Source organism: Trueperaceae bacterium, from assembly GCA_002707365.1.
GTDB lineage: Bacteria > Deinococcota > Deinococci > Deinococcales > Trueperaceae > UBA6957.
The window spans coordinates 1-115,343 of sequence record PAMQ01000014.1; the positions used below are offsets into that span (position 1 = coordinate 1).

The 115,343-nt window shown below is 47.3% G+C and carries 109 protein-coding genes and 1 tRNA gene (1 of these 110 running past the window's edge); 44 read left to right on the top strand and 66 right to left on the bottom strand.

The window, feature by feature from the left end:
- The first annotated feature begins 6 nt into the window (after window positions 1-6).
- Window positions 7-753 carry an ABC transporter ATP-binding protein gene (locus CMO31_06160; GenBank protein ID MAZ53582.1) on the top strand — a complete coding sequence of 249 codons (747 nt, stop codon included), beginning with the start codon at window positions 7-9 and terminating at the stop codon, window positions 751-753.
- A gap of 140 nt (window positions 754-893) precedes the next feature.
- Here CMO31_06160 and CMO31_06165 read toward each other — a convergent pair whose 3' ends face one another.
- Entirely contained in the window at window positions 894-2,393 is a 1,500-nt protein-coding gene (locus CMO31_06165) for an alpha-N-arabinofuranosidase (GenBank protein ID MAZ53583.1), read from the bottom strand.
- Between the two features lie 192 nt (window positions 2,394-2,585).
- Here CMO31_06165 and CMO31_06170 point away from each other — a divergent pair, with 192 nt between their 5' ends.
- Window positions 2,586-3,218 (top strand): hypothetical protein, encoded by a 633-nt coding sequence (locus CMO31_06170; GenBank protein MAZ53584.1) that lies wholly within the window; start codon window positions 2,586-2,588, stop codon window positions 3,216-3,218.
- Between the two features lie 100 nt (window positions 3,219-3,318).
- Here the strand turns inward: CMO31_06170 and CMO31_06175 are convergent, their stop codons facing one another.
- Complete coding sequence (locus CMO31_06175) at window positions 3,319-4,161, bottom strand: hypothetical protein (GenBank protein ID MAZ53585.1); 843 nt, start codon at window positions 4,159-4,161, stop codon at window positions 3,319-3,321.
- A 230-nt stretch (window positions 4,162-4,391) separates the two neighbouring features.
- The gene (locus CMO31_06180; protein MAZ53586.1) at window positions 4,392-5,084 is read right to left on the bottom strand and encodes an aquaporin; all 693 of its coding nucleotides are present in this window, start codon (window positions 5,082-5,084) and stop codon (window positions 4,392-4,394) included.
- Between the two features lie 234 nt (window positions 5,085-5,318).
- On the opposite strand from CMO31_06180, the gene CMO31_06185 reads away from it, so the two are divergent.
- The 5 genes from CMO31_06185 (at window position 5,319) to CMO31_06205 (ending at window position 11,435) form a co-directional block, all read left to right on the top strand.
- The gene (locus CMO31_06185) at window positions 5,319-7,070 is read left to right on the top strand and encodes a multidrug ABC transporter ATP-binding protein (GenBank protein MAZ53587.1); all 1,752 of its coding nucleotides are present in this window, start codon (window positions 5,319-5,321) and stop codon (window positions 7,068-7,070) included.
- A 79-nt stretch (window positions 7,071-7,149) separates the two neighbouring features.
- On the top strand, window positions 7,150-8,298 hold the full coding sequence (locus CMO31_06190; protein MAZ53588.1) for an oxidoreductase: 1,149 nt from the start codon (window positions 7,150-7,152) through the stop codon (window positions 8,296-8,298).
- Complete coding sequence (locus CMO31_06195; protein ID MAZ53589.1) at window positions 8,295-9,467, top strand: dihydrodipicolinate synthase family protein; 1,173 nt, start codon at window positions 8,295-8,297, stop codon at window positions 9,465-9,467. Before CMO31_06190 ends, CMO31_06195 begins: the two co-directional genes overlap by 4 nt.
- Window positions 9,468-9,500: 33 nt before the next feature.
- Window positions 9,501-10,334 carry an aminotransferase IV gene (locus tag CMO31_06200; protein ID MAZ53590.1) on the top strand — a complete coding sequence of 278 codons (834 nt, stop codon included), beginning with the start codon at window positions 9,501-9,503 and terminating at the stop codon, window positions 10,332-10,334.
- Window positions 10,335-10,541: 207 nt separating this feature from the next.
- On the top strand, window positions 10,542-11,435 hold the full coding sequence (locus tag CMO31_06205) for a hypothetical protein (protein ID MAZ53591.1): 894 nt from the start codon (window positions 10,542-10,544) through the stop codon (window positions 11,433-11,435).
- A gap of 36 nt (window positions 11,436-11,471) precedes the next feature.
- On the opposite strand, the gene CMO31_06210 is transcribed toward CMO31_06205, so the two are convergent.
- The 3 genes from CMO31_06210 to CMO31_06220 form a co-directional block, all read right to left on the bottom strand.
- Window positions 11,472-12,575: a zinc-binding dehydrogenase gene (locus CMO31_06210; GenBank protein MAZ53592.1), complete on the bottom strand. Its 1,104-nt coding sequence runs from the start codon at window positions 12,573-12,575 to the stop codon at window positions 11,472-11,474.
- Between the two features lie 258 nt (window positions 12,576-12,833).
- On the bottom strand, window positions 12,834-14,609 hold the full coding sequence (locus tag CMO31_06215; GenBank protein MAZ53593.1) for an ABC transporter: 1,776 nt from the start codon (window positions 14,607-14,609) through the stop codon (window positions 12,834-12,836).
- A gap of 125 nt (window positions 14,610-14,734) precedes the next feature.
- Entirely contained in the window at window positions 14,735-15,418 is a 684-nt protein-coding gene (locus CMO31_06220) for a Zn-dependent hydrolase (protein ID MAZ53594.1), read from the bottom strand.
- 200 nt (window positions 15,419-15,618) lie between these two features.
- Here CMO31_06220 and CMO31_06225 point away from each other — a divergent pair, with 200 nt between their 5' ends.
- Together CMO31_06225 and CMO31_06230 are read left to right on the top strand one after the other, a co-directional pair.
- Window positions 15,619-16,380, top strand: coding sequence for a 2-deoxy-D-gluconate 3-dehydrogenase (locus tag CMO31_06225; protein ID MAZ53595.1), 762 nt, complete (start codon window positions 15,619-15,621; stop codon window positions 16,378-16,380).
- Between the two features lie 130 nt (window positions 16,381-16,510).
- Window positions 16,511-17,266 carry a 3-oxoacyl-ACP reductase gene (locus CMO31_06230; GenBank protein ID MAZ53596.1) on the top strand — a complete coding sequence of 252 codons (756 nt, stop codon included), beginning with the start codon at window positions 16,511-16,513 and terminating at the stop codon, window positions 17,264-17,266.
- 31 nt (window positions 17,267-17,297) lie between these two features.
- Here the strand turns inward: CMO31_06230 and CMO31_06235 are convergent, their stop codons facing one another.
- Complete coding sequence (locus tag CMO31_06235; GenBank protein MAZ53597.1) at window positions 17,298-17,825, bottom strand: hypothetical protein; 528 nt, start codon at window positions 17,823-17,825, stop codon at window positions 17,298-17,300.
- Window positions 17,826-18,024: 199 nt separating this feature from the next.
- Between CMO31_06235 and CMO31_06240 the strand changes: the two genes are divergently transcribed.
- Both CMO31_06240 and CMO31_06245 read left to right on the top strand, forming a co-directional pair.
- Complete coding sequence (locus CMO31_06240) at window positions 18,025-19,023, top strand: EamA family transporter (protein ID MAZ53598.1); 999 nt, start codon at window positions 18,025-18,027, stop codon at window positions 19,021-19,023.
- Between the two features lie 581 nt (window positions 19,024-19,604).
- Window positions 19,605-19,787 carry a hypothetical protein gene (locus tag CMO31_06245; GenBank protein ID MAZ53599.1) on the top strand — a complete coding sequence of 61 codons (183 nt, stop codon included), beginning with the start codon at window positions 19,605-19,607 and terminating at the stop codon, window positions 19,785-19,787.
- Between the two features lie 52 nt (window positions 19,788-19,839).
- Here CMO31_06245 and CMO31_06250 read toward each other — a convergent pair whose 3' ends face one another.
- The 8 genes from CMO31_06250 to CMO31_06285 all read right to left on the bottom strand — a co-directional run bounded on the left by CMO31_06250 (window position 19,840) and on the right by CMO31_06285 (window position 28,335).
- Window positions 19,840-20,931 (bottom strand): hypothetical protein, encoded by a 1,092-nt coding sequence (locus tag CMO31_06250; protein ID MAZ53600.1) that lies wholly within the window; start codon window positions 20,929-20,931, stop codon window positions 19,840-19,842.
- A gap of 106 nt (window positions 20,932-21,037) precedes the next feature.
- Window positions 21,038-22,048: a hypothetical protein gene (locus CMO31_06255; GenBank protein ID MAZ53601.1), complete on the bottom strand. Its 1,011-nt coding sequence runs from the start codon at window positions 22,046-22,048 to the stop codon at window positions 21,038-21,040.
- Window positions 22,049-22,081: 33 nt separating this feature from the next.
- Window positions 22,082-22,912 carry a hypothetical protein gene (locus CMO31_06260; GenBank protein MAZ53602.1) on the bottom strand — a complete coding sequence of 277 codons (831 nt, stop codon included), beginning with the start codon at window positions 22,910-22,912 and terminating at the stop codon, window positions 22,082-22,084.
- Between the two features lie 164 nt (window positions 22,913-23,076).
- Entirely contained in the window at window positions 23,077-24,804 is a 1,728-nt protein-coding gene (locus tag CMO31_06265) for a 2,6-beta-D-fructofuranosidase (GenBank protein ID MAZ53603.1), read from the bottom strand.
- A gap of 25 nt (window positions 24,805-24,829) precedes the next feature.
- Complete coding sequence (locus CMO31_06270; GenBank protein MAZ53604.1) at window positions 24,830-25,270, bottom strand: hypothetical protein; 441 nt, start codon at window positions 25,268-25,270, stop codon at window positions 24,830-24,832.
- A complete protein-coding gene (locus CMO31_06275) occupies window positions 25,267-26,493 on the bottom strand; it encodes a hypothetical protein (GenBank protein ID MAZ53605.1) in 1,227 nt (408 codons plus the stop codon). The genes CMO31_06270 and CMO31_06275 overlap by 4 nt, the downstream gene beginning before the upstream one ends.
- 325 nt (window positions 26,494-26,818) lie before the next feature.
- Window positions 26,819-26,983, bottom strand: a complete 165-nt coding sequence (rpmG, locus tag CMO31_06280) for a 50S ribosomal protein L33 (GenBank protein MAZ53606.1) — start codon at window positions 26,981-26,983, stop codon at window positions 26,819-26,821.
- A 674-nt stretch (window positions 26,984-27,657) separates the two neighbouring features.
- Window positions 27,658-28,335 (bottom strand): hypothetical protein, encoded by a 678-nt coding sequence (locus CMO31_06285; GenBank protein MAZ53607.1) that lies wholly within the window; start codon window positions 28,333-28,335, stop codon window positions 27,658-27,660.
- Window positions 28,336-28,576: 241 nt separating this feature from the next.
- On the opposite strand from CMO31_06285, the gene CMO31_06290 reads away from it, so the two are divergent.
- From CMO31_06290 to CMO31_06310, 5 genes are all read left to right on the top strand, one after another.
- Entirely contained in the window at window positions 28,577-29,017 is a 441-nt protein-coding gene (locus CMO31_06290; GenBank protein ID MAZ53608.1) for a hypothetical protein, read from the top strand.
- Between the two features lie 401 nt (window positions 29,018-29,418).
- A complete protein-coding gene (locus CMO31_06295; protein MAZ53609.1) occupies window positions 29,419-30,774 on the top strand; it encodes a peptidase S41 in 1,356 nt (451 codons plus the stop codon).
- A 90-nt stretch (window positions 30,775-30,864) separates the two neighbouring features.
- Complete coding sequence (locus CMO31_06300) at window positions 30,865-32,130, top strand: peptidase S1 (GenBank protein ID MAZ53610.1); 1,266 nt, start codon at window positions 30,865-30,867, stop codon at window positions 32,128-32,130.
- A 139-nt stretch (window positions 32,131-32,269) separates the two neighbouring features.
- Window positions 32,270-32,731: a flavin oxidoreductase gene (locus CMO31_06305; GenBank protein ID MAZ53611.1), complete on the top strand. Its 462-nt coding sequence runs from the start codon at window positions 32,270-32,272 to the stop codon at window positions 32,729-32,731.
- Window positions 32,732-32,915: 184 nt separating this feature from the next.
- The gene (locus CMO31_06310) at window positions 32,916-34,238 is read left to right on the top strand and encodes an RNA helicase (GenBank protein MAZ53612.1); all 1,323 of its coding nucleotides are present in this window, start codon (window positions 32,916-32,918) and stop codon (window positions 34,236-34,238) included.
- A 217-nt stretch (window positions 34,239-34,455) separates the two neighbouring features.
- Here the strand turns inward: CMO31_06310 and CMO31_06315 are convergent, their stop codons facing one another.
- From CMO31_06315 to CMO31_06330, 4 genes are all read right to left on the bottom strand, one after another.
- The gene (locus tag CMO31_06315) at window positions 34,456-36,303 is read right to left on the bottom strand and encodes a hypothetical protein (protein ID MAZ53613.1); all 1,848 of its coding nucleotides are present in this window, start codon (window positions 36,301-36,303) and stop codon (window positions 34,456-34,458) included.
- Between the two features lie 160 nt (window positions 36,304-36,463).
- Complete coding sequence (locus CMO31_06320) at window positions 36,464-37,828, bottom strand: hypothetical protein (GenBank protein MAZ53614.1); 1,365 nt, start codon at window positions 37,826-37,828, stop codon at window positions 36,464-36,466.
- A gap of 259 nt (window positions 37,829-38,087) precedes the next feature.
- On the bottom strand, window positions 38,088-41,216 hold the full coding sequence (locus CMO31_06325) for a DNA polymerase III subunit alpha (GenBank protein MAZ53615.1): 3,129 nt from the start codon (window positions 41,214-41,216) through the stop codon (window positions 38,088-38,090).
- Window positions 41,217-41,282: 66 nt separating this feature from the next.
- Window positions 41,283-42,602 carry a hypothetical protein gene (locus CMO31_06330; GenBank protein MAZ53616.1) on the bottom strand — a complete coding sequence of 440 codons (1,320 nt, stop codon included), beginning with the start codon at window positions 42,600-42,602 and terminating at the stop codon, window positions 41,283-41,285.
- A gap of 378 nt (window positions 42,603-42,980) precedes the next feature.
- Between CMO31_06330 and CMO31_06335 the strand changes: the two genes are divergently transcribed.
- Window positions 42,981-43,409 carry a hypothetical protein gene (locus CMO31_06335; GenBank protein ID MAZ53617.1) on the top strand — a complete coding sequence of 143 codons (429 nt, stop codon included), beginning with the start codon at window positions 42,981-42,983 and terminating at the stop codon, window positions 43,407-43,409.
- 693 nt (window positions 43,410-44,102) lie between these two features.
- On the opposite strand, the gene xth is transcribed toward CMO31_06335, so the two are convergent.
- The 3 genes from xth to CMO31_06350 all read right to left on the bottom strand — a co-directional run bounded on the left by xth (window position 44,103) and on the right by CMO31_06350 (window position 47,742).
- Window positions 44,103-44,867 (bottom strand): exodeoxyribonuclease III, encoded by a 765-nt coding sequence (gene xth / locus CMO31_06340; protein MAZ53618.1) that lies wholly within the window; start codon window positions 44,865-44,867, stop codon window positions 44,103-44,105.
- 186 nt (window positions 44,868-45,053) lie between these two features.
- Window positions 45,054-47,012 (bottom strand): methionine--tRNA ligase, encoded by a 1,959-nt coding sequence (locus CMO31_06345; protein MAZ53619.1) that lies wholly within the window; start codon window positions 47,010-47,012, stop codon window positions 45,054-45,056.
- Window positions 47,013-47,334: 322 nt separating this feature from the next.
- The gene (locus CMO31_06350) at window positions 47,335-47,742 is read right to left on the bottom strand and encodes a hypothetical protein (protein ID MAZ53620.1); all 408 of its coding nucleotides are present in this window, start codon (window positions 47,740-47,742) and stop codon (window positions 47,335-47,337) included.
- Window positions 47,743-47,953: 211 nt separating this feature from the next.
- On the opposite strand from CMO31_06350, the gene CMO31_06355 reads away from it, so the two are divergent.
- Window positions 47,954-49,402, top strand: coding sequence for a proline--tRNA ligase (locus CMO31_06355; protein MAZ53621.1), 1,449 nt, complete (start codon window positions 47,954-47,956; stop codon window positions 49,400-49,402).
- A gap of 69 nt (window positions 49,403-49,471) precedes the next feature.
- On the opposite strand, the gene CMO31_06360 is transcribed toward CMO31_06355, so the two are convergent.
- The gene (locus tag CMO31_06360; protein MAZ53622.1) at window positions 49,472-50,428 is read right to left on the bottom strand and encodes a branched chain amino acid aminotransferase; all 957 of its coding nucleotides are present in this window, start codon (window positions 50,426-50,428) and stop codon (window positions 49,472-49,474) included.
- Window positions 50,429-50,603: 175 nt separating this feature from the next.
- On the opposite strand from CMO31_06360, the gene galE reads away from it, so the two are divergent.
- Both galE and CMO31_06370 read left to right on the top strand, forming a co-directional pair.
- Window positions 50,604-51,587: a UDP-glucose 4-epimerase GalE gene (galE, locus tag CMO31_06365; GenBank protein ID MAZ53623.1), complete on the top strand. Its 984-nt coding sequence runs from the start codon at window positions 50,604-50,606 to the stop codon at window positions 51,585-51,587.
- A gap of 158 nt (window positions 51,588-51,745) precedes the next feature.
- Window positions 51,746-52,345 (top strand): hypothetical protein, encoded by a 600-nt coding sequence (locus tag CMO31_06370; GenBank protein MAZ53624.1) that lies wholly within the window; start codon window positions 51,746-51,748, stop codon window positions 52,343-52,345.
- Between the two features lie 43 nt (window positions 52,346-52,388).
- Here CMO31_06370 and CMO31_06375 read toward each other — a convergent pair whose 3' ends face one another.
- Window positions 52,389-53,087, bottom strand: coding sequence for a GlcNAc-PI de-N-acetylase (locus CMO31_06375; GenBank protein MAZ53625.1), 699 nt, complete (start codon window positions 53,085-53,087; stop codon window positions 52,389-52,391).
- Window positions 53,088-53,282: 195 nt separating this feature from the next.
- On the opposite strand from CMO31_06375, the gene CMO31_06380 reads away from it, so the two are divergent.
- Genes CMO31_06380 through CMO31_06390 form a run of 3 tightly spaced genes read left to right on the top strand, consistent with a single transcriptional unit; the run spans window position 53,283 to window position 55,942 of the window.
- A complete protein-coding gene (locus CMO31_06380) occupies window positions 53,283-54,275 on the top strand; it encodes a cytochrome oxidase assembly protein (GenBank protein MAZ53626.1) in 993 nt (330 codons plus the stop codon).
- 1 nt (window position 54,276) lies between these two features.
- A complete protein-coding gene (locus tag CMO31_06385) occupies window positions 54,277-55,185 on the top strand; it encodes a protoheme IX farnesyltransferase (GenBank protein ID MAZ53627.1) in 909 nt (302 codons plus the stop codon).
- A 13-nt stretch (window positions 55,186-55,198) separates the two neighbouring features.
- The gene (locus CMO31_06390; GenBank protein ID MAZ53628.1) at window positions 55,199-55,942 is read left to right on the top strand and encodes a hypothetical protein; all 744 of its coding nucleotides are present in this window, start codon (window positions 55,199-55,201) and stop codon (window positions 55,940-55,942) included.
- Between the two features lie 373 nt (window positions 55,943-56,315).
- On the opposite strand, the gene tal is transcribed toward CMO31_06390, so the two are convergent.
- From tal to CMO31_06405, 3 genes are all read right to left on the bottom strand, one after another.
- The gene (tal, locus tag CMO31_06395) at window positions 56,316-57,437 is read right to left on the bottom strand and encodes a transaldolase (protein ID MAZ53629.1); all 1,122 of its coding nucleotides are present in this window, start codon (window positions 57,435-57,437) and stop codon (window positions 56,316-56,318) included.
- Window positions 57,438-57,759: 322 nt separating this feature from the next.
- Window positions 57,760-58,332, bottom strand: coding sequence for a 4-diphosphocytidyl-2C-methyl-D-erythritol synthase (locus CMO31_06400; GenBank protein ID MAZ53630.1), 573 nt, complete (start codon window positions 58,330-58,332; stop codon window positions 57,760-57,762).
- Window positions 58,329-58,511: a hypothetical protein gene (locus CMO31_06405; GenBank protein ID MAZ53631.1), complete on the bottom strand. Its 183-nt coding sequence runs from the start codon at window positions 58,509-58,511 to the stop codon at window positions 58,329-58,331. The genes CMO31_06400 and CMO31_06405 overlap by 4 nt, the downstream gene beginning before the upstream one ends.
- Window positions 58,512-58,803: 292 nt before the next feature.
- Here CMO31_06405 and CMO31_06410 point away from each other — a divergent pair, with 292 nt between their 5' ends.
- Window positions 58,804-59,886 carry a hypothetical protein gene (locus tag CMO31_06410; GenBank protein ID MAZ53632.1) on the top strand — a complete coding sequence of 361 codons (1,083 nt, stop codon included), beginning with the start codon at window positions 58,804-58,806 and terminating at the stop codon, window positions 59,884-59,886.
- A 55-nt stretch (window positions 59,887-59,941) separates the two neighbouring features.
- Here CMO31_06410 and CMO31_06415 read toward each other — a convergent pair whose 3' ends face one another.
- The 11 genes from CMO31_06415 to CMO31_06465 form a co-directional block, all read right to left on the bottom strand.
- Window positions 59,942-61,639: a hypothetical protein gene (locus tag CMO31_06415; GenBank protein ID MAZ53633.1), complete on the bottom strand. Its 1,698-nt coding sequence runs from the start codon at window positions 61,637-61,639 to the stop codon at window positions 59,942-59,944.
- Window positions 61,640-61,838: 199 nt separating this feature from the next.
- Entirely contained in the window at window positions 61,839-62,438 is a 600-nt protein-coding gene (locus CMO31_06420) for a cytochrome complex iron-sulfur subunit (GenBank protein MAZ53634.1), read from the bottom strand.
- Complete coding sequence (locus tag CMO31_06425) at window positions 62,435-63,919, bottom strand: hypothetical protein (GenBank protein ID MAZ53635.1); 1,485 nt, start codon at window positions 63,917-63,919, stop codon at window positions 62,435-62,437. The genes CMO31_06420 and CMO31_06425 overlap by 4 nt, the downstream gene beginning before the upstream one ends.
- Window positions 63,916-64,413: a cytochrome C biogenesis protein CcmH gene (locus tag CMO31_06430; GenBank protein MAZ53636.1), complete on the bottom strand. Its 498-nt coding sequence runs from the start codon at window positions 64,411-64,413 to the stop codon at window positions 63,916-63,918. Before CMO31_06430 ends, CMO31_06425 begins: the two co-directional genes overlap by 4 nt.
- Complete coding sequence (locus CMO31_06435) at window positions 64,410-64,949, bottom strand: hypothetical protein (GenBank protein ID MAZ53637.1); 540 nt, start codon at window positions 64,947-64,949, stop codon at window positions 64,410-64,412. Before CMO31_06435 ends, CMO31_06430 begins: the two co-directional genes overlap by 4 nt.
- Window positions 64,946-66,943, bottom strand: coding sequence for a cytochrome C biogenesis protein CcmF (locus CMO31_06440; protein MAZ53638.1), 1,998 nt, complete (start codon window positions 66,941-66,943; stop codon window positions 64,946-64,948). The genes CMO31_06435 and CMO31_06440 overlap by 4 nt, the downstream gene beginning before the upstream one ends.
- Before the next feature lie 24 nt (window positions 66,944-66,967).
- Complete coding sequence (locus CMO31_06445) at window positions 66,968-67,396, bottom strand: cytochrome c biogenesis protein CcmE (protein MAZ53639.1); 429 nt, start codon at window positions 67,394-67,396, stop codon at window positions 66,968-66,970.
- A 102-nt stretch (window positions 67,397-67,498) separates the two neighbouring features.
- A complete protein-coding gene (locus CMO31_06450) occupies window positions 67,499-68,266 on the bottom strand; it encodes a cytochrome C assembly protein (GenBank protein MAZ53640.1) in 768 nt (255 codons plus the stop codon).
- 41 nt (window positions 68,267-68,307) lie between these two features.
- The gene (locus CMO31_06455; protein ID MAZ53641.1) at window positions 68,308-68,991 is read right to left on the bottom strand and encodes a cytochrome C biogenesis protein; all 684 of its coding nucleotides are present in this window, start codon (window positions 68,989-68,991) and stop codon (window positions 68,308-68,310) included.
- Window positions 68,984-69,646 carry a heme ABC exporter ATP-binding protein CcmA gene (gene ccmA / locus CMO31_06460; GenBank protein MAZ53642.1) on the bottom strand — a complete coding sequence of 221 codons (663 nt, stop codon included), beginning with the start codon at window positions 69,644-69,646 and terminating at the stop codon, window positions 68,984-68,986. Before ccmA ends, CMO31_06455 begins: the two co-directional genes overlap by 8 nt.
- Entirely contained in the window at window positions 69,643-70,347 is a 705-nt protein-coding gene (locus tag CMO31_06465) for a cytochrome C biogenesis protein CcmH (protein ID MAZ53643.1), read from the bottom strand. Before CMO31_06465 ends, ccmA begins: the two co-directional genes overlap by 4 nt.
- 504 nt (window positions 70,348-70,851) lie before the next feature.
- Between CMO31_06465 and CMO31_06470 the strand changes: the two genes are divergently transcribed.
- From CMO31_06470 to msrA, 3 genes are all read left to right on the top strand, one after another.
- On the top strand, window positions 70,852-71,535 hold the full coding sequence (locus CMO31_06470; protein ID MAZ53644.1) for a peptidase: 684 nt from the start codon (window positions 70,852-70,854) through the stop codon (window positions 71,533-71,535).
- A 107-nt stretch (window positions 71,536-71,642) separates the two neighbouring features.
- Window positions 71,643-72,368, top strand: a complete 726-nt coding sequence (locus CMO31_06475) for a short-chain dehydrogenase (protein ID MAZ53645.1) — start codon at window positions 71,643-71,645, stop codon at window positions 72,366-72,368.
- Between the two features lie 92 nt (window positions 72,369-72,460).
- Window positions 72,461-73,006, top strand: a complete 546-nt coding sequence (msrA, locus tag CMO31_06480; GenBank protein MAZ53646.1) for a peptide-methionine (S)-S-oxide reductase — start codon at window positions 72,461-72,463, stop codon at window positions 73,004-73,006.
- Window positions 73,007-73,075: 69 nt separating this feature from the next.
- On the opposite strand, the gene fabG is transcribed toward msrA, so the two are convergent.
- Together fabG and CMO31_06490 are read right to left on the bottom strand one after the other, a co-directional pair.
- Entirely contained in the window at window positions 73,076-73,825 is a 750-nt protein-coding gene (gene fabG / locus CMO31_06485; protein ID MAZ53647.1) for a 3-oxoacyl-ACP reductase, read from the bottom strand.
- Window positions 73,826-73,915: 90 nt separating this feature from the next.
- The gene (locus CMO31_06490; GenBank protein ID MAZ53648.1) at window positions 73,916-75,127 is read right to left on the bottom strand and encodes a starvation-sensing protein RspA; all 1,212 of its coding nucleotides are present in this window, start codon (window positions 75,125-75,127) and stop codon (window positions 73,916-73,918) included.
- 301 nt (window positions 75,128-75,428) lie between these two features.
- On the opposite strand from CMO31_06490, the gene CMO31_06495 reads away from it, so the two are divergent.
- Together CMO31_06495 and CMO31_06500 are read left to right on the top strand one after the other, a co-directional pair.
- Complete coding sequence (locus tag CMO31_06495; protein ID MAZ53649.1) at window positions 75,429-76,565, top strand: hypothetical protein; 1,137 nt, start codon at window positions 75,429-75,431, stop codon at window positions 76,563-76,565.
- Window positions 76,566-76,690: 125 nt separating this feature from the next.
- On the top strand, window positions 76,691-77,296 hold the full coding sequence (locus CMO31_06500; protein ID MAZ53650.1) for a thioredoxin reductase: 606 nt from the start codon (window positions 76,691-76,693) through the stop codon (window positions 77,294-77,296).
- 92 nt (window positions 77,297-77,388) lie between these two features.
- Here CMO31_06500 and CMO31_06505 read toward each other — a convergent pair whose 3' ends face one another.
- A complete protein-coding gene (locus tag CMO31_06505; protein ID MAZ53651.1) occupies window positions 77,389-78,006 on the bottom strand; it encodes a hypothetical protein in 618 nt (205 codons plus the stop codon).
- A 140-nt stretch (window positions 78,007-78,146) separates the two neighbouring features.
- On the opposite strand from CMO31_06505, the gene CMO31_06510 reads away from it, so the two are divergent.
- Entirely contained in the window at window positions 78,147-78,623 is a 477-nt protein-coding gene (locus tag CMO31_06510) for a DNA mismatch repair protein MutT (protein ID MAZ53652.1), read from the top strand.
- Here the strand turns inward: CMO31_06510 and CMO31_06515 are convergent.
- The 3 genes from CMO31_06515 to CMO31_06525 are packed head-to-tail and all read right to left on the bottom strand — an operon-like array spanning window position 78,596 to window position 80,907.
- A complete protein-coding gene (locus CMO31_06515; protein ID MAZ53653.1) occupies window positions 78,596-79,372 on the bottom strand; it encodes a hypothetical protein in 777 nt (258 codons plus the stop codon). The genes CMO31_06510 and CMO31_06515 overlap by 28 nt on opposite strands.
- 7 nt (window positions 79,373-79,379) lie before the next feature.
- Window positions 79,380-80,177 carry a uroporphyrinogen-III C-methyltransferase gene (cobA, locus tag CMO31_06520; GenBank protein ID MAZ53654.1) on the bottom strand — a complete coding sequence of 266 codons (798 nt, stop codon included), beginning with the start codon at window positions 80,175-80,177 and terminating at the stop codon, window positions 79,380-79,382.
- 34 nt (window positions 80,178-80,211) lie between these two features.
- Entirely contained in the window at window positions 80,212-80,907 is a 696-nt protein-coding gene (locus CMO31_06525; GenBank protein MAZ53655.1) for a hypothetical protein, read from the bottom strand.
- Between the two features lie 301 nt (window positions 80,908-81,208).
- Between CMO31_06525 and CMO31_06530 the strand changes: the two genes are divergently transcribed.
- The 5 genes from CMO31_06530 to CMO31_06550 all read left to right on the top strand — a co-directional run bounded on the left by CMO31_06530 (window position 81,209) and on the right by CMO31_06550 (window position 85,748).
- On the top strand, window positions 81,209-81,895 hold the full coding sequence (locus CMO31_06530) for a phosphoadenylyl-sulfate reductase (protein MAZ53656.1): 687 nt from the start codon (window positions 81,209-81,211) through the stop codon (window positions 81,893-81,895).
- A gap of 104 nt (window positions 81,896-81,999) precedes the next feature.
- Window positions 82,000-84,252 (top strand): sulfite reductase, encoded by a 2,253-nt coding sequence (locus tag CMO31_06535; GenBank protein MAZ53657.1) that lies wholly within the window; start codon window positions 82,000-82,002, stop codon window positions 84,250-84,252.
- Window positions 84,249-84,836, top strand: a complete 588-nt coding sequence (locus CMO31_06540) for a hypothetical protein (protein ID MAZ53658.1) — start codon at window positions 84,249-84,251, stop codon at window positions 84,834-84,836. The genes CMO31_06535 and CMO31_06540 overlap by 4 nt, the downstream gene beginning before the upstream one ends.
- A 275-nt stretch (window positions 84,837-85,111) precedes the next feature.
- Window positions 85,112-85,597, top strand: a complete 486-nt coding sequence (locus CMO31_06545) for a 50S ribosomal protein L19 (protein MAZ53659.1) — start codon at window positions 85,112-85,114, stop codon at window positions 85,595-85,597.
- A 75-nt stretch (window positions 85,598-85,672) separates the two neighbouring features.
- Window positions 85,673-85,748 (top strand) — tRNA-Ala (locus tag CMO31_06550).
- A 120-nt stretch (window positions 85,749-85,868) separates the two neighbouring features.
- Here CMO31_06550 and CMO31_06555 read toward each other — a convergent pair.
- A complete protein-coding gene (locus CMO31_06555) occupies window positions 85,869-86,834 on the bottom strand; it encodes a nucleoside hydrolase (protein MAZ53660.1) in 966 nt (321 codons plus the stop codon).
- 325 nt (window positions 86,835-87,159) lie between these two features.
- On the opposite strand from CMO31_06555, the gene CMO31_06560 reads away from it, so the two are divergent.
- On the top strand, window positions 87,160-88,032 hold the full coding sequence (locus CMO31_06560; GenBank protein ID MAZ53661.1) for a hypothetical protein: 873 nt from the start codon (window positions 87,160-87,162) through the stop codon (window positions 88,030-88,032).
- An 80-nt stretch (window positions 88,033-88,112) separates the two neighbouring features.
- On the opposite strand, the gene CMO31_06565 is transcribed toward CMO31_06560, so the two are convergent.
- From CMO31_06565 to CMO31_06575, 3 genes are all read right to left on the bottom strand, one after another.
- Window positions 88,113-89,108 carry a hypothetical protein gene (locus tag CMO31_06565; GenBank protein ID MAZ53662.1) on the bottom strand — a complete coding sequence of 332 codons (996 nt, stop codon included), beginning with the start codon at window positions 89,106-89,108 and terminating at the stop codon, window positions 88,113-88,115.
- An 86-nt stretch (window positions 89,109-89,194) separates the two neighbouring features.
- Window positions 89,195-90,031, bottom strand: a complete 837-nt coding sequence (locus CMO31_06570; GenBank protein MAZ53663.1) for a hypothetical protein — start codon at window positions 90,029-90,031, stop codon at window positions 89,195-89,197.
- A 208-nt stretch (window positions 90,032-90,239) separates the two neighbouring features.
- Complete coding sequence (locus CMO31_06575) at window positions 90,240-91,364, bottom strand: oxidoreductase (GenBank protein MAZ53664.1); 1,125 nt, start codon at window positions 91,362-91,364, stop codon at window positions 90,240-90,242.
- 208 nt (window positions 91,365-91,572) lie between these two features.
- On the opposite strand from CMO31_06575, the gene CMO31_06580 reads away from it, so the two are divergent.
- The gene (locus tag CMO31_06580) at window positions 91,573-91,806 is read left to right on the top strand and encodes a cold-shock protein (GenBank protein ID MAZ53665.1); all 234 of its coding nucleotides are present in this window, start codon (window positions 91,573-91,575) and stop codon (window positions 91,804-91,806) included.
- Window positions 91,807-91,981: 175 nt separating this feature from the next.
- Here the strand turns inward: CMO31_06580 and CMO31_06585 are convergent, their stop codons facing one another.
- Entirely contained in the window at window positions 91,982-92,476 is a 495-nt protein-coding gene (locus CMO31_06585; protein ID MAZ53666.1) for a hypothetical protein, read from the bottom strand.
- A 48-nt stretch (window positions 92,477-92,524) separates the two neighbouring features.
- Here CMO31_06585 and CMO31_06590 point away from each other — a divergent pair, with 48 nt between their 5' ends.
- Entirely contained in the window at window positions 92,525-92,875 is a 351-nt protein-coding gene (locus CMO31_06590; protein ID MAZ53667.1) for a hypothetical protein, read from the top strand.
- Window positions 92,876-93,001: 126 nt separating this feature from the next.
- Here CMO31_06590 and CMO31_06595 read toward each other — a convergent pair whose 3' ends face one another.
- Both CMO31_06595 and CMO31_06600 read right to left on the bottom strand, forming a co-directional pair.
- Entirely contained in the window at window positions 93,002-93,238 is a 237-nt protein-coding gene (locus CMO31_06595) for a ferredoxin (protein ID MAZ53668.1), read from the bottom strand.
- A 223-nt stretch (window positions 93,239-93,461) separates the two neighbouring features.
- Window positions 93,462-94,448, bottom strand: coding sequence for an NAD-dependent epimerase (locus CMO31_06600; protein MAZ53669.1), 987 nt, complete (start codon window positions 94,446-94,448; stop codon window positions 93,462-93,464).
- Between the two features lie 474 nt (window positions 94,449-94,922).
- Here CMO31_06600 and CMO31_06605 point away from each other — a divergent pair, with 474 nt between their 5' ends.
- On the top strand, window positions 94,923-96,401 hold the full coding sequence (locus tag CMO31_06605) for a sulfatase (GenBank protein MAZ53670.1): 1,479 nt from the start codon (window positions 94,923-94,925) through the stop codon (window positions 96,399-96,401).
- A 206-nt stretch (window positions 96,402-96,607) separates the two neighbouring features.
- Here CMO31_06605 and CMO31_06610 read toward each other — a convergent pair whose 3' ends face one another.
- From CMO31_06610 to iolD, 9 genes are all read right to left on the bottom strand, one after another.
- The gene (locus tag CMO31_06610) at window positions 96,608-97,357 is read right to left on the bottom strand and encodes a hypothetical protein (GenBank protein ID MAZ53671.1); all 750 of its coding nucleotides are present in this window, start codon (window positions 97,355-97,357) and stop codon (window positions 96,608-96,610) included.
- Between the two features lie 86 nt (window positions 97,358-97,443).
- Window positions 97,444-98,076, bottom strand: a complete 633-nt coding sequence (gene ureG, locus CMO31_06615) for an urease accessory protein UreG (protein ID MAZ53672.1) — start codon at window positions 98,074-98,076, stop codon at window positions 97,444-97,446.
- A 142-nt stretch (window positions 98,077-98,218) separates the two neighbouring features.
- Window positions 98,219-98,905: a hypothetical protein gene (locus CMO31_06620; GenBank protein ID MAZ53673.1), complete on the bottom strand. Its 687-nt coding sequence runs from the start codon at window positions 98,903-98,905 to the stop codon at window positions 98,219-98,221.
- Window positions 98,880-99,341 carry an urease accessory protein UreE gene (locus CMO31_06625; GenBank protein ID MAZ53674.1) on the bottom strand — a complete coding sequence of 154 codons (462 nt, stop codon included), beginning with the start codon at window positions 99,339-99,341 and terminating at the stop codon, window positions 98,880-98,882. The genes CMO31_06620 and CMO31_06625 overlap by 26 nt, the downstream gene beginning before the upstream one ends.
- Window positions 99,342-99,364: 23 nt before the next feature.
- Entirely contained in the window at window positions 99,365-101,071 is a 1,707-nt protein-coding gene (locus tag CMO31_06630) for an urease subunit alpha (GenBank protein ID MAZ53675.1), read from the bottom strand.
- On the bottom strand, window positions 101,068-101,436 hold the full coding sequence (locus CMO31_06635; GenBank protein ID MAZ53676.1) for an urease subunit beta: 369 nt from the start codon (window positions 101,434-101,436) through the stop codon (window positions 101,068-101,070). The genes CMO31_06630 and CMO31_06635 overlap by 4 nt, the downstream gene beginning before the upstream one ends.
- 9 nt (window positions 101,437-101,445) lie before the next feature.
- Entirely contained in the window at window positions 101,446-101,748 is a 303-nt protein-coding gene (locus tag CMO31_06640; protein ID MAZ53677.1) for an urease subunit gamma, read from the bottom strand.
- 100 nt (window positions 101,749-101,848) lie between these two features.
- Window positions 101,849-102,667 carry a short-chain dehydrogenase gene (locus CMO31_06645; protein MAZ53678.1) on the bottom strand — a complete coding sequence of 273 codons (819 nt, stop codon included), beginning with the start codon at window positions 102,665-102,667 and terminating at the stop codon, window positions 101,849-101,851.
- Window positions 102,668-102,835: 168 nt separating this feature from the next.
- Window positions 102,836-104,683, bottom strand: a complete 1,848-nt coding sequence (gene iolD, locus CMO31_06650) for a 3D-(3,5/4)-trihydroxycyclohexane-1,2-dione acylhydrolase (decyclizing) (protein MAZ53679.1) — start codon at window positions 104,681-104,683, stop codon at window positions 102,836-102,838.
- A 231-nt stretch (window positions 104,684-104,914) separates the two neighbouring features.
- Here iolD and CMO31_06655 point away from each other — a divergent pair, with 231 nt between their 5' ends.
- Window positions 104,915-105,742: an NAD-dependent deacetylase gene (locus CMO31_06655; protein MAZ53680.1), complete on the top strand. Its 828-nt coding sequence runs from the start codon at window positions 104,915-104,917 to the stop codon at window positions 105,740-105,742.
- A 56-nt stretch (window positions 105,743-105,798) separates the two neighbouring features.
- On the opposite strand, the gene CMO31_06660 is transcribed toward CMO31_06655, so the two are convergent.
- From CMO31_06660 to CMO31_06670, 3 genes are all read right to left on the bottom strand, one after another.
- The gene (locus CMO31_06660) at window positions 105,799-106,773 is read right to left on the bottom strand and encodes a hypothetical protein (GenBank protein MAZ53681.1); all 975 of its coding nucleotides are present in this window, start codon (window positions 106,771-106,773) and stop codon (window positions 105,799-105,801) included.
- A 190-nt stretch (window positions 106,774-106,963) separates the two neighbouring features.
- Window positions 106,964-107,464, bottom strand: a complete 501-nt coding sequence (locus CMO31_06665; GenBank protein MAZ53682.1) for a hypothetical protein — start codon at window positions 107,462-107,464, stop codon at window positions 106,964-106,966.
- A gap of 133 nt (window positions 107,465-107,597) precedes the next feature.
- Window positions 107,598-108,485 (bottom strand): quinate 5-dehydrogenase, encoded by an 888-nt coding sequence (locus CMO31_06670; GenBank protein MAZ53683.1) that lies wholly within the window; start codon window positions 108,483-108,485, stop codon window positions 107,598-107,600.
- Between the two features lie 180 nt (window positions 108,486-108,665).
- On the opposite strand from CMO31_06670, the gene CMO31_06675 reads away from it, so the two are divergent.
- Window positions 108,666-109,637 carry a hypothetical protein gene (locus tag CMO31_06675; GenBank protein ID MAZ53684.1) on the top strand — a complete coding sequence of 324 codons (972 nt, stop codon included), beginning with the start codon at window positions 108,666-108,668 and terminating at the stop codon, window positions 109,635-109,637.
- A gap of 203 nt (window positions 109,638-109,840) precedes the next feature.
- Here CMO31_06675 and CMO31_06680 read toward each other — a convergent pair whose 3' ends face one another.
- Window positions 109,841-110,515, bottom strand: a complete 675-nt coding sequence (locus tag CMO31_06680; protein ID MAZ53685.1) for a DtxR family transcriptional regulator — start codon at window positions 110,513-110,515, stop codon at window positions 109,841-109,843.
- 58 nt (window positions 110,516-110,573) lie between these two features.
- Between CMO31_06680 and CMO31_06685 the strand changes: the two genes are divergently transcribed.
- The 3 genes from CMO31_06685 (at window position 110,574) to CMO31_06695 (ending at window position 113,881) form a co-directional block, all read left to right on the top strand.
- Window positions 110,574-111,557: an FAH family protein gene (locus CMO31_06685; protein MAZ53686.1), complete on the top strand. Its 984-nt coding sequence runs from the start codon at window positions 110,574-110,576 to the stop codon at window positions 111,555-111,557.
- 158 nt (window positions 111,558-111,715) lie between these two features.
- Window positions 111,716-112,621, top strand: coding sequence for a hypothetical protein (locus tag CMO31_06690; GenBank protein ID MAZ53687.1), 906 nt, complete (start codon window positions 111,716-111,718; stop codon window positions 112,619-112,621).
- A gap of 309 nt (window positions 112,622-112,930) precedes the next feature.
- Window positions 112,931-113,881, top strand: a complete 951-nt coding sequence (locus CMO31_06695; GenBank protein MAZ53688.1) for a hypothetical protein — start codon at window positions 112,931-112,933, stop codon at window positions 113,879-113,881.
- Window positions 113,882-114,062: 181 nt separating this feature from the next.
- On the opposite strand, the gene phnE is transcribed toward CMO31_06695, so the two are convergent.
- Together phnE and CMO31_06705 are read right to left on the bottom strand one after the other, a co-directional pair.
- Window positions 114,063-114,857 (bottom strand): phosphonate ABC transporter, permease protein PhnE, encoded by a 795-nt coding sequence (phnE, locus tag CMO31_06700; protein MAZ53689.1) that lies wholly within the window; start codon window positions 114,855-114,857, stop codon window positions 114,063-114,065.
- On the bottom strand, window positions 114,847-115,343 hold the 3' portion of the coding sequence (locus tag CMO31_06705; GenBank protein ID MAZ53690.1) for a phosphonate ABC transporter ATP-binding protein. 355 nt of this gene lie beyond the right edge of the window; only the last 497 of its 852 coding nucleotides appear in the window; its start codon lies beyond the right edge, outside the window; the stop codon is at window positions 114,847-114,849. The genes phnE and CMO31_06705 overlap by 11 nt, the downstream gene beginning before the upstream one ends.

Here is a 115,343-nt window from a genome sequence, read left to right on the forward strand (position 1 = left end):
GCCCGCATGATCCTGGGTCTTGAAGAACCGAGTTCAGGGGAACTCCGACTTGGTGGCCAACTGATCGGTGGTAAGCGTAACCGAGCAGCCCGTCTCGAATTCATGCGGCACGTCCAACCCGTCTTCCAAAACCCATTCGAGGCGTTTAACCCACTAAAGCACGTAGATCGATACCTTGAGGCTAGCGCTAGAGTTCTACTGGGCGCCAAAGAAGACGATGAGGTAGACGCTGCAATGGACGAGGCCCTCCAGAAGGTTGGTTTGAGCCTCGCGGAAATCCGAGGACGATACGGACACGAGCTGTCCGGGGGTCAGTTGCAACGCGTAGCTATAGCCCGAGCATTAATACCTAACCCTGAGATTCTCATTGCTGATGAACCAGTTTCAATGGTGGATGCTTCACTACGCATGTCTATCGTTAACCTCTTACGTGACTTAAGAGATAACTTTAATGTCACCGTTCTTTACATTACTCATGACCTTGCAACCGCTTACTACATTTCTGATCGCCTTGCCATCATGCAGAAGGGCTACATCGTGGAGATGGGCCCAGCCCAAACGATCCTCGAAGCTCCTGAACACCCTTACGCTCAGCTACTTAAGGATTCTGTCCTTTCCGTAGCGGACGCCGGCAAAGCAAAAGTAGAAGCTCCCGACCGTAGTCTCGCCCAGAAAGCCTCCGAACAATCAGGTACAGGAACGCTGGTGGCAGGTTCAGGCGGCCGGGTTGTAAGGCGTGTGGCCCAAGAGTAGTAAAAGAGTAAATCAGATGTGCCGGTAGGTAAGAACCACTCCGTATCCAAAGACTCCTCTATCAAAATAATGTATTGCTGCGTAGTGTCCCAGAAAAATCACGAAGTTTAGTCCATGCATCCCGAAACCCTCAGTAGCGATTAATTAATTACTCTTAAGATCGTTAAGGAGTGAGGTTGAAGCTCAACGACACCCTCCTCGCAGGTCACTGATACTTCTTCTGGAGTTACTCGGTCAGGTTGTTCAACATCGTTGTAAGAATCAGCACTGTCCCCACGAAGGATAGTCGCTCCGTAATTACCATCAAGCACTTTCCCCTCAACAACTAAACTGCACGAAACTTTTTCAGTAGGATGACGATTCACGAGCGCAATGGACCAGGAATCACCAACGTCGTTAACAGTCACGACACTATCGAGAACAGGGATAGATTTAGAGTCATGCGATAGTAAATCGGAAGTAACATCAGTTTCAACAACACGTGATTCAAGCTGATTGGCGTACATTGCAAGGGCATGAAAATGAGTGCGCTTAACAACCCCAGTTGGGTGCACAAAAAGCGGTCCCCGCGTGTTCACCAAAGGAGAGATGTTAGCCATGGTGACGTCATCGGCATGACGGAGGCAAGAATTGAAGAACGAAGCTGAAAACAGAGCATCCGCCATGGTGTACTGACTAGCAATCAAGTTCTGCTCGCGCGCCGCAACCAGCTTAATTACCTCAGGATCACCATAATCCTGCACTTCTTTCCTAGGGAAACCAGGGTGGTGCCAACCACGTAAATTCCACTCGTCAAAAGCAATCTTAATTTTGCCCCGGTAACCAGCTTCCTCAAGAGAAGCAATAGTTTCCTTAATCACCACTTCAGGTTCCCCTGACTGCATGATGCAAGGTAAATAATCAGAAACATCACGATCATCCGAATGAACACGCCAATAACCATGGATAGAGATGAAATCCAAGTAAGAACCGGCAGCCTTCAAAAGCGGCACGGTCCACTCTCGAGTTGACATTGAAGCAGCCGACAAACGAACATCAGGATCAACTTCCTTCATTGCCTTAGCAGCTTCAAGAACAAAGGGTGCCCACTCCTCGATCGGTTTATAACCAATCTCCCACTCACCCCAATTCTCATTGCCAATACTCCAGATTTGGATGTCGTGCGGAATGACGTTACCAGCGTCCTTACGTAACTCGGCAAACCGCCCATCTTCACTGTTACAGTATTCCAACCAATCTCGCATCTCCTTGATCGTTCCGTTACCCGCGTTATTACAAATGTAAGGCTCCCAATCAAGAAGACGACAAAGCTCAACAAACTCATCAGTTCCGAAAGTATTAGGCTCGACTACCCCCCAAGCCATATCGTCAGTCGGAGAGCGATCCTTACCAACACCATTTTCCCAGTGATAACCACTAACGTAACAACCGCCCGGCCACCGTACAATCGGAACCTTCAATTCCCTTAATGCTTCCAACACATCTAAACGGAAACCACTCTCATTCGAAAGAGGTGAACCAGGGTCAAACAACCCCCCATAAATCTGACGCCCAAAATGCTCAATGAAACCCCCAAAAATCATGGGATCGTAAACCAAAGTAGAAGCATTTTCCCGAATCGTTAAACGAGCTTCAAGCACCAATCTCACCCTCCAAAGTTAAATCCTAACTAATCCCTTATAAACACAACACATACCTCATAAAACCTTAGCAGTGCCTCAAGGTTGTAGATCACTACCCACATTTTACTGCACAGCCTAACCTACCTTGTGGCTTGTGGTGGGGTGGTGTTGGCTGTCATGATGTGCAATTGAGTGTTGTAAGGAGTTTTTATGCGTGTACTGGTTTTGTGTGGTGACAAATGGCACCCGGTTTCCTTAACTCAGGATGGGTTGTTGGGTCTTCGTAGTGGTCCTTTTGAGTTTGAGTTTCTAGAGGATCCAGGTGATTGGTCTAGAAGCAAGATGGATGATTATCCGCTTATTGTTTTTTCTAAGGCTAATCAACGAACGGAAGAGGATCCTGAACCTTGGGCGACGGAGGAGATCGGTAAGGATTTTGTTGATTATGTGCGTCAAGGCAATGGTTTGTTGGTTTTGCATTCGGGTACGGCTTTGTATGATGAGTGTCCTTCGTTGTGTAGTTTGATGGGTGGGGTTTTTGCGGGCCATCCAGCCCCGTGTCCTGTTACGGTTGAACCGCATGTTGGTCATGATTTGGTGATTGATAGTGTTGGTTTTACGTTGCTTGATGAGCATTACCAGATGACTATGAGTGATCCTGATGTTGATCTTTTCCTTGAAGCTTCTTCTGAGCATGGTGTTCAGCCAGCTGGTTGGACTAGGCGTGAGGGTGAGGGTCGTGTTTGTGTTCTTGTGCCTGGTCATTTTCCAAATATTTGGAGTCATCCCTCGTACCAAGTATTGTTACGTAACACCCTAAACTGGTGCGTTAGTTCTAACTAACTACGCCCAAACATCAATAACACCCTAATGCTTGGCAGGAGAACCTGATTTTGTCAGTTTCGAATGATTGAACTTACTTTTTAGACCAATGAAGCTGTTACTAAAGTAAAGATTCTCGGGCTTTCGCTAAAGCTAGGAATGAACTGTTGGCTGCTGCCCACGGATCGTAGTCAGGGTGTTTCCAGATCATGCCGCTTACTTCAGACGACACAGTTCTGGGTGTTCCATCCGCGTTTAACAAACGCAAGTATTCCCTCAAGTCAAGATTCCCGTCTCCTGGCAACTGAAAGACCACCCCACCATTCTCGTCAAGATAACCATCCTTAACGTGAATGTGTACTGCATGAGGAAGGCAAAGATCAACACAGTGCCTAAGATCCATTCCAAACACATGAAAATGACTTATATCAAAATTAATTCCAAGAGCCGGATGGTTAGTATTATTCATTAACCAGGCAGCCTTTTCTGGTGAGTCTAAAACTTGGTTCACGTGAGGCTCAACTGCCAGGACCACCCCGTGATCCTGAGCTATGCCCGCTAGTTCAACCAGGTCGGTAACAATTTTCTCCCTCGCGCTTTCCCAAGGAAGCAAAGGTCCGCCGATCGGAGAGCTAAGTACAGCTGGTCCCGCACCTGACCAGAGGTCACGAGCTAATTCACAGACGGCCCGGAACTCTTGTAGCATGGTTAGTCTAGCGTTGCCCTCAGAACAAAGTGGCATAAAAGCCATGATGGCTGAGAGATCCAGTTCTAGTTCACTAATAATTCCGGCTAACCGATTACGATCGTGCTGATCAAGCAAATCTGGAGCCGTCATCCACCCTTCACTAGCCATGATTTCCACAGCCTGGTACCCGATCTTACGTAAACGTGNCAACGCTTCGTAAATATTNTCACCCTGCATTGCGTAAGTACTGTAACCAAGCTTTATTGAACCACTCATGCCGCCTCCATACGTTGGTTATTAATGAGTCGGTACCCCAATCAATGTACGAAAAACTATAGTCACTAACAAATAGTGATAAAAAACTTGTTACCGTTCGTCACGCAAAACTACTACTGGCTGATTCAAAGAAAACAATAGTTGTAATTCTAAAATCGTGCCTCAATCAAGAAAAACTTAGATTTGAGGCACGATACGCGGTTAAGTAACTTAGGTCAAATTAACGTAAGTTACTCGCCATTAGGTTTAGTCAAGTTATAAAGCAGCAACCCAACCAAACAACCAATTAATGGCCCGACAATGAACACCCAAAGGGAACCAAGGGCACCATCGCCCTGGAAGAGTGCTGGCCCAATACTCCGCGCAGGATTAAGAGATGCACCACCAAAGGGAGCACCAATAAGATGAATCACGAACAAGTACCCGCCTATGGCTAAACCGGCACCAGCAGGTGAAGCCTTAGCCGAAGTGGCATGAAAAATTACGAACAGGAATATGGCAGTCATTACAACCTCAAAGCCAAGCACGCCTAAGCTTGTTATAGAGCTCGCAACGCCATTAGCTCCCAAACCATCAGAGAGACGATCGTAACCAGTTAAGCCACCAGCAAGAATAAGAAGAACTAAGCTGGCTAGGATCCCACCAGCAATCTGAGCGACAATATACGCGACAGCATTGCTACTTTTGATTTTCCCAGCTAATAACATGGCAATCGTTACAGCTGGATTAAGGTGACAGCCTGAGATGGGACCGATGGCGTACACCAAGGCAAGCAAGGTGAAACCAAATGCGAAGGCAATCGCAACGATCTGCACCCCCCCGCTTCCCAGCAATCCTAAACCTGCCACGACTGCAGTAGACGTACCTACGAAAACTAGAATGAAAGTGCCGATTAATTCAGCTAGAGTCGCTTTGGAATCCATATATAATGCCCCTTCCCTGAACAGCCCATGAGACCTGAGAGCGTTCTTCTATGAGGATCATAGCAGTCATATAATTGCTTAATTAAAGTAAATCTTCACACTAAACACCATTCTTGATTAATTTTCGAGGTGCAGAAAATGAGATAAATTTTACCGCATGGGGGGTGGGGAGTAAGTCTATACTGCGGGTCTGATTTTGATGTGGACGGTGGCTCCCTAAAGTGTTGTTTATTCATGACTAATCGTAATAATTTCGTTCGGTTCCTCAGTTACGTTAGCCCTTACAAATACTTTGTAGCGTTGGCAGCAGTAGGTGGAATTGTCAAATTTACCGTACCGTTGTTAGTTCCTCAGCTCATCCGTCATTTAGTCGATGATGTTTTTCTCAGTGAAACATTGAGTGCACAGGCTCAAATAAATCAACTTCTTTTATATGTCGCAGGCCTAATAGCACTTTTCATATTCATTTGGGCTCCAGCAACCTTCTTCAGATCTTATTTCGCGGGTAAAGCAGGATATAGATCCGTTTTTGATTTAAGGATCGAGCTCTTCTACCGTATTTTACGAATGTCAGCGTCCTTCTTCACTCGTAATCGCTCGGGCGGAATCGTCTCGAGACTAATATCCGACATTGAACTTGTACAGAACCTCGTTGGTACAGCTCTGACCAATATTTGGATGGATTTTGCGGCATTAGTAGTAGTGCTTTATTTCCTCATAAGGATAGATCCTGTATTAACTATGGTTGCCGTCGTTACATTCCCACTGTATGTAGTTTTGTTCCGGAAATTTAAGCGTGAAATAAAAGCTTCTACCCACCGGGTTCAAGAAGAACTAGCTACCATGTCCGGCAACGTACAGGAGAAAATTGCAGGCAGCGCAGTAGTGCATGCTTTTACTCAGGAGAAAAGAGAAGAAGAAAACTTCTACGACGATTCAGAACGGTTGTTTTCCACAGCCATGAGGAGAATCCGTTACCAGGCTGCAAACATGTCCGTAACCGGAGCGCTAACCCAGATTGCCCCGCTTATCGTGATCCTTTACGGCGGACTTCGTGTAATCAACGGTGGTCTTACTGTTGGAGAGTTAGTCGCAGTGGGTCTATATCTCGGGCCACTTTACGTCCCACTTCAGAGATTCTCAGAGTTAAACGTGGTGTTATCGAACGCCCTTGCAGCTCTGGATCGGGTGTTCGAAATTATTGATGAGCAGCCTGAAATCCGGGATCGACCTGGGTCAAAACCCTTACAAGATGTACGTGGTCATGTCGAATTTGACCAACTCACGTTCTCATACAACAATGATGAGGATCCGGTTCTTCAGAATGTATCTTTCAATGTCGAACCGGGCAAAAAGGTTGCTTTAGTTGGGCCCAGTGGTTCGGGTAAGAGTACTCTAGTAAGCCTCATTCCTCGCTTCTACGATGTGCGGAAAGGTTTCGTGCGTATAGATGGTCAGGATGTCCGAAGCGTGACCATGCAATCCTTACGGCAGAACATTGGACTTGTTTTACAGACTCCAATTCTGTTTAGTGGAACTATTAGAGAGAACATTCTTTATGGTCGTCCGCGAGCGAGTAACCGCGATGTTATCTCTGCCTGTGAGGCTGCTAATTCTTTGGACTTTATTCGGGCACTTCCTAAAGGCTTTGAAACAGAAGTAGGTGAGGGAGGGGCGCTTCTCTCAGGTGGACAGAGGCAACGAATTACCATTGCACGAGCTTTCCTTAAAGACCCAAAGATTCTCATACTCGATGAGGCAACTTCATCGCTAGATACCGAGTCTGAACGTCTTATTCAGGCAGCCTTAGAGAAACTCATGATTGGCCGAACTACATTTATCATTGCCCACCGATTAACAACCATCCAAGGAGCCAATCAGATTCTTGTTTTAGAACACGGTAGAGTCGTTGACTCTGGTACGCATGCACAACTCTTGGGACGCACTGGGGTTTATCAAAACCTCTACAGCCACGCAATAAATTAAAGGATTGCTTTGGTCATACTGAGTACAGTAGAAACACAGGATCGACAGTTAGAAGAATCCGCCATACAATCAAAGTAGTATGGAACGCAGAATTGGCATCATCATGAACGGTGTGACTGGTCGTATGGGTAAAAACCAGCACTTACTAAGGTCTATCCTCGCTATTCGTGACGAAGGTGGTATTCCTCTTCCGAGTGGAGATGTTTTAATACCTGACCCAATTCTTTTGGGTCGTAATGCTAGTAAGGTGGAAGCGTTAGCGCGAGAGACAGGTATAACCCGTTGGAGTACAGAGCTAGATGCTTGCTTGGCTAATCCAGACGACATGATCTATTTTGATAGTGTCGTTACTCAACATAGAGTAGATAGNGTCCGGAAAGCGATTGCTGCTGGGAAACACATTTACGTAGAGAAGCCGGTTGCTAGTACGGTGTGTGACGCCCTTCAGCTGGCCAGACTAGCTGATAAAGCTGGTGTGAAGAATGGAGTGGTTCAGGACAAACTGTTTTTGCCTGGCCTGATAAAGCTCAAACGACTCGTTAAAGGTGATTTCTTTGGTCGTATTCTCAGTGTAAGGGGCGAATTCGGATACTGGGTTTTCGAAGGCGATTGGCAGGAAGCACAAAGGCCTAGTTGGAACTATCGTGATAGCGATGGTGGGGGAATCATTATCGATATGCTCTGCCATTGGCGTTACGTTCTGGACAATGTTTTCGGTAATGTCCAGGCAGTTTCTTGTTTAGGGGCCAACCACATTGCGAAACGCTGGGATGAACAGGGAGAACAATACGAAGCAACGGCTGATGATGCCGCTTACGCAATGTTCGAGCTTGAGGGCGGGATTATAGCTCAAATAAATTCTTCGTGGTGCACACGAGTTTATCGCGATGAGTTGTTCTCCCTGCAAGTCGATGGTACTGAAGGAAGTGCAGTAGCAGGACTTCGCGACTGCAAAGTTCAACATAGGAGCGCAACACCAAAACCAGTGTGGAATCCGGACGTGGCAAACCCGATCGATTTCTTCAGCAATTGGCAAGAAGTCCCAGACAACCAGGTTTTCCAAAATGCCTTTCGAGTGCAATGGGAGTATTTTCTTCGGCATGTTGTTACCTCCGAACCGTTCCCACATACGTTGCTGGAAGGAGNGAAGGGAATACAACTCGCAGAGCTCGGATTAGAATCCTGGCGCGAACGACGCTGGATTGAAGTGCCGGACCTGACCTCATGAGAAACGATGTGACTGTTAACTTGCCAGGCCTCAAAGGAACTCTGCAACCCTACATACTCGGGAAGCCATTACAGTATGCACCTGGTTTGACGCCGATTACTGACCGTGTGTTGTATGCCGCTGTGCACGTGGTTGCCGATCCGAATGCTGCAAACACACCCAATGCCCCAGTAAAGCTTGACTGGGATGCAACCCTTAGATATCGCCACCATCTGTGGTCTTATGGTCTTGGGGTAGCCGAAGCGATGGATACCGCTCAGCGTGGAATGGGATTAGATTGGACAGCAACTAAAGACCTGATTAATTACTCGTTAATTGAAGCTAGATCCGTCGGTGGCATGATTGCATGTGGTGCTGGAACTGATCAGCTGCCCGAAGAAGAACTGCATTCCCTTGATCGCATTACTGANGCGTATGAAGAACAGTGCGCTTTTATTGAAGAGCGTGGAGGCCGAGTCATACTGATGGCTAGCCGTGCTTTAGCCGCTACCGCTCGAACTGGTGACGATTACCTAAAAGTTTACAGTCGTGTCCTAAATCAGGTTTCAAGCCCAGTCATACTGCACTGGCTAGGTGAGATGTTCGACCCAAAGCTTGCTGGGTATTGGGGTTCACACGAATGGGAAGAGGCTATGGCAGTTATGCTGTCAATAATCGAGAATGATCAGGCAAAAATCGAGGGGATGAAAATGTCCCTTCTAGATGCTAACAAGGAAATCATTATGCGGCGCCAGCTTCCTGCCGATGTAAAGATGTTTACTGGAGACGATTTCAATTACCCGAGTCTTATCAAGGGGGACTCNGAAGGATACAGTCACGCTCTCCTCGGCATTCTGGATGTAATCGGCCCAGCTGTCGCGGCCGCTGTTTCTGCTCTCCAGGAGGGGAATGAAAGGGCCTATGATGATATCCTTAATCCCACAGTTCCTCTAGCTCACCGGATTTTTGAAGCACCAACGTATTACTACAAGACAGGCTTGGTTTTCCTTGCCTACCTAAATGGTCATCAAGAGCACTTCCGTCTCATTGGGGGTATTGAAAGACGCCGCTCTTTAAGGCACCTTATCCAGGTATTTCAATTGGCTGACAAGGCTGGTTTGTTAAGTAATCCTGACCTAGCCGCGAATCGAATGCAGTCGATTATTGATCAACAAACGGAAACGGGATGACGGCAGCCCCCTCGGCAGATTAGTATTTAAGATATGAACTTTCACGGGATTAATGGAAAGATTGTGTCTCGAACTGAAGCCGTTTTGCATTTGTCGGATATTGGTTTTCGCCGTAGTTACGCGGCCTTCGACTACTTGAGAGTTATAAANGGCCGACCGCTCTTCATGGAGGACCACCTAGATCGATTCGAGAATTCTGCCCGGATTCTAGGGCTCGAACTTCAACTCAACCGTGATGACTTTCAGGCTCATCTACTGGAGCTCGCAGACCTTAACGTAGCAGCCGAGGCCGGACTTCAACTCTTCCTGACCGGTGGGCCGGCGGAAGATGGCTTTACCCCTGTATCGCCGCAGCTATATGTTTACTTCACCCCAATGCCAGACCGAGATCCTACTCAATACCAACAGGGGGCAAAGCTAATTACCTGGCAGTACTTGCGAGATCTACCAGAAGCAAAAACCACTAATTACCTAATGGCAGTCCATCTGGGTAACTCAATGCGTGAAGCAGGTGCAGTGGACGCGCTCTACCATGACGGGGATCGGGCCCTAGAGGCAACGCGGTCTAATCTTTTCGTTGTTAACGAAAATAGTAAGGTGGTAACGCCCGGGCAGGACATCCTTGCTGGGGTGACACGGAAGAACGTACTGCGTGCCCTGGAAAGTCAGATTGAGGTGGAAATACGTGACGTCACTTTAACTGAACTTTACGGCGCTCAAGAGGTTTTCCTGACGAGTACCACTAAAGGTGCACTACCGATAGTACGTTTAGATGATCGAATCGTGGGTAACGGTCAGCCCGGTCCGATAACAGCTCAGGTTGGGAGACTCTTTGAGAGCTGGCTTCAACGGTATCTGCAAAGCTAAATCACCAAATGATTAGGGGTCGCGTTGGCACNGCATTTACCGGAATTTCTAGCCGCTAACAAAATATATGGGACAAGACTCATATGGTAGCTGGTGCATCAACGTAAAACGCGACTAATAGAACACTGTGATTTTCGGGCTATAGCTCTACGGTATACTCCCAAGGTTGTGATCTTGAGTAATGCAGGAGTGGGGCGAGGTTAAAGGGTGCTAGAGATTTTTCTCACCAGCGTCCTCCCCACTTTTTTAGTAGTGGCTGTAGGAATTGCCCTTGGTCCTTTTTTGGGTAGTGGGATTTCAATNGTCAATCGGCTTGCTCTTCACGCTGCAACGCCGGCACTAGTGCTCACTTCACTGATTAATGCGGAGATAGTATTAACCAGCGTTGCGCGTCTCTATGGCGGTGCTGTACTCGCCATGATCATTATGTTTCTACTGGCACGTTTACTAGCTTCACGGGCCGAGCCGACCATTAGAAGCGGCTTCGTCGCTACATCCATGTTTGGTAACGCTGCTAATCTTATGCTGCCAGTTTCCCTATTCGCGCTTGGGCCCTTGGGTCTCGAGCGCGCCTTACTCTTATTTCTTTTGATGCAGTTCTTAATGTTTGCAGTGTGCCCACTGGTGTTGGTTGGCCGAGCCGGCGCTTCACCCGAGATGCTGATTCGGCTAGCGAAATTGCCGGTCCTATGGGCAGTACCAGTAGGAATTCTGTTGAGCGTACTCCCAACTCAAATACCAATAGGCTTATGGAGAGGCATGAATCTGCTATCCGATGCTGCTATCCCGCTTGTGCTGCTAGTTTTAGGATTACAGGTGTATAAGACTGGACTTCACCTCCCTTCCACCCGTACCTGGGTTGCATCGCTGTTCAAGATGCTCGTAGGGCCGGTTGTGGCTTACGCAGCTGGTTGGTTGATTGGCGTCCGAGGTCTCGACCTAACAGTATTAACCCTACTCGGCGCAATGCCGCCAGCCGTGAACATCTTGATCTTGTCCCTGGAATTCGGGGGTGACGCTGAGGGCGCTAGTAGCACTATCCTAGTAGCTACTCTTATTGCTCTGGTTACACTCCCCGTAGTCCTATTTTTTGTCAGCTAAAGGGTAATAAACTGCGCAGACTTCCCCCCAATTGATTTAATCGAAGGTAATCACATTACGTAGCACTGAACCGCTCTCTACAACCTCAATAGCTTCATTTATTTTCTCCAGCGGATACTGACCGGAGATTAATTCATCTAACATTAAACCCCCCTGCTGGTATAAATCTACTAGTTTCGGAACGTCGACACTAAGTCGAGTCGAACCCATGAAGCTTCCCAGAATTCTCGTTGGTCCCCCATAGGAACCCGCACCCTGAACAAGGCTAGCCATTTTTATTTCGGCAGTGGCCTCGGTAGGCGGAATGCCGACAATCACGAGGGTCCCGTCCCGTCGGGTTAAAGTCAAACCCTGTTCGAGAGCTGTGGTACTACCGACCGTCACAAAAACATAATCAGCCCCTCGACCTGATGTAAGTTCACGGATGGCCTCGGCAAGATTGGTTTGGGAGGCTGCATTGAAACTGTGAGTTGCGCCGAAAGAATGGGACGCTTCTAATTTACTTTCAATCAGATCGATAGTAATTATTGGGTGGGCACCCGATTGAACCGCACCTTGGACAGCATTAAGGCCAACTCCCCCAGCGCCGATGATCACGACCGAGCTATGTGCTGGCACCTTCGCGGTGTTTACGACTGCGCCAAAGCCAGTGATAACTCCGCAGGCCACCAACGCTGCGCTTTCGAACGGGACCTCCTTTGGGATTGGTACCAACTGGGACTGGTCAACGACAATTTCCTCCGCAAAAGCACCGGTGTATATCCCCTGATAAATGGGGTCGCCAGAGAGAGAGTGAATCCGCTGCTCCTTCTGAAGCGCGAACTCAGCCTCGCAAATATGAGAAGATCCAGTGGTGCAGTAGAAGCAGCGTCCACACGATCGGAGTAGAGAAGCCACCACATGGTCTCCTGGATTGACGATTGTGACGTCCTCGCCAACTTCCTCCACAATGCCGGCCGCCTCATGACCAGCCACGACTGGCAACAATCTACGCCAGTCTCCTCGCAAGAGGTGAATGTCGCTGTGGCAGATAGCAGTCGCCCGCATTCTCACCCGCACTTCACCTCGCTGTGGGGCCTGGAGCGTAACCTCCTCAACCACTAGTGGCTGATCATGTTCGTAGCAGACTGCAGCTTTCATTTAGGACCTCCCCGATCGGTGTTGGTGCAATTAGTGTTTCTGGCGTTAAAAACACAATACTCGATTCAGTTAGTCTACGTACCATGTATTAAAGCCCGAAATTGATGATTAATCCCTCTACGTAATTGTCTCGATATTTCTTAGACTACGTGTGCCCAATGTGCTCCCTGAATCGATGAAAGACTATTGGTGGTTGAATTAACTCTTCGTCTCATGCGTGAGGGTTTAAGAAGTTTTAATACGACCTCAGGCTTAAGTTTATCTAGTACGTTCGCCGGTTTGTACTCGCCATAGTGCTGCGTAGGCACCACCGTACTCTAGTAATTCTTCGTGTTTACCCGACTCTACTAATTTACCTTGTTCTAGGACATAAATTAGGTCGGCATTGCGAACCGTTGAAAGACGATGAGCAATAACAACGTTAGTACGCCCGACAGCTAAGCGTTCGATTGATCGTTGGATAGCCGCCTCAGTCTCGTTATCGACCGAACTTGTGGCTTCGTCAAGTATTAGAATTGGCGGGTCCTTTAGAACGGCTCGGGCGATAGAGAGGCGTTGGCGCTGTCCTCCAGACAACTTCTGTCCTCGTTCCCCAATGACGGTAGCGTAATCTTGGGGTAGTTCTGAAATGAACGTGTGAGCTTCAGCTACTTCAGCTGCGCTCTGAATTGCTGCGTCACTGGCACCCGGCTGACCGTAGGCAATGTTTTCCCTTACGGTACCGTGGAAAAGGAACACGTCTTGACTGACTAGGCCTATTGCTCGACGAATGTCCCTCATTCGTAGGTCCCGCAAATTGTGGCCGTCAATCGTAATCGTGCCTTGAGTTGTATCGTAAAAACGAAGTAGGAGTTTAATGACGGTACTTTTCCCAGCACCCGTAGCTCCTACGATGGCGCAATTATGACCGGCAGGGAAATTTAGGTTAAGTGAATTAAGGACTGGTGTGCCCTGGCTATATTGGAACGAAACTTTATCTAATCTGAGGTCACCACGAACCTTATTGAGCGCTAATGATTTAATTCCGTCATCCATTCCACGTGGTGTGTCAAGAAGCTCGAAAATACGGCGCGTGGAGGCCATTGCGCGTTGATAAAGATCAAAGGTCCTGCCTAAATTTGTTAAAGGCCATAGTAGTCTTTGGGTCATGAAAACTAGGGTGCTGTAGATTCCTACTAGCATGGTTCCCTCAAGAGTCCGTATGCCGCCATAAACCAAGGTAGCGGCGAATCCAAGAACAATAACAATACGAATGAGTGGGATAAATGCTGAAGAAAGGATTATTGCGCGGCGATTATGCTCGCGGTAAGTATTGCTTTCACGGCGGATTCGTTCCACCTCAATATTCTCGGCGGTGAAACTCTTGATTGTTGCTATTCCTGCAAGATTGTTACCAAGTTGTCCGTTAAGAAGTCCAACCTGGTCACGAACTGCTCGGTATTTTGGAGCCATTAATCCCTGGAATATAAGTGATCCCCAAATGATTACTGGGATTGGTAAGAACGCCATCCAAGCGACTTCGGGTGCCGTCGCAAAAAAGAAAAAGGCTAAAGCTGTCATTGTGGTGATCATCATTATGATGTCAGCCGCGCCGACATCGAGGAAGCGTTCTAACTGGTTAACGTCATCGTTGAGGATTGCCATTAGACCACCTGTGCTGCTGTCTTCAAAGTACGCAAGTTCGAGGTGTTGGACGTGATCATACGTTTCAAGTCGAAGGTCGTGTTGTAGTGATTGAGCTAGATTACGCCATTGTAATTGTGCAATATATTCGGTTAGGGATTCCATGCCCCAAACAAAGAGAGTTAACCCTGCTAATACCCACAGCTGTGAAATAGGAGCATTTATGCCAAAAATTCGAGAGAGAATCGATTCCTGCCGCTCAACAACCACGTCCACAGCGATTCCAATAAGTAAGGGCGGAGCAAGGTCAAATAGTTTATTAAGGACCGAAAATGTTGTGGCCCAGACAATACGTGGACGGTGACGTCCAGCGTAGCGCCACAGTCTTAAGAGAGGAAGGGCAGGTTGCATAACCCTAGGCTAACCTGAATGGGAAGCATGCCGGTGACCGTAGGGAGAAGCAGGCTGTAGTTTCTTCAAAAACGACAGACCTAAATGCCTTTGTCATCAAGAGTTTTAGGTGTAGCATCACTCAGCTAAAAGTAGTCAAGAACAAGTACGCGGGTATCAAAGGGCAGGTCCTGTTTGCTTATTTTTGCCTCGCAAGAAAAAGCGAAATCGATTGAATCGTTGGAGAAGTACTTTAGAAATTCGGGGATCCAGTGCATGTTTCTAAACTTATAACGAAGAGTACGGAAGTGCATGGGAATAACGATCCGAGGTTTTGTTTCATCGATTGTCATCTTTAATTCATGGAGTTCAATACCCGGAAAGCCCCCCGCAAGAGCCAAGAGTATATCGGCCCCGCGTAAGAAATCCAACTGGGAACTTGATAAACGGTTACCCATGTCACCCATGTGTACAACTTCTAACCCATCGATTGAGAATCGATACATTGCATTTTGGTCAGGGTTGTGATCGCGGTGATGTTCGTGTTCCATAGCTTCGATAGCTCTGAACGTAACGCCGTGGCTAGTAGCAGTTTTTCCGCTAACAGCTATTTCTAAAGCATCAACAACTCTGCTACCATTTTTTTTCGGAACTAAATGGTCGTTGTTGTGACCGTCGTCAGAAGAACTCGACTTAATAACGATGTCAGCCTGCTCAGGGAATGATCGATAGCCCGATCTATTCGGGTCGTACGGGTCAGTAACGAGGCGGATGCCAGATTCCGACTCGATACCGAAGCTTGCGTGGCCGTACCAAGTAATGCGCAAGATGTCTCCTTTAAATCAAGATATATTGTCTACCGGCACATCCTAGCCGGTCTGAGATGCAGTTGTCTCTGCATAATGGACCAGCTGTTATTAATTTTGTAGCCTCTAGTATTTTCGCTGTCTTACTTCTTTGGCGGTCTGGCAGGGTACCATCGTTGATGAAAACTCTGCTATGCGAAGTGGCAGAAGTTGAGGAGGAGCTGATGTTTGATCTTACTGGCAAGGTGGCGATTGTAACTGGCGGGAATAGTGGGATTGGTCGGGGAATTGCACGTGGCCTGGCTGGAGCTGGTGCTAACGTAGCAATTGTAGCGCGGGATCAAGATCGTTCTGCAGAGGTTGTAAAAGAGTTGCAAGATATGGGTGGCTCTGCGTTAGCTGTACCATGCGATGTTACATCCCTTTCTTCCATTGAAGATATGGTCAATGCCGTCGTGACTGAATGTGGCCGTATAGATGTACTTGTCAATAACGCAGGTAGTAACATTCGTAAGGCTCCGGAAGAACTTGAGGCAGACGAGTGGCACCAAGTGATCTCCGTTAACTTAGATAGCATTTTTCTGTGCAGCAAAGCTGTGTATCCTGCAATGAAGAAGGCTGGTGGCGGCAAGATCCTGAATAATGGGTCGATGTTGTCACTATTCGGTTCACCTTGGGGGCCAGCATATGCAGCCTCCAAAGGTGGTGTGGTCCAGCTCTCCAAGAGTTTAGCGACAGCTTGGGCGAAGGATGACATCCAAGTTAACTGTTTTTTGCCTGGATGGGTTGATACCCCACTAACGCAGGGACTCAGGGCCCAGGTAGAAGGTGTCAGTGATAAGGTTCTCGCGAGAACTCCAGCAGATCGATGGGGCCATATCGACGATTTTCAGGGGTTAGCGGTGTTCCTTAGCAGCGCTGCTTCAGATTTCATCACTGGAGCGGTTATCCCGGTTGACGGCGGGTTTTCTGCGAGCCTACTTTGAGTTTTCCTGGCTAGTCTTCTTATGCAATTTAGCGTCAAATCGACATTGTTAAAGGGCAGGTTGTTAGTTAGGTATTGGAAATTAACATTCTCGGTTGAGGATTAATTTTAAGGACTAAGGAGAGGTCGATATGGTGTCAAACAAGAAAGTTGCCATCGTAACTGGAGCAGGAAGTGGAATTGGTAGGGCTACGGCTGTTGCGTTGATGGAAGTTGGTTACTCTGTGACTCTAGCTGGCCGGAGGAGGGATGCATTGGAGGCAACTTCTGCGTCGGCTCCCGTTGGAGCTAGCGTTCTGATTGTTCCTACGGATGTGCGTGACATTCATTCTGTGCAGGCGCTATTTAGGAAGACTATTGAAGCTTTTGGTCGCCTTGACCTCCTTTTCAATAATGCAGGCGTGGGTGCGCCTCCCGTGTCCATAGACGAGCTTACTCTTGAACAGTGGCAAACAGTTGTTGACATTAATTTAACTGGCCCTTTTCTGTGTACCCAAGAAGCGTTTCGAATTATGAAAGACCAGGAGCCACAAGGCGGTCGAATCATTAATAATGGTTCTATTTCTGCTCATGTACCTCGTCCTAACTCGGCACCATATACGTCTACAAAGCACGCTATAACTGGGCTTACCCGATCTACTTCGCTTGACGGCCGTCAGTACGATATTGCGTGTGGTCAAATAGATATTGGTAATGCCAAAAGTGAAATGACGGAGAGGATGTCAGCAGGTGTTGCCCAGGCTGATGGAGCCGTTCGAGCTGAACCTGTAATGGACGTAGATAACGTAGCTAATACAATTGTTCACATGGCGAGCCTCCCATTGAATGCCAACGTCCAGTTCGTGACAGTGATGGCAACCACAATGCCCTACATCGGAAGGGGTTAATCGTCAGCCTCAGGATTGATAACTTTCTCTTCTAAGGGCCAGCTTTCCAAGCGTTAAGTTTTCGGCCCAAATTAACCATACCTAGAATGTCATTTATTCCAAATCGTTCTTCGTCGCCTACTGAGAAAACGTACGGTCCTGCCCGCTTAGCGAGCTCTTCTATTTCTATAACACATGGTCCATCAGTTGGTCCGATGGCATCAACCACACGGTAGCGATGCTCAATTTTGGAGTATGGCTCATAAAAGGGTTGATCCACTCGGGATAGTTGTTTCTTTTCAGCATTGCAAGTTGCTGTAGCAAACATTTCAAGTGAGCGGCCTAGCTCATCGTCTAGTACAAGTACTTGGACAGGAATTGTACGCTCAAGGGCTGGGATAATAAAGGTGTGGATCTCTCCATTATAAATTGTCATGTAGTATGCCTTCGAAATAGTGGGATCCTCTACTTCGAACGGTCCGACACCCTCGTAAAAACGTGGTTGATGCGCCCACCCCAATGCAGTTAATACGAGACTGAACAAGACGATCACAACAGTCAATAATCTCGAGTTAGTCATGGTTGGAACATAACGCCGATACAGCTATTAACACAGCAGGTTGAATGACAATTATTATTTAATGGTTGGACGTTACGACAGGCCTTAATGGTGAAGTTGATTGATTTCTGTTACGGTAGCAGTCGCCGAGTCTATCTTTTCGGCGTCATCATTAGGGCTTGTGTGAGTACCTGATTATTTTGAAAAGGAAATAAGGATTTTGCTGGGCACAGTGAGAGTTCCTTATCCGGAAGAAAGCTGGGTATTGTCTCTTTATCTAGCGAAGAAGGGAACCTTAAAGTTGGCTGTATTTAAGCATTGGTCCGGCTTCCGATCATTATTAACTCTTACGTTCGCAGCTTTCGTTGCTGTCGTAGTTATTAATGGTGGTGTTTCGGTAGCGGTTCGATTTAGTTATGTGGAGTTACCTACCTTCTGGGGGGCAACTTTAAGGTTCGGTGCAGCGACAATAATTTTGTGGGTCTTGCTGGCGCTCTTCAAGGGTAAAATACCCCACGGTCGAGCACTGCTCACATCCCTACTTTTTGGTGTTCTCGGTGTGGGCGGGGCCAGTTCATTGATGTATTGGAGTCTCGAGACAATACCGGCTAGTTTGCATTCGATCATTGTTTCAGTAGTGCCCTTATTAACGTTGTTTTTCGCTTTTTTTCATCGCCTCGAAACTCTCAACCGACGCAGTGTAATCGGTGCGTTTTTGGCGGCTGGTGGTGTAGCTATTGCGTACGGCGGTACCGTTAGTGGTGACGTGTCAGTAGTAAGGCTCCTAGCTTTACTACTTGCTGCAGTATGTATGGCTGAGGCAGGAGTAGTAATGAAGCCGTTTGCTCAGTTAAATCCGTTAGCGGTGAGCACTATAGCCGCAACTGTTGGTACCGTAATGATCGCCGTAGTTTCGATAATAGCTGGTGAGACTTGGGTGCTGCCAAGTACAGCAGGTATGTGGTGGATTCTTATTTACTTAGCGGTCGGAACATCAGTCTTAGGTTTCCTTCTTTACCTTTACGTGTTAAAACGCTGGACAGCATCTGCCACCTCTTACAGCATGGTCCTGATACCACTTGTAACTGTTGTTATAGCTAATGTATTGGCTGGTGAACAAATAACTTGGTTATTCATTATCGGTGGTTTGCTGGTTCTAGGTGGAGTTTGGTTTGGCGCACTAATGCCACGACGAAATTATATCGACGAAAAAACTTGACGGTACTAAGAGTAATTTATATTGGGAAAGTGTTCGATAATCTACTGAATGTTCGAACTTCGTGATCGCGTGCTACGGGGTTGAGTGCAAATAATGTGGTTCGTTGGTCGTTAGTAGCAGGTTGTAATCTATACGAAAGCTAGGGTTTATTCGTTTAGTTGTCTTTGACCCCATACGTCCCGACCACAGTAACGACAAACATTTGCGTCAACCAAAATGATTTCTGCACAGTGAGGGCATTTCTTCCTATCGTTTGTTAAGAGTGGTTTTGAAACAAGAACGTGTGCGAGAGCGACGGGCCATATTAGTAGTGCGTAAAGGAACCAATTAACTACATTCCTACCGCGGCTATTCGCAATTATTGCCACGATCAGGCCCATTACAATCCAAAAGATTATTACTGATACTGGCACGCTTCTCCTTCAGCAATTATTTGATTCGGGGATATTCTAGGATCTACCGCATACTAAATATTTTATATAACGATACTGAAATCCCCAAAATTATCATACCTCGAACACAATAAGGTATTCGGCAACCGTTTCAACTGTTATGGATCTCCGCTGTGGGATGATGGGCTTATGCAAACTGTTTATGATCGGGATGGTTTTGAGGTTGTGCGGGGCGTTATTCCTGTTGGTGATCTTGAGCCGTTGCGTGATCGTATTAGTGATCAGGTGGGGCTTCATGCCAAACAGCTTCTTGATGAGGGTAAGGTTGATGATCTTTTTGAGGACCTGCCCTTTGGGAATCCGAATAAATAGGGAGTCTTACTTTCTGCCGAAGGATTATAGGCGACTCAAAATGTTCAGACGCCTATTTCCAAGTATCAAAAGGATTTGTGGTTGTGCTGAGCGGGAAGGTCACGCGACTACCGGACATATGTGACGCATGAGCGGCCATGGCCCATTCTGCATGTCGGCGGGCCTCTTTTCCTTCTAGAAGGTCGAATTCGGGAGTTCGTCCCTCAATACGATCGATCATGGACTTTGCCATCCGACGATGGGCATTAAGCCACTTCAGATCATCTGGTGGCGGTTGGGTAGGTATGACTTCCCAATTTTGGTCGTTAAGAAGCTTCGGGGCAACTTGCGGATGAAAATAGACATCCGGTGTGCTGCTCATTGGCCCGTCCAGCGAGATGGTCCCCTTGGTTCCGTGTATGTCTATGCGATAGGGGAGTTCCCTATGATGGTCACCTTCGTAGGCTTCAAAGTCAGCAGCAAAATCATTGAACTGGTAGTACGCCCTAAAACCGTTACCAGCAACAAGACCCATGCCCTCTACGCCATCTTTCAGATCATCAGGCGTTGCATCGCGACCGTCTACGGTGATGTGGGCGTGGCACCAAGAAGGATTTCCCCAGACCTGACCAAGGAAATCGAAAAAGTGAGGGTAAAGATCCAAAAACATCTGATTACCACCATGCGGTCCGTTTCGTCCATAAATCCTAGCGAGTCGTGGTTCTCCGATCTTCCCCTCTTTCAAAAGGGGAATGGCAACGTGCTGGATTGGAGGATGTCCACGCCACGGGCAGGCAACAATCAAGAGTTTTCCATTAGCATCACAAGCTTTCACCATTCTGTCCACTTCAGCTGGTGTGGCAGCCAGGGGCTTTTCGATGTAAACGTGCGTACCGATTTCCTGGGATGACAAGACTAAGTCTAAGTGATCGCCTATTTCGCGGGACGCAAAGACAGTGATGTCAGGTTTTTCCTTCTCCAACATTTCACGGTAGTCAGAGTAGGCAGTTTTCGCACCTGTTCGAACTTGAGCCTCAGCCCGTCCATCGTGGTTGGGATCAGCAAGAGCTACGATGTTCGCTCCTTCGACACCAACGAATGCCATGTCCATGAAGTGACCGTAGCGGCCGCGATTTGTGTTTCCGACGATAGCTACTGTTTGCACGAACGTGCTCCGATCATGAACTGGTGACCCAATAATAAGGACATTTGCTTACTTTGTGGCGTAATGTTCTGTTTCTTAACACCGCCTAATATCCAAGTGGCACCCATTATATTGTTACCGCTCTGCGAGTTTCGAATGATTCGTATATAGCGTCGATAGTTCGCATCTGGTTGATACTATCCAGCGGTGGGATGCGGTGATCTGTTTTGCCGTCTAGAACGTCACAAAGGTGCTCTATTTGCAAGATGAACTGATTGACAGGCGCGAAGTGAAAGAGGTCTGTTTTGTCCTTTGAATTGTACTGTAACTGAACCGGAAGATTTTCATTGTTCCAGGCAAGATCTGATTCGATGCTACCTTTGGTACCGAGAATATTGAACTTTTGGCTACGCCAAGTGTCAAAGCCAACTGTGATTTGAGCAATCCCGTTATTGGGGAAAATTAGTTGGATGTCAGCCCCATCGTCTACCTCTAGGCCTGGGCGTTGGGTAGCCATTACTTCAATAGCATTGTCCCCGAAAATCCAACGCGCATGGTGGATGTTATAGCAAGCAAGATCGTAAATGCTGCCCCCACCTTTTTCTTGGCTATATCGCCAGTTCAACTCGGGTTTCCGGGCTGATAAGGGTGCGCCGGAACCCCAGCAAAAGGTGCTAAGAACAGATCTAGGTGAGCCGATAACGCCTGAGCTCAAAAGTTCTTTTGCTTTGAGATGCATTGGATGATGACGGAACTTGAACGCCTCAGCTATTAGAACATCATTATCTTCAGCTGCCTCGACCAACCTAACTGCTTCTTCAGCTGTCTGCGTAAACGGTTTCTCGCACAGAATAGCTCTTGGGCGTCTAGATTGAGCAATTTGCCGTCCCACGGATTCGTGGAATTTTCCCCAGGTGCAAATGATGACAATATCGATATCTTCTTCCGCTAGCATTTGATCGATATCCAAATACGTGTGTTCAATCTTGAATTGCGATTTGAATCGATCTATAGAGTTTTGCGATACATCACACGCAGCAACAAGATTGACGCGATCTGTTTGTGACATGGCTTTTACATGTGCTCGCGCAATGTTACCCATTCCGACAATTGCAACACGATATTGTTCTTCAGGCATATTAGATTATAGTACCCCGGGTTTTCTGAGAACTTAATCCTCTTTGTCACCATAGTGCTGTTTAGTCACAATAGGGTGGAGGGGATGTTCGAAGGGACCCCCGATTTCTAAACCGTCGTAGGACCCAGCTGGGTTTTCACCTACTCCAGTGAACCTGACATTGTTTGGGATGTAAATGACTGCAAAAGCTCGACGCGGTTTGTTTGTCTGGTTAGGCCCGGCAAAGTGGAAGTTGCAACTGTGGTGAAAAGTAACTCCCCCTGCTTCGAGTTCGATTGCTTCGGGGTCAGAAACATCAAAACCACGGTCTCTCATTTTCGCGACAATGTCGTCTTCATCAGATGCTAAATCAATATGTTCCTGAGGACCAAACTTATGGGAACCCGGTATGAAGTGTAAGCAACCATTCTCAATAGTGACGTCGTCTACCGCAATCCATGCACTGAATGAATTAACTGGATCCATTGGCCAGTACGGTGCGTCTTGATGCCAGTTTGTTTGACGGCTTTCTTGTCCACCCGGCTTCACCATTGCGTGATCAATGTAAATACGGATGTGTTCAGCCTGAGAGAGGCAACGACCTGTTTCTGCAAGTCGTTTGGAGAAAGCGAACTCTTTTGCTGCTGGTGAGTCGACCCAAAGGTTGATCATTTGGTTAAAGACCTTTTCGGACTCCTTGCCATAGTATCTACCACCTTGTTCCGCTCCCAGAATGCGGTCCCGGTTTTCTGCCACAGCATGATCAATAGCAATTCGCAGCTGGGTCATCTCGGTTTTGTAGAAAAAATTCTTGTAATGGATAAAGCCCTGCGTTTGGTACGTTGCAATATCTTCTTTGGAGACACTCGCATTTAGGGTTCGCATGGGCCGACCTCCCAGACAATACTCTTCTAATCCTAACTAATTTAGGAGAGAAAATGTTTTGACAGCGCCGGAAATTTATTAATTACATTAGTGCCCAATAATGGGCTAATGACGAGAAGAAGATGCTCCCTAACTAGTTATTCATGTAGGTACGGCCCTAGCTTTTATAAAGAGTATTGGCGATCATTAGTTGTAGGGGAATCTTCCCAAGCGGAACCAAGATGATGGATGCGAAGATACGTGATCTTTATCTCACCTTTAGTAGACTTTAATTTTATTGCGGTATCTTTTGCTTCTGGGAAGATAACCTTGGGAATATAAACGCGACCATCGTTTCCGTAAATCTCAATAGATGTCCTGTCCAGCAATATTCGAAGGTTTATCGATCCTTCAATCGGAAACAACTTTGCGGAAACCCCACAAGCTGACAATGTTTGTTCCTGCGCGTCGTATGACACTTGTGCACCGCGAATCAGGAAAAGAATCGTTGAGGCCTTAAGCGGTTCAAATTCAATTTCTAAATCAAGAAGATTGGCCTGGATGTTGCGTAGGAGATCATCATTTTCCGAGAGATTAAAATCTGTCCATTGATGCGTCTCCTTCCGAAGCCCTTCTAGCTCCCTAATAGGATTCATTCTCAAGCGAGGGCCGCAATTTGTTGAGTGGAGAGTGAGTTCTGATGGAATTGTCATTTGTTGGTTGAAGGCCATGCCAGGATATGTTTCGTAATTGCGCATCCAAGCAATTTGTACACGTCGATCTCTTGGCATGTTATGCCACGTCATAGTGCCGTAATAATCTCCTTGAATAACTAGGGATGAAATCCGATCATCGGTTGTAGCTGATTTACCATAAAGCGTGTAAAAGGTAGTGCCGTCAAAATCTCCTACGATGTAACTTCCGTCAATTAATATCATTACCCATTTCTTGTTGTGCGGGTTTTGATCAACGGGTAGTTCGAAGAAGTCAACGCAACCACACAGCTCGTCACCCCAGCCATCCTGTTCTACCCTACTTTCGAATCGCCACTCCGTGAGGTTTGAAGAGCTGTAGAAGCCAACGCACCGACGTTTCTCTCCGCTGGAGTTGATGAAGAAGTCGTAAGTAGGAGCAACCCATCGTTTTGTGGGTTCGTGCCAGAAAGGCCTGGGGGTATCGATTCTTGCGCCCTCATGATTAAGGACAGGATTGAGTTCGTAATCCGTGAATGTTCGACCTCTGTCGTTTGAATAGGCTAAACACAAGCCGATCTCAGTTCGCAAATAGAAGGCAACCAGAACATCTTCGTCGCCAGTTTTTTTCCTTAATTGGTTTTTACTATCAATAAATGTCGCACCCGAGAAGCAAGTACCGGTTTCTGGATTAGGGAAAAGCACTTTCGGTAGTTCCCGCCAACGTATTAAGTCATGGCTAATTGCATGGCCCCACGTCATATTTCCCCAAGATAAGCCTGTAGGATTGTGTTGGTAGAAAAGGTGGTATTCGCCTTGGTAATAAATTAGGCCGTTTGGATCATTCAACCAACCAGTTCGTGATGTGAAATGAAATTGTGGGCGGTATTTTTCTACGAATAAGTCGTTTTTGCTTGGGATAGAATTTGACTGTCTTATTAGGTCAAATCCTTCTTCAGTCACGTTTAAGCCAGTTATCTCGGCCTGCATACCTCTAAAACATTCGAGGGAGAAGAAGGCATACCAGTCAACGGTATCGATTGTACTTGCTAAGTTCGTGTTGTACTGAAAAACCACTTCATCGTTAACACGGAGGGACAATTGTCCTTCGGGGCCGTCATTTTGTATAGGGATGATAAGGTATGCGTCGGATACAAAAAGACGCTTTTCAAGAAGCAATAACCCATTGTGTTCTCCTGAAAGCTCTTTACGCTCTGTCATGCTAGTAGTTACTCTAGCCGAAAATCTAATCTGAGATCTTATCAACCATTAAGGGTAAAACTTTTGGCGAGACAGACTGTTTCCACTCCAGGGCATTCAGGTAGGCCCAGAGTAGCGCCTTAGACGCAGAGACTAAGCTTGCGCTGTGACGTTGGCCTGCTTGTATGACGCTGGCTTCACTAAGTCCACGAGCGTAGGTGAGTCGCCAGTGCATCTCGTGTCGTGATAGTGCTCCTTGCACGCAGCTTTGTATAACGGCATATTCAAGGGTTTTATTAGTAGTTTCTTTAAGCTCGTACCAGAACTGCTCACAGGGAGTCTCTAATTTCAGAACGTAAGCTGTTCTGTCGTAAACAGAGTCGTGAATAGAGCGGCATATTTCAGGTTCGAGCTCATTCCAGCGCTTAAGAAGACTCTTTAGTGAGTAGTGACTCTCTTTTGAAGCAGGTATGAATGAGATTGTCATGCGGTACTTACGTCCGTAGCATCGGTTAAACCTGCGTCTTGTAGAATGGTACGCATTAACAGCGGAAGATAAAGCGTTGCGCTAGCTAATGTGTTGGCTGCGTGACCTGCTCTGGTCAGGGCGTGCACGCCCAGCGGGTAGATAGGAGGTAAGTTTTTCCAGCGTCCGGCGTCGTCCAGGATGGGGTAGTGGCGTGCTATACCGCTCACGATGATGGGCGCTTTATAGTTCCGCGCAGCATCCGTCAAATAGGGCAAGTTGCGCAATTTGGGACTTGCGCCTGTGGTCGCCACAAGGTGATCAAAACGCTCGGCTTGCATGCCTTTGGTTGTTTTGTAGGATAACTGCACTTTGCCCCATAATTCTGTGGCGTATTGAACGCGGGCGTGGTGTAGTACGCGTACACCTATCGCTTTGGCCCTAGCGGCCATGCCCGGCATGGCTGAGGCGGGTATACGGGGCTTTTTGAGCGAGCGTTTGCGCTCTCGCCAAGATAGCTGGCTAAAAGATTGTATGAACTCTTTTTGAAACCAGAAAGGCGCAAAAGGTAGTTGACGCTCGATAGGGTTCGAGTAGCGAGACAGTAGTGTAACCTTTGCTCCTGCTTCGGCAAGCTTGATGGCTGCTTCCCAAGTGGCGACGTTACTCGAACCTAGAATCGCTATATTGGCATCTTTAAAATCCCCGTTTGCATAGTCGAGCTGAAAAGCGTGGTGTGCCTGCTCCTGTGGTAAATGCTGCCACCAGACGTGCCAGGGTCGGGGGATGTATAAGTGGGGTGTAAGCCCGGTAGCTAGCAGTACCACACGGGTGCTGAAGCGGCAGCCGTCAGAGAGATGAACCTGCCAGCCGTGCTGAAGAGGCTTGAGTTGCGTTACGCTGGCCCCAATGACTTGCTGGTCAGCTTTTGCACGTTTGGCAACGTAGTTAGCGTAGCGCCAGAAGGCGGCGCGAGGAGCGCGCTGTGATTCGGTGGTTGTCTCGTTAAAGCGGTCGCAGGAGGCGTCCTGCAAACTGTAAACGTTCGCAAGGGGTTGGCTGCCGTCCTCGTCAACAAAAGCTGTCATGGCGCGCTCGGTTTGCCCTAGGCTGAAGTCCAGCTCTCTTGGGCTGCGCAAGAAATCCGTTGCTTGCATTGGCCCGTCCGGGCCGTAAAGCGGTAGCCAATGGGGTGCGGGGTCCACCAAGGCATAATTGCCGTTCCCTCGTGCTTGCATCAACATGTGCAGGACAAGTCCGTGGGGGCCGCGTCCGCCGACTACTGTGATGGGGATATCTAACTCGGGAATTGCGCCAACCTCGGTGATAGATGGTTGTGCCGAGAATAGCCAGGTTTGCTAGGGGATGAAGCGTTAAATCCAGCGTCAAGCTGCGGTGAAACGCGAAAGTCCGCTAGCGTGGCTTCGTAGCTCTGGTGTGTCTTCGGGTTAGTAATGAAGCAGCAAATTGTTGTCCCTTTAACGGTGTCGAAGGTGACGACCCTACTTTGAACCTCAAAGTTAGATAAGTCTGTGTTTGTCATGAAAGAACGTTCCATCGAAATTGTCATTAAGCTTTTGTTTCTTTGAATAGAACGTGTTTGCGCACCACCGGGTCGTATTTGCGGAGTTCTAGCTTTTGTGGGGTGTTGCGCCGGTTCTTTGTTGTGGCGTACGCATAAGCGCTCAAGCTCGATCGCATGAGAATCTTGATGCGTGGCCCGTTCTTTGCCATGGTTACCCCTATCCTGCCTTATTGAGAATTGTTTCTCAATAAGGCAGGAGTAATACTAACCTATTAGATGGTCGATGTGTCAACCTAGCGCCAGAAAGCTAGGCTTAATTCAGACCGCTACCTCTCAAAGAACGGCTGCACAGTAATGAAGCCGAGGCTTACAAAAGAAAGGCAGTAGGTTTTCCAGCTGTCGTTACTCTGGAGAGCTGCATTTGGATAGCACTTATCGATAATTATTCTCAAAAGGGACAAATGTTTGTGGCATTTATCTGTAGAAACTGGAGCTATGAAACGTGATACTTCACACCGCCGGGCCTTAAGGCAAGCTTTGGAAGCTACACGGGGCCACCTAGTTCCCAGGTGGCTTTAAGGTACAAGACCATGAGTTGACTCTCTACGGACGTTATCCTACCTACCAAGCAGCTTAGATTTCGCGGAGTATCGATACGTTGATCGTGAGTCGTGATGTGAGAGGATCTCATGTTCTCTTGCGTATCCAATATCGGTAACAAAGGTAGTGAGTAAAGTACACACGTCTCTGGGCGTCATCAACAAACACCAAAAGAATGTTAAGAGAAGAATTAGTTGCTGGTACTTATATTAGGCTAATCGATTTTATGCATCGGCACGGAAAACCTCGTTAAAAGCAAATTAGATATTTGGGCCCAGCCTGCCTATTTTGTGAAAGCTAATATTGGAGATGGGTCTCGCAGGTCGTCTAAAACGACTTCTGCTCCTGCCATTTCAAGTGATTTACGACTCCATCTTCCAGTGGCAACAGCAATTGCCATACAACCGTTAACATGAGCACACTCTACGTCACGAGGGGTATCACCGACCACTATGATTTCCCCAACTTCGATTTCGGAATCGTGCAATTCGAGGTAACGCTGACGTGCTACTTCTATGAGGCCTGGTCGGGTAGAGGCTTCGTCTCCGAAAGCCCCGACAGGAAACCACAAAGGATTCAAACCAGCACTTTCGAGCTTGTGTGGCGCTGCAGCTCGATAGTTACCTGTTAGGAGTCCTAAAGACACTCCGTTCATAGCCCGGAGTGTCTCCAAAAGCGACACGACTCCAGGGAGGGCAACAATAGGTTTCTTCTTTAGTTCAGAGACAAGGATTTCTAGGTAAACCTTTTGGAAAATGTCATGGTCATTCCAAGAAATGTTTGTGTGGTCGTTAACTGCAATGAGTTCACCAAAGATCTGAGGGTCAATTTTACCAGAGGAGTCTATATCGCCAAAGCTAAAGTCGTGACCAAAAATTTGTTGACCTGCAAGCTTCATGGCGCGAGAGCCCGTCCCTTGGGAAGCGAGGAGTGTGCCATCAATATCAAACAGGAAGAGCATTAGCACCTAACTGATTAGACGAATTCACAGAAAATATTGCGAAACACGGTTGGTTTATGATTTGGCAGAAGGTATGGGTTAAGCTACCTGCCAGAACTGCGTTTACAAGAGACATCTACTGATAGCTTAACAGTGGTTCCGGACGTTAAATTGTAGTATGCCAAAGTTTCGAGGCCAGGTTCTCTCCTAAAATGATTTTAGTTACCTTTAGCTACTTCTGTAATGACTCATTGGATGGCATATGAGCAGGATCTTTCTAGGACTTTCCCGACTCATAGTTATAGTCCTAGTTTTTTCATTATTCGCTTTCGGCCACGAAGGTTTTCAGGTTCGACTTCAGGATGCCGATGTAGACGGATACACAGTTACGGTACTTGACGATATCCACGAGAATGGATCTGGGCTCGTGGTGGTTTTCGTTGAGATTGACGGTTCCCCTGCACCTAAAGACACTGCAGTTTCAGTGAAACTAAAGCCATTTGGGGGTGAGGCTTTCGATTTTATACGTGCCGATTATCGGGGTTCCCCTTTTTACCTTGAACGGAAACGTGCAATGTATATGGCTTTACCGCTCATACTTGTACAGGCCGATACTTACCAGTTGCAGGTGTACCTGAGCGGCAAGGCAGGGCAGACCGAGATTTCTCTAGATTTGAGCTTAAACACGGAGGTCCTTAAGTAGACTTGAGTTATACATGTATTAACCGGGGGTGTTGATAGCGAGTGAACCCACCAAAACCTACGCGAGTAAGACACCCAAGCTAAGCTCAAACGCGATGCTTCGTCTATATGACGATGTAAGATTATCCTAAATAAAGTAATGCTCAGTGAGACTGTATTATAAAGCTTTTTCATATAGAGATAGGGCCAGAAACAGTATGCTGAAAATTCTCTACGGGTTGTCACCCACGGAAGTTTGGGTTGGGGAGTAATCGTGGCCAAAACCCAAAAAATGGATGAAATGTATCAAGAGCGTGAGTGTTTCTTATCTGAACACCACTTTTCTCAGAATTGGACCACAGTATTCTGATGCAGGTAGGGACTACCTTTTCGGGTTCCTGAGGCCCTACTTCTGGAGGTTTAATGAAACGCAATTGGTTGTTTGTTTCTCTAGCCGTGTGCGTTCTTATGGTTGCCCTGGTTAAGGCCCAGCTTTCCAGAGATATTGTTAATGAATTCTTGGCGACTGATTTCGGGAGAGCCTTCCTCGAGACTTACTCTGCCCTAAAGACCGATTACCTTACAGATGTAGAGGACGAGGTGATTATCCGGGGCGCGATTAACGGAATGCTTGAAGCTCTCGATGACCCCTTCACGAGTTACGAGGATGCTCAGTCCGCAGAGCTTGATGCTGAGACCCGCTCAGGCTCTTTCGGTGGGATTGGAGCCACTCTTTCTGCCCGAAATCGCAAAGAAAATAGCCTAGTCGAGATCATTAACGTTTTCCGGGATAGTCCTGCTGCCAAAGCTGGTATTAGACGGGGCGACATCTTCAAAGAGGTTGATGGAGTAAATGTTGAGGAGTCAGACCTAAGTGAGATTGTAAGTCGAGTACGGGGTCCAGAGGGTACCCAAGTCGAACTGAAGATGCTTCGTCCATCGGAAAGCGAACTAATTGAATTCACATTTACAGTGATTCGTGGCGAAATTGAAATAGTTTCGGTTGAATCAACGGTATTGCCCCAGAACGTTGGTTACCTGAGCATAAATACCTTCTCAAACGAACGTGTGCACGAACAGCTTGTTGAGCAGATCACTTCCCTCGAGAGGCAGGGCGCAACTTCGTTGATTTTAGACCTCCGGAATAACGGTGGCGGTTTACTAAGTCAGGGAATTTTAGTGGCTGACACATTTTTGAAATCTGGCGACATTGTGTTTCAGCGTTCCCGTGGGGTAACCAGACGACTAGCCTCAGCGGATTCCGACCATTCTAGTCTTCCGTTGGTGGTATTGGTTAACGAAAATTCTGCTTCAGCGTCCGAGATAGTAGCTGGAGCACTACAGGAGAATGGACGTGCTCTAGTAATTGGTGAAGAAACTTTCGGCAAGGGCGTTGGTCAATCCGTCAGCCGTTTAGCGGATGGTGGTCAGCTAGTGCTCCTTAATTTTGAATGGCTTACTCCTAACCGCCGTAGCATTAATAAACATGGGATAACCCCAGACATTATTGTGGATGATGTTCTTTCCAACCCACTAATCTCCGTTGAAGGCGAAGGAGCGTCGGAAGGGATGACCATTGAGTTCTTGGTTGATGGTGAGGTCATAGGTAGTGCAACTGCTAACGAAGAGGGAAGCTTTAACTTCTTCCAACCGTTCACCCGGCATGATGGAAGTGATATCCAAGGTGAAGCTATCGTGGACCTAAATTCCGATCCCGCACTACAAGTTGCTTTTGACACCCTTGTCAACCAGGTAGGGACACGGGTGGAAGATGACTGATTCAAAGCCTGCTAGATACTTAATCGCGGACTTAAGCCCCGCGCAATTTAGGACATGTCGAAAGTACGCTGATCAGATAAGGAGAGAGAGATGAGGAAACATTTAGTCGCGATCATCATTATAGTGCTTGTGGGTGCCGGAGCGGCTTTAACGCAAGGAGTTTCTCCCATAAATTCAGCTCGGTCTCTGTTAGAAGACGAACGCAACACTATCGAGATAGTACGTGAATTCGGGCCCAGCGTAGTAGCTGTTAATGTAATCGCTCCCCTGTCTCGTGGCCAAGGGTTTAACGGTCCGCTAGGTGATTTATCCGATCGTCTGCGTGAGCGCTTACAGAGAGATCCCAAAGGCGGCTTTAAGTTTGAATTAGATGCACCTAAACAGGATCGTCCTGCGCGACAGGGGAGTGGTAGTGCATTCTTGCTTGATAGTGAGAAGCACATGGTAACTAATTTTCATGTGATTCAGGCCGCCCTTCTCCCTGAAACTAACGAGCTTCGGGATGGCGCTGAAATCAACGTCATTTTTCCTAATGTGGAAGATCCCATCCCAGTGAAGGTGTTGGGTGCCAACCCATCTTTCGACCTTGCCATATTGGTGCCCCTAGACGGAAAATTACCTGAAGGAGCTACTCCACTCCTGTTGGGAGACTCTGATCTTGTGGAGGTTGGCCAGAAAGCTGTTGCAATCGGCAATCCTTTTGGTCTTGCCTCCACGGTCACAACAGGAATTGTTTCGGCAGTTGGCCGGACTCTACCCTCAGTTGGTCAGATCCCAATTTCAATGATCCAGATAGACGCAGCTATCAATCCTGGTAACTCTGGTGGGCCGTTACTAAACTCCAGTGGTGAGGTCGTGGGCATAAATACCGCAATAGTTCCCGGTAACGGCGGCCCCTTCAGCCGGGGTGCATTCGCTGGCGTTGGTTTTGCCATCCCCAGTAACCTCCTAGCAGATAATCTCGAGATTCTTCTTTCTGGTGGCTTTACTGACGTGTTTGAGTCCCGACCGAGAATTGGGATTACAGTCCGTAACCTCCGAAGCTATCCCGAGAGTGTGCGACAGAGCCTCAGTCTTCCTGATGAGGGGGTGATGGTAGTGGAAGTCCAAACCGGTGGTCCAGGTGACCTTGCGGGTCTACGTGGAGCAAATTTCACGGTTAACGTTGAGGGACAGGAATTTCCTGCAGGAGGAGATTCTATAATAGCAGTCAATGGTCAACCTTTAGAGGATGCAACAGGTTTACAGGAGTTAGTGTTTTCCCGGGCTCCAGGAGACACTGTTGTCATCACTTTAGTAAGAAATAACGAGATAATGGAGACGCCTATCGTCCTAGAGGTGGTGCCTCGAGAGTAACGGTCTTAGTCGTTACTAGGGTTTGGGCTGCAACTTCGTGTAGTTCTGCAAAGGCTTACGGGATATAAGGTATTTGGTATTGGATAAGCCTAGCGGCCTATTGACCCTTTGGGGGGGATCGGGTCTAAACTTGGACATGATGAATCAGCGTGAATTCCGCAATGCTCTCGGGCACTTCGCTACAGGTATTACTGTTGTGACTATGCGCGAAGGTGACACCGTACATGGTATTACCGTGAACGCTTTCATGTCGGTTTCTTTGGACCCCCCGTTGGTTGCTGTATCGATAGATAGACAAGCTACCGCACACCAGACACTTAATAAGACTAATCGTTATGGCGTTTCGATGCTGGGAAGTGACCAAGAACACCTCTCTAATCATTTCGCTAACCGCTTTGCAGCAGAAGTGGTTGAACCCTTCATTGAAGTCGATGGGTTCCCTCTTGTTAATGGCGCCTTGGCTCACCTGATATGTGACATAGAGGTCGCACACGAGGTTGGAGATCACACAATATTTATTGGTCAGGTTAAGCACATTGCCGTTAATGATAAGAAGCCATTGCTTTATTACCAAGGTAAGTATGTTGGTTTAGGAGATTAGGTACTTTTGCTCACATTGTGTGGGACCTAAGTTGCTGCGTTATTGTTAAAAGTGCATTGCGAAATACCCCACAGCCAGATACTGGACCTTTACCTTTAAGCTGATGGTGACGTATAGTTCAGCTGCTATCTGGAAACTCGGCTAAGGGTGCGACTTGGCTACAGGTAAGCCAAGGAAGGTCTTTATGTCATTTTCTGACTTTGGACTCCACCCTAAAGTGGGGTCTGGTATCAATGCAGCCGGCTATTTAGAGCCTACGCCCATCCAAGAGAAGGCCATACCCTTAGTGATGGCTGGCCGGGACGTAATGGGACTCGCCCAAACTGGAACTGGTAAAACTGCCGCATTTGCACTCCCTATCCTTCACCGTCTCATCCGAGGTCGGCGAGGGCAAGTTCGAGCTCTCATTGTGGCGCCGACGCGAGAGCTTGCTGAACAAATTAACGACAGTTTCCGCACCCTAGGTAGAGGAACTGGCTTGCGCAGCGCTACCGTCTATGGGGGGGTTGGGATGAATCCTCAAATAAGGGCTTTGGATGGGGGAGCAGAAGTCATTGTCGCCTGTCCAGGCCGGCTACTTGATCATCTTAGTAAGGATGGTTCCCTCCTTCGTGATGTGGAAGTGTTGGTTCTCGACGAAGCTGATCACATGTTTGATATGGGCTTCCTCCCCGATATACGGCGTATTCTTCGTAGCCTTCCCCCTGAGAGGCAAACGCTCATGTTTTCTGCGACGATGCCACGAGATATACAGAAGCTAGCTCAGGAGGCCCTTAAAGAACCTAAAACAGTTCAAGTGGACCTTATAGCTCCAGCTAAAACTGTTTCTCATGCTATTTATCCCCTAGAGAAGCATCAGAAGACAGCAATGTTGAAGCACGTGCTGAAGCAGTTAGACCCCCGGGCCACCTTAGTGTTCACTCGTACTAAGCATCGAGCTAAAAGGCTTGCTCAACAGCTAGAGCGCTCTGGTTATCGCGCAGTTGCTTTGCAGGGAAACATGTCACAGAATAAGCGCCAACAGGCTCTCGACGGCTTTCGGAAAGACCGCTATCAGATTCTAGTTGCTACCGATATTGCTGCTCGGGGCATAGACATTATTCGGGTTTCGCACGTAATCAATTACGATATGCCTTCCACTGCGGATGCGTACACTCACCGTATAGGTAGGACTGGGAGGGCTGAGCGGAGTGGTGATGCGTTTACTTTTGTCACAACCGAAGATTCAGGAATGATTAGGATTGTCGAGAGGTTGTTAGGAGAACCACTTAAACGCGTTCGGCCTGAGGGTTTCGATTACAATACTTCCCCGCCCAAGGGGCAAGCTGAATTCGATCGCGGCTCGCGGCATCAGGGGCAGAAGGCAAACAGTTCTAAATCTACTCAGCGACGTAGTCGGTCGAACACACGGAATCGGTCGAATTCTAGCAAGGGTTCTTATGCAAGTAATCAGCGACGCCAAAATTGGCGTCGAAGTGGTTCAAGCAAAAGCACCCGTAATGATTGAAGCCATATTACGATTCAATTAAGGGTTTTTTGGCTTAGCTTGGTAATTAGTTGTATTAGAATTGGGGTTAAACTTTAGAGTTCTTGCGGTTATAGGGTCAAACATTAACCGAGACATCTCGGGGGCGTTAGTTTCACAAGATGAACTGTGGCATTAGGACTTCGAGACCCAGTTTTGTTCACCAACCAAGGCTAGATAGATAGAAAATTAGTGACTATCAGTCCGTCCAGGCCAATACGAGACTCTTCGCCGTATCGTGGAGATTGCTTGCAGCGATTTGTCCTGTTAGGAGAAATTCTTGTGTTCCAGAAATGAATGCGGCTCTACTGTAGGGGTTACCTGGCTCGCTAAAGTCCTCTAGTAGGATTACTGTGTCGTTAATACGATGGAACCGGGTGCCGGAATGGGATTTATAGTTTTTGTCCACGAAGAGTGTTTTTAGGTCAGTGGCGCTACTCTCACGGACTACGATGTCAAGGAATTCTTTACCATTGCCAAACTGCAGGAGTATTCCCTTAATACCGTTTTGGATCACCTCGAACACCCCTTCGATAGTGAACTGATTAGGCAAAGAAGTCGGTACCAGGTCGGTTGGGGCATCGATTGCAATTTTCTTGCTTTTTCGGGAATTAGACCGGGTTGATAATTTAGGCGTCTTAAAGTTACTAGATGCTCGGGTTTCGACCGAAACTCGTGTATCAATTAGAGGTCTAGCTGCAGGGCTAATGGTTACTCGGTATGTTTTCATTACAGCGGCTTCTGGTGTTAGAGCTCGACTCGGATTCAGAATAATTAAATAGAGCTTCTCGAAACGACTTGTGTTGAGCGTGACCGAATTCCCAGGCATATTGAAAAGAGTCGCTATATCACCATTTAATCCTACAACTGTTCCTTCGAGAGCACCTCCTCGCAAGGATATGGTGACGACCCCACCAGCCTCGATAGACAAATAATCAGCGCCAAGCTGAGCTACACCGTCAGCCGGTAGAAACTCCCCTAATCCTGTAGACCCTTCGAGACTTACAGTAGGATAGTGTTCTCCCTCTTCAAAATTCCTTGTTAGTAGTGCGACGCTAAATTCTTTCACCACCGAAGCAAGAGTCGTACCGTTTTCGACTAGCGCTGCATCAATAGCAAAGTACCCGTCAAGGTAGCGAGCGTGTTCCCAGATTGCTCGGACGGCCTTGTGACCGAAACGTTCTGACAAATATCGGAAAAAAATCCATTGCCCGTACCAGCGGTCACTTCCTGTATCAATACCAACCTCAAAACCCTTTCCATTCTGGGCTAGGTCTGGAGCGTTGAATACCGTGTCGAGGTCACCGTAAATCTGATTGATATCGTCAAAAAATTCATCCTCTATCCAGTTAGCCGTTGCTTCCCATAACCAACCAGCAGGTTCTTCCCCGTCGTAACCGAACTGGATAGCATGAAAGTACTCATGAGCCACGGTAGTACGTAATAACTTAGCTGGGGATAAGCCACTGTCGTCGAGGAAGGTGTTGTCTAGTTCCATGTATGAGAATGAAGAGCGCGATTCCATAATATTTTTAGTTGCTGGGTTATCTCCCACGCGTGTTGCGCTAGCGCTGCTCTTGACAAAGCCATAACTGTTTTCCGTCTCGAGTAGATTCCGAATGAAAATATCGTAAAGGTCGTTACCTCCCCACCCACAATCAGAAGGAGGTGGTGACCAACCGAATTCTTGCGTCGCAGTTGAACGAACGCTTTCGAGGACATCTGCGGTAGCTTGAACGTAATCTGGTAAACCATTAGCATCACGGTCGAGATCTAGAACGGCATCTTTCCCTTGAAGGGTGTAGTGAAGGCGGAAATGTTGGCTGTCGAAGTGGTTCACAGGCCCACTAAGAGTAGGTGGCATCAAAACCTCTCCAGATTCTGCAGGGGTTAAATAGAAATGATTTTCTAGGGTGGGTTTATTGCAATTATGGGAGATGCCATGTGTCGTAGAATTTACACCGTTGGAAGCACTAACCGCCAACAAGAATGTGACTAGTGCAGACGTGAGTGGTAGCTTAGTCATCTTTCCTAGACTACCTCTCATTTGGTCCTCCTTGCCGTTCAGGTGTCGAGCGTTGCTAGCGTGGGTTGAGATTTGAGTTGGTGTTGGCTAATCGGCATGAATACAAAGCTATTCAGCCCGTGAAAGACCGAGGGTCACAAATAAGCACCAGATTCTAATTGGGCAATTACTAGTGAACACATCAATTCATTACTTCCAAAATTTTAAAGCCATAGCGATTTAGCTGGACTTGTAGAATACCGTTATTGACATGTATAACTTCGCCACTAAGGTAGTTACGGAGAATTCGAATGTTTTCACCGACTATCACTTCTGTTTGGCAGGGCTCCTCATCGAAATTGAACACTGTTACTGCACGTTTCGTTCCCCTCTCACTAGTCCTTAGGCCAGCGAATACCGTCTGTCGCTTGTCTGTCGGCAGCTCTGATAAATCACCTATTCCAAGAGCCTCTTCTTGCGAACGTAAAACGAACATTCGTTTAACAAAGCTAAATGGTGACGAAGGATCCGAGCCCTGGCGTGACATCTCCGCGTGGTCAAGGCCCCAAAACTTTAGGTCAATATCTAGTGGTGTCCTGAGTGGAGTTGGTAGAGGCTTTGATAATTTTCTTGGATAAGTAATTACACTTGCATCGACCCACACTTGGTCGGGTAGGGTTGCTTGGAACGCCACCTGTAACCTAAACATTTGACGCATAAAGAGACCGCGGTATCGTTCGAACATCCGCCTTCCGAACTGCTGAAATGGGAAAATGTTGTGTTCAATGAGTTGTTGTCGGATCGCCAAGCCACGGCGAATATGGTCAGCGTTTTGCTCGAGCATTGCCTCTAGTTCCCCGTAGAGTCGATCCCTACGAATGCCCGTACCAGCGTTAAAGCCGCCGCAGCGGGTAATGTTATGCGCAAGGGAGCTGTGTTCCGCCGTGATAAACCCACCACGCGATTTTACGAGATCAGTAATAGCACGTAATGCTTTTACATTAACGTTCTTCCAAGACTCAATGCTGTCCACATCCCAACCAACGATTCCTTTGTCCATCCAAAAGCCTATGTACTCGCAAAAAGCTTCGACGTATTCCTGATTACCAGCATCGGGAGCTGGATGGTCCCAGGTCAACTCTACGCTACCGTCATCATCCCATCCGAACCAATCTATCCTCGGATCTTCCACGCCTTCGTTGCGAGCTTGTTTAGCAGCTAAATAGATTGGATGGTGCCAGCCCAAGTACTCTGGAACAGCCATGACTATGATAGGTATGTCGCGCTTATGGCATTCTGCCATCAGCCGATTAAAATCATCCATCGTGCCGAAAAGAGGATCAGTGTCGAACCAATCTTGGGAAACTAGGCCGTTGAATTCGTAATCGTCGCCAAAGCGTGTGACCTGGTGAAGCCTCAGTCCAGTCATTCCCATAGCTTGCAGATCGTCCAGGTTCTGGCGGATGCCTTCAAAGTCCCCGATGCCGTCACCGTTTGAGTCCCAACTACCAGCTACGGTGACGCTGAGAATAGTAGGATGCGTGGTCCACCAACCTTTAGGTTTCACTATTTCCCTCCTTCAGCTATGAGCAGACTAACAGTATTTGCTCACGAGTCTTTCTGATGATTAACGGAGTGGCTAGTCAAATAGCTACGATGTCACAACGCCTTAAACACACATTTTTAAACTGCTATAAACCTTTTCGCTGCTGCTCAGACCAGACTCCATACTTGCGGATTACTTATTGGCTTTGTGGTTCTCAGCATCATCAATAAACACCAAATAGATTGTCAAGATCAAAGCCAGGAAGAATCCCTTAGTTGCTTCAAGGATAGATACGGTTTGGTATTGGAGGTGATAATGCAAATACCCGATCTAGTTTGATGGTGAGTTGGGATGCAGCGTCTACGATCGTGCCCTCAACGACTAGAACTGAGGCGTCTCGGAGAGATGCACGGCTTAATTCCCAGATCTGGGGATTGATGACGAGTTGACAGCGAACCGGTCCGTCCTCAATAACGAAAAACGCAAAACCCTTTGCGGTTCCTGGTTTTTGGCGACTGATAACGAGGCCAGCGGTCCGGACGGAACTATTCAGAGCTTGATTTTTTACACTGAGAAGAGGGATGCAGGCAAGTTCACGAAGTTGATCGCGGATTAGGTCGAGCGGGTGCATGTCTTTTGTTGAGAAGCCGTAACTTTGGTAGTCCCATACAAATTCCTGGGAGCCGCCCAACTGTTTTAGTGGGGGAAAAGGCGGCAAGCTGGTAAGGAAACTGCTTGTCCCTGCTTGCACGGCATTACTTAGTGATATGAGGGTATAGAGGGCTTCCCTGCGTGGGCAAAGATGGTCAAATACGCCAGCCTTAGCAAGGGCTTGGAGTTCATTGATTGGTAATGCGATACGAGAGTAAAAGGACTCAACGCTTTCGAAGTGACCACCAAGTAAACGCTCAATGACTATTGAGCGTGCTAACTCGGTACTAACACTCTTGATAGCACTTAAGGGAGGGCGAATGTATTTGATGCCGTCAATGAGTTCGCAGCGATAATGCACACTACTTTTGTTGATATTGAGTTTAGCAAAACGAACTCCCCAGTTACGAGCTTCCTGCCGTTTTGTGCTTTGAGACCACATCCCAGGTTCCTCAGTCAGTATTGCGGCGAGGAACTCGTGCGGATAGTTCACGCGCAACCAACTACTGGCATAGGCATGAATCGCGAATGCCCATGCGTGTGACTCGGCAAAGCCATACCCTTGAAAACTCTTTACTGCGTCGAAGACTGCGAGAGCGTCTTCCTCAGTCGCGCCTACTGTTCGTTGTGCGCCTTCCAAAAACCGCTTACGTTCTGATTCGATGTTTTCTAGGTCAGCCCAACCACTAACTTTCTTTCTGAAACGGTCTGCATCTACCCAGTCCATGCCTACAAAATGCACGCAGATACGGAGGACATCTTCCTGGAAGAGCAGCACGCCATAGGTCTTCTTCAGGATCGGCTCGAGAGAAGGATGAAGATAAGTGACCTTTTCGAGGCCACATCGACGCCGAAGGTAGGGATGGACGCTTCCGGATTGTATAGGGCCTGGTCTGATCAAGGCGATTTGGTGAGCAAGATCTTGCAGGGTCCTTGCCCTCATGGTTTTGCTTGTGTGCTGCTGACTTGGGCTTTCTACTTGGAATAAGCCAAGAGTGTTGCCGCTGCTAATGAGATCCCAGACGGGAGATTCGTCAGGAAGATTTCCTAAGTCCAGCCAAATTCCTTCAGTCCTAAAGATTTCCTCACGGGCATGCTCGAGAGCTGACAACATGCGAAGGCCAAGAAGATCTAGTTTGATTAGGCCAAGAGCTTCGGCGTCGTCTTTGTCGAGCTGGATTATCTTGATGCCACTGGAACTACGTTCAAGGGGGCTGTAGTAGAACAGTGGTTCCTTACTGAGTACTACTCCGCCTGAGTGCGGAGCAAGGTGACGTGGGTGCTTTGGTTCCATGTTGCTGAGTAGGTCTACTAGGGCTGCGTTGGCTGGAGAGCTACCGAGTACTTCCTCAAAGATGTTTTCAGCAGCGGCTACTTGGGGCGGGCGGAGGCCACGAAAATCTCTTCCAAGACTAGTAGTGAGCATATTTCGTAGCTTAGGCGGTATGCCCAGTGAACGGCCCAGGTCTTGGATGGCGAGCGGAAGGCGGTAGGTAATCTTATTGCAGACCATTGCTTCTGTTGTTTGTCCGAATCGCTCTTCTACCCAAGCAAGAACCTCATCGCGGCGTGAGCTGCTGATGTCGATATCAACATCAGGCATGGTGCTTTTGCCAGTGTGTAGGAAACGTTCGAATAGCAAGTTGTGCTGTACAGGATCTGTTTGTGTAATGCCGAGTAAGTAGCAACAGATGCTGGAAGCTGCACTACCCCTGCCTGCTGCAAGTATGCTGCGTTGTCGGCAGTAGTCGGTTACCTCCGCTGCGACAAGAAAGAACTCGGCAAGGTCGAGAGCTTGGATTGTGAGGAGTTCTTCCAGTAGTTTGGTGCGAGCTAGTTTAAGTTTCTCGCCTGCATATTGGTGTAGCAGCTCTTTGATACAGCGCTGTTCCAGGTGTCGTTGCGGTGTGATTCCGGTGGGAACATGGGCTTTTGGCGGCGCAAGCCTATCAGGCAGTAGGTCGAAGTAGCAAGCTTCCGCAAGTTGATTTGTGTTCTCAATTGCTTCCGGGAACGGTAGGCGGGTGAAGTAAGAATCAGCCGTATCGATAGCATTTTGATCATTTTGTGGGCGGTTGCGATTAGCCTGATCGACGGTAATGCCTAAGCGACTGCACATCAGAGCATCGTAGAGGTGGTAGTTGCTAGGGTCGGCATATTTGATTTGTGGTGTGCAGACAACGGGTAATTTTTGGCTGATGGCAAAGCGTCGGATGATTCTTGATCTGCGAGAATCCCACTGGTAGTTATCGTGGTAGATCTGGACGAATAACCACTTGTGAAATCCGCCCTTGAGCTTCTCCAGGACATTTTCGAGAACCCTAAGTTGCCGGGAGATCATCATTTTGCTGATGAGGCCGTTCCTACCACCAGTGAGAATTGCAAGGTCAGTAGTGTCTGATAGTACAACTGGTAGAGGGACGTTGCGATCTTCTCGTTCGTGAGCGTGCGTTAAGATTCGGTTTAGATTAGCGTAGCCGGCTCTGGAGCGCGCGAGTAATACAAGGTCGTAAGTTTCTTGCTCAACCAAGATTGGAACGGTAGCACCAATTAGAGCTCGGACTTTTGCTTTTTTAGCTGCAGAGAATAGTTCGACGCCCGCAGTTACGTTGAGATAGTCAGTGATTGCAAGGTAACTGTAGCCCCTTTCTTTAGCTCGGCGAACAAGCCGTGTTGGGCTGGATGTTCCAAGGCCGAAGCTGAAGTAACTTTGACAATTAAGTAAAGCCGTTAGTCGCCTATGCGGCTGAGGATCCAATTACCTGCCTCCTCCCTGAATAATTCCAGGATGCTACCGTCAGTTGTTTCAATGAGGAAGTAATATCTATGTATCTCGTTTTTCCACCATTCGCTGCAGTATGTCCAGGTGTCTATGATTCGCCTGATTTTCCTCGATTTCCCGCGCCACGTGATTCTGGATTGGCTCAATATGCTTTTGTCCAGTTGGGTTACCTCGATATTTTCCATTACTATTTTCAATGGTTTCCTCCTCTACCGGAGTAGATAGCTTCTGTGCTTTGTTTACGATAGGTTCCAAGCGGTATCGGCGGTTGGGTGCTTGAGAGTAACGATTGGTCCACACGAGACGGACGATTCCGCCTGGGAACCTATCTGTCACCATGGTTATAGCGTTGGCTGCTTGTTCTTTCGCGCGCCATAAAGATGGTTGTTCGAGGGTCATTTCAAGGGTAGAGAGTCGAAGCTCGATCTCGTCAATACCTACGGGCATGGCGCGCGAGTCTTGTAGTGCTTGTAGAGCTAGTTGGTAAATGTGGCCGGGAGATGAGGCCGGATGCTTAGACAGTCGGGCGCCAAAAACAGATACACCGCTGAAAGTTGCTCTGATAATGATGCGTCGTGCCGTACGTTTATCAAGTTCTTTTGCGGCTCTATTAGCTAGGAGTGAGATGACGGGTTCAACCTCGTACATTTCGAAGACTGGGTTCTCGAAACTGTAGCTCTTGATTACTTTCTCTTTCGGTTGGTATATGGGTATGTCTGTTGTGCTTGGCCCGTGAGTGATTTGTAAGACAACTTTTGCTTCTTGGCCGAGGAAAGCTAATATTTGCTTTTGGGACCATTGTTTCAACATTCCGATATGGCTTATTGCGAGAAAGTTGAGGCGTTCGAGAGCACGTTTAGACATGCCTAAGCGTGCGAGAAAATGGATGGGTACATTGGCAACGAATGATTCTTCGGTGTCAGCACTAAGGTTTCGATAAGAACCTGGGGTGCAAGTTGTGGCAGCAAGGTGGGAAAGTTCAAGCGATGTGGCAACTCCGACCTGCAGAATATGTGTTGTGGCCAGTTCTGACGCTTCTGTAGGAGTGATTTTGAGATGTACAATGCCGATTTTAGGAGTAAAGAGCCATGGCGTAATCTCGTATAGCTCCTCTATAAAGGCTTCCCAGTGCACCATTAAGTCTTCGTCGTTGATGTGCACTTCCTGTAGTTTGGCGTGTTGCTGGAGCGCTCCTTGTAGTGGCATATTTTCGGTGATTCCTGCTTGAGCAGCTGCTGTGTTTCCATGAACTACGCGGTTGTTACGGCAGAAGATAGATGGTAGATCGGGCTTGGTTAGCCCTTTACGATTTGAGAGCCATATGGGAAAACTATTGAAGTAAATGGTTGCGATATTCAGCATGGAAGCGTGCTAGGGTCGAGAAGACGTAAACAGCAGCTGCACGTTGTTGCTGTAGCGTCAGGACGTGGGGTGGGTGCATGGGCCTGGCTGGGCTAGTTGCGCCCACCCCCTTAACTAGGCTAGTAGATTTAAATGGACGGTTCTTAATTCAATGGACACCACCTCTACCTTAATAATTAAGGCATATAGGTTTAAGGATAGAGAATGCTGATTATTATGTCAAGAGCTTCGTACGATTAATACACTACTGTCCTCAGGAGGATTATGGGGAAGGGGTGATAACACAAAAGCTTAAATTACTCGCAATATTTTGCCAGAAATGCGGAGGCGTGAGGGTCTGATATAACGCTCTACTTGACAACGTGTTGGTGTTTGTTGATGATGCACAGAACCATGCAGTTATTAACTATTTTTGTTGTTGTGTTGTTTTTAGGTGTTGCTTGCGGTCAGGAAGTCCTCATAGAGGGATTCGTTGCACAGTGCTTAGGTGAGCACTCCTCTACGGATACTTCAGTGAAGACTGCGGGTTCATCAGGTTTCAGCCTTCTCAGGGTTGACTACCGAACAAAGAGCAGCGGAGATATAGAGGTATACGGAAGAATTAGGAATGATAATACTAGAGCTTTGACCGTAAAGGTAGAAGTGATGTTACGGGATGCGAATGGCCACCTGATTGATAGTGCCTTCTTTTGGGTGAGTACTAGTAACATTATGGCAGGAAGCACGATGGGGTTTTCCTGGTTGTTTGACCCCTATAAGAATTTGTCTAGCGTAGACGTCAGTATTATCGACATTCACGAGTGGTGAATATACTAATCTGGGTTGTCTTGCTCTGGTAAGGAGGGTTAATGCAACGAACGTCGATAGTGTTATTAGCTAGCTTGTTTTGTTTGATTTTGTCGTACTTTGCAAAGAATTGGGCACTCTCTTGGACATTGATATTCCTTGGTTTTGTTGGGGGCTTTGTGTTGATGATCTGGAGGGTTCGGAAAAACATTAAGTCCTGGTTAGGTAAATGTCCTAACTGTGAGAAGATCGTCCGCATAGATGCTAAATTTTGTCGTTACTGTAGTATGAAAATTTTACTATAAAGTAAGTGAATTGATTCAGGTCTCTATCAAGAATTGTTGAGTGAAGTAAGGGCACAGTTTTTAGTTAAAAGGAGTCTACCTATATAGCAAGCATAACTGAAAATTGCAAGACATGGCTCAAATATTCCCTGGTTGGTTGCCGGTACAATTTAGACTTAATAAACTTTTTCTAGCAGTGGTCTTAATTTTAGCAATACGTTTTTAACCAGTTAGCGTCTTCCAGATAACGGTATTTATATCTTTTCTTCACGTCTTGAAATACTCCCAAATGACACCCGTAAGCTAGTAATAAGCGACTCCTAATTACACTCGTTAGTTTGCAAGATTATTACGGCTTTGTTGAAACTGTTGGGGGGTTAGTCGTCAGCCTTAGGATTAACAGGCGAGTGAAGAAGTCAATCAAAAACCGTTATCTGATTTCCAGTATAACTGGAGCGTGGTCGCTAGCTGTAAGACCTTCCTTCTTTTTGCGATATTCTCGGTCAATCCACGCGTTAGTGGTGTCGTTCGAGACCTCGTCTGTTCCGAGAATCAAGTCGATGCGTAAACCACGATTAAAGCGAAAAGCTCCACCACGGTAATCCCACCACGAGAAATCTCTGTTCGTAGGGTATAACTCTCTGAACGAATCGTTCAGTCCCAACTTAAGTAGTCGGGTAAGTCTTGCGCGTTCCTCTGATGTGTGGAAAATTACTTCGTTATTGTCATCAGCAAGATGACTGTCTAGATCCGAATGTACAATATTAAAATCACCCATAATAATTTGTCTGTTGGCAAGCGATTGGCTAGATTCAATTAACGAGTCAAACCACTCTAACTTCCTAGCGTAATCTGCGTGATCTAGACTTTTTCCATTTGGGCAGTACAGATTGGTGACTCGAATACCCAGCGTGTCAGCTACTATTCGCCGACTCCCGAACATATCCTGACCAGAAAGGCCAATTTCCACCACGTCGATAGGCCCTTTGGATAAGACGGCAACGCCATTCCAAGCTTTCTGGCCATACGCGACAGCTTGGTAACCGAGATCTGAAAATTCATCAAATGGGAATACTTCTTCTTCCATCTTTAGTTCATGTAAACCAACAATGTCTGGTTTCCGGTCCGTAAGCCAGATCTTCAGGAAGTCAAGTCTTGCCCTTAAGCCATTTATGTTCCAGCTTGCGATCTTCACGGAGTCCTCCTAAAGATACCTCTCGTATGTTGATTGTTTTGCGATTGCATTAGTCTAAGGAGAATCTAGATCATTGAGACCATGCGAGTTAACGTGTGCAACTCAATTGTGAAAAATGCGAGAGGCCAAACATCAGGCTATTATCATTTACCCCACCGGGCTAGTTCCTGTAAAAGGACTTTTCGCTTAACGGACGATGCTTCCATCGGTCACATCGTGGTCAAATGTAGCAACTGCTAAATTACCTTCATCGTCCTCTGCCGCAAGTACCATTCCCTGCGAGTTCACCCCACGTAGTTTAGCTGATTTTAGGTTTGCAACCATGATGATTTTCTTGCCGATAAGTTGTGTGGGCTGGTAGTGCTGTCGAAGACCCGCAACCACTGTGCGCTCTTCGGGCCCAACTTTGACTTTAAGCACAAGGAGCTTGTCGGCATCTGGATGAGGCTCAGCTGAGAGCACAGTAGCTACTCGCAGCTCTAGCTTGCCGAAATCGTCAATCGTAATCTCGTCCTTATGCTCCAAAGGGGGCTCCTCTGGGGTATTTAGTTGGTCCTCAAGAGCTTCAAGGTCGATTCGGGGAAAGAGAGGTTCTCCTGGACGGGTCAGTGTTCCTGGTGGTACGAGATTCCATTTGCCAGCACTATTTAGAGTGAAAGGCTCTAGGTGAATACCTAATTGTTTGCGTAGCTCGTGCATCTTGCTGGGCATTATTGGGTCGAGGAGGATACTAGTACACCGCAGCGCCTCAACTGCTGTGTTCAGAACTGTGTCGAGGCGATCTGTTGATTTTTCATCTTTTGCAAGTTGCCATGGTTCGGTGTCGCTAATGTACTTGTTCGCCGCTCTCACACCGTTGAGGATTGACTCAACTGCCCGGTCATATTGAACATTGTCGAAGGCCTGAGTAACCTCTGTCGGAAGTTTATTAAACCGTTCTATTAGTTGGTCATCTATAGCTTTGCAGGAGGAGGCAGCTGGCACCTTACCATTACGGTATCGACCCACCATACCCAGAGTCCGGTTTAGGAGGTTTCCTAAGTCGTTAGCGAGATCGGCGTTGACGCGCTCAGCTAAAGACATCTCAGTAAAGTTTGCGTCAAGCCCAAAAGTAATATCTCTGACTAGATAGTAGCGGAAGGCATCAATACCGTACTTCTGTTGTAGGTTTAGTGGCTCTACGACATTGCCCAAGCTTTTGCTCATTTTTCTTCCGTCTACAATCCAATGACCATGAACGTTAAGGTGTTTGTAGAGAGGTAGATTCGCTGCTTTGAGCATCGTTGGCCAAAACACCCCGTGGGGTTTCAAGATGTCCTTGCCAATAAAGTGGTTCACGCCACTCCAGTAACGCTTTTCCAGTTCTTTTGATTCCAGAGCTGAATAATAATTTATTAGAGCGTCAAACCATACATAACACACGTGTTCTTCGTCCCAGGGTAGTGGTATGCCCCACGGCACTCGTGAAATGGGTCGGCTAATACTTAAGTCGCCGATTGGTTCTTTTAAGATAGATAAAACTTCATTGCGATAACGTTCAGGTCGGATCAGATTGGGATTACGTTCAATAGTTTCTCGTAGCCAAGGGCGATACTTTTCCATACGGAAGAAGTAATTTGCCTCACTGCGGTATTCTGGTGGTTGGTTGCTGTCAGGACATTTGCCATCAACAAGTTCCTTCTCGGTTACAAATCGTTCTGCGCCTACACAGTAAAGGCCTGAGTACTCTCCGTAGAAAATGTCACCATTGTCATAAACACGTTGTAGGATTTCCTGAACTACCTTTTTATGTTCCAGACCAGTAGTGCGCATGAATTCGTCATATTTGATTCCCATTTGATCCCATGTGGCTTGGAATTGCCCAGCTACTAAGTCGACGTACTCTTGTGGAGTTTTGCCAGCTGCAGTAGCTGCTTTTGCTACTTTTTCTCCGTGTTCATCCGTGCCAGTTAGGAAATAGGTGTCATCGCCTTTAAGACGATAGTATCGCGTTACTACGTCGACAAGGATGGTGGTATAGGCGTGACCTAAGTGTGGTTCGGCATTGACGTAGAAGATCGGAGTAGTTGCGTAAAATGATGCCTGTTCTGTAGAACCTGGTGAGGTTTCCCTCCTTCCAGACAAGGGTTTCGAAGTATCTTTCATGATCTCCTCCAAAGATAGGCATCGTGATGCGCGATGTCCCTATGCTCTAAGAATAATTTAGCTACCTGCCTTGCACTAGACTAGGCCTTCTATCGCCAGGGAGTATAGCAGACGAGATTAACCTGAATAGTTGGTTTCTTTGCGAGAAACCCGATTGGGTTAGGTTGTTAGGTTCGAATTATAGTTGTAACTTTGACACATGTTTTTGTTAAGGCAACATTAATTCTAACTTTCTACAAACCTATCTCCGGTTTTGCTATTCAATTGAAAAGTTGCCAAGAATTAGCTGTTTTAACTTGCTTTTCGGCATTGTGATAGATGTCTAGCGATCAGTATTGGGACCAAAGTAATGAGTTCCGCAGGACCCGTCTTCGCACTCCTTGTTTCGCCCAAACCAGCGGTAGCGGTTTCGAGCAATCCAGGCATAGGTTAAGTCTGCTAGTTGATGGAGAAGGGGCAGATTGTAGAACCGTCGTAAAGGCCAACCAAGCCAAGGGGTACCAAGTTCTGCAAGTCGAACTAGTGCATCCACTCCCCCACGAATGGCTCCATCCCTATCGACGAGAGTAATTTCTCTACGTACATCCTCTGGCGTTAGTTTAGGAAAGCGATATGCGAGACTCTGGAGTGGGCCAACTTCTACTTGTCCGCGTCCCAGGCGGTACATGTTTAATGCTTGGGCTCGACATAAGTTGCAAGCTGCATCGTAAAGAATAATGGGGTCTCCCACAAACCAACATTATCAAATACGGAGTTTGACATGAGTTGCTACATGTCACAAGGGATGGACTCGCCTCCAAAAGTTTGATGGTGCCGTTGGGTTAATTAGGGTACTTTTCGGAAACTTAGGCTTTCCAACCTAGCTTATAGAAGGTGTATGTTGGGTGTATATAGACTCTGTGATGTACTAGCTGAGGAGTCTTCTGATACTCTAGAGCGTTATGGCCAAGAATAAGGGGATTACGCCGCAGTCAGAGGATTTTAGTACTTGGTACAACGAAATTGTCTACAGGGCCGACCTAGCTGATCTGTCACCTGTTCGCGGTTCTATGGTGATAAAGCCTTACGGTTATGCCTTATGGGAGAATCTCCAGTTGCACCTTGATCGAATGTTTAAGGATACAGGTCATCAAAATCTTTATTTCCCAATGCTTATACCCATGTCGTTTTTCGAGCGAGAAGCCAAACACGTTGAAGGGTTTTCGCCTGAATTGGCGGTGGTCACTCATGCTGGCGGCAAGGAACTTGAAGAGCCGTTGGCGATTCGGCCTACTTCAGAGACGATAGTTGGGGAGATGTATAGCAAGTGGATTCAGAGCTACCGTGATCTACCGCTTCTTTACAACCAGTGGAATAACGTCATGCGTTGGGAGCTCCGTACTAGGCCCTTTCTCCGAACGACTGAGTTCCTATGGCAAGAGGGGCATACTGCCCATGCTACGGCGAAGGAGGCTCTTGGTGAGACTCATAAGATGCTTGCACTTTATGCTGAGTTTGCTGAGTCCTATGCGGCAGTCCCAGTGATCCAAGGGGAAAAAACTGAAAGAGAGCGCTTTGCCGGGGCGGAAATGACGCTAACAATCGAAGCCATGATGCGGGACACTCGGGCCCTCCAGTCGGCAACCAGTCATTACCTGGGTACTAATTTTGCTGAGGCTTTTGACATTACTTTTAATGACGTGGATAATAACCAAGCTTTTGTACACACCACTAGTTGGGGGTTATCTACCCGCATGATTGGGGCAATTATTATGACCCATGGTGACGATTCTGGCTTGATTTTACCTCCGCGTTTGGCGCCACATCAGCTTGTGATAGTACCTATTTTCCGACGCAATGATGACGAGATTAAAAAGAGGGTGCTTACGGAGGTTGAGCGCCTTGCGGAGGGACTTAAGGAATCAGGTGTTCGTGTTCACGTTGACATGCGTGAAGGAATTAGCCCGGGCTGGAAGTTTAATGAGTGGGAAGAAAAGGGTGTGCCCCTCAGGCTCGAGATTGGGCCTAAGGATTTACAGAAGAACACCGCTTTGCTAGTCGACCGGCTTTCTGGGGAAAAACGCGAGGTGCCATTCGGAGCGCTTTATGAGGAGATCCCCGTGGAACTCAATCGTTTTCACGAGGCACTTTACCAACGGGCGCTCCACTTTCAGAAAGAGCACACTTTTGAAGTTAATACGTTCGATGAATTTAAGGAGCATATAGAGCATGGCTGGGTCATTGCTACCCATTGTGGGGACCCCGAAAGTGAGCGAGCTATCCAAGAAGAGACACGAGCAACAGTTCGTTGTATCCCTATCGATGGACCAACTGCCGAAGGAACGGTTTGCATACACACCGGGCGCCCATCTGGTTATTCTCGTAAAGTTATCTTCGCACGAGCTTACTGATTTTCTGGTTCCCTGGGGTATTAACGAAACCGTTTTGGTTTCATAATTAATCAAAATTGATGGTTATGCTTATTCTCCAACGTAGGTTAGCCACTCGTTAAACTCTGGAACGCCTCCACAAACCACATCCAGGTACACTTTTCTCATCTTTAGTGAAAATGGGCCAGCTGCACCAGAACCGATTGGCCGACGATCAATCGAGGCTATTGGGGTAACCTCGGCAGCTGTACCAACCATGAAAAGCTCATCGGCTGTGTAGAGCTCGTCTCTGGTTGCCATAGTGCTCTCGACCGGGACATCCATCCAGTTTGCAATTCTAATTACTGAGTCACGGGTAATTCCTCGAAGGTTTACAGAGTGCGAGATCGGCATAAGGACACCATTTTGGTATAAGAAAATGTTCTCACCTGACCCCTCAGCAACAAAACCTTGACTGTCCAAGAGTAGCGCTTCATCGAAGCCGTTGTCTCGAGCTTCTTGGTTAGCTAGGACTGAATTCACATAATTTCCACCAACTTTTGCTTTAGTGGGCATGATGTCGCCCGAACTTCGCCTCCAACTTGAGGTCATTAGGGCTGCACCTTGCTGGACCGCTTCTTCACCTAAATAGGTACCCCATTCCCAGGTTGCCACCATGAAATGTACCTGGTTCTGACCTGGGTTTACTCCGAGGGACTCAGCTCCATACCAGATGAGAGGGCGTATATAGCACGATCGTCGGTTGTTATGGCGAATGGTCTCAATAATCGCTTGCTCTATTTCCTCTGCAGTGACTGGTGGAATCATCCCCATGATCTTTGCTGAGTCTAGCAATCTCTTGGTGTGTTCCTTCAGTCGAAATACTGCTGGACCATTAGCTGTTTCGTACGCACGGATACCCTCGAAAACACTTGTACCGTAATGAAGGGCATGGGTCAGAGCTGATACCGTAGCTTGCTCCTGAGGAACGATTCGGCCGTCAAACCACACATATCCAACATCAAGCACAGCAGAACTAGAGGGGACCGATTTACTTTTCACCTCCATGGAGGGCCTCCTGGGCGCGCGCCTTGAAACACAACATTTGTAAGGCCGCGGTATTTTCTCTGACTAGCATCATAACTAACGCCTTCACCTTAGCGCACGTAATTATTTTAAACCAAGTTCAGTGTATTTTTTGGAAAGGCCTCTATGCTTCGGTAGGGGAGTTAAACTAGGGATCGTGAATATCCTCGTAACCGGAGGAGCTGGTTATATCGGTAGCGTAACTGTTGAGGCGCTTATAGCCCGCGGTCACGATGTGACTGTATTAGATAACCTCTCGACCGGCCATCTTGGGGCTATTCACCCTCAAGCAACTTTTTTGAGAAGCGATTTACACAATGTCAGGGAAATTAGCAAGGCAATCCGGTTAGGTGGTATTGATGCTGTTATTCACTTTGCAGCTAGTTCCCTTGTTGATGAGTCTATGAAAGAACCAATCCGGTACTTTGACAACAATGTGGTGGGGACAATATGTCTTCTCCAGGCTATGCTTGAACAGGGAGTATCTCGCTTTGTTTTCTCGTCAACTGCGGCGCTATTCGGGACTGGTGGATATAACCCGTTACGAGAAGAAGCTCCGAAACAGCCGACGAGCGTATATGGTGAAACTAAGCACTTGATTGAGCGTATACTGCGATGGTTACCTCAGATTAATGATCTCGGTTACACGTCGCTTAGGTATTTTAATGCGGCTGGTGCATCGAGTACCTATGGAGAAGATCACCGACCTGAAACTCACTTAATTCCGTTGACGTTACAAGTGGCTATAGGTAGTAAGAACTCGATCAACATTTATGGCCAAAACTACGATACGCCGGATGGCACTTGTATTCGTGATTATGTGCATGTTCTTGATTTGGCTCAAGCCCATGTGCTGGCTATTGAAGATGTTAGACCTGGAGAGGTTAAGGCCTATAATGTGGGCAACGGTACCGGGTTTTCAGTACAGGAGGTTATACATGCCTGTCGCCACGTTACTCAACATCCGATTCCAGTTCACTTAAAACCACCGAGGGTTGGAGATCCCCCATTTCTTGTTGCTGACTCTTCTCGTATTAGGAGTGAGCTTGGATGGGACCCACATTTTACGGATTTGGAAGGGATCATTATCTCGGCTTGGGATTGGCATAAGCGGCATCCAAGGGGATATGGCATCGATTGAGTGTGGAAAAACACACCTCAAGGACGGTTGTAATTCAAGGTACAGTTGTATTATTGCGATGTGGGGTTTAGCGAGAGGTTTTTAAAGGATCTGTAAAGGTCCAATAAACGCGGATTCCATTCAAGATATGCTACGCTATCGCACGTTTGGAGAGCGTCATGAAACGAAATTTCCTGGTTATTGTTGGGTTGTTGCTTATGGCAGGCCTGGGTCTTTCTCAATCCAGCTCAACGATTCGAGGCGTTATAAAGAGCGAGAATCTTCTTCCTGAGGGGACTCGGGTGGCTATTCATGTGGTGGACAATAACGGTGTCTGGGGATACGAAGTAGCGAGCGTAGCACCAGTCGCTGGTACATTTAGCATTGAGGGGTTGCCTGTCCCTAAAGAGGAATTACGGCCTTTGCGTAGCGGAACAGTGCTCCTTCCTGGCCTCCAAAACGAATACCGGATCGGACCTGAAGACGTCAATTTTGCTCTTGGAAGAGTCAACATGTACGTTGATAACAACGCTAATCTCTTATTTGACCGTGGGGGAGTTGACTCCTTTTTCATTGGAGTTTCGAGTTTAGAAGAACCTGTCGGCTTCTTTTCTTTACTCTATTTGGATAAGGCTGCAACTATGACAGGCTCAGGAGTCGAGCTAGCTTTGGAGCCTGGTTGGAACATCTTCTCGGTGCGTTTTCCCGAAGGCCAAGGGCCAGAATATCGAACCCAAGTACTTGTTGAGGATGCTGTTTTAGACGTCTTTTTACCCTAACTGGTTGGCCACAAATACCCTTGTATAGGTCGTTAATTTGGTATTAAATTTCCAGGTAGTCGACCGCAGGGCCAAATCTTGCTCGTCGCTGGAACTTTTCGGCGAATTTCACACCCGATTCACGGCCTTGTAAAGATGCTCTTTGCAAAAATTGTTCCTTAGAAGATGGCCACTTATAAAACTCTTGATAGAACTGGAACAGTTCACCCACAAGTTCGACTTCATCTTCGATATTAACGTGCACGTAGGGACGTTTTGATTCCGAGGAAGGGTATTGAAAAAATTGGACAGGTTTGCGGTGAGGTGAAAACTTCTCTTCTTCTGGTACTCCCTCATTCAAGATCTTTGGAATTCGGGCAAGGGTAATTGCGTCGAAAGCTATTTTGGCAGTCATGCGGTGATCAGGATGAGGATGATCGTCACTCCAAGTGATGATCGCATCAGGTTTGAAAGAAGAATAAAACCGTGCAATCTGAAGGGCTTCTTCTCGAGCACCTGTCATTCGGGAATCACCCATGTCGAAAAAATGACCAGCACCGCCGATCTTTTCCGCTACCCAGTGTCCATGTTCATGACGAATTTTACGGACTTCGGGGTCGGTGTGGTTAACGAACTGGCTAGCCATTTCTCCGTGTGTTGTCCAGATCAAGGCCACATTGTCGCCCCTTTTTGCATGCTTGGCGAGAGTGCCGATGCAGGATAGCTCGTCATCTGGATGAGAAAAAACTGCTAAAATATTCATTGTTTGACCAGTTTACATTGTCTAAAAAACCAGGGATTGTAAACAGATGACTTGTATTAAGCCAAAAGCATACTAACTAACACTTCCAATCAGGGGTGGTACGATTGCCCCGCAACCTTAGGTTAAGGTGCCAGGCGAATAATCTGTCCGGTTAATTCTGGCTTCCTCGTAATTGGTTGTAATTTTGACGTTGCGATGGTGCAAACGATGAAGGTTTCCCGTCTCATTTCAATTTCACCCCTAGCGTGGGTTGTTATTGTTGCTACTACTTTGGTGATGCTCCAGGGAGCTCTTGTGCGGGCGACCGGTTCTGGTGCTGGCTGTGGAAGCCATTGGCCTACCTGTAATGGCAATGTAATCCCATTAACCGGGAGCGCCGAAACTCTTATGGAGTATAGTCACAGGATACTTTCACTACTAGTGCTTGTGCTCGGAGTGCTACTGCTTGTGAAGACTTGGAAATGGCGTCATAGTCGACCTGGTTTATTCGTATTTGCAACGATAGCTTTTGTGTTTTTAATTTTCGAAGCATTGCTTGGGGGCGTAACAGTGCTTCTTGGTCTTACCGGTGATAATACCACCGTGGCCCGAGGGATCATGGTGGCTTCGCACCTAGTTAATTCACTCTTATTAATAGGAGCTCTAACTGGGACTATTCTGTATGCTCAAGAAAAATCACCAATTTGGCCCCTTGGCATAAAACGACAAGGGGTTTTGGCTTCGGTCATAGGTTTAGGTCTTATAGGGATGTTCATTCTCATGTTTAGTGGTGGTATTGCCGCCATGGGGAACACTATGTTTCCTACTGAATCTCTGGCAGAGGGATTAGCAGCTGATTTCACGGCTTCCTCTCACCCACTTATTAGGTTGCGTATCCTGCATCCAGTTATAGCAGTTGGGGTTGGCATCTACCTATTTTTGAGTTTGGGACTTGCGTGGCGGATCAAACCAGTTTCCCAAGCACTTCGTTTAGTGCAATATCTATGTGCCGTATACGTCGTGCAACTTGTCATTGGTGCTGTTAACGTCACTCTGTTAGCGCCGGTAATACTTCAGCTTTTGCATCTTACATTTGCTATTCTGGCGTTTGCACTCCTTTCAGCAGTTTTTATTGTCGAGTTGGGGTTTCCCGCAAACAAGGCAGTTGTCGGCCTTGGCAAGTGGGCGAAGACAGAGAAGCGTGTCTGAGATGTGTCCCAAGGCTCCGCTAACTAGAGCTAATTGGCGAGACTATATTACTTTAACTAAGCCTAGGGTCATTAGTCTCCTGCTTTTTACGACCGTAGGTGCAATGTTTATTGCAGCCCGGGGATTTCCAGGTTGGTTACCCCTTGTAGGGTTGTTGATAGGCGGTTATATGTCGGCCGGTGCAGCAGGGGTCTACAATATGATTTACGATCGCGATATTGATGCAGGTATGAAGCGGACGTCCTTGAGGCCAACCGTCACAGAAATGGTTCCAATTTTTAATGCACTGGTTTTCGCGATAATCTTAACGGTTGTTTCTTTTATATTGATTGCCTTATCAACAAATCTACTAGCTGCGATCCTTTCCTGGTCCGGAATTGCTTTTTACGTAGTCGTATACACTATTTGGCTAAAAAGGAGTACTTGGCAAAACATAGTTATTGGTGGAGCTGCTGGCTCAATACCACCGTTAGTCGGCTGGGCTGCCGTCACGGGTGAGCTTAGCCTGTTAGCCTGGTGCCTTTTTGCGCTAATTTTTGTTTGGACCCCAGTTCATTTCTGGGCGCTTGCACTTATGATTAATGACGACTACACAGCAGTTGGAGTACCTATGGCTCCTTCCGTTATTGGTGTGCGGGCAACGGTTCTCCAGATGATGATCTACACCGTGCTGACGATTATCCTGACAATTATTCCGTTTGTTCTTGGTGAATTAACCTGGGCATACTTGGCTATAACTTTGTTGTTAAACGTTTTACTTGTTCATCGTATAGTTAGGCTTTGGCGTCAGGCCAAGCTTGGTACTAAGATTGACAGGGCTATAGCTCTTCCCGTTTACAAGTATTCTATGATCTATCTAGCCCTAATCTTTTTAACTATGTCCTTAGACCGGATTCTACTTCCAGTTTAACTGGGTTGCTGTTATGTCGTATCGTTTCCTTCTCTCTTTTCGTTGGATTGTTCTGCACTTGGTTGTGACACTCGTGGTGATTTTGTTTGTCAACTTGGGATTATGGCAGCTGAGGCGGCACAATCAGGTACTAACCCGGAACAATTTGATTGTTTCACGCATTGCAGCCGAACCTGAGTTATACGAGGTGATTCTAGATCGCTATGATCTTGGCGCCTTACCGGTTGATTCTGGAGCAGCTACCTACCGTCGTACTGTGGTTACCGGTTACTTTGACTCAGAAAATGAAGTTCTTCTCCGGTCTCGTTCACGGGATGGAGAACCGGGGTGGCACGTTCTTACCCCTTTACTCATGAGGTCGGGACAAGCCCTTCTTGTAGATCGTGGTTGGGTCCCGTACGAACTAGACGACACCGTGCTTGAACGAGCTTTTCCACCCATAGACAGGGTAAATGTTATTGGTACCCTCATGCCCGGTCAGATACCACGTGGACGGTTTTCAGCGCGTGATCCTCCTGAAGGTGAACTTGAGGCGGTGTTTTGGGTTGATTTGTCGCGGATTGAGAAACAACTCTCTTACGATTTAGAGCCCCTTTACCTAGAGATGGCTACTCAGGATCCACCCCAAAAAATGTTGCCTCTGCCACCTAAAGAGCCAGAATTAACTAATGGTCCGCATCTCGGATACGCGATTCAGTGGTTTGCTTTTTCTTTGATCGTATTAGTGGGTTATGGGGTGTTGATCCGGAAGACCTAGAAACTTCAGTATTAGAGGTTATTTGGTTGTTAGGGTGGGAAAAGTGAGTACGAGTTTCTACACAGGTATTAGTGACGTCCTGGACCTAGCTTGTTTTGATCCCCAAAGCCTCGTCCAAAGTAGTGAGAGAACAAGAAGTCCTACGAATTGATCTATTGCCCTGGACCGCCACCGATCTGGCCGAAAACCTGTTACCAAATGTAAAACATAATCAGGTAAATTCGTAACGACCTACCGTAGGTTACGGATCCTGTGAAAATAGCGACCTTACGATCTAGAAGATAACTTTGTGTCAAAGTTTATGCGTTCGGTTCTTAATAACGTTCTTCTAGTGCCATCTCCTCACCCTAAGTCCTGAATCAGGTAGGGTCATTTATCCCGCTGCTTTGTTCACCGCTTCAGCTAGAGTGCCCATTAAGCTGTCGAAAGGAGAGATGAACTTCGCCACGCCTTCGTCCTCGAGTTGCTGGGTGCATTCGTCAAGATTTATACCTAGCCCTGGAAGTGTAGCTAAGGCTTTGCGTGAGTCATCAATACCCGTTTCCATCCTATCCGCAGGCTCACCATGATCCCTGTACGCATCAAGGGTGTTTACTGGAAGAGTATTAACTGTGTCCTGACCAATTAGCGGTTCGATGTACATTACGTCTGCGTAATCGGGATTTTTAGTACTTGTTGAGGCCCAAAGTAAGCGTTGTGTTGCTGCTCCAGCATTAGCAAGGGAGCTGAACTTTTTGGTGCTAAAAACTTCCTTGTATATTTGGTACGCTTCCTTGGCGCTAGCAATTGCGATTGTTCCTCTTAAGGCAAGGATATCTTTGGCAGACATACTATTTTGTTGAGCAGCTTTCTCAAGCATGGGGTCTAGCAGCACATCAATGCGGCTTAAAAAGAAACTTGCTACCGATGCAACCTTTTCGACAGAATGTCCTGCTGCGTGCCTTTGTTCCAAGCCAGCTACGTATGCCTCAGCAACCTCGCGATAACGCGGTAGGCCGAAAAGCAGAGTCACATTCACGTTAATACCCTCTTTTATGAGGCTAGTTATGGCAGGTAACCCTGCAGCTGTACCCGGAACTTTTATGAAAACATTTGGCCTCGCTAGCCTGGTCCAGAGATGACGTGCTTCGCGGATAGTGCCTTCAGTGTCGTGGGCTAGGTGCGGGTTTACCTCTAAGCTTACGTAACCAAAGCGGCCACCACTGGCGTCGTAGGTGGGGCGAAAAAGATCCGCAGCTACTTGAATGTCCTCAACGACAAGGTCTTCATATATATCTATTACTTTCATTCCATCCTTAACCCGTTTAGCGATAGCATCGTCGTAGTCATTAGTTTCGGCAATTGCCGTTTGGAAGATTGCTGGGTTTGAAGTAACACCACGCAAGCCGTCACGATCGATTAGGGTTTGCAGAAAGCCATCAGTAAGCATGCTCCTGCGGATTTCATCCATGTACACGGATTGTCCGTAGGTCTGTAGAGCCTTTAGTGGGTTCATTTAATATTCTCCCTCGTTACCAATGTCGATTTGGGGCTAATTTGCCCAGCTGGCGACATGTTACTCCATACAATACCGGCTGTGGCGACCGAGGTGCGTTACAGATACACCAAGGACTTGTCTCAAATATAAACTGTTCGAATATTTTGAGAGCAGAAAGTGGTGATTTAGATGTCGAGTTGGTATAATCTAAATCTCAAATAATTGCGTATTTGAAGGCTATTGGCATACATAAAAGATCGGGATTACGTCTTTCGTGGAGATCTTTATTTTGCACCTATAACTTTGACTTCGTCCTACTTCATGTTCAGAAGAGGTAGCCCTAGGTCTCATAATCCTGTAATAGTTTAGCGTCCTCCATAGTGTCTACATCCCACCCATTTTCAAGTTTTACGGCAGTAACCGGTTTTTCTGGTCTATCGAGAGATTTAGCTCCATTCTCTCCCCGTAATTCTAGGAGAGCAGAAAAGTAGGGGCGGGCTATAACCGCGGGAGCCCCACGGACGCCCTGATAGCAAGAGAGCACAAGTGGAGCTCCATTTGTTTTATGGGTTTTTAGAAGGGATCTAAGGTGGCTAGTTGGGACAAAAGGTTGATCAGGCAAGATCACAAGGATTGCCTCAACTTCTGGTTCTAGGTTTCTTACAGCTGTCCGGAGGGATGAGGACAAGCCCTCGGTCCAATTCGGATTTTCCACAACAATAGCCCCAGAACATTCAGCCTCTCGTCGGTAAATATCACCATAAGCACCAACTACAGTTAACACTTGATTAGTTACGCAGGAAGCCCGCTGTATTGCGTTCGCTAGCAATGTTTTTCCACGGTGCTCAAGCAAAAGCTTTGGTTGTCCCATCCGCCTGCTTTTCCCTCCAGCCATTACCACAGCAGTAATCATCGGTCCTCCGCAAGGCAATTTTTAAAGATTGGCATGTTTTCAAAATCATAGGTTGAAATGTACATATAGCTGAATGGAACAACAGTATTAATGCTAGTAGTTATTGAAAGGTGCCCTAGGTTTCTAGCAAGGGGGTTCAGCCGTACACGTTTAGTGTCCTGGTGTTTAATGGTTTTCATAATAAAACGAAAAAGCCTCCAGAATCCTACCGTCTTAGCCTGTTACTCACTGCAGTCGATGGATCCACGATATTCTTTTGTCTCCAGTACTGGCTGGCAATTAGTTAGTATATATAAGTCGATGGAAAATCTGAACACTTTGGTGAAGATGGATAAATATAAATATTTCTGGGAAATTATCAATAAATTGGTTCTTAATATGATCATTTACAGACGCCTCCGGTAGTAGCATGCTTTTGAGGGTTACTCTTTGGACTAGACTTGTTAGCGGAGGTTTGCATCGGGAGTTCATATGATCGAAACGTTTAGATTGATTGAGCAGGCAAAAGAAGCGGTAGATGAAGGGTATAAGGTTGCGATGGCTACAGTAGTGGCTGTTGAAGGTTCCGCGTATCGCCACGAGGGTGCCAAGTTAATTATTTTTGACGAAAGGCCACCCTTAGGACTCATTTCAGGTGGTTGTCTAGAGGGAGAAGTTGCGGCAATTGCTCGGGAGGTCTTTAGGGAAGGGCAGGTTCAGCGTGAAAGTTTTGATCTTCGAGAAGATGAAATTTTTGGCCTTGGTTCTGGATGTGGTGGCGTAATCGACATCGTCATAGAAGAGCTTGGCCTAAACAATGTCTTTGAGTTTTGGAGTACTGCAGTTATTGCTCGGCTTCCCGTTGTGCGGGTTCTGATAATTTCCTCAGAACGCCAGGATGTTGTACTAGGAGAGGACCTTATCATTGTTGATGGGGAGGTGCCTGTTGGAAGTCTCGTTGATCCTATCCTCAAAAAATTCGCAATGAAGACTGCCGAAGACCTTCTTTCTCAGAGAAATCCAGAAACTAAATCGGTAAACATAAATGGTGTTGAGATGTTGTTAGACGTTACCCTACCGCCTCCAGAATTTACTTTGTTTGGGGCGGGATTAGATGCCCAACCAGTGGCAAACTTGGCGAGACGCTGTGGTTTCCAAGTTACGGTTGTTGACCCTCGTCAGGACTTCTTGAGTCAGGACCGTTTCCCGGGTGCAACTCTCATCCAAATTCACCCAGTTGCTTACCAGGAGCAACTAAACTTCGGTTGCAACACTGCAGTTGTCATTATGAATCATCATTATGAGCGGGATCGTCATGCTCTTCGCTTCGCCTTGCAATCGAGAGCGCCTTATGTTGGCGTACTAGGACCCAGTCATAGGTTTCACAAACTCTTAGAAGAGCTCAAAGGTCAAGGGTTTGTGCCGACTAAAGAGCAGTTAGATAAGGTTTATAACCCTATTGGACTAGCTATCGGCGCTGAGGGCCCAGAGGAAATTGCGGTTAGCGTTGTAAGTGAGGTTCTTGCTTTTTTACGTGGGAAAAAGGGCGGCATGCTAAGAAAAGCTTTTGAGTAATCAAAACTGGTGCGGGTTCCTGATCAACATTTAATGAAGGGTATCTGTGGCTCCACTAGGGTTTAGGTTGTTCTGATGCCACTATCACAATTTCTAACACGTACATACCTCCGTTACGGTCTGAAATGTAAATCCAAGGCTCTCCCGGGACTTTGTGTACGCCCCAGATATCCTGGTCGCCACCGTTGCTCAACCGAAAAGAGGGCCCGCTGGTCCGATATCGGCTAATCTCTACTGGTTTGTAGGGATTGCTAATATCTAAAACTACGAGACCTTCGGCATACCACGAGATATAAGCTAGGTTATCTTCGACGATTACGTTATGACTTGAGAGGATACCTCGTGCACAAGTATTTGTGTCAGGATTAGCACTGCACTCGGTGTTGAATGTCGAAGCTAGAATAGGAACCCTTGGATCAGTGTAATCCCAAATCCTTACACCCCCCCAACCGTTAGGGGCTGTCTTAACTCGTATAGTGGCCCCAGTAGTACCCGGAGTTAGTTGGTTAATATGTTTGACTCCACCGAGAGCAAGGCCTGCTCCGTGATTTACAAAGACTGCAGGTAGATTAACTTGGTTTCTAGCCCCCATTGTGATTGTTTCGGCACCACCAGTTTGATGGTTGAATACGACTGCGGCAGTGTATCCAAGGTTCAGCGCCTGGTCTAGTTTTGAGGAAAAGGAACATTCACCTCGTAGAATTAGGGCTACTTGCCCCTTACTAGTTGGTTTGCTCATAGAATCACAACCAAGGCCAAGGTAGACGGTTGGTCCTGACAATGACTCTTCTGGAAGTGTTTTTATGCGCCGAGTGAACGTCCCCTCTACAGCTGGGTATGATTGAGCTTCTTCCGTATTCATAATTGTGACTTCTGTGCCGTGGGAATTAAAGTCTTCTGCTCCCTCAACTACGATCCGGCCATCGTCAGTCGGCCACACCGAATGACTGTTGACTTCGCCGTGGCCACTGTCTAGTTCAAGTGCCACTGATAGTACTTGTGGCTGAGAGAGGTCTGCGAGGTCCAAGAGAATCAGGCCAGCATCCCAGTGAGCTAGGTAAGCAAGTTTCCCATCAGGTGTAACGTAAAGGTCGTGCAGGTTTCGGCCTCGCATTTGCCCAAAACCTCCCGCTAGATAACTTTCTACCTCATTTATAAATTCCAGATCACTAGTTGTTTCCCAATTTACATATGGCCAACGTAATGCTTCAGCACCGAAATAACCGATTCGATTGACATTACTAGGGTTGCTAATGTCGAAAATTTGGAAAGATCCAATAGTTGTATTGACTTGTGAAGCAACGTAGTCACTTCCTTCACGGTGGAAAAGATACAAGTTGTGCACTCCCACATTAGTTTCGCCGACATTAGTGCGGGAAAACTTGTTGACTGAATTGGTTTCCACGTGGGCTAAGTGTATGGGTAGATGCGGATCGGACACATCGTAAACTTCGAACCCGCCAGGCCCTCCTGGCTCACAGGACTCATTTGAATGTACTAGGCGCACCCCGCCCACCATGGCAGCCACCTTTACATCGTTGCTTCGGCTACCCTTTACAGAAGGAAGAGCACCAATTCTTTGGGGGTTTTTAGGATCATCAACACTGTAAATTTGAATTCCTGAATCATCTACTTCACCAGTACCACAGTGCCTTTCCGATGTTCCCAGATAGGCGACTCCATCATGGGTCCAAACATCGGTATTGCCCAGGGGTATAAGACGTTCTGCATGTCCTACAAGTTCTAAAATCATTGTTGAATTGTTTCCCGGTCCATTACTTATGATGTTGTTCGTGGCTTTGGCATAAGTAGTAATCGAGAAGCAGATTAGGGTTATGAAGGCAAGTATCAATACCAAAACGAGATTGACCCGTAATTTCGTTAATAACGAATAGTTTGGGGTTACGCGAAGCAGAAAATAGGAGACTATGTAGGTAGGATACTACTCCTGCTCACGTTTCTCGGCCTGTTGCCCATACTTCGTTACCGCGAAGCTCAAGTCGTATACGAGGTAAAGGGAGGACGGCCGGGCCACTTAAAACCTTTCCTGCTTTCCCTGGGTCAAAGACACTCAGATGGCATGCACAGGTTAATGCTGGGCTGTAGACCCTCTGGTTAAAAGCTACGGCTATGGATTCTAGATTCCGATTCAGATTTACTAAGCACCCTTGGTGAGTACAGATGCGGCTGAAAGCGATTAGGTAAACCCCGTCCTGAATTTTGATCCCACCTGGAACTAGTGTAGTCAATCGTAATGCGATAGATGGCACATTATCAAAAGTGAATCCCTGTTCACTCCAAGGTTCTGCAAAATTTGACAGGTCGGAAACAAGAACTTCCGGACCTTCATCAAATTGAGGGCGCTCTGCAGGTCGGCCTTTATTGAAGTGGACTCTGTAAGCCCGATAAAATCCGTAGGTTCCACCTAAGAGTGCAGCTAAGACTGGGAGCCTCCACAACCAGGAAATAAACCACCGCCTTTTCTCATCGATCGGTTTATCTGAGCTGGGCTTAAAAGCGTCAAAGTTTTTGCTAGCATTCTTTTTTCTCATGGAGTGGTCGTAACTCCCTTTGCAACCCTATTAACCACGTAATCGACAAGTGTTTCAATGTCTGAATCCGATAGCTTTAAGTCGAATCCTGGCATAAGATTGCGGCCAAACCGGATGATGTCACGCACGTTGGCTTTCCGTTCGGCATTTGGGTTGTTGGCCAGGGTGGTTCCTGAACCACCCTGGCCAAATGAACCATGACACGTTGCGCAGTGGCTTTCGTAAAGTTGCTGACCTGAAAATGATGACGCCTCGAGCAGCATCTCTGCCCTAGCAATAAGATCAGGGACTGGTCCAGATTCAATGGCGATTATTAGGTAGGATTCCCAAGTTTCTATAGCTTTGGCAAGGTTTTGCAGGTTGAAGTAACAGTGACCTAACATTAGTAGGCTTTCAGCGTCAGCTTCACCAATTGTTGTTAGGCGTTCCAACAGAACAACGGCTTCTTGAAGTCTGCCTGACAGGAAAAGAGATTGGCTAGCTCGCTTAAGTGCAAGTGGCTGGTCAGGATTTGATTCAGCCAATATTTGGAAATAGGTTTCGGTTGCGAGTAACTCATTGTCATGATTCCAGAGAGCTTCTGCCAAAGCTAGTCGGTTGCGTTCACTCGGGTTTTTTAAAGCCGTGGCATAAAGGGGTTCAATCTCACTTAGTGTTTCAAGACGAGCACTTATGTCAGACTCATCTTCTCCTCCTGATTGAATTAAAAACTCCTGCCATGCTTGCCGGGCCTTGGTTAATCGTCCTAGTGAGTAGTAGAGCTCTCCTAGCGTGAAAAGGGTTTTAAGGTCCGTGGGTTCTACGGCTCTTGATAACTCTAATAGGTCAGTAGCGCCTTCTAGATTAGTTTGGAGGGTTAGGAAACCAAGGCGGCGGTATGCAATAGCTGGTACGGGCAGAGAACCATTAACTATCCTTTGATATATTTCTCCTGCCTCAACAACTTCACCTAGTTGCCAATAGGCATCAGCTAACGCTAGGAGGTTTTCGTTATTAGGTTTCTTGGTTGCTGCTCGTTGTAACTGCTTGATGGTACGACTTGCTTCTAAGTCTTTATCAAAGAAGGTGGTGATAGAAGAGTTTCCTACCCGGGGAAGCACAAACGAACTTAGGGAGGCTGCGCTCGCTACAACAAATACCAACAAACTTATCAGCACTACCGGGGGACGACTTGAGACTGCTATTTGGCGAGAGGTCTGCGATCCGTCCAGGTCATGTTCTCGGGTATCGAGTGCCCGAAGGACTAGAGTAGCTTTTGCTTCGTAACGAGCTCTTAGGGCATCACGTTGGCTTTTAGGAAGATCTTCGCGAGATTCCAGTTCTAAGATGGCTTGGAAAAGAGCATCCCTTTCCTCTTCAAGATCTTGGAGAACAGGGTCATGAAGATCCGGTAAGGGGTCGGATTGATTAGAAAAGATCATTGGTAGGGCTACGTAAGCAGTAAGAATTACCGTGAACAAAACCAGGAGGATTTCGGTCATCTCCGAGCCTCCTCAACAGCCTTTCGTACTCTATTGAGATTGGCGTTATCAAGCTCAATAGAGTTTTTAGCAACGTTTTGCCATCGACGGAAGGAAACCGCTAGAAAGACTAAACCTAATAGCGCAGCAAGAATTGGTAGGAGCCACAGCATCAGATGTACTCCCCGTTTCGGGGGGTCTAACAAAATCCAGTCGCCATAACGAGATTGAAAAAACGCGAGTATTTCTTGTTCACCTAGCCCCTGTTCTAGCTGTTCTTGAATTTTCCATCGCATTTCTATTGCTATCTGTACAGAGGATTCCGCCACGGATTCGGCTGTGCAAACTGGGCAACGCAGCTTGCGCCCAATGTCGAACACTTGCCGCTCGAGCTGCCTAACAGAATCCATTCGAGATTTAGCTTCTTCGGACTGCACGCTGTCTGCAATTGCCAATCCACCAATTACAGCCAAAAGGCCTAAAACCTGCCGCACAGAATTCGAGAGGTGCCTCATCGGACTAATTTTCCAATTTGATTATCAAGGGTAATTTTACTTAATGGGCCAGTATGTCGGTAAATAACTAAGCCTTCTGAATTTACAAAAAAGGTCTCAGGAACTCCGAACAAGCCATAATCGATACTCAGGCTGCTTTGGGAGTCAAAAACGTTAGGGAACCCAAGGGCGAACTGGTCGACAAACTTCTGTCCTTCGTCACGCCTACCGGGGTCCTGTGTTTGGACTCCCACAAATAGAACTTCTGTGCCGTACTTACGCCAAGCCGTTGCTAATGCGGGTGCCTCTTGAAAACAGGGTGGGCACCATGAAGCCCAGAAGTTTATGACCATTGGCTGGCCCTTATGCTCGGCTAAAGAAAAGTTCTCACCCAGGTTTTCCGCAAAACCTTTGTGTAAGGGAAGGGTGAAGTCCGGGGCGTGCTTACCGATAAGGTTCGAGGCGATTTCGCGGTCGGGCTTTCCTCGAAGTAACCCAAATAAGAATAGAGCACTCAGAACACCCGTGATTGCCACGATAAATAACCAACGAGTCATGGTTTCAGCTTTCTCGATTTTTTGCGATGATTACTCGTTTCACCTGTTGGGTAAAGAGCAAAGCCTGTCCCTAACACCACTATTAGGCCACCGACCCAAATCCAGGCAATTAGTGGGCTCTGTATAGCTCGGATTACGACAAAGTCTGCATCAGGATCAATTGTACTAGCGATGCTTAGATAAAGGTCGTGCTGAAACCTGTAAAGCACAGCTGGTGAAGGCACTAGTTGGGAGTTCTGGCCAAACATATTCAATCGTGGTCTTAATGTGGCTAACCTTTTTCCGTTACGCTCAATTAACACCTCAGCACCAGCACTGATTCCCCTCGGGGTCCGTCTCATGAAGTGGTCGATAGCTATTAGTTCATATGCCTGGAAAGGTACAGCGGTGCCGAAGTCTAAACGGACCTGTTCATCGATACGGAATGCTGAGCTAGCCATTACCCCTAAGGACACTACGACTATGCCAAAGTGCACAATCATGCTGCCAAAGCGTCGACGATTTTCAAACGGATAACTGCGCAAGATAGCCACGATGGGCTGTTTAGATATTTTTGCTCGTGGGACGATCACCCCCAAAAGCAATAAGACGAGACTAATAATGTTGTACCCTGCCAAACCTAGGGTCAGCAGTGGGTAGACACCTCGGAGGCCTAGCGCGAATCCAATTAACCCAACAATAAGGCCGCCACCTATAAGCCAAGTTAAGTTAGTCCATAATTTTTGATTGTTGGCACGGCGCCAAGGTAATAGCGGCCCTATGCCCATTAGAAAAAGCACAAGCATCCAAAGAGGGAGAGTGACCTGATCAAAGAAGGGTGCGCCTACCGTTACTTTGTTCCCACTTATTGCTTCTACGATAAGTGGGAACAAAGTTCCCAAAAGGATTGTAAAGGCGATAGCGAGGAAAAATAGATTGCCAGCCAAGATACTACTTTCGCGACTTACGGTTGCATCAAGTTCCGCCCGATCTCTAACTTGATCCCATCGAAGAGCAATTAGCCCAAATGCGGTAATTACAACAACCACAAAGAAAACAAGGAAGATTGGGCCGACTGGTCCATCCCCAAATGCGTGAACCGAAGATATGATTCCAGATCGGATCAGGAAGGTGCCGAGGATTGACAGTGCAAATGTCAGCGTAATTAATAGTGCGTTCCAGGCCTTCAGCATATGGCGGCGCTGTTGCACCTGCACGCTGTGGATGAAAGCGGTGGCCGTTAGCCACGGGAGTAAACTCACGTTTTCGACGGGATCCCAGGCCCAGTATCCGCCCCAGCCAAGTACTTCGTAACTCCACCAACCCCCGGCAATAACACCTGCCGACAAGAATCCCCAGCCTGTAAGAGTCCAGCGACGTGTCTGCGTCATCCATTCGCTACCAGGATTTCGTACTATTAGTGCTGCCATGGCATAGGCAAATGGGACTGTTAAGCCAACGAATCCCAGGTATAGCAGGACCGGGTGGATCGCCATCATCCAATGATTTTGGAGCAAGGGATTGGGGCCAGGACCGTCCAAAGGCGGTAATGCTAGTACAACGAAGGGGTTTGCTGCGGTTGCGACTACCCCAAGGAAGAACACCTGTACCAATTGCATAATTACAAGGGCCCATGGCCGGAGAGTATTTAAGGGTGCCGTTACGGCAAGTATCGCGCCGTAGAGTGTAAGTAGCCAAGCCCAGAGTAATACTGAACCCTCGAGAGCTGCCCAGAGTGTGACGACTTTAACCCATACGGGGGAAGCTATCCTAGATTGTTCAGCTACGTATTGGACACTAAAATCATCACTGAGTAGGGCAGCCTCCATAAGTACGATAGCAAGGGTTGTAGCTAGAAAGGTGGCTACAGCAGATAGGCGGGCCGAGGTTTGTAAGCGTGCGTCGTGACGTAGGCAGCCGAAAATCCCTGCTATCGCACCGTACAAAGCTAAGGCGGTAGCTAGTAAGGTGCTTCCAGAACCGAGCTGGCCTAGGTTTATTTCAAAAAGCTGCACATTACATCACCACCTCGGAAGCTCTTAGTTAAGCGAGTCTTTTAAAGCTTCCACGTCGATCGGTTGTCCGTCATCTGGCGCCTGATACACTTCCGTGTGTTTGACCAGTAAATTATCACTCATGAACACACCATTTTGGAAACTCCCCTCGATCACTACGCCACCGTTCTCTTTGAACATATCGGGAGGACTTCCAGTATGGTTCACCTCGTAGCTTTCGATACCGTCACTTACAACAAAGATTAACTGAAGGTTACTACTATCAAAAGAAGCTGATCCTTTCTCCACAATTCCTGCGAGGCGGATCCGGCGGTCAGCGTATTCGCTGGGTCTTTGGGCATACTCATTCGGAAGTACAAAGTAAACTAATGATTCGTTCAGAACTCGGTAGATCATGAGTCCAGCAGAAACCAAAATTACTGCTGCGATTAAGTAGTAGGCGGTGCGTTTCAATCGTCATCCTTCTCAAGTTGGTTACCCCGCCACCGCAAATAAAGCAGGTAGGCGCCGTAGGCGAGGACAAGCTGTGACCAGGCAATAATTACCCATCCCCAGCTAGACATGTATGGTCTCTCCATCAGTTTCATTCAGCGTTTTGTCCTTGTGGCGATTTTTTTCTATTCTACCCACGCGTACCCGCTCTAACAAAAGATACAAGAAGCTGAGTGCCGCCACACCAGTATTGAATAATAGGATTCGTAAGAATAGTGGTTGCATGGTGACTCCTGAACCGTCAAGATTAATGCTCTTGGCGGGGTGCAATGTGCGAAACCACTCGGCACCTAGATAGTTGAATGGCAGGCTCACCAGCACTACAAGCATTATGACGGCCGCAACCCGGCCACGACGCTGGTTATCCTCAATTAAACTCCTCACAACGAAATACCCGACTAGTAAAGCTAGCAGTAGAGCAGTGAGTGTTAGTTTTGCGTCCCAAGTCCAGAAGACTCCTAGAGTCGGCTTGCTATACGTCATGCCCCCAACTATTGTAAGGGTGGCGAAAAGCAATGCCCCTTCAGCACTAGCTGTCGCCCACAGGTCGTACACTATTCTTGGTTTCCATAGGAAAAGCGATCCGAAAAATGCGCTCAAAAATACTGCTAGAAAGCATACCCAGGCCACTGAAACATGGGCATACATTATTCGGATAAGATCACCTTGGTTTTCGTCAGGAGGACTCGTAACTAGTGCAAGATAAATGCCGATACCAAACGCTATAAAAGTTAAAGCACCTAGTATATTTAGCCACGGCGTTGGTCTCATAATCATGTTCAATGCAACTCCTAGATTCCTGTAAGATGCCCTAGTTAACGGTGTCGACATATATAAATGGGTTTAATCGTAACCGTTCTCAAAAGAAAATATTACTCCTCTATTATGAAGGGAAATAGAGCAACGCATACTACAAGATAAATCAGGTCAAAACCCAGTATCAATTGTACCCAAGAACTTGCTAGATCAGGGTTTCCTTCTCCTAAACCAAATATTGCGGAAGTCGCTCTCACAGCTGCCAAAAGAATAGGAACTATTACCGGAAGGGTTAGTACCGGTAGTAACAGTTCTCGGGCAGGTAGCCTAGTGGTGAGAGCTGCATAAAACGTAGCGATGAGTGAAAAGCCGAACGATCCTACAGCTAAAGTAAGCAACATTAATAACCAGCTACCTCTTAGACTCACGTCAAATAGGAAAGAGATTACCACTAGAAGAACAACTCCCAGGACAAGCATTTCTAACCAGTTAGCCAGCAACTTGCCAATGTAAATAACTGACCGTGGGATCGGTGAGACCAGAAGTTGCTCGAATGAGCCGTCTATAAGTTCGGTTTGGTAACTCTGGGCTGCCGATATTAAACCAGCGAAAGTGAGGGCAACCCAAAGCATGGCTGGTGCTGCACGATGTAAGTCTTCTGGCGCTGGTCCGAGGGCGAAGGCAAGTATTAGCACCGTGATGCAGGAGAAAAAAATCATGGCAATGATAATTGATTTGCTCCGAAACTCTTGCATTAAATCCCTCCGTGCTATGGCAAGAGCTAATGCGAAATCAGACATGATTTACCTTTGAATCTCGGGTGCATAGCCTTCCGTTGACCAGTTCCAAGGTTGCTTCATTAGGAAAAGGTGAATCCTCAAGAGCATGCGAAGTAAAAATTACCGTTTTTCCATCTTCAAGCGCATCAAAGAGCAGATTATTGACAAGCGTCGTGCCTTCCTGATCAAGGCCTGCATACGGCTCGTCTAATAACCATAGGTCAGCCGGGATGAGGAGGAGCCTGCCAATCCCCAGTCGCTTTTTCATTCCTGTGGAAAAGGTCCTTACGGTACGATCTGCTGACTTTGTGAGGCCAATCACCTCTAAGACCTGGTTGATATCCGGTATCGGGGCCCCGTAGACCTTTGCGCTAAAGCTAAGGTTTTCACGAGCAGTTAGAATAGGACTGTTCCCACTAGCAGAACCCAAATACAATAAGCGTCTACGGGCCTTGTCCGCTTCGCCAACTAGGTTTGCACCATATATAAGTCCAGTTCCTTTGCTTGGCTGGAGTCCTGTGGCGAGAATTCTTAGAAGAGTGGTTTTACCTGCACCGTTCCCACCAGTAATTCTTAAGATCCGTCCTGAATTGACCACCAAATTAATGTTGACCAAAACTTTTTGGCGACCATAGCTGCGATATAGGGAGTTCAGTTGGACAGCGGGTAAGGTCACAGCCTAGATATCAACCATTCAGGTGTGAGTCTTATGAGGAAAGTGTTCAGGCGGGTAAAGTTACCACTAAGCATTAAGAGCCCTGCAACTACCAGTAATGTACCAGCGATCCGCTCCAACGCAACTATGCGTCGGCGCAATTGTTTTGATAATTGCATGAAGCGGTCCATGATTAGGGCGGCCAGCAAAAATGGCAATGCTAAGCCCAGTGCGTAGCTACCTAGCAACAATACTCCCTGAGTAAGGGTACCCACTGTTGCGGCGAGGGTTAGTATTCCGCCTAAGACTGGTCCTATGCATGGGGTCCAGCCTGTTGCAAACGCCATCCCCAGAAGCATTGCTCCCCAAGGGTTTCCAGCTGTTTTAGGGACGCTAGGTCGCGTGTCCCGATAGATCCAGGCGAATCGAAATACGCCAAGCATGATCAAGCCGAAAAAAATCATTAACAAGCCACCCGTTATTGACAGGATAGTTTGGTTAGCTCGGAGTAACGCTCCAAAAACACTTGCCGAAGCCCCAAGTGATACAAAAATGATGGAGAATCCAGTTGAGAACAACAGGGCATTACGAAGTATTAGTACTCGTCGAGCCTGGGAGCTACCTCCCACGTACGCCAAGTAGGAGGGTACTAAAGGTAGGACGCAGGGTGACAAGAACGACAAAATTCCCGCGGCAAATGCGATTGACAAGGAAGGGATCAAGGGGATGCCACGGTTGACCGAGCAATACTTACCATCACGGCATTATGCCCGACGAGAAATCATTAAAGGAGTGGATCTTAGACATTTCTTGTTCCAATACAAATCTCCTGTGTTGGATTCGCCCCAAGCTTAAAGTACAACGAAGCAAAGGCAGAGTGTTGTTATTGAAGATTGTTCGGGTCGGAGCCTCAGAGAACGTAACGGCTATACGGTAAGAAATAGAGCCCCGATGATTTTAGTGTTTTGGGGGAGTCATATTCCAGTATCTATGTGGGGTCTATCGGTCTAGAGTAAGGGTTTATCAACTGTACATAGAGTGGTGGCTTTTTTGGGCTGTCCATGGGATTATGTAGTTTGAGTTCGGCCAGGTTGGTCCGAGATTAATCATAAAGGTGTCGTTATTTGGCTAGTTGGCCAAATTGGGTAAAGTTCTTGGGCCTAAAATCAAACAAAGCCGGATTTTACTTTTTATATCGCGCCAAAGCTAGGGGGGAAAGCGTGTTTATGATGATAGATACAGGCAGCATGATTATTTTTGCTGTGACTATGGTAGCAACCCTACTGGTGCAAATGTATCTCAAAAATACGTACAACCGGTGGGGTAAAATTGCGAATACTGCTGGACTTACCGGGGCTGAGGTTGCTCGGGTCGTTCTTGACAGTAATGGGCTTGAAGAAGTACCTGTTGAGAAGGTTCGGGGAGTTTTAACCGATCATTATGATCCTTTTAAGCGTGTAGTTCGCCTCTCAGCTGTTAACTACGAACAGGCCAGTGTTGCTGGTGCTGCGGTTGCGGCGCATGAGGTGGGGCATGCCATACAGCATGCAGAAGCGTATGGCCCGCTAAGGTTCCGTAGTGCATTAGTACGTCCTGCAAATATAGGAGCCCAGTTTGGTCCGTGGCTGCTAATTGGGGGATTTGTGCTCAATATTGCTAATTTGGCTCAGGTCGGTATATTACTGTTTGCAGCTGCAGTTCTCTTCCAACTTGTAACGCTACCAGTGGAGTTCGATGCTAGTCGTAGAGCGCTCAGGCAAATGAATAATCTCGGGTTGGTAACTCAAAGAGATGCAAACGGTTCAAAATCTGTGCTTAACGCTGCTGCACTTACTTACGTCGCTGCTGCAGCTGCCTCCGTTGCAACCCTCCTCTACTACGTGATGATGTTCTCGGGCAGGAGAGATTAGATACGAAGGTCCCAGGGTAACTACTTCTTTGCAGGGGAATCAACCTTACATTTTTTCAATCTTGTTTATGTGGCCGGCGAATCTCGTTCCAGGTGGTAATTTAGGGTATGGGACGAGACTTGACCAATAAAGTAGCTCTAGTAACGGGTGGTAGTAAGGGGATAGGTTTTGGTATAGCCGAAGCTCTTGTAGATTCTGGCGTGAATGTTACGATTACTTCTCGGTCTAAATCTGAAGTGGAGGCAGCAGCAGCGGGACTCAATGCTCGGGGTGGGGGTTCAGTTCTGGCATTGACTTGTGATGTTCGCGATTTTGAAGCACAACAAAATGTGGTTACCGCAACAGTGACCACATTTGGTGGGCTCGATGCGCTGATCGCAAACGCTGGTGTAGGCATGATGGCTCCAGTAGATCTTCTTTCCACGGATGACTGGCACACCATGATTGATACTAATCTTACGGGAGTGTTTTATAGCGTCAAGGCTGCCGTTGAGGATTTGAAAAAGACTCGTGGAACTATCATTACCGTAAGCAGTTTGGCTGGTACCAATTTTTTTGCTGGCGCTTCTGGTTACAACGCAACCAAATTTGGCCTCACGGGATTCAGTCAAGCTATTATGCTGGACTTGCGTCGTTACGGTATTAGAGTTTCAACCATTATGCCTGGAAGTGTTGCTACTTCTATGGGTGGCCGGCAGTCAACTGAGGGCAATGAGTGGAAGTTGCAACCAGAAGACATGGGTGAGATGGTCGTATACCTTCTCTCTACTAATTCTCGTAACTTACCTAGTAAAATCGAGGTCCGCCCTAGTTTCCCTCCTGGGACCAGTTAGACTAGTGAAATTCCTAGGGTTCTACTGGACCAGATGGCAATCATGTATGAGGACGGAGACTATAAAACACGATGTCTAATACTGGAGACTCCATGGGGCTATCGACTGACATAGCTACTCTCGGCGGTGGATGCTTTTGGTGCCTTGAGGAGATTTTCAAGGATCTGAGGGGTGTAGAAAGTGTTATTTCAGGTTATGCCGGGGGTAGCGTGAAGAATCCGACCTATAAAGAGGTTTGCACAGGAACTACGGGTCACGCCGAAGTGGTCCAGATTGTGTTTGATTCCAAGGAAATAACCTTCAGCGATCTTGTACGTATTTTTTTCGTTATTCACGACCCTACTACCCTTAACCGACAAGGTGGAGATGTTGGGTCCCAGTATCGGTCAGTGATATTAACTCGTAATGAATCCGAGGCCAAGGTGGCCTATGACGTTATGCGTGAAGTTGGGGAGCAGGGCCTGTGGTCAAATCCAGTCGTTACCGAGGTAACGCCACTTGATAATTTCTACCCTGCAGAGGCGTATCACAAGGACTACTTTGTTAACAATCCGGATCAGGGTTACTGTCGCGTAGTGATAGCTCCCAAGGTATCTAAGTTCCGTAAGGAGTATTTAGAGTACCTTAAGAACCGTTAACCACTTGGCTCAGGAGGCGGTTTATTTTCTTTTTGATGCTTCCGTGACGGATACGCACTAATTTTTAATCTAGGCGGTTCTTCCGCCATCCACCGGAAAATCGATGCCGGTTATAAGGTCTGCAGCATCACTAGCCAAAAAGATGGCCGCATTGGCAATATCCCGCGGTTGTGAAAAGCGTCCCAATGGAATGGATGCTTTAAACTTGGCTCGATTTTCCGGTGTGTCCTGACCCATAAAATCAGCTATGAGTCCAGTTTCTCCCATAACTGGGCTGATGGCATTGACGCGTATGTTGTCCTCAGCTAGTTCCAAGGCCATTCCCTTGGAGATAGTGTTGACGGCACCTTTAGTGCCCGAATACCAGACCAGACCTGGTCGTGGGCGCATGCCAGCGGTGGAAGCGATGTTGAGGATTACCCCGTACTTCCGTTGGCGCATAAGAGGGATGACGGCCCGGGCCATATGAAAGATCGACTTTACATTAACCGCAAAAATACGGTCGAAAGTCGCCTCGCTCACCTCTAGGAGTGAACCGTTTGGATGGGTTGTACCAGCGTTGTTGACCACTATGTCAGGCACCCCGAAGGTAGAGACACAGTGCTCTACCAGGGCAGAAACCTGAAGCCCTTCAGCAACGTCACATTGGAAGGTCGAGGTCCCAGCGCCCAGGTCTTCGGCCACGGCTTGAGCGTTTTTCAAATTTAAATCAGCCAGGACGACCCGGGCGCCCTCAGCGGCGTAAGCCTGGGCAATGCCCGCGCCAAAGCCGTTGCCTGCGCCAGTGACGATTGCGATTTTATCGGTCAGTTGCATCATTTCAGATCTCCTAACTGAAGTTGCAGGGGTGGGTGAAGCAGTTCTAGGCGTCGTCAAGTGCACACAACGCCACTTCAAAGCTTAACAATCTCATGGCCGGGTTGAACTACCATCAGGAAGTCGCGTCTGAGTCCAGGTTTCCACAGAGTCCTTGCAAGGAAATTTAGCGGCAAGACTCTCGTTTACATCTATACCCAGTCCTGGTATGGCGTTGGGATACATGTAGCCGTTTCTAACCTCGGGCGTACCAGGGAAGATTTCGTAAACAATTTCTGGAAATTGACACCACTCCTGGACGCCGAAATTATGTGCCCACAAGTCGAGATGTAAATTTGCGGCATGACCCACTGGAGAGGTATCAGCAGGTCCATGCCAAGCAGTTCTAATGCCAAACATTGAGGCGAAAGCAGCTACTTTCCAAGCAGGCGTGATTCCCCCCATTTGACTTACGTGCATCCTAATGAAGTCAATTAATCTTTCAGTAATAAGGGGTTGCCACTCACGGGGATGGTTGAAGAGCTCGCCCATCGCCAAGGGCGTGGCTGTCTGTTGGCGGACAAAACGGAACCACTCAAGATCTTCTGGTGACAGAACATCCTCAAGGAAAAAAAGTCGAAACTCCTCAACATCTTTAGCAAACTGGACACCATCCACGGGAGCGAGTCGCTCGTGAACATCATGTAAAAGTTCGATGTTATCGCCGATCTCGCTTCTCACGTGCTCAATCATATTGAGAGTGTTGCGGGTGTAGCTACGTGGGTCAAAATAGGCTCCGCTCTGGGCCCCTTCAGGTTTAATTAGATCGGAAGCCTTCCCACCGTATCCGCCCATCTGCACACGGACGAAACGATAACCTTGAGCTACTAAGGCTCGTACTTCTTCAAGGACTTCATCAGGAGAGCTACCGTTGGCGTGCACGTACACGTGTGCTGCCTCACGACTCTTACCGCCAAACAATTCGTAGACTGGGAGGCCGGCTATTTTCCCTTTGATGTCCCAAAGAGCTTGATCTACACCAGAGATAGCATTATTCAACACTGGTCCATTTCGCCAGTAGCCGTGCACCATCATCATTTGCCATAACTCTTCAATTCTGGATATTTCGCGGCCTAATACGAACGGCTTTAGGTGGTGCTCGACGGCTGCCGCTACGGCATGGTGTCGTTGGGTAAAAGTTGCACAGCCAACACCGCAGAGACCCGGTTCTGACGTCAATACTTTGACGACAACAAGCCTAGGTAGGCCAGGAGGTTGCGTCAGGATAGTCTTGACGTCGCGTATTGTTATCGCATTAGAAGACAAGAAACGCTCCCAATTTGTAGGACAAGAACTTCGGAATCAAGTCGGAATGTTTCAGGGCCGGGTACACGAAACTACCACATCTTGATACCTTTTCGGAGAGATTCAGGGTGAAATTAGAACCAACTAAAATCTCTGTTGGTTGCTTACGCTGACTTTTTACCATTATGGTTACTAACGATACTGGTTATAGTTTTTTTGCGTAAAGTAAGGAGAGTAGTGAGAACTGCTTGGAGAGAGTTAATAGCACACGGAAGAAAATTAGGATTGAGTTGTACTTGGGCAGAAGCTAAGGAGAACATTTATGGGAAAATTTAATGGATTGGGACTACATCTAGGAAACCTATCTCGCCTTTCCGATGCTCAGACACGATCAATCAGCGCAGAGAACCCCACAGGTGAGAAGGGTAAGGGTGGCATGGCTCACGAGGGATTTGGCGCTAAAGCTGCCACAGATCTAGGGCAAGGCTGGAAAGTCTCGCCAGCAGTTTGGATCGATCCACATTCCACCTTTACAATTGCTGAAATAGACGGTCCAGGAGCTATACAAAGCATTTGGCTAGCTGGAGATCCAGTAAGACGTGAATGCATATTACGGATGTATTGGGACGACCAAAACCACCCATCAGTTGAATGCCCAATTTCTGACTTTTTTGCAGTCCCTTGGGAAAAATTCTGTCAAATTAATTCGATACCAGTATCGGTCAATCCAAATAATGGAGTTAATTGTTATTGGGAAATGCCATTCCGCAAATCTGCACGCATCACGATTGAAAATCGTACCGACGAAAAAGTTGCTTGTTATTACCAAATTAACTACACCCTGACAGATATCTCTGAGGACGTAGCATATTTCCACGCGCAATTTCGCCGCTCTAACCCGCTTTCCTATAAGGAGGTTCATACTTTGATAGATGGAATAGTGGGAAAAGGACACTATGTTGGAACCGCAATTGGTTGGGGGGTGCACAACAACGGCTGGTGGGGCGAAGGGGAGATTAAGTTTTTCCTAGATGGTGATGGTAAGTTCGCTACCATAGTTGGTACTGGCACCGAAGACTATTTTGGTGGAGCGTATAACTGGGATGTCGATGGACGTTACACACCGTATTCGACCCCTTACTTGGGAATGCAGCAGGTTAGTCCCGGGGGTGAGGCGTATAACGCTGTTCAACGTTTCGCGATGTACCGATGGCATGTGATGGATCCTATTCGCTTTGACGAAGATTTGAGAGTAACAATACAGGCACTTGGTTGGCGCAGCAGAGCAAAGACTAGGCACGGTAGTACGAAGACACTGCAATCGATCGAAGAGAGGCAGAATGATCGCCGCTACTTACCATTGCAAGATGACATTTCTTCGGTTGCGATTTGGTACCAATCGCTGCCAACTAGTCGGTTTCCGCCGCTAGCATCTAGAGAGTGCCTAGAAATCAATTAGCTACTTCGTAGATTCTAAAGCGCCTGTTGTAATGCAGGGGTTATGCGGTGCTTGGCGTTCGCATCGTCTACCCAGGATTTGATTGGTTAGTTTAACTTTCTTGTCAGCTAGATCGATCAATCTCCATGTCTGCCAGGTTATTAGGTATGCTGCTTTTGACGATTCCTCGTCAAGGGAGTATTACCATGGCCTCCACAATAATTGTAGGCGACGGTCCTGCTGGGCTATCCGCCGCTTTATTCCTAGCCAAGAACGGACAAGAAGTTACGGTTCTTGTGCAGGACAAAACACCAATGCATTACGCAAAGATACTCAACTATTTAGGCATTCTCGAGATTACTGGTAGTGAGTTTCAGAAGATTGCCAAAGAACAAGTCTCAGCATTTGGCACCATTCTTTCAGATTCCCCTGCCACTGCTATAGAGAAGGTTCAGGGGAGTTTCAAGGTAACTTCCGAGGACGGAACCGTACGACAGGCAGATTATCTTGTGCTAGCAGAGGGTAAAGGTGCAGATTTGGCCGAGATTATGGGTCTCCAGAAGACCGAGCACGGCGTCGCCTCTGACGAGGACGGTAGGACTTCAATAGATCGCCTTTATGTCGTTGGTCGTGCTACTCGCCCCAACCGTTCGCAAGCAATAATTGCAGCTGGTCACGGTGCGGCCGCTGCTCTCGACATTCTAGCTTCCGAGGCAGGAAAGGATTTTCTCGATTACGACTCGGTCGATTGAGGTTGGAATGAGCTTGTGTATCTGGCTAAATTGATTTTCTGGGCTATTTGTATTGCCAAGTTATTTTTCCAAAGGCAGTACTGCTAGGGTTGCTATACCTGTCGCTTTACGAGCTTAAAGGCCACATCTGGTCCGTGCCCCAGTTGGTGTGCGAGGCGTACCCATAGTTTTGCTAAGTGTTCCAGCATAGCTGCGGCATCCAGCCCGCCACAGTCAATAGCACGAAAGCCTAGTTCCTCTGCAAGAGTTGAAGCTATAATCCGGGCTTCAGGGTCATCACTGCACACGAACATGTCGATAGGATGGTCGCCATACATGGGATTGCGCATGTTATCGGCCCCAGTAGCGTTGAATACCTTAACGACTCTGGCTGTGGGTGCGGCTTCTTCGACAGCACGAGCGCCTGACTCCGCAGTTGGCGACTCACGAATTGGATTAGTTGCGTCAAGAAGAATCTTGCCAGTTAGGTTTCCGAGGCTCCGGACTATTCCCGGAGTCTTTCCGAAAGGGGTTGCAAGGACTATGATTGAAGCACTAGCAGCAGCTTCGATCGGCAAAGCGATTCGTCCCCCAGGGATTTCAGATAATAATACTTTTGTCCGTTTGTCGAATGGTCTGCGACTGCCAAAAATAATATTGTGACCCTCTTTTGCCCAGCCACTGCCAAGTGCACTGCCCACATTCCCTGTTCCGATGATTGCAATTTCCATGACGCCTCCCTGTCGAGGATTGCACAACTGTCCAAAAGTTCTCGCAGGTGCTACCTTAACCTTATGATGAACTTAGTGGGAGGCGGGAGTCACTTTAGTTCTCTAAAGGTTGATGGCCTGGGCCGAGGTCGAACAAGATAATGGGACCTGTGCTTACTAGTCTTTGCTACATAAGGTGCGATGGTAATACCCTTATGATCAACAAATTACGCGGTTCCCAACGTGGGATGTGGAATGGCTTGGGGGGAAAGTTCGATCCAGGAGAAACTCCAGAAGACTGTGTAAGGCGCGAGGTTTTAGAGGAATCAGGTTTGACTCTTGGTAAGGTGAATTATCGAGGCCTTTTGACTTTCCCTGCTTTCGCGGATAAAGAGGATATATACACTTTTGTTTTTACCTCCGAAGATTTCCGAGGCACTCTACGTGATTCTTCGGAGGGACGACTTTTTTGGGTACCAGATAAAGACGTCATGGGTTTGAATTTATATGAAGGTGATCGGGTTTTTCTGAAATGGTTAAACCAAGAACGGGTCTTTTCGGCTCGTTTGGATTATAAACAAGGGAGTTTCACTGGTTACGAAGTAGACTTCTATCCTTCTGGTTTAGAAGAGGCGTAGCTGTTAGTTGAATTGCGCAAACATTCTGCAAGTCGAGATTTCACCACATCAGCTAGTCGGTAATCAAAACCCAAATACTCAGCGAGTAGGTATGTCATCTCTGAGTGTTGTTGTCGCAGAAAGGTTACGGTTGCAGGAAGATCTTCCGTCACATGTCCACCGAGGTGAAGGAAATATGGCAGCGCTATGATGCGTCTAACGCCTCTAGACACTAGATCATCTGCGGCGTCAGGAATAGTTGGTTTATTATTTTCCATATAACCAATAGCAACTTCAGAAAAAGTTTTTCGAAGGGACTCAGCAAGGAGTTCTATTGGTTCAATTACACCGGTTTTCGGGGTGCCATGAGCCATAACCAGCAACCCCGTTTCATCTAGTGGGTAGTCTGCGAGTGCAGTTATGGCCCTGTGTTGAACAAGTTCTACAAGGGAAGGGTGAAAGCCGAGGGCGCCTGTGATTAGGAATTTAAGGCCAGGCCTTGTGGAAACCGCTTCTTTTATTAGACGGGGGATTAGTGTTTGGCTAAAGTATCCGTCAATAAGCAAATAAGGTTGGACAATTATTCTAGTAGCTCCGAGGTGAGCACACTTTGCAACTGCTTCGGCGAAGGTTGGACGCGAATAGTTGATGAACCCTGCTTCAACAATAGGGGAGGTTCCCTCTTCCCTAAGGATGTCAGCGAGGCGCACCATTGCTTCTCCGGATGCCGTAATAAGGCTCCCATGGCCAGCTAGTAGCGTTGCGTCCATTAGCGCCTTAAGGTGTCGTTGCCCTGGTTGCCCCAATAATGGACATCCGCTTATCGTGAATGAACCAGTCGAGAGTTGGGTGCAGGGATACCACCTGGCCTATTACTAGGGTTGCAGGGTTAGCTAATTCTGCCTTACGGGCTTCTAAAGCTATGGTTTCTAGCGTCGCGACCACAGTCCTCTGTTCACTCGTTGTCCCCCAACTGATTAGGGCAGCTGGTTCTTGCACAGATCGGCCATGCTGGATAAGTTGAGTAATAATGAATTCTAGTTTTTTCACTCCCATCAGGACCACCAGGGTGTCTGTAGCTGTTGCGAGAGCTGACCAGTCAACATTCCGTTGTGCCCCTTGGGTATTTTCTGCCTCGTGTCCTGTGACGATGGCTATCGAAGAAGAGAAGTCACGATGGGTCAAGGGTATGCCTGCATAGGCTGGGACAGCCACAGCTGAACTTATTCCTGGAACCACTTCGAAAGGGATTCCAGCTTTACAGAGAGCTGAAGCCTCTTCGCCACCACGGCCAAATATGAATGGGTCGCCACCCTTCAGGCGAACAACGTTCTTGCCGGTTCGAGCAGCGTCAATCAGCAACTGGTTAATTCCTTCTTGTGATTGGTTTGGTCGATTTGGGTCGTGTTTACCAACATAAATCAGTTTTGCCTTTGGATTACACTCTCGCAACAGAATAGGATTTACTAGTCGGTCGTAAGCAACGAGATCTGCTTCATGTAGTCGCCGAAGCCCTTTCATGGTTATTAGCTCAGGATCTCCGGGTCCCGCGCCCACAAGAGAGACAAGACCCATAAGATCTATTGGTAGTTGATCCGATGAGGTTTCCTTAGCCACAGTTCACTTCGTGGGCTTCCCAAGTTGGGCCATTTTTCCTCAATTTGAGGATAATTTCGCGCAGACGTGTTTGGGCGTTATCAATCGATAGGTGGAAAAGCTCGTCCATTGTTTGGGGATCAGTTACTTCCTTCCAGAATCGACGTCGGAGATGGCCGCCGAGCTTTTGAAGATCACCCCGCAGGGGTTCTGTGATACTAACGATGCGAGAGTAGCGTGGTGTCCAATGCTTTCCGAGTTCGTCTAACATATGCATAGCGAGGCTAGGGTTAGTTCCACTAGTCGAGACGCTTACATGTAAATTTCCATGCCGTGCAGTGGCAGGTGTTTGGAAATTACCCTTGCGTTTGGAAGAAGCTACGTTGATGAGTATTCCCAATTGCTTTGCTTCAAGGGCGACCCTACTATCCACTTCAGAATCAGAGCTCGCAGTAATTGCGAGAAAAGCACCATCGAGATCGCCAACCCGGTAACTTCTTCGTTTATGGTGTATCTTCCCCACAGCACTCCATTTGTCTAGTTGAGTAGTCAAGTTAGGGCTAACTACTAGAGGCTTAGCGCCTCCCTCGAGTAGACCTAGCACCTTACGCTCAGCAATTTTACCCCCGCCTATCACCACACAGCGAATCGCCGCCAAGTTTGATAGGACAATCGGATAACTAATAGTTGGCTGCGCGGCTTTACTCATCTACGGTACCTTATAGCTTTAATAAGGAGGAAAAGTCAAACTCAATCAAAAGCGACTTATCGATAAAAACAGTAAACAATAGTGTAGTTTACATAGATCACCAACATAATTTGGGACTTGATGAAATGTGTGCCACCAAGGGCTAAATACACGCTTTGCGACTAATTGATTAAGCATTTGACTATACTTGACTCTTTTTGTAAACTACTATAGTGTTAATGGTGCGAAGTCCGGCGGAGAGTTTGATGCAAAAGTGGAAATTGGAGACGGAAAGTTGTTAGAAGAACAAACTACTAACCCAATGTCTTATTTGACGAAAGGCTCCACAGGCCAGGAAGTTCCGCAATGGGGGGAACGAACCCACCCGCAGGCTGTTATTGCATGGGCATTAGCTCGGTATGGCCGGCATGGCCTCACGATGACTAGTGGGTTTAACCTAAATGGAATTGTTTTGATAGACCTCGCTGTCGATGCGGGTTACTCGGGTGAAGTAGTTTTTGGGGATACCGGCTACCATTTTCCTGAGACCCTTGCTACACGTGATAGGGTTGCGGCGCGTTACCCGGATCTTCAATTCGTGACACTACAAGCAAACCGGCCCGATGACCGAATGTTTGCGACTGATCCAGACCAATGTTGCCGTCTTAGGAAAGTAAATCCAGTAATAGAGTACATGGATCGTAAGAAGCCCACGGCCCTTTTGAGTGGTAGAAGTCGAGACCAAAGCAACACTAGAGCTTCGCTTGATTTTATTGAAACTGGTCCTGATAGAGATTCTATAAATCCATTAATTCATTGGGACCGTGCGGCACTCGAGTCGTATGCCAAGGTTCGCGAACTCCCGTTGAACCCGCTTTACGATCAAGGATTCTTAAGCATAGGCTGTGCTCCCTGCACTCGGGCTGTAAGGTCAGGAGAGCATCCGCGGACGGGACGATGGCCTGGGATGAAGAAGACTGAATGTGGCCTTTGGCAAAGTAAGACATAACTGATAAGGAAAAAATGCAATATAATTAACCGAATTAGTCGAAAGATCCCTTTTGGCGGAGAATTTGGTCGCTTCGCCGTTATTCAAGTCGGAGGTCGTGAATCATGACGACATGGAAAGATGTACTTAAGGATCGTATGCCTTTAGATTGGTCCGAAGAGATAGATCTCTTTGAGGGGCAAATGGAACTTCGGCGTCAGGATCGTTTTGACGAGAAGGTATTTGCTGAAACCCGATTACGTAGAGGGGCTTACGGCCAGCGCTATGATAACGGTCATCGTCATGATGGATCTCTGACACGGCAACTTGAATTTTCCGAAGCTCCCACTAAAGGCCCTGAGACTGAATGGCATGCACCGGGAATGCAACGTATTAAGGTGCCGTTCGGCGGACTAAACCCTGAACAGCTTGATGTTTTGGCGGAGTTAGCAGAAGAATATTCTGACGAGATTTTACACGTTACTACCCGCCAGGACATACAACTTCACTTTGTTCATATTGAGGACACCCCGGATTTAATGCGGCGACTTGCCAGTGTTGGCATAACGACGCGTGAAGCTTGTGGTAATTCAGTTCGTAATGTCACGGCATGTCCTCTAGCCGGTGTTTGTCACTCTGAGACTTTTGACACCACACCTTACGCTAATGCCTTGTTTGAGTTTCTATTGGGTCACGACGATGTTCAGGATTTCGGCCGTAAATTCAAGCCTGCCTTCTCTGGTTGTGAGCACGAGGCTTGTGGTTTAGTCAAGATGCATGACATTGGTTACTTGGCACAGATTCGTGAGGTTGAGGGAAAACCTAAACGGGGGTTTAGGTTTTACGTAGGGGGTGGGCTTGGTACCGTTACGCATAACGCTAAAATCCTTGCTGATTTTGTTCCTGAAGAGGAGTTTCTACCTTTAACCCAGGCTATATGCCGGGTATTTGCTCGTCTTGGTGAGAAAAAGAATCGTAATCGGGCGCGGATAAAATTTTTAGTGGCTAAACTCGGGATTGAGGAATTTTGCCGACTCGTTGAGGAGGAGCGAAAAGCCCTCCCTCATGACCCGTCTTGGACTAATTACCTCAGTAATTTAAACGCTTTTGATGAGAGCCCTAACAGAAGCCCTAGTGATCTGGCTGAAGGTCCACATCCGGACGGTTTTAAGTCGTGGTTCGCGACAAACGTTTACCGTCAGCGCCAGGATGGCTACGCAGTAGTGACAATCAACCTTCCGCTTGGAGATTTAACTTCGGAGCAGGCCTGGCAGCTTGCAGATGTCGCCCGTAACTACACCCCTGATGCAATGCGGACCACGGTGGAGCAAAATATTGTTCTTCGATGGGTGCCTGAAGGAGACTTGGTGTCCCTATACCAGGAGTTAAGTGAGATTGGCTTGGCAACTCCTGGGGCCGGAACTATAGTTGACATAACATCCTGTCCTGGTACTGATACTTGCAAGTTAGGTATCGCTGCTTCTAGAGGACTCGCAGCTGAGCTTCGTACTCGTCTTGCTACTCAAAACGCTAGCTTAGATCAAGCGGTCAAGGACTTGAGAATTAAGATCAGTGGTTGTTTCAACTCTTGTGGTCAACATCACGTAGCTGATATTGGTTTCTTTGGGAACAGCCGCCGTCGGCAGGGTCGTCTAGTTCCCCATTTCCAGGTTGTACTTGGTGGAAAGTGGAAGGAGAATGCAGGAGCTTACGGATTGGCCGTCGGTGCGATTCCGTCAAGGGCGGTTCCGAGTGCTCTTGACAGTATTACTAATCGCTACGCAGTAGAAAGAAATGTTGACGAGTCATTCCAGGACTGGGTGACCCGGCTGGGTAAAGTTGAAGTTAAGGCCATGCTAGAACCGTTCACTGAGGTACCAACGTTCGAGGAGGACCCTGAGTATTTCAGAGATTGGGGCGATCCACGGGAGTTTACTTTAGGAGACCTTGGGGTAGGAGAGTGTGCCGGAGAAGTAGTCTCGCTTTTCGCCATTACTATTGCTCAAGCTGAAGGTACTGCTTTTGATGCACTAATTGCTCTAGACGAAGGCCAATTTGTAGAGGCCGATGATAAAGCCTACAAGGCAATGATTCAAGCTGCGAAAGCTCTGGTGCTTGCTCAGAACCTCGATGTGGGAGATGAGCCAGATAATGTAGTTTCCGAATTTCGAGATCGCTTCTATGATACTGAGCTGTTTTTTGATAGATACGCAAAGGGTAAGTTCGCCCAGTACTTGTTCCGGCGACATGAAAATCAAGACGAGACCAATTCAGACTCCGCCAAACGGCTGGTTGAGGAAGCTAACCTTTTTATAGAGGCAGCTCATGCTTGTGAAGCTCGCATCGCTGAGGTGGCCACACCCAGGTTGCAATTGTGAATCAAAAAGCTGATCTAACTGTATCGGGCGAGATTGGGCAAGACTACCTTCCGCACCGAATAAAAGCTAAGGCATTTTTCCAAAATCCAGTTGATCCAGAATCAGTCATTCCTATTTTTAATCGCTGGATCAGTGACCGTACGCTCGAAGGCCATTTGATGGTTGATATCGCAGATTACCGTCACGTACCTAATGGGCCAAGTGTGATGCTTGTTGGTCACGAAGCAGACATAGTAATTGATCACGGCGACGGGCGTCCGGGCCTTGCGTATATCCGCAAGCGCAACTGGCAGGAGAAAAATAATGGCCAGAGTGATGCATTGAGCTCGCGTATCCGGATTGTTCTTAACTGGCTTGTCAAAACAGCTAAAGAACTGAACCTAACAATAAATTCTAACGAGTTAAGCCTATGGTTTCAGGACCGACTTTTCGCCCGTCAGTTGGGTTTAGTGCCTGATCTAACAGAAGCTATTAATCAAGAAGCTTCTATAGTTTTGGGTAAAGGTCGTGTTGAGGTAGCACCTATTCAGATAGATACTCGGCGTGCTCTCGGATTTAATGCAAGGTTAGTTGAAACTAACTAGAGGAGTACCAATTAACCTGTTCCCAAATTTTGACTAGCTTCTTTAATCAATAGGGGTTGATAATTGCTGAGTGGTTTAGGTAATAAACTACTTTGGGCAAAATAGGAATCTTCGAGGGTTTACCCGGAATTTTTCGGCTGGCGCATCGGGAGTGTAATTCGCCCATACAGGAGTCTTGCAAACTCCAAGTCGGTGCGCTAAGATTGCGAGGTTGCCCGCTCAAAGGAACCACCCTTTGAACTACGTTTTGCTGGGCTATTACAGGAGACATAGACATGAGGTACAACAAAGGCGCTATTTTGCGCTCAATTGAACAACCTTCGTTGCGTTCAGATGTTCCACAATTTGATTCCGGTGATACTGTTCGTGTGGACTATAAGGTTGTTGAGGGTTCACGCAGCCGAATTCAGGCTTTTGAAGGTATAGTAATTGCGAAAAAGAATGGTAAAGGTGCACGTGCCACCGTCACCATCCGAAAGGTGTCTTTCGGCGAGGGGGTAGAACGAGTTTTTCCTTTACATTCCCCCCTTATTGACAAGATTTCGATCATCCGTCGTGGCCGTACTCGTCGTTCAAAACTCTATTATCTTCGGGAATTACGGGGTAAGAAGGCTCGGCTTCGTACCGATGTTGGCCGTCAAGAAGCGGATCGCGCTGCCATTCGAGTCTCGCGCAGTGGAGATTCAGTCGCTGAAAAACCTGTTGCGGCTGAACCAGAAGATGTTAATTCTGAAGCTGGTGAAGCGTTAGCGGAAGAATAACTTCTTGAGATAAGCTCAAGGGGCCGCTTAGATTGTTTTAGATTCAGTAGTACCGGGGGTCTATATTCCCGTTGCGGGGCCGTGGCGCAGTTGGGAGCGCGCCTGAATGGCATTCAGGAGGTCAGGGGTTCGAATCCCCTCGGCTCCACCACAAGGAAAAGCGTTGGTGACGCAAGGGAGATCCTCGACTTCATGTCGAGGATCTCCCTTGCGTCCTTGTCTGCTTAATTGAGCGAAGCCCCCATGTTCATGATGTGAGCGGCCGGTACGTTTAGTTAAATGTGGAGAAGTATTCCTCGAAAAACCGTTCGGGGCTTACGCTGGATGCTACCTCATGTTGCCCTTCCGGATCTTCGTCAAAAGAAGTATGTCCCCTCAGTCTATTGCTTTCTAATTCTACTTCTACATTGCCACGTGTGAATCCACAAATATCCGCATTGAAAATGCAAACCGCTGCCAGAGGGTCATGAAAAATAATGGTGCTGCGTTCTCCGAAATTGACCTCGGCCATGTCTAAAACCGGCCGGAGGATTTCGTGATTTCCACTGCGTTCTCTTAGTTCGCGTGTTGTGAGTTTAACGCGTTGGGTCATATCAATGCCGACTGAGCGATGAACGGTGACCTTTTGCTGATACACAATTCCCGTTGCGAAGGGGTCGATGACGGCATTCATCTCAAGGGTACCCCCGTCGACGATTATCTTGGGATATGGAGGTTCAAATGCGGACTGGTTTTGCTCTTTTGTCTCTGCATAGTTAATCCATGGCCGAAACTCCCATTGAGAGAATTTGCCACCCATGAGATAGAGTCCCTTCAAGAGCGACGGGATTTCTGGGTCAAGCAAGAATAGTCGAGCGATGTTGCCCATTGGAGCAATGCCCAAAAGGGTGATTTCGCCTGGGTTCTCCCGAATCATTTGCCTCATGAATGTAATCGCTTCGTGCTTGGGAAAGTTGTGGCCATGATTCCACTGCGATAAGACTGTCGCTTGTGGCACATATTTTTCGCGTTGCTCGATCAGAATGCAATCTTCAGCACCGGGAAAAATGGGGATGTCATCCATACCCGCAACATGACATATAGCGCTTGCTAGTTTTGCTCTGACATCAGCTTGACCTGTCACCGTAGTTATTCCCACAAGTTCGCAACGGGGATGACTCAGCAAGTAGGCCAAAGCCAGCGCATCATCTATGTCAGTACCGATGTCCGTATCTAGGATAATCTTTTCCTTAGTCAATGTAATGATCCATTCTAGATAGCTTTCTTGCCAAATAAACAAGACGTGACTTTAATGGATGATTCTCAAAGCCCGATCATGTTCCATTGCAAAAGCGATTCGAGAGTACCATACCTGATATATGGCGCTAATGGCTTAAACTCAGCGGTTTTGACGGCTTAAATTTAGTGATTGGGAACATACTCAGATCCTTTATGCATTTTGAACAGGTCGAGTCAAAATCCGTTGTAGTACTTTGCTACTAATGGCTATTCCGTAACAAAGGTTCTAATTAGAATTAGATAGGATTAACAGCGTATGATGTGGCTAGAGAATCAGGAGGATCATGACAAAAACCCAGGTAGGTTTCGAACACAATTTAGAGGAAAAAGCAAGTGAATTGATTGAGAATGGCTTTTGTGTTTTGAAGGATATGTTAGATCCAGATATTCTCAAGCTTACTCGGGAAGTTTCTATGGAGGCAGTAGCGGCGCTATCGTCAGAACAGCTTGAAGCAACCCGTACCCCAGGGACTCTCATTAATTCGAATAAACATCCTGGTCTAGCAGATTTAGTTGGTAATCCCAAGGCACTGGCCGCTCTAGAGGCTATGGGTTTTGGGGGTAGTAAATTTTGGAAAGCCGTGATAATTAGCAAGCCAGGGCCAAGTCCGAGGCTCTACTGGCATCAGGACTGCATGTGGTGGGACGATCCACGCGCTTACAGCGACTATTCCCCTATGATTTTCCTGATGTATTACCTGGATGATACGACCCGTAACAATGGTTGCTTGCGCCTTATCCCAGGTACTCACCGGAAGTGGCACTCCCTACACGGGACGGGTACGGCTCATACGCCCGACATAAATCGGGGCGATGACATGAACGACCCACGCTTCGCTGATTACCCTGATGAGGTTGACGTGCCTATTAAAGCTGGTGATTTGGTCATCGGTGATGCCCGACTCTTCCATGCTACTCACGCCAACTTGACGCACGAAAATCGAACTGTGATCACCATATGGTTTCATCCGCTATTCGAGGACTTAGCAGAGGAAACCCAAAGTTGGATCCATCACGCTTTTCATAAAGATCATTCGGGTTGGCCAGTTGAGGCTCTGGATAAGGTCCAACCAGTGATCCCTGATTACCGGGGTACTGTTGAGCCGCCTGAGTTTAATCGACAACCTGACAAAGGTAGGCTCGGACAGAAGGAATAGTTACTTGTAATTTCACACAGACAGAATGTGGGATGTGAAATGGTCTTTCACGGGTCCCGCGACGAGGATTTCCGGAAAAGTCACTCTGATTGATGAGCCTCCGGCTTAATACCCTTTTGAAAGGCACCGAAACCGAAAAATGAAGGCTCGTACTTACCCACGGTATCAACCTGACTTTGTGCCGGTATGGCATTTTCTAATCGTAAACACCAGTAGCAGGCGTTCACGAGCATGCGCCGTAAGTCCACACTTTGCAAATCGATCGCTGCACCTATCGTCGAGCAAATGACACGCATCTTTTCTTCTTTCCCCGCACAATTGATTTCACGCGTCCACGCTATCGGCATCATGGGTTCGTTCTTACTGCCCTGGATTGGTGCAGAATTAGGGGCCATTCCTGAAAGCACTTGCCCCCAAAGGAGGACAGTGGCGTCATCTGGTAATTCACTAATGCCGTAGACGTCACTTGGCCCAAACACATCATGAACACCCCGTAAAATTGGATGGTCTAAAACATCCTGGTTAGGAATACCACGTGTTGCTTCGTGGGCATGATGGCCGTGATGGGAAACCCAGGTTTCGCCCAATATCTGCCTGCCAAAACCTCCAGGCCAGACCTTACTATCCATACTGTATTTTTCATAGGGACTGTTGAGATTGCGCTCGTATCTGAATGCGTGTGTAGATGTGCGGATACCAATGATCGGTTTACCAGCATCAACGTGATCAGCAATATACTTCATATCAGAGTCAGGAAGTTCGCGAAAGCGTAGTAAAAGGACCAAGAGATCTGCATCAGCCACGTTAGAAAGCCCTGGAATATGGGTCTGCTCTGCAGGATCAATGGTTCCAGTGTCACGGTTAATAGAAAACAACACTGTGCACCGGAATCCGTGATGCTCCGCGAGTACTTTACCTAGCATAGGAAGAGCTTCTTCTGACCGGTATTCTTCATCCCCAGCAATTAGGACAATGTGTTTCCCGTTGTCATCGCCCTTCGTGTTTTCGTAGACAACCCACGGGAAATTATTGCCTTTTCGAGTTGAAATTGTGTTTAGTGGGCGCTCTGGATTCATTGAAGTTCCTCCCCAAAGAGTTGTAATCATACTTCGAGTCAACTCGAATGCTAGAAACAAGTGGCCTGGTGCACCTCAAGTGTATTTTATTTGAGGCGGTCTAGGCCCAAACGGTAAAGACCCTTGTCAGAGATTTCTTTTGACCTTTTTACTAGCTCTTCGATATCGTCTCTAATGGAGAGATGGCAACCGCTCAATGCATCCGCTTTGCCTGACGCTAGCTTTACCGTCAATTCTGCAGCTCGTTGGGGGGGATTTGCTCCCTTTCTAAGTTGCTCAGCAAAGGCCCCGTCGAGCCATTTATCGTCTGCACCCGATTTAACTAAGCCTTGCGGCATTGCTGTATGCACAAGACCAGGATCAATTGAGAACACGGTAATCCCATGTGGTTCAACTTCCATCGCAAGAGCTTCGCTAAAGCGGGTGATGGCTGTCTTGCTAAGTCCGTATACAGACATCCATGGGCGGGCTTGAAGTGCAGCAGCACTACTTAAATTAATAATTCTTCCTTGGCCCCGCTCGACCATGCCATTGAGAACCGCTTTGGAGAATAGGAATGGTCCACGGATATTAATATTAAGACATTCCCACCATTCATCAGAATCAAAACTAGTGTCCCAAATGAGACCGGTCGGACCCATAACTCCAGCGTTGTTTACCAGAAGATTAACAGGACCCATAGCTTCCTCGATTTCCGAAACTGTACGCGAAACCTGCTCTTCGTTAGTAACTTCTGCGAGGAAAGGAACGGCGGGCGGCCCCACCTTTTCAGTTAGCCTAATCGTTTCAAAAAGGTCAATTTCGCTTCGCGCTAAAGCCGCTACCTGGTACTTGGCTGCTGTAAGAGAAATGGCTATTTGTCGGCCTATGCCCCGACTGGCTCCAGTGACAATTGCGACGCCTTTGGGTTCTGTAATGATCATCGGTACCTCCAAATAATATCTCCTGGCTGCCTAAAGAATCACTAATCAGTATTGCCCAAATAGTCCTGTTCCGACCACCCGGGTTTTTGTCTCGACGGTAAAAAGGTTGAGATCGACTCGTCTCATGGTGATTCTGGGCGGTAGATGTACCTACTTGAACTTGACGCGATCCTAAATTGATCTAGATTTGTGATAGTCATTCAATTAGTTACGTAACGCCTACCTCTGCTAACCAACTATCTAAAACTCTAATGTTTCCTAACGTGTCATCCCAAGACATGGCGGATGCTTGCCGTGCATCAAGGCATTTGGCTACTGTGTCTGCCTCATAACTAAACAGATCCCGATCAGCCTCAATCTCGATTCGCGTTGGCCTTGACCCATCAGGCCTTTGAATAAAAATATACGAAGGGGGAAATACCGTTTCAATCGGCAACGCAATCTCTGCTGTGCGGCAAGGAGTTGAAGGTAACCAAGGATCCTCCAAAGACAGTATCCCTTCAGACCCGTAAATAACTGTACTGGACGGCACATGGCACCCCATGCCAGCAACGATTTCTGCCACCAAACCATTTTCGAACTTTAAGGCACCAACTGCATATAAATCTACCCCTGTCGCCCCGATTTTGCCAGATGCCTTAACCTCAATCGGATTAAGAAAGGGTTTACCTGCTGCTGAACCAGCTATAAGCCTGGTCATCGAAGTGGGGTAACAGCCTACATTGAGGATTCCACCGCCACCTAATGCCTTATCGAAAAGCCATGATTTCGAATCGAATGGCAGATTGAAACTAAAAGCAGAACGCACCATAAGTACCTCACCAATAGTGCCGGACGCAATAAGGTCTATAAGGCGGTTTATCTGTGGGTGACAACGATACATGAATGCTTCCATAAGGAACACATCATTCTTGTTTGCCGCATTGATCATGGTTTCTGCTTGTTCAGCGTTCATGCCTATTGGTTTTTCTACAAGTATGTGTTTACCCGCTTGAGCCGCAGCAACGACCACTTCAGTGTGAGCAGCATGGATAGTCGAAATATAAACTACATCGATCTCATTATCTGCCAACAGATCGTTGTAAGAGTCGTAGCGAGTGGTGCACCCAAACAAATCACCTAAAAGGTCGGCTTTGCCTGGAGTCTGGCTCGCGATAGCTGCTAAACGCCCTGTCCGAGAAAACTGCAGGGCATTACAAAAAACGCGAGCAATGGATCCGGCACCAATAATTCCCCAATTCAGCTTATCTTTTGACACGTTATTACAATAGCGTGCAGAGCTATTCCCATAGTGTTCATTAGCCGACGTATCGTTTCTGAGATGATATGTGATTTGCCTTGATTAAGGCTTATTCTCATCACGCATGTTAGGTTTTCTGAAGTAAAAGTTTACCTACTGATGCACCTGAGGCTTGAATTAACTGTCTAGATCACGTACACTGCTCACGTTCCAATAAAGTCTATTTGGCTTTTTTGTGACCCGGGTGTATGCCCGGAATTAATTGCGATCGCCTTAGGTCGATCGGTTAGGAAGCAGAAAGATGGCAACAGGTAAGGTCAAATGGTTTAGCAGTGAAAAAGGCTACGGATTCATCGAACAGGATGATGGTGGCAACGACGTCTTCGTACACTTTTCTTCGATTCAGGGCGATGGATATCGCAACCTAAACGAAGGTGACGAAGTCACATTTGAGGTCGAGCAGGGCCAGAAGGGTCTACAGGCAACCCAAGTGACGGTCACGAACGCCGCACCGGGTGGTGGGGGCGGCTACTAGCTACCTGCCAAGACCACTAATAAGGTTAAAAACTAAAGACTGAGCGCCAAGCGAGAATTTTGGCCTCAATCGGTTTACGTTAGCCAGGTGCATATCTAGTCAGAGTATTTGTCTAGTGAACGGCTGGCTATGTTTACTAATAAATCTTACTAAAACCGATTGTTGGGTAGAAATACTAACAGCTTGTGACTACAGGGATTTCCTCTGACGTTAATCTTATTGCTGAGTAGTGACCGTTAATTCGCACTTTGAGCTGGGTATAGCCAATTACGCTTGGGGTGGGGTTGATGGCAATATCGGTAGTGCCTGCTACCACCAGAGGAGCAGCTGTAGGAAGAATTGTGTAAGTCACCTCCACGTTTTCCGGAGAGTAATGTACATGGGGCGCGTCTGGATAAAAGGTGGCTTCTCCGCGAATTTGTCCCGAAAGGACACCTTCGAGGAAAGAGTCCCAACGGTGTAGCCTTCCGGTATAATTAAAGTTGTACGTGAGCTCCGTGACACGATCGTCACAGATTACGGATTCGATATTACCGTCGCTATCAGCGTCGAGTTGGTGGTTCGTCACGTAGGTGGCGTGCGTAATAGAGACCTCTGATTGAGGATCAACCATTACTGCTAGTTCGCAAGCTGTTAGAGCGCAGGTAATGGGCAGGCTGAGGATTGTCATCCAACGTCTATTCACATTTCGAGAGTAGTTGATTAAGTCGGTTTATCTGTGAGGATTAGCTTCATAGAACCTTTATTTTTGCATAGAGATTACGGTAAACGTATTCGTGATCGGCAGTTTTGGGTTTCTATTCTTATTTGGTTGATTGGTTATAGGTCGGGACCAAATATTTGTATTAAGCAGGGGAAATGTTCGATCCTTGGCTGGATAAACATTGGGCATTGTGTTCAAATCACAACGGCGGGAGTGAGTACGGTGGAATCGAAAAGTATAGTTTTTACTGGAAAAAAAGAAGCGGGTTCCTGGATTTTGGAAAAGGTTTCAGCGCTTCCCGATAAGGGCTTCTTGGTAGGTAGTGGGAAGAGTTTAATCAGTACTGGCGGGAGAGTATTTGCTTAAAGGGTGATTCTGAAGAAGGTACGCATTGGTCCTATTTGGTTTGGCACCCTTTTGTCCTGGCTATATTAACGTCGGTGTAGTAGAGCAGGTTGGGTCAGCTCTTGAGTGAGAGCCTTAAGCTAGTTATTACAACCCAGAAAGTTGATAGTTCTTCGCTATGTAAGGCTCCCACTCGGCTGGTACATCCTCTTCTAGGAAAATCGCTTCGACCGGGCAGGCAGGAATACAGGCTCCGCAATCAATACACTCTTCCGGATGAATATAGAACATTTCGTCGGTCTCATATATGCATTCAACGGGGCAGACGTCAACACACGACGAGTCCTTAGTGCCTATGCAGGGTTCAGCAATAATATGGGGCATGCCGCAGTTCCTCCCTAGGGTGTTCGGAACGTACTATAGAAAATCTTTGCGGTGAACGCAAGAGTGCGCTAGTACTTTCACAGTGCGGAGTAGGTTCCATTGGATACTGAAGTTAACATTTTTGCCGTAATGACATGCTATCGAAGGTTGCAATTAGATCTGTTACGTACCAAGGCGATTCACCACAGTTTAATGAAAGATTAAGGTCAAGTCGTATTAATGATTAGTCATCTAGATAGTCTTCAATATAGTATTGGACTATTTCATCAAGAGTGGACTCCCGAGGTAGTTCTAGACCAATAGCTCGGTCGAACGCCGCGTCCTGGGCCCACCCAGCACAGATAGCTTCTATGAAGGGGTCAGGTTGTACCGAGATCTTCCCTAGGCGTCTATGACCAGCTGTACGGTTTAAGGCGTCAATCATATCTTGGGCCGTTACTGTGAGGCTCGGTAAGCCGATCGCCCTATCTGTACCTAGGCTGTCGCCAGGCACTTCGTGTAGAGCTATGATCCCATCAACAATAGATCGGTATCCCAACACTGGCATGATTGTTTCTGGAGCCACAGGTAATACGAAGTCTAGTCCCGCGAGAGGTTCACGAAAGACACCACTTACAAAACTAGATGCAGCTGCATTTGGCTTCCCTGGTCGGACAATGACAGTAGGAAGCCTAGCTGTTCTACCATCAAAAAATCCCTTCCTGGAATAGTCGTTGATTAAAAGTTCACAGATAGATTTTGTTACGCCATATGTGGTCTGGGGTGTTTGTTTGGTGTTGTCGCTAACAATTGACGGCATGGTGTCACCACCGAAAACTGCGATCGAGCTAGCGAATACTAAGCGTGGGCTGCCTTCTTGAGCTCGGAGTGCCTCGAATATATGCAGGGCCCCGTGTAGGTTGACGCGAATTGCCAGGTCGAAGTCTTTCTCACCACCACCACTTACGACCGAGGCTAGGTGGAAGACAGAAATGTCTTTTTGGTTTATTAGGTTGAATACTGTTTCGCGGTCGCTTATGTCGCCAGAAATGAATTCAACTCGATTATCAAGGCCGTCTGGCCGAAATTCCGGTACTGTTTGATCAAACAACAATAATCTTTCTATCGGTTCCTGATTTCCAGAGGGTCCAATTAGAGTCCCGCGGTTTAAAAGGTGGCGAGCCAATCTCAATCCAACAAAACCAGCTCCTCCTGTAATTACGACTTTCATCCCAGACCTCCAGAAAGAATCTATTATTTAGTTTTTACGGCGACCGCGAACGCTAGGACGCCAATCGCTGGTATTGTTACATGCTTACAAGCGAATCGGAAAGAAACAGTAGATATTACAAGTGGTCATGCAACTGCCTAAGGTTACCCTCAATACCGGTCCTGATCAACATTAAATGACTGCTACAAGGTCAACATCATACTTAGGTTTTCGGCGCAACAGACCAAAAAACTAGGTGGAGATTTAATTTATGGTTAGTTCTTTGCATATTAATAATATTTTGTAAGGCTTTGAGATAATGATTTATCTGGTGAAAGGTTTTTTCAGGTTTGCCAAGCACTGACCTAGCTATAGCAGGCATATTAGGGGTTACGATTGGAGTGACCGTGTTGTTCGCCGTCATATATCTGCTCAGCTAACAGTATCTGTAGTAGCAACAGGGTGTCTGTCAAAAGGGAGTTGAGGTGAAAAATCATGAAGGCCATCATGGTGATGTTCGATTCGCTCAATCGACATATGTTGCCACCTTACGGGTGCGATTGGATTCATGCGCCGAACTTTGAGCGATTAGCGCAAAGAGCAATTACCTTTAATCGATCTTATGTTGGCAGTATGCCGTGTATGCCAGCCCGGCGGGAACTTCATACGGGACGCTACAATTTTCTCCATCGAAGCTGGGGCCCACTTGAGCCTTTTGATGACTCGGCGCCAGCTATTTTAAATGACCGGGGTGTTTACAGTCACCTTATTACTGACCATCATCACTATTGGGAGGATGGTGCTGGAGCGACCTATCACAATCGCTATAGCAGCGCCGAATTTGTTCGTGGTCAGGAGGGTGATCTTTGGAAAGCCCACGTGGATCCGCCAGCACCACCTGTTGTGCCTCGTGGATTCAATAAACAACTTACTGAGCCTGACTCCATGCAAGTACAAGATTGGATTAATCGCAGTTATATGGATACTCCAGAGAAACAATCTCAGCACCGAGTGTTTGACTTGGCCCTAGAGTTCCTGGATACGAACAGCGAAGCGGATGACTGGTTTTTACAGGTTGAAACCTTCGATCCTCACGAGCCGTTCTTCACCCACTCGAAGTACGAGGACCTCTACCCACACGACTACGCAGGACTTCTATTTGATTGGCCAGCCTATTCCCGTGTTACTGAGCCGCCGAAGCAAGTAGAGCACGCCCGGCTAAAGTATGCCTCGTTGGTAAGCATGTGTGACGAACAGCTCGGAAGAGTTCTTGATGTCATGGATCAGCAGGAGTTATGGAATGACACCATGCTGATTGTATGTACTGACCACGGGTTCCTTCTGGGCGAACATGATTGGTGGGGGAAGGCGGTTATGCCGTGGTATGACCACTTGGCTAATACCCCGCTATTCATATGGGATCCCCGAAGTGGTTGTTGCGGTGAAACCCGTGAAAGCCTAGTCCAAATTATCGACCTTCCGGCAACCCTTCTTGAATACTTCGGGGTACCCTGCCCAGCCTCGATGCAGGGCAGACCCCTTCGCTCTACACTCGAGAATGACACGCCTGTTCGAGAGGCTGCTCTATTTGGTGCCTTCGGGGGGTACGTCAACTGTACGGACGGCCGATACGTCTACATGCGGGCTCCGATCAGTAAGAATGAACCGATTTATGAGTACACCTTGATGCCGGCCCACATGAGAAATCCTTTTTCTGTTGAAGAACTACAGGAGACAGTCATAGTTCCACCATTTGATTTTACCAAGGGCTGTCCTGTCATGAAAATCTCTGGAAACGAAATCATAAAATCAAAGTCATTTAAGACATTGCTATTCGATGTCGAGAAGGACCCTGGTCAGGAGTGGCCAATCAAAGATCCTGTAGTGGAGAAACAGATGATCAGCCACTTGTTGCGACTTCTTGACGAGACGGATGCCCCACCGGACCAATTATTTCGACTTGGCCTGAGCTAACGGCTTATCCTGTGTCTCACCCTGGCAACAAGAGCGGTGCTGTTTCATGGGTCAAAACCGTGATATATCTGTTTCCTGAGGTATCGTAATTTTCTGCTCTATGCGATCAACAAGCAACTGTTGATCGCATAGAGTCCTGGGTTTGTTGAACGATTATCCTAATGAGGAGTACTGGATCGGACTTTAGGATGTGTTGATCTTTACCCCTAGGAACCAAACCGTTCAAACGAGATTGATTCTAGCCCTGAGGCCTCACGCCAATCATTTACCCATGCCTGAGCAGTATTCTTTAAAACCATGCCATTCCGGGCAATCCCTCGAGCGTAGCTGAGTTTGGGATTCACTGTCCCAGATATAAGAGTCATATCTTCATCTTCAATAATTTTGTTTGACCAGGGGAAATTACTGTAGCAAATCCCAGCAGCTAGATAAGGATATCCATCGGTTAGACCCATGTTCGACCCATTTTTGTCAGTTAACTCGAGTCCATCTGAGTAGAGTGGAGTAGGGGTACCACTACCTGTAATTGTTGCTACTTTGAGGCGATTGGATAGACGGCGGAACTGGAAAGTTTCCCCTCGACTAACTCGGCCCATGGCCCATAGTTCTAGGGTTGCGAATTCTGCTTGAGGGTGCATTTCAACTTCTATTTCTTGTTGAAAGTCGCTTCTAGGGTAAGGGATGGTGAGGCCAGGGTACAGTTCCAGTCGGGCATCCTCAGCAACATGGATGCGGAATCGTTGTGAGGCCTTTTGGCCTTCAGGCATGCTATGAAGTTTAGTAGCTGATTGATTCACGACGACCACGTGAGCACCGGGGCCCACATTGAACTGGATGTCGTAGTTGTCTTCAGCCATAACACCTGGGCCGACGTTAAGAACCTGTACCAAAACACCTTTTTTTAATGGAAATGGCCGCACAACCTTTAGTGGAGCACTATAATCCTGCTTGCTCAAGTAAGTACCACCAACCTTTTTATCGAAATTAAGATGTAGTTTTACTTGAGGGCTTCCTTTTTTCTGTGGTGTTCGGTGGAGTTGTATCAGCTAGAGACCTCTTCGAATAGCACTTCTTGAGTAATCCAGTTAATGATTGTATCTACCCCTTCCCCCGTCTTGAGGTTGCTGAAATATTGAGGGCTATCCTTTCGGAGTTCTCTAGCATCGTGTGCCATTACCTCCAAGTCTGCTCCGACGAAAGGAGCAAGGTCAATTTTATTGATGATCAGTAGATCGCTGCGGGTTACGCCAGGACCTCCCTTACGAGGTACTTTGTCTCCGCCTGAGACATCGATAACATAAATACTTACGTCCACCAATTCAGGACTAAAGGAAGCTGCAAGATTGTCGCCTCCAGATTCTAGGAACAATATGTCTAAGTCAGGAAACCTGTCCTGTAAATCACCTATGGCTTCGCTATTAATCGAGGTATCTTCCCGGATAGCAGTGTGGGGACATCCGCCGGTCTGGACCCCTCGGATGCGCTCTAGTGGCAGTGCACCGGATCGGCTCAGGAATTCAGCGTCCTCAAAAGTAAATATGTCGTTCGTGACTACGGCAAGGCTGTATTGATCTCGTAGTCTTTTGCATAGGGTGTCGAGTAAGGCTGTTTTGCCCGAACCAACTGGCCCACCAATACCAATCTTCACTGGACGTGTGCTCGATGATGGTTTCATTCAGTCGATACGATATCACAGCCCGCCAGGACGACACTTCTAGCATCTACAGGGTGTTCCAAAACACCCTTAAACGACACAGGCGGATTGGCACTTGGTTTAATTGCTGCTGGCACGAACCTTAAGTTATTCGGTCGATTTCCTAGGACTGAAATAACCGAGTGTGAAGGTAGGCTTGTTGGTGGGCACGAAGGTCGATTGCTGGGGTTGCGGAAAAAAAGGAAGCCTTGGGATCAGCAAGAACGCGAGTAATAGCTTGACTAAGCTTTGGTTGTAGCATAATAAGTATCTCCTGAGCTTGTTCAGGGCTGAGTGACATGCAACGTGTCGCTGCACTTAGGGATGATAGTAAGGTGTTGTGGCCGAAGGCAAGAACTAAAGCTCGTTGTTCAATGCCGAGACGTTTTCCCAGGATGCCAAAAATTATTGCTTGGTGAGGAGCATCTAATCGAACCAGGTCTTCTGCGATTCCGGGGAAGAGCCTGATGGCAAGCTTTAACAGCCGCCGACCTAGGCTAAGGCTAGATTGGCGCGGACCAGAAATAACCTTCCATGAAGATAATTCTGAACAGAGCGATTCTAAAGCGGCAGTGTTTTCAGTATGCCAAGCCAGAGCCGTAGCGGCAAGGTCGAGGCGTCCCCAACCCACCTTGATCTGCGCTTCGAGGAGCGAGGCTAAACCCACGGCATCGAGACCTTTTTGGGCGTAGGTTTCTAACCCGACTGAGTGAGCGAAGGAGCCTATTGGAAATTGCGAATCGGTAATTTGGAGGAGCTTGGTTAGGGCTAGGTCATCCATATTTTTAGTGACTGTGTTCACCAGGGGCATTACCAGTGAAAGCTCGTTGTTCTTGTCGCACCGGAATTTCTTCTTTTGCTAGCCTCTGCGCTAGTGCGTTGTCCCAAAGGGTTAGGATTTTTTTCTCCTCAATGACGATATCTCTATGAAGATTTCCGACTAAATAACCGATTCGTGCAGCGTCCTTGCGATTTCGAGGTTCCATAACCAATACTTCTTCTGTAGCTGCTTGTACGATGTAGATGCAATTTTGTGTTTTGTGCAGCACTTGTCCTACCTGGAGCATTGTCCCAGTTGGGAGCTCAAGGGCCAAGTTGATACCATCTGGGGCTACTACTCGGCGTCTAACCCGCTGTCTTTCATGTGAGGTCATGTACAATTCCACAATCTTTAGGTTTGATGTTTCCCCGGTGCTGATAGGGAGGTTGCTAATGCGGAATATAGGGTGTTGGTCGGTATTAGGCATAGATGAAATCCCACTTGGTCCGGTTAGAAGAGGAAGTACCGTTGGGCAAGAGCTACTTCGGTGGCTGCTTTGCTTCGGACCTTTTCCCCGTCGATGGTAACTTCATAACTATCGGGGTTGACGGTAATCTCAGGGAGAGCATCATTGTGAATCATGTTAGCCTTCGTCAGCTTCCGGGTGGCAGTCACTGGGCGGGCTTGTCGAGTCAACGAATTTGGTAAGGATCCTTTCTCGATTGAGGTGCTTGAGACGAAGTGATAACAGAGAGTTGAAGGGGATTTACCAAGGGCACCGAACATGGCGCGGTAACGGACCGGCTCTGGCGTAGGAATAGAGGCATTGGGGTCACCCATAATGGAAGCAACCACGAAACCACTCTTAAGAATCAAGTCAGGTTTTACCCCAAAGAAAGCTGGGTGCCAGAGACACAAGTCCGCAAGTTTTCCAACAGCTATCGAACCAACATCACCGGAGATCCCATGGGCTATTGCTGGATTTATAGTGTACTTTGATAAATAACGTTTGATCCGGGCATTATCGTTTCTAGTGGAGTCTGGAGTTAATGGTCCGCGTTCAAGTTTCATCTTGTGAGCTGTTTGCCAGGTGCGACTAATTACCTCACCGACTCGACCCATTGCTTGGGAATCGGAAGCCATAATGCTAATGGCACCAATATCGTGGAGTACATCTTCTGCAGCCATTGTTTCTGGCCGGATGCGAGATTCAGCAAATGCCACGTCTTCTGGAACATTACGGCTCAAATGGTGACAAACCATCAGCATGTCAAGGTGCTCCTCAAGCGTGTTGATTGTATATGGCATGGTGGGATTAGTTGATGACGGAAGGACGTGAGATTCCCCTACAGCCTTCAAGATGTCCGGGGCGTGGCCACCACCTGCACCCTCACTATGATACGTATGAATGGTACGTCCCTTAAACGCCGCAAGGGTATTTTCTACGAAACCTGACTCGTTAAGAGTATCTGTGTGGATTGCGACCTGAACGTCATAGTTGTCGGCCACTGTGAGTGCTACATCGATGACTGAGGGGGTAGTTCCCCAGTCCTCGTGTAACTTCAGTCCTAGCGCTCCGGCTTCAATTTGCTCTACCAGCGCCTCGGGGCGCGAGGCGTTACCGTTTCCTAGGAAACCAAAGTTGAGGGGTAAACCCTCGCAAGCTTCGAGCATCCGATGAAGGTTCCAGGCGCCTGGTGTACTAGTTGTCGCTTTGGTCCCTTCAACAGGTCCAGTACCGCCACCAATCATGGTCGTTATGCCACTGTATAGAGCTTCATAGGCCTGCTGTGGGCTAATAAAGTGGATGTGTGCGTCGATGCCTCCCGCAGTTAGAATCTTCCCTTCTCCAGAGAGTATTTCGGTGCCTGGCCCTATTTCTAGGCCAGGCGTGATTCCATCTTGGATGTCGGGGTTACCTGCTCGTCCAATGCCGCATATGCATCCATCGCGAATACCGACGTCCGCCTTAATAATCCCCCAGTGGTCTATGATAATTGCACGGGTTATCACTAAGTCGGGAGTGCCTTCAGCCCGTGTACGCTGGGACTGCCCCTGCCCATCACGAATGACTTTGCCTCCCCCGAAGACCACCTCCTCGCCATGAAGTGTGTGATCCTCCTCAATTTCTAGTAAGAGCTCGGTATCACCCAGGCGAATTCGATCTCCTGTTGTTGGTCCGTAAAGCCCAGCATAAGCAGAGCGCGAGATTTTCACTTGATTTCCTCGATATAACCTTGGTCTCTAGCCAGTTTGAGGGCAGCATCCTTTTTGTCAGCAAGGCTCCCTGAAACTAGAGCATTCATGCCGTAAGCTATTCGGTTTCCCCCAAAAGGAACTAGCAGGATAAGCCTGCCCTCACCGGGTTCAAAGCGTAATGCTGTACCGGCAGGTACATCTAAACGGTGACCGTAGGCCAATTCTCGATCAAATGACAAGGCAGCATTAACCTCAAAGAAATGCGTGTGGGAACCAACTTGGACTGGTCGGTCACCTCTATTTTCGACTCTCAAAGTCAGGCACTCTTTTTCTGCATTAAGTTCGATTTCACCATCTTCGATCAGCCACTCACCTGGAATCATTAAGGCTCCTTACCGGATTGGGTCATGGATAGTCACGAGTTTGGTGCCATCCGGAAATGTGCCCTCCACCTGAATCTCGGGGATCATTTCTGGAATTCCCTCCATAACGTCATCACGAGTTAAGATTTGAGTTCCGAAAGACATCAAATCAGCTACGCTTTGTCCGTCTCGTATTCCCTCTAGGATCTCTGCTGTGATCAACGCTACTGCCTCAGGATGATTGAGTTTTAATCCTCTGTTCTTACGCCGCCGAGCTACCTCGCCGGCCGTAAAGATCGTGAGTTTGTCAAGTTCTCGTTCGGTCAGTCGCATTGCTAAAGATCGATACCTTTCGTTAGCGGATTACGTTGAGATGATCAATACAGAACGTACCATATGCTTCAATTGTTTATGGTAAGTATCAACTAATAATTTACAAGCTTAATGGTGTTTCAGGAGTGGGTGGGTCAGAGGAATACGCACCCCACACAGACTGGTCAAAGTTAATTACTGCACCAGTCATCATTCCCGCATCATCTGACGCCAGAAACGTAACTGCACGGGCGACCTCCTCAGGCGTAAGGAGCCGTTCGAATGGTTGTTTTTGGCCAGCCTTTTCTAACCAGTCCGGTGGTGCACCGTGAAACTGACTTTGGACTTGATGTTCGCCTTCGGATGCCATCCAACCAATATTTAGTTGATTGATGCGAATTTTGTTACGTAATACCGCGAAGGCGCTATTCCTGGTAAGAGTTGCTAGGGCACCTTTAGAGGCACAATATGCTGAGAGAAATGGTTGTCCTGCCAGCGCAGATGTGGATCCGATGTTGACGATAGAACCCTCGGTCTTTTCTCGTAGCATGATTTTTAGGGAGTCTTGCATGAGAAAGAATGGCCCTCGTGTGTTTACTGCGAACAAGCGATCGAAAAGTTCTTCACTGGTACTAAGTATGTCCCCACGATCTGTCAATCCGGCAGCGTTGATCAGGACATCGATGCGGCCAAAGTACTTATCAGCAGCTGCTATCACATTTCTACAGTCAGTAACTTTAGCGAGGTCTGCTGTTACGAAATGAACTAGACACCCAGTTTCATTTTGTATAGAATCCGCGATTATCGTACCCTTTGAAGTACTTCGACCGCACGTTACGATTCCTTTAGCCCCTAATTCAGCAAACTTTCTGGCAATAGCCGCACCTAGACCCTGCGTGCCACCAGTAACTACAGCAAATTTCCCATCTATTCGGTTCAAGTTTATTCTCCTCTTAGGAAAATTATTGAAAACTTGCGGCAGGCCCTGCTGCCTATTACTTACTCGAGATTTTTCGGAAACATGGTTGTCGGACTTGACTTTTCATCGTCAAGTTACGTTAGGTGAATAAGTGACTCGTCTTGAGCGTCCAGCAATCTATTTTAATGCCTACACTCCAATACGTTGTCGGGCGCGGATTTCCTCATGATCTTTACGCGCTTTCCGTACTTCTTCTCGTTTACTTACTTCGGGCACACCGACATCCCAAGATGCACCACCTGGCACCCACGAAAATGCGTCTGTCTTGATTGATACAACGGTTGTACGATCAGTGGTTTGTGCCCACTCCATTGCTTCTTCAAGATCATTGAGGTCAGAACAATGCCGAGACAGGGCTCCCATTGATTTGGCGTGGGCCGAAAAATCAACCGTAAGAGATCGTTCGACTTTACAGTCTTTGAGCAAGTTGTTAAATGACGTACTACCTTTTGCGTTTTGTAATTGGTTAATCGATGCAAAACCTTCATTGTCGCAAACCACGATTATCATTTTGTGGCCGCTGAGGACAGAAGAATATATGTCTGAGTTCATCATAAGGTAAGATCCGTCTCCTACCAACACGATTGGTGTACGTGTTTTATCAGCCATTGCTGCCCCCCAACCACCCGCAATTTCGTAACCCATACACGAATAACCGTATTCGCAGTCAAACGTTCCAGGAGTCTTAACCCTCCAGCCTTTCACTACCTCTCCTGGTAGGCCACCCGCAGCGGTGATCAAAAGATCTCGGTCTCCTACTTTTTGGTTTACCAAACCTATAACTTGCGCGTAAGTAATTGTCGAACCGGCTTCTCGGCTTTGATGTTGGTCAAGAATATCGTTCCATGATGCAAATTCACTGCGACCCTTCTCTGCCCATTTTGGGCTGGCCTGCCAATTACCAAGCAGCTGGCCCAACTCTTTTATGGTTTCCAAGGCATCACCGACTACGGCTAGAGCACGGTGTTTAGATGCATCCCAGCGAGCCGTGTTAACGCCGATGAAATCAGCATCATGTGAAAATACAGTCCAGGATCCAGTGGTGAAATCCTGTAGGCGCGTTCCTACAGCTAGAACTACATCAGCTTCAGCAGCCATAATGTTTGCTGAACTAGAACCGGTGACGCCTATCGGACCGATATGCATCAAATGATTGTGCACGAGCGTCCCTTTTCCAGCTACAGTTTCGGCGATAGGTATGTTGTGTGCTTCGGCAAACTCCGCAAGTACACTCTCAGCTAGAGAGTAACGGGTACCGCCACCAGAAATAATAAGGGGCCGCTCTGCAGTTTTTAGTTTTTCTGCTGCCGCAAGTAAAGTTTTTCGGTCAGGACGCGGCCGGGTTATAGAATGCACGGTTTCTTCAAAGAACTCTGCAGGGTAATCGTAGGCCAACTCTTGAGTGTCCTGACACAGCCCGAGGAACGCTGGGCCGCAATCGGCTGGGTCAATCATTGTGGCGATAGCCTTAGGCAGGGATGAAATAATTTGTTCTGGATGAGTGATCTGGTCCCAATAGCGGGATACTGCCCTGAAGGCATCATTAACAGAGGTAGTTGGGTTTCCGAAGTGTTCTACTTGCTGGAGTACTGGGTCGGGTCTACGATTAGCGAAAACATCGCCGCTCAAAATCAACAGTGGTAACCGATTAGCGTGTGCAACACCCGCGGCAGTCACCATATTTGTTGAACCTGGGCCGATTGAAGACGTGGCAATCATTATTTGGCGGCGTCGTTTAGCTTTGGCAAATGCAATTCCGGCTAGTGCCATGGACTGCTCATTCTGCCCCCGCCAGGTTGGCAGGAGATCTTTAACTTCTTCGAGCGCTTCGCCTAAACAAGTTACATTGCCGTGACCAAAAATTCCGAATACACCGGCAAATAGAGGTACGATTTCTCCATCAATTTTAATGAACTGATTGCACAAATACTTTACTAGGGCTTGTGCCATGGTCAAGCGAACTGTTTCTCTGTTCATTATTGCCTCCTTTACATGGTTTTCAACCCATGTGTGCATACTTATTAAAAAAGTTTAAACTATTTCAGGTCAGTATTAATGCTTATGCAAAGGGGACAGTAGGTTCTGGCTTCTAAATTATATTGATTTGCTAATCAACCTGATCGTAATCCTCAGCCTTGCGCTAATTTGGGTATAGGGATATTTTTGGTTACTGTGAAGGAATTACCGTCGACGGAATCTAACACCCTAGTGGAAAATATTAGGCCTTTTGTTGATCTACTTCAAAGTAGCCAGACTCTGGTTTTGAGTGGCACAGGGATAAGTACCGAGTCCGGTATCCCAGATTATCGTGGAACGCAATCAGTAAGTAATACGCAAAAAAAGATTTATTACAGAGAGTTTTTACTCCAGGCGAAGGTTCGCCAGCGTTACTGGGCCCGGAGCCTATTCGGGTGGCAAAACATGAGCTCTTCTGTTCCCAATAGTGGACACCAGGCATTATCCCAGCTAGAAAGTGATGGCTTTATCACGGGAATATTGACCCAAAATGTTGATGGTCTCCACCAAGTTGCTGGCAGTAAGAACGTGCTTGAACTCCATGGAAACTTGTCTTTTGTGAAGTGCCTCAAATGCGGTGTTGATGAAACCAGAGTGAATCTACAGAGGCGTCTAGTGAAGCTTAATCCCCATATACAGTTGGATTGGGTCAATATTTATCCTGATGGAGACGCAGAAGTCGCAGAAGACTCGACCGATAACTTTAACGTACCTGGGTGTTTACAGTGTGGTGGCCTACTAAAACAAGAAGTTGTTTTTTTTGGGGAGAATGTGCCAAAGGGTAAAGTTGATTTTGCGCTAGAGATGTTGGAACAAGCTGGAAGCCTTTTAGTAGTTGGTACTTCTCTGACAGTATTTTCGGGATATCGTTTTGTTTCCAGAGCTCGTAAGGCGGGAAAGCCGATTGGTATTATTAATATGGGTTCGACGCGTGGTGATTCGGATGCCCTAATTCGTTTACATGCGCCTCTTGGCAAAACGCTAACGGAGTTAGCCTTATTGTGCTCAAACAACAGGTAGGTTCGTAAAAAACTCAAGCAAAGCTTAAGTACGTTAGGACAATGCGTAGTAAATTTTCAGTTAGCTGGTTCAGAAAGGGAAAAGGCTACTGAAAGACCTTTCTTCGAGGCTTCTCGTGCTTCGATAGGGGCAAAGTCCAGGGCTAGCACTCCTCGGTATGCCCTTTCGGCACCCTTTCGGTTGTTGGTTAAGTCGCGGAGCTGACCCAGTCTAGCTAGGAGGTAGCCCGGAAGGAAGTAAGGTTGGCTGAAATCACCGTGACTAACTGTTTCAAGCAATTCAAGTGCTTCTATAAGGTGACCATTTGCAAATAATATATTTGCTTCGTGATAGCGGGCCTCGGGAACTCTAAGGTCACGAAGTTTATGAATGACGTTACCTGGTTCTGGAACGTCAACCTGCATAGCGAAATCTAGGAAACTTCGCTCGCGGGCTTCGTCGTTAGAGTTTGTTTTTAGGAGGTAAATCTTTTCAGCCCGGTCGCCGATAGCAGCGTCTAGAGCTGGGAGATGTTCTGCACTGGAGAGAACTGTAACCCGTTCTGCGTCTAGGGTAAGGATACGTTCAGCTGCCAGATTGCTTCTTTCACCGATCCAACCAGTACTAGGACCGTCACCAAATTCTTTCTTGAGACTATCTTGGTGTTTGCTGAAAAGCGGAAGAACCTCTTTTTGGATGCGCTCAAGGGTAAGGGAAGTTTCAAGAAGTTCTTTGAGGGTTCTTAGTGTCGTATCAATCTCCATCAAACGGGCATTAAGATTTGGAAATGACGAAATGTATTTGCGGAAGTCCTGAGTAGCTGTTGGGTCGGGTGAAGCAACGGGCACAGCGTGAAAAGGTATACGCTGGCGCGAAGTCCAAGGCACAACGGCAAGAGGTAGAGCAAGTTCAGGAGTATCTTGCCATTCTGGTCGGTTGAGAAAATCTTGTTCTATTGCGGTTGTTAGGACGGCATCCGGTTTAGAATCAGCGACTAAGTCCCGCACATGAATAGCATTGTAATTTGGGTAACGAAGGTGGAACGCGCCCATAAGAGGAAGCAGCGTGATCTTCATAGTGCTTATGGTAGCCCGATGGTCGTCGTAGTAGGTGAATATTAGAGACCTATCACACTAGAGATCGAAAATGGAGGTATTCCGATAGTGAATGTTTCGGTCTTTTTTATTTGGCTTAATCGGGTGCAGTTACGTAATGATTATCAACAGGTCGCATACCGAAGTATTAGTCCTTAACCAGAATCTTAACTTTATCTGGGGTTCGACAGTAGATGAAGGGCTCTGCATTGTTGGTGACCCACAAAGTAGCTTGAAAAGTTCCAGGGACGTCTGCAACAAAACTGGTTTCCGGACCTGAAGGGTTCTTTAAATCAGTATTGCTATTGTTGGGATTATTGAGAAATGAAAGTTCCCAGCTGTAATTTAAAGTTGTCCCATTGGGATCTACCCGACCACTATTACGAGTCGGATGATTACCTACAAGTTGAACAACACTGTCAACCTCTACCGTCTGATCAGGACCAGCGCACTTGGTACCTGCAACTCTTTTTGGGGCTTCTCGAATCAATCCATAACCGAATAACCCTAAAGCAAGGGCTAAACAGGCAATAGTGGTCACTATAACCACTACACGTTTCTGGGAATTTGATGAATGCGTAACCAAGTTCTTAACAGGTTTATATAGCGCTTGCAAAATGTCAACCCAAAAAACTTTAGAAGATATCAAAATCTTTTGTCACTCCGAAGGGTCACAGTCTAGAACTCAGGAGCTTTTAATTGAAGGTAATTTATCTCAGCAAATAGAGGGCGCTAGCCATAGCTTTTCCGAAGAAAAGGCGATGGGTATCAATACGTTAATGCTAAGTAGTCAGATCTATAACGTCTGGTCCTAAACCACTCTGTTCTAGTAGATCTAAGTATTCCTGATCAGAGAGTTCTGTTTTGCCAGAGATGGCTAAAAAGGTCGCCTCAAGGAGATTGGTGGCTAGGCTCCGACCATTATATCGGGGCGTGGTAGTTATTAACTTAGAGACTCCGCGTTGCCTTAGCATTGCAACATCATCAGCTGTCGTTGTGTTAGTCAGGACTATCTTGCCACTAAGATCTTCAGGAGCGTATCGCTTCAGGAGCAAAAAGTCACCCGCAATGACTTCGGCTTGGTCGAAATACCTTGTTCGCCAACCGATTACACTGGTTTCTTGGCGGTTACCCGTGGGATAGAGCCAGCTAATTGGTAGGTTAGTCACCACAGGCCCCAAGAGGCTCGCCATGGTACGAAGAGCACCAAGGCTCTTTAATACGACTGGTAAGCCTAGGATAAAGATTAGGTCGCCAAACACAATATCGGCCCCAGCTTGGGTAAGGGCTTCTGCCATTCCGTACCGATCAGTTCCTGAAAGCATCAGCACCTTCTTGTTGCGCCATAACATTGCAGGATCAAGTTGCTTAACTACTCGCCGTTCAAGGGTGTTCTTAAGTCCAGCTCCACAAACAACTGGGGTGTTTTGCGCATTACGGGCTAAACGGACGCTATCGCGAATATAGTATCGCCGCTTTCCAGCAGTCACAAATAAATCAGTTCCCCCTAGGCCTATTGCATCGACTTTACCGTCAAGCTGACGAATTTCAGCTTCGGCTCGAGTCAGATCACCGTCTGTCCCACGCCGTTCGATGGCGATCTTATTCCCTAACAACTCTGCTTCGATCGTTGCGTTTCGAGTGCTTGAGCCAAGCGAAACACTCACCACAGTTTTTTTGTCAGTCACGACTTCAGCACCTTCTTCAGTTTACGCTCCGAATTGATAACGCGATCACCTCATTAAGAGTATATTGGCAAATCTTTGTTCGTGCGTAGAATTTCGCGTGGGCCCGTATTATTGTAGGTGAAGCTTTGCTGCACCACGTGAAGTACCATGTAAGGAGAAGTGATGGGAGATATGCGTCTAAACAAAATTAAGGATATTCTGCCTGAGTACGGATTAGGTACTGCTCATGTGGTTCAATCAGGTGAAAAAATAGCTGTAGCTACAATTGAAAAGGCTTACGAAGAAGGGATTAGGCTTTTCGATACTGCCCCGCTTTATGGCACGTCTGGCTCTAATCTGGGAACTGGACGATCAGAGGCTGCGGTTGGTCAGGCATTATCTGCCGTACCCCGCGAAAGTTACATTCTTGCAACGAAGGTAGGCAGGCGAGGAGAAACAATATTTGATTTTACTCGCGATGGGATACTTGCCAGTGTTGAGGAAAGCCTTGAACGACTTAAGACTGATGCCCTAGACATTCTCCACATTCATGATCCGGATTTGGCCAATTGGCCAAATCCCTCCTCCCAGACCCCGATATACCGTCAGGTTCTTGACAAGGTTTATCCAGTTGTAGACGAGTTACGTAGCCAAGGAGTGGTAAAGGCTATTGGCGCTGGGATGAATAAGTGGGAGATGCTAGATGATTTCGCTAAAAACGGTGATTTTGACTGTTTCTTGCTTGCTGGTCGGTATACACTGCTGGAACAGACCTCCCTCGACTTTCTTCATAACTGTCTTACCAGAGGCATAGCAGTTGTACTTGGCGGTGTTTTTAATAGTGGAATTTTGGTGCGGGACCTCGTGCCCGGAGTCACGTACAATTACGAGGCGGCTTCCCAAGAGCTCCTGGGTCGAGCTCACGCTATCGCTTCTATATGCCAGCGTCACGGGATATCTCTTCCGGTGGCGGCGCTTCGGTTTGTAACCATGCACCCGGCAGTAACCTCGCTGGTCGTGGGGGCTGAAAATCCATCAGAAGTCAGTCAAAATCTTGCAATGCGATCAACTAAAGTACCGGCTCAACTATGGTGTGACCTAAAGAATGAGGGACTCATAGAAGATAATGCTCCGGTTGACGGAAATTTGTGTTGAGACCTATTGTCAGGCAAAGCACTGAAGCCACTCTTAGTTAGTCAGATTTAGAGATTCGCAACCGAGGTTGGGAGGATCATCCTAGGATGAAAAAATCTGTTTCTAGCAAAGCTAATTTCCATGCAAATCAATGGAAAAGGCGAGACCTATAAACGGAAAATGAGGAAGCCAATACAGTCGAATCTAGTTTAAGGCGGTTAGGGTCAGGAACCCACCTGACCACGAATGAGCATAGCTAGCTCCTTTGATAAAATCTCTGTACGATTGCCAAAATAGACATGAATGAGGCCCCCGATGGGTTCCGTTTTTCTGACTTGAATACGTTGTCCTGGGTGTATACCAAGTTGTGCTATGTAAGTTAAGACGTCTGGTGCCTGAGTCATTAGTCGAGAAACCTCGAGGATTTGGCCAACCTCAAGTTCAGCAAGCGGGGTGTTAGGAGTGTTTGGGAAGTCACCCGCTGGCCCTGGTATTGGGTCACCATGTGGATCGTGGGTCGGATGCCCTAATAAATCGGCAAGGCGTTCAGTAAAGCGTTCACTTACAGCATGCTCAAGGCGTTCTGCTTCTTCGTGAACTTCAGCCCAGGTGTACCCTAGGTGTTCAAGCAGAAATGTTTCTATCAGACGATGTCCCCGTAGAAGTCGCAGTGCTCGGCGGGAACCAGAGGGAGTGAGGCGTACTCCGTGATAGGGTTCGTGCTCGACGAACCCTAGGTCTTGTAATTTACCTAGCATCGATGAAACAGAAGGTGCTGCCACATTGAGTTGCTCAGCAAGGGCATTAGTTGAGGCAGATGCGTCCTTGGCAATCAACCATATAGCTTTGAGGTAGTCCTCTATGGAGGTAGAAACCTTCATGCGATCGGCCTTGGACATGTACAGAGAATACCAAGAAGTTAACCTTTTCCTATCAACAGGGTTTACAGTATTCACTATGAACCTTGTGCAGTACCAAGATAATTACAAGCGTGCATTGGCATTAGTCGAAGGTGAAAGACTAAGAAATTTGACGAGATTTGATCGACTTTACGATCTTGCTTGGGCCGCGATTGAGACAGGGGTGTCTCTTTGTGATCTTATTAAGGAAGTAGTAAGTGACGATTACATAGATTATGAAGCGATGATTAATTCCAGCAATCTTCTCCCTCCGATAGACCATGTTGACCCTGCTCACATGCTCATAACAGGAACGGGCCTAAGTCATCTAGGAAGTGCTGCAACACGTGATGTGATGCATTCTGATTTCCAGGATGATGCTGCCACGACTGATTCTATGAGGATGTTTAATTGGGGTATCAAGGGTGGTAAACCAAGTCCTGGTGAGGTGGGAGTTCAGCCCGAGTGGTTCTACAAGGGAGATGGCTCAATTGTGGTACCTCCGGAAGGTGAACTTGCCTCCCCATCATTTGCCCTTGATGGGGGGGAAGAACCGGAGATTGCTGGCATATATATGATCGGTCCTGATGCCACGGTCTACTGTCTCGGCTTTGCATTAGCAAATGAATTTTCGGACCATATTACCGAACAGAAAAACTATCTGTATCTTGCTCACTCTAAACTCCGACCCTGCTCATTCGGGCCCGAGATTCGTACCGGACAACTCCCAGGCAAAGTAACGGGCGTCAGTTCTATTGTGCGAGATGGAAAGGTAGTGTGGACCAAACCTTTCTTGACTGGCGAGGCTAACATGTCTCATTCCATCGATAATCTAGAACACCACCATTTTAAGTACTCGGTATTTCGGCGGCCGGGCGACATTCACATCCACTTTTTAGGCACAGCAACCCTAAGCTTTGCCGACGACTTTGTGACTTGCGACGGCGATCAATTTGTTATCGAAGCAGCAGCTTTCGGAAAGCCTTTAAGAAACCGTTTATGTATAGCTAAGGGTCAGGAATTTCACCGAAGGTTTTTGTGAGGATAGGTACACGAGATTAACGGAAGATTCAATTACCACGTTGCCCCAAGAACTGCTGCACTTCCGATTTTATTCGGGGCGTTACAGATTTTGCAAAGGACAGGTTTCACGCTATTTTCTGCATAGGCAATATAATCCCTAAAGGCCAGGGCTTAGCCATGGTAGTAATCCTTGCGATCTTTGGATTAACTAGTTGTGGAACAACTGTAAATGCAAACGTTCCGCTATCTGGCCACAAGGGTCCTGCTACCTTACGACCTTTCGAGTTTTCCATACTTAGCCTTAACGCCTTCTTTCTACCAAGGCCTTGGTTTCGTACTGACCAGGTTTCCCGGGCACATTGGTTAATAGGTCATCTTTCGGGCTACGACGCAATTGTTTTTCAAGAGCTATTTGATGATGAGGCTCGGAGGGTTCTTTTATCGGGAATAGCTGAAGAGTATCCCTACTCTACAAAAGTGCTTGGCCGTGAAGACACACTGATTCGGCAGGACGGTGGCGTTGTAATTGTGAGCCGCTGGCCTATTGAGCAAGAACAGGAAATGACCTTTGGTGCGATTTGCAAAATGCAGGACTGCCTAGCTGATAAAGGGGTAGTCTACGCTGAAATTGCAAAAGGAAGTAGAAGCTATCACCTTTTTGGGATTCATGCTCAATCTGACTTTAGGGGTAACTCAGCTAAAGTTCGAGAAGACCAGTTCCAGTTATTCCATTCTTTTGTAACTGCCCAGATGATTTCTCGTCAAGATCCAATTATCCTGGCTGGAGATTTCAATGTTGATTGTAACGTTGGTAGCGAGTTCCAACGGATGCTGGTTTTGCTCGATGCACAGGCTATAGATAGTTGTTCTGGTCTAGTTACCTGGGATGGAACCAACAATATGCTGGTTGATGGTGAAAGTCATCAGTTTCTTGATTATGTGCTGATTTCTAAAAAGCATCTACAACCACTAATGAGTCGCTTTGATGTGCTCCCACTAAGATCAGAGTTGTATGCCAAGCGTGACCTTTCTGACCATTATGCTGTGGCTGGACAATTTGTTTTTCACCCACAGGCCAGATAACTTGGATACCTTGCAGAGGCTTTAAGCGGGGCGTGACGAAAATCCACCATAATTTAGGCTGGTTGGTGTTTACGCCGATCTTGCATCTAAGTAAACTGAAATCGCCTTGCAACGTTTATTGACTATGTATCGTAATGCGGCAATGTGACTCTATCTAACAGATCTTCGACTAGCACTGGGCGTGTCAATGTAGTTGCAATTCCTGAAGAAGTCCCAGAGATAGGGCTGAATAACTCTCCCGTAGTGAAAAGGATAAGTCGATAGCTTTAAGATGAGAATTTAGCGCCGCTATTGACGCTAAAATACAGTGTGTCTCCAGTAGTCATCGGAATTGTGCTTATATCCACTATTTTCCACGTCAGCTGGAATTTGATCGCTAAGCAGGGTAGTTTTTCCCCGACCCTGTTTTTACGAATCCTCCTTTGTATAAGCGTTCCAGGGTTAGTTGTGGCAGTGGGAAGCGAAATATTTTCACAAGGCTTCCTGGCGTTTTTATGGCCTTTATTACTGGGCGCAAGCTTCTTCGAGGCACTATATTTCTTAGGCCTCACGGTGGGATACCGTGTTGGTGATCTTGGTGTCATATACCCAATAGCTCGGGCTTTGCCCGTATTGTTGCTGGGAGTTTTTGATATGGCCCGAGGTTTGTCACTAAGTGCGATAGATTGGCTTGGTTTGGGATTAGTCGCTTTGGGTTGCCTTGTTGTTTCTTTATCTGTTGGTAGCGCACGTGACGATACCGACTTTAATTTTGTGAGCCGTTTGTTTAGACGTGGTGTTGGCTGGGCAATCGTTGCTGCTTTTGGCACGGTGGGCTATTCAGCATTCGATAAGCTAGCAGCTGAAGCTATCCAAAGTGAATTTGGTAGTGGGTTGACTTCTGCCCTACGTTATGGCCTGTGGGAATTCTCGTTTACTACCGCTTTATACGTGCCAATGTTGATAATTTTCATTGTCATTAGCAAACGTAGGAACGGGGGGTCATTTGTCAGGCTTGGGAGTTGGGGGTCAGCATCAGGTCCACAGATGGTTAATTTCTGGGGGATTGTGGCTGCTGCCGTGTTGTTGTTTGTCGCCTATAGCTTTGTGTTGTGGGCTTTCCAGTTGACGGATCAAACCAGCAACGTGGTGGCACTAAGGCAGTTCAGTATAGTGTTGGGCGTCGTGGCAGGGGCAGTTGTGATGAAGGAGGAAGCGCCTGTGCTCCGCATAATTGCTGCCCTAATTATTACTATAGGAGTCGTCCTAGTGTCCTTGTGAGCGTGAATATGATAGCCGTCCCTTGGATACCACGAAAATGTACTCTTTTCTCTTGAGGCTACCCATAAAAACCTAAAATATTATCGGTTGCACCGTCCTTGCCGTCCTGTTGGATAGACTAAAACTAATTCACGTGGCTGGGCTGTCAACATCTCTAGTAGTTATTTTTATTCCGCAATATTTACCGGAGATGCTGGCGGAGTTTGTTACTGACTAGTTCGACAACAACTACGATCAACAGGAGGGTAATAGTTAAAGTAGCGACTCTTTCGTATTGGAAAGAGCGAATGTAAAGCTGTATGTAAAACCCGATTCCTCCAGCACCAACAAGACCAAGTATTAGCGATTCTCGGAAGTTAAGCTCAAGTCGGAAAAGAGTGTCGCGGATAAGATCGGGCGCCACTTGTGGGAAGACGCCAAACCTAACGCGTTGCAAAAGTGTTGATCCGGCACTGTCGAGAGCTTCTAGAACACCAGGATCAGCGTTTTCGAATGCCTCGGCGTAAAACTTAGCGAGCATCCCAACCGAATGAACTGTTATTGCAAGGACACCGGGAAATGGACCTAAACCAACCGTACTGACAAAGAATAGTGCCAGCAGTATCAAGGGCACTGAGCGGATTCCACCAAGAAGCCATCGCAGTGGCTGCGCTAACCATGGTGGTGAAAGGTTAGTGGCAACCAAGAGGGCAAGGGGAAAGGATAATAATACGCTGAAAAACGTTCCCACAAAGGCGATCTGAAGAGTTTCTAAGGTTGAGGTAAGAACCGTCGACATTACTGAAGTGTCAGGCGGGACCATCCTGCCTAAGAAATCCGACATTCGAGGCAGGCCTTTATATAATTTATTTAGATCAATCTCAGCTCCAGGTAAAGCCAACACCAAAAGGGTCACAACAATCCCTAGGAAGATGCCCACCTGGATCTTCCGTTGCCTATTATGGGTTTGAATTTTTTGTGCAAGCTCAGGCTTCATGTATATCCTTTTCGGGAAAGACCTCAACGGTTTCCTTTAGCGCCTGGTAAGAGATTGAGTGAGCGTGATTTTCTCTGTCTTTTACGATGAGCCCGCCATTTAGTTCGACGATACGATTAGCATGAAGTTTAGCTAGTTCGGGTTGATGTAAAGCCATGATCAAAGTAACATTCCTTTGCCGACAGGCATTTTCTAGGAGAGACATGATTTCTGCTGCTGTATTTGGGTCAAGATTACTAACTGGTTCATCAGCAAGGATAAGATCAGGTTCCTGAACAAGTGCTCGGGCAATCCCCACTCTCTGTTGTTGGCCACCAGAAAGGCTGCTGACGCGTTGGAGGGCGTAGGGTTCTAAGTTGACATCCTGGATTGCCTGATTAGTCCTTAAATGATCCTGATCATTAAACCCGAGAAGTAAACTTTTAAGGCTTCCCTGCCAACCTAGCCGTCCCCACAATATGTTTTCATACACTGTTGCTCGTTCCA

What these genes read in the sequence shown, in the direction of transcription:
- CMO31_06160 (MAZ53582.1), top strand. Translation starts at nt 7, where the DNA reads ATGATCCTGGGTCTTGAAGAACCGAGTTCAGGGGAACTCCGACTTGGT.
- CMO31_06170 (MAZ53584.1), top strand. Translation starts at nt 2,586, where the DNA reads ATGCGTGTACTGGTTTTGTGTGGTGACAAATGGCACCCGGTTTCCTTA.
- CMO31_06180 (MAZ53586.1), bottom strand. Translation starts at nt 5,084, where the DNA reads ATGGATTCCAAAGCGACTCTAGCTGAATTAATCGGCACTTTCATTCTA.
- CMO31_06185 (MAZ53587.1), top strand. Translation starts at nt 5,319, where the DNA reads ATGACTAATCGTAATAATTTCGTTCGGTTCCTCAGTTACGTTAGCCCT.
- CMO31_06210 (MAZ53592.1), bottom strand. Translation starts at nt 12,575, where the DNA reads ATGAAAGCTGCAGTCTGCTACGAACATGATCAGCCACTAGTGGTTGAG.
- CMO31_06215 (MAZ53593.1), bottom strand. Translation starts at nt 14,609, where the DNA reads ATGCAACCTGCCCTTCCTCTCTTAAGACTGTGGCGCTACGCTGGACGT.
- CMO31_06225 (MAZ53595.1), top strand. Translation starts at nt 15,619, where the DNA reads ATGTTTGATCTTACTGGCAAGGTGGCGATTGTAACTGGCGGGAATAGT.
- CMO31_06230 (MAZ53596.1), top strand. Translation starts at nt 16,511, where the DNA reads ATGGTGTCAAACAAGAAAGTTGCCATCGTAACTGGAGCAGGAAGTGGA.
- CMO31_06235 (MAZ53597.1), bottom strand. Translation starts at nt 17,825, where the DNA reads ATGACTAACTCGAGATTATTGACTGTTGTGATCGTCTTGTTCAGTCTC.
- CMO31_06245 (MAZ53599.1), top strand. Translation starts at nt 19,605, where the DNA reads ATGCAAACTGTTTATGATCGGGATGGTTTTGAGGTTGTGCGGGGCGTT.
- CMO31_06255 (MAZ53601.1), bottom strand. Translation starts at nt 22,048, where the DNA reads ATGCCTGAAGAACAATATCGTGTTGCAATTGTCGGAATGGGTAACATT.
- CMO31_06260 (MAZ53602.1), bottom strand. Translation starts at nt 22,912, where the DNA reads ATGCGAACCCTAAATGCGAGTGTCTCCAAAGAAGATATTGCAACGTAC.
- CMO31_06265 (MAZ53603.1), bottom strand. Translation starts at nt 24,804, where the DNA reads ATGACAGAGCGTAAAGAGCTTTCAGGAGAACACAATGGGTTATTGCTT.
- CMO31_06270 (MAZ53604.1), bottom strand. Translation starts at nt 25,270, where the DNA reads ATGACAATCTCATTCATACCTGCTTCAAAAGAGAGTCACTACTCACTA.
- CMO31_06275 (MAZ53605.1), bottom strand. Translation starts at nt 26,493, where the DNA reads ATGTTGATGCAAGCACGAGGGAACGGCAATTATGCCTTGGTGGACCCC.
- rpmG (MAZ53606.1), bottom strand. Translation starts at nt 26,983, where the DNA reads ATGGCAAAGAACGGGCCACGCATCAAGATTCTCATGCGATCGAGCTTG.
- CMO31_06285 (MAZ53607.1), bottom strand. Translation starts at nt 28,335, where the DNA reads ATGCTCTTCCTGTTTGATATTGATGGCACACTCCTCGCTTCCCAAGGG.
- CMO31_06290 (MAZ53608.1), top strand. Translation starts at nt 28,577, where the DNA reads ATGAGCAGGATCTTTCTAGGACTTTCCCGACTCATAGTTATAGTCCTA.
- CMO31_06295 (MAZ53609.1), top strand. Translation starts at nt 29,419, where the DNA reads ATGAAACGCAATTGGTTGTTTGTTTCTCTAGCCGTGTGCGTTCTTATG.
- CMO31_06300 (MAZ53610.1), top strand. Translation starts at nt 30,865, where the DNA reads ATGAGGAAACATTTAGTCGCGATCATCATTATAGTGCTTGTGGGTGCC.
- CMO31_06305 (MAZ53611.1), top strand. Translation starts at nt 32,270, where the DNA reads ATGAATCAGCGTGAATTCCGCAATGCTCTCGGGCACTTCGCTACAGGT.
- CMO31_06310 (MAZ53612.1), top strand. Translation starts at nt 32,916, where the DNA reads ATGTCATTTTCTGACTTTGGACTCCACCCTAAAGTGGGGTCTGGTATC.
- CMO31_06315 (MAZ53613.1), bottom strand. Translation starts at nt 36,303, where the DNA reads ATGAGAGGTAGTCTAGGAAAGATGACTAAGCTACCACTCACGTCTGCA.
- CMO31_06330 (MAZ53616.1), bottom strand. Translation starts at nt 42,602, where the DNA reads ATGCTGAATATCGCAACCATTTACTTCAATAGTTTTCCCATATGGCTC.
- CMO31_06335 (MAZ53617.1), top strand. Translation starts at nt 42,981, where the DNA reads ATGATGCACAGAACCATGCAGTTATTAACTATTTTTGTTGTTGTGTTG.
- CMO31_06345 (MAZ53619.1), bottom strand. Translation starts at nt 47,012, where the DNA reads ATGAAAGATACTTCGAAACCCTTGTCTGGAAGGAGGGAAACCTCACCA.
- CMO31_06355 (MAZ53621.1), top strand. Translation starts at nt 47,954, where the DNA reads ATGGCCAAGAATAAGGGGATTACGCCGCAGTCAGAGGATTTTAGTACT.
- CMO31_06360 (MAZ53622.1), bottom strand. Translation starts at nt 50,428, where the DNA reads ATGGAGGTGAAAAGTAAATCGGTCCCCTCTAGTTCTGCTGTGCTTGAT.
- CMO31_06370 (MAZ53624.1), top strand. Translation starts at nt 51,746, where the DNA reads ATGAAACGAAATTTCCTGGTTATTGTTGGGTTGTTGCTTATGGCAGGC.
- CMO31_06375 (MAZ53625.1), bottom strand. Translation starts at nt 53,087, where the DNA reads ATGAATATTTTAGCAGTTTTTTCTCATCCAGATGACGAGCTATCCTGC.
- CMO31_06380 (MAZ53626.1), top strand. Translation starts at nt 53,283, where the DNA reads ATGGTGCAAACGATGAAGGTTTCCCGTCTCATTTCAATTTCACCCCTA.
- CMO31_06385 (MAZ53627.1), top strand. Translation starts at nt 54,277, where the DNA reads ATGTGTCCCAAGGCTCCGCTAACTAGAGCTAATTGGCGAGACTATATT.
- CMO31_06390 (MAZ53628.1), top strand. Translation starts at nt 55,199, where the DNA reads ATGTCGTATCGTTTCCTTCTCTCTTTTCGTTGGATTGTTCTGCACTTG.
- tal (MAZ53629.1), bottom strand. Translation starts at nt 57,437, where the DNA reads ATGAACCCACTAAAGGCTCTACAGACCTACGGACAATCCGTGTACATG.
- CMO31_06400 (MAZ53630.1), bottom strand. Translation starts at nt 58,332, where the DNA reads ATGATTACTGCTGTGGTAATGGCTGGAGGGAAAAGCAGGCGGATGGGA.
- CMO31_06405 (MAZ53631.1), bottom strand. Translation starts at nt 58,511, where the DNA reads ATGAAAACCATTAAACACCAGGACACTAAACGTGTACGGCTGAACCCC.
- CMO31_06410 (MAZ53632.1), top strand. Translation starts at nt 58,804, where the DNA reads ATGATCGAAACGTTTAGATTGATTGAGCAGGCAAAAGAAGCGGTAGAT.
- CMO31_06415 (MAZ53633.1), bottom strand. Translation starts at nt 61,639, where the DNA reads ATGATTTTAGAACTTGTAGGACATGCAGAACGTCTTATACCCCTGGGC.
- CMO31_06420 (MAZ53634.1), bottom strand. Translation starts at nt 62,438, where the DNA reads ATGAGAAAAAAGAATGCTAGCAAAAACTTTGACGCTTTTAAGCCCAGC.
- CMO31_06425 (MAZ53635.1), bottom strand. Translation starts at nt 63,919, where the DNA reads ATGACCGAAATCCTCCTGGTTTTGTTCACGGTAATTCTTACTGCTTAC.
- CMO31_06430 (MAZ53636.1), bottom strand. Translation starts at nt 64,413, where the DNA reads ATGAGGCACCTCTCGAATTCTGTGCGGCAGGTTTTAGGCCTTTTGGCT.
- CMO31_06435 (MAZ53637.1), bottom strand. Translation starts at nt 64,949, where the DNA reads ATGACTCGTTGGTTATTTATCGTGGCAATCACGGGTGTTCTGAGTGCT.
- CMO31_06450 (MAZ53640.1), bottom strand. Translation starts at nt 68,266, where the DNA reads ATGTCGACACCGTTAACTAGGGCATCTTACAGGAATCTAGGAGTTGCA.
- CMO31_06455 (MAZ53641.1), bottom strand. Translation starts at nt 68,991, where the DNA reads ATGTCTGATTTCGCATTAGCTCTTGCCATAGCACGGAGGGATTTAATG.
- CMO31_06470 (MAZ53644.1), top strand. Translation starts at nt 70,852, where the DNA reads ATGATGATAGATACAGGCAGCATGATTATTTTTGCTGTGACTATGGTA.
- CMO31_06475 (MAZ53645.1), top strand. Translation starts at nt 71,643, where the DNA reads ATGGGACGAGACTTGACCAATAAAGTAGCTCTAGTAACGGGTGGTAGT.
- msrA (MAZ53646.1), top strand. Translation starts at nt 72,461, where the DNA reads ATGGGGCTATCGACTGACATAGCTACTCTCGGCGGTGGATGCTTTTGG.
- fabG (MAZ53647.1), bottom strand. Translation starts at nt 73,825, where the DNA reads ATGATGCAACTGACCGATAAAATCGCAATCGTCACTGGCGCAGGCAAC.
- CMO31_06495 (MAZ53649.1), top strand. Translation starts at nt 75,429, where the DNA reads ATGGGAAAATTTAATGGATTGGGACTACATCTAGGAAACCTATCTCGC.
- CMO31_06500 (MAZ53650.1), top strand. Translation starts at nt 76,691, where the DNA reads ATGTCTGCCAGGTTATTAGGTATGCTGCTTTTGACGATTCCTCGTCAA.
- CMO31_06505 (MAZ53651.1), bottom strand. Translation starts at nt 78,006, where the DNA reads ATGGAAATTGCAATCATCGGAACAGGGAATGTGGGCAGTGCACTTGGC.
- CMO31_06510 (MAZ53652.1), top strand. Translation starts at nt 78,147, where the DNA reads ATGGGACCTGTGCTTACTAGTCTTTGCTACATAAGGTGCGATGGTAAT.
- CMO31_06515 (MAZ53653.1), bottom strand. Translation starts at nt 79,372, where the DNA reads ATGGACGCAACGCTACTAGCTGGCCATGGGAGCCTTATTACGGCATCC.
- cobA (MAZ53654.1), bottom strand. Translation starts at nt 80,177, where the DNA reads ATGGGTCTTGTCTCTCTTGTGGGCGCGGGACCCGGAGATCCTGAGCTA.
- CMO31_06525 (MAZ53655.1), bottom strand. Translation starts at nt 80,907, where the DNA reads ATGAGTAAAGCCGCGCAGCCAACTATTAGTTATCCGATTGTCCTATCA.
- CMO31_06530 (MAZ53656.1), top strand. Translation starts at nt 81,209, where the DNA reads ATGTCTTATTTGACGAAAGGCTCCACAGGCCAGGAAGTTCCGCAATGG.
- CMO31_06535 (MAZ53657.1), top strand. Translation starts at nt 82,000, where the DNA reads ATGACGACATGGAAAGATGTACTTAAGGATCGTATGCCTTTAGATTGG.
- CMO31_06545 (MAZ53659.1), top strand. Translation starts at nt 85,112, where the DNA reads ATGAGGTACAACAAAGGCGCTATTTTGCGCTCAATTGAACAACCTTCG.
- CMO31_06560 (MAZ53661.1), top strand. Translation starts at nt 87,160, where the DNA reads ATGACAAAAACCCAGGTAGGTTTCGAACACAATTTAGAGGAAAAAGCA.
- CMO31_06565 (MAZ53662.1), bottom strand. Translation starts at nt 89,108, where the DNA reads ATGAATCCAGAGCGCCCACTAAACACAATTTCAACTCGAAAAGGCAAT.
- CMO31_06570 (MAZ53663.1), bottom strand. Translation starts at nt 90,031, where the DNA reads ATGATCATTACAGAACCCAAAGGCGTCGCAATTGTCACTGGAGCCAGT.
- CMO31_06580 (MAZ53665.1), top strand. Translation starts at nt 91,573, where the DNA reads ATGGCAACAGGTAAGGTCAAATGGTTTAGCAGTGAAAAAGGCTACGGA.
- CMO31_06585 (MAZ53666.1), bottom strand. Translation starts at nt 92,476, where the DNA reads ATGACAATCCTCAGCCTGCCCATTACCTGCGCTCTAACAGCTTGCGAA.
- CMO31_06595 (MAZ53668.1), bottom strand. Translation starts at nt 93,238, where the DNA reads ATGCCCCATATTATTGCTGAACCCTGCATAGGCACTAAGGACTCGTCG.
- CMO31_06600 (MAZ53669.1), bottom strand. Translation starts at nt 94,448, where the DNA reads ATGAAAGTCGTAATTACAGGAGGAGCTGGTTTTGTTGGATTGAGATTG.
- CMO31_06605 (MAZ53670.1), top strand. Translation starts at nt 94,923, where the DNA reads ATGAAGGCCATCATGGTGATGTTCGATTCGCTCAATCGACATATGTTG.
- ureG (MAZ53672.1), bottom strand. Translation starts at nt 98,076, where the DNA reads ATGAAACCATCATCGAGCACACGTCCAGTGAAGATTGGTATTGGTGGG.
- CMO31_06620 (MAZ53673.1), bottom strand. Translation starts at nt 98,905, where the DNA reads ATGCCCCTGGTGAACACAGTCACTAAAAATATGGATGACCTAGCCCTA.
- CMO31_06625 (MAZ53674.1), bottom strand. Translation starts at nt 99,341, where the DNA reads ATGCCTAATACCGACCAACACCCTATATTCCGCATTAGCAACCTCCCT.
- CMO31_06635 (MAZ53676.1), bottom strand. Translation starts at nt 101,436, where the DNA reads ATGATTCCAGGTGAGTGGCTGATCGAAGATGGTGAAATCGAACTTAAT.
- CMO31_06640 (MAZ53677.1), bottom strand. Translation starts at nt 101,748, where the DNA reads ATGCGACTGACCGAACGAGAACTTGACAAACTCACGATCTTTACGGCC.
- iolD (MAZ53679.1), bottom strand. Translation starts at nt 104,683, where the DNA reads ATGAACAGAGAAACAGTTCGCTTGACCATGGCACAAGCCCTAGTAAAG.
- CMO31_06660 (MAZ53681.1), bottom strand. Translation starts at nt 106,773, where the DNA reads ATGGGCGCGTTCCACCTTCGTTACCCAAATTACAATGCTATTCATGTG.
- CMO31_06675 (MAZ53684.1), top strand. Translation starts at nt 108,666, where the DNA reads ATGGGAGATATGCGTCTAAACAAAATTAAGGATATTCTGCCTGAGTAC.
- CMO31_06680 (MAZ53685.1), bottom strand. Translation starts at nt 110,515, where the DNA reads ATGTCCAAGGCCGATCGCATGAAGGTTTCTACCTCCATAGAGGACTAC.
- CMO31_06685 (MAZ53686.1), top strand. Translation starts at nt 110,574, where the DNA reads ATGAACCTTGTGCAGTACCAAGATAATTACAAGCGTGCATTGGCATTA.
- CMO31_06690 (MAZ53687.1), top strand. Translation starts at nt 111,716, where the DNA reads ATGGTAGTAATCCTTGCGATCTTTGGATTAACTAGTTGTGGAACAACT.
- phnE (MAZ53689.1), bottom strand. Translation starts at nt 114,857, where the DNA reads ATGAAGCCTGAGCTTGCACAAAAAATTCAAACCCATAATAGGCAACGG.